Below are 115,343 nucleotides of genomic sequence, written 5' to 3' on the forward strand. Positions count from 1 at the left end.
TTGGTCGACTGCTGTCTTACCGGGAGCCTCGTCCTACGTGGACACCGGCCTCCCGTACTGCCCGTGACCTGCACCGTCACGATGAAAATGGCTCAATGACAAGCTGCCCTACCGGCCAGAATATGACAGCCGTAACCCGCTGGGTACGATTGTCGTCAAGCTGGCCAGTCGGTGCAATCTCGCGTGCACCTATTGTTACATGTATGAACATTCTGATCAGACCTGGCGGATGCAGCCACGCTTCATGGCCGATGAAACGATGAAGGATGTGTCTCGCCGGATAGCCGAATATTTGGCTGACAAGCCGAATCTGACGCTTACTGTGGTGGCTCATGGTGGCGAGCCTTTACTGCTCGGAGTTCCTGGACTGCGTCGATTCTTCGAAACGGTCCGCCGGGCTGCCGGGCCGAGGGCCGTTCGATTCGGAATTCAGACCAACGGCGTGCTGATAACGCCGGATATCGTCGACCTGTTAATAGCGGAAAACGTATTTACGAGCGTTAGCCTCGATGGGCAGCCGATCTCCAACGACCTGCGAAGAATCAATAAGAACGGCACCGGATCGGCGGCGGCGACGATGGCCGGGGTAAGTCGACTTCGCGCTAGCAGTCAGGGTGCACGGCTCTTCACGGGATTCCTGGCGGTGATCGATCTTGACGTGAATCCGGCCGAGGCTCTGGCATTCTTCAACCGCCTTTCCAGTCCGAGTGTCGACTTTCTTCTCCCGCATTACAACTACGACACCTTTCCGGCCCACCAGTCGCCCCTTGAGTACGGCGCTTGGCTGGCGAAGCTTTTCGACCTTTGGTTCGATGACGCAACGGAGATGCGAATCCGCTCTTTCGAAGTAATCATGAAACTACTGCTGGGAGGAACCTACGGAATGGACTTCCTCGGCAGTGTAAGCCGCGGGGTGGTCACTATTGAGACGGATGGTTCGTACCATTCTTTAGATGCACTGAAAACGTCGTTCTCTGGGGCCACTGCCACCGGTATGACGGTTTCGGAAACCGCGCTTGCGCGAGTAGAATCGCTGCCGGCTGTCAGCGCGACGCGGGACAAGGCTACCGCGGCATCCACTACGTGCCTGACGTGCCCGGTCTTCTCCGTGTGCGGGGGAGGTCTTCTCGCCCACCGATTCTCAGCAGCGCACGGCTACAATCGACCGAGTGTTTTCTGCAAGGCTTTGTATGGGCTGATACGCCATATCGAACGACGGCTGGGTGAGTCGTGCAAATTCGATGGAAGCGTCACTGCATTGCAGTGATTGCGGTAGGTGCTGATGTGGTGACCGATAGATAGAGTGGGCTGCGTGGGAAAAGAGGCGACAGGCGGTCGAAGATCGGGAACGTCGGTTCTCGCGGCGCTCAGCGTAGTACTGTCGGCACTCATCGGCGCCGGCACCAACATCGTCACTCAGAACCGTACGGTTACCCTGATTGTCACGGTTTGCCTGCTCGTTGCAGTCGCTGCAGGGGTCGCCTGGGCGGACAGCCGGGCCAGAACGCGAGAGGCGACAGCGCCTGAGCCTCTTGCGATGCTTTCCGTCGAGCATGCCCCGGTCGATTGGCGATGGGCTCAATGGACACGGTCCGAACTCGTTTCGGCGGGTGTAAATGCCCAACTCCGGGAGCTTCCCGATGCTCGGCCTGGAACGATCGTTGTATCGGCGCAGCCGCCGGCCTCCAGACGCTGGTCCGCGAAGTCCTACAGCAACCGGCTGGTCGTCCGTGTCGGTGCAGGCTGGGGATCGGGTACGCCGGAGAATGAAACCCTCAACCTGGTGGGCCTCCCTGAGGAACGGTCCCGTGACGCTCTGTTCACTGCGATCGGCCGCCTGCACGGTGTGGCGGTTCGAGAGCCGGCGACAGGGCCCGGGATCAGTCGGCGATTCCCAGGTGCATGGCCGCGAGTGTGGAAGATGCCACCGCGAAACCCGGTGTTCGTCGGCCGGGCTGCGGTCATCGGTGAGCTGCACGAGCGGCTCGCGGCCGGCGTCACGGCTGTCGTGCCTGAGGCACTGTACGGGTTGGGCGGCGTCGGAAAGACACAGATAGCGGTGGAGTACGCCTATCGCTTCGCGGCGGAATTCGATTTGGTGTGGTGGGTTCCGGCGGAGCACCCGAGCCTCGTGCGTGAGTCACTCACGTCACTTGCGGAGCATCTCGGGATAGCCGCGGCCGCGGATGCTCAAAGGACGGAACTGGTCCTTGACGCGCTACGCCAAGGACAGCCCTACGGGCGCTGGCTGCTTATTTATGACAACGCCGAGGAGCCCGCAGCGATACGTGATCTGATGCCACAGCACGGCGCTGGCCAGCTTCTGATCACGTCACGTAATCATGGGTGGGGCCAGTACATAGATGCACTGGAGCTCAGGGTCTTCGACCGTGACGAGAGTGTCGCCTTGCTGCGACGGCGCATGCCGGACCTCGAAGACGATGCCGGCAAGATCGCGGACCTACTGGGTGATCTCCCGCTGGCCATCGATCAAGCCAGTTCCTGGCTGGCCTCCACGGCCATGCCGGTGCAGCAGTACCTGGAACTCCTTGATACCGCACCGGTCCGCCTGCTGGAGGAATCACCGCCCGTTGACTATGGCCGGGCAATCTCGGCTACGTGGCTGCTCGCCCTCCAGCGAATGCGCGCGGAACGACCCGTGGCCGCATCCCTGCTCGAACTGTGCGCCTGTATGGCACCTGAACCGATTCCGATTCGTATGCTGCTGGAATCCGAACACTGCCTTGCCGCGCTTGCCGACTTGGAGCCCGGCATCCGCGGGCCGATCTCGCAGGGCCGTGCGATTCAGGAGATCGCAGGCTCAGCACTCGCCAGGCTCCATCCCAAGCATCAGACATTGCAGATTCATCGGTTGGTTCAGGCCGTTATTCTCGACCACCTAGGTCCTGACCGCGTAACGCGATACCGGCGGCTGGCCTGCCTCGCGTTTGCCGACGCCGATCCGGGCAACCCCGACGACGCCGCCGAGTGGCCGACCTACGCGATCGCTCTCAGCCATGTGCTCACATGCCAAGCTCTGGAGGACTCCGAACCACGAGTGCGTTTGCTCATCGCGGGTCTGGTTCGCTACCTACGCCTTCGCGGTGACGACCGCACCGGGGTCGAAATTGCGAGAGCCGCGATCGAGCGGTGGCAACCGTTCGGCGACGACGACCCGACGACGTTGAAGGTTCGGGTTGAACTCGCCCACCTGCTGCGCATGACAGCTCGCTATGCCGAGGCACAGGCCATCAACGCCGACGTGCTGGCTCGACTGTCGCGAACCGGCGACCCCAACGACATTCTGACGCTCACCGTCGCCTACGGCGTTGGCGCCGATCTACGGGTCGCCGGCGACTACTCGGCCGCCCGCCGTCTTGACACGGACACGCTTGAGCGGTGCCGACGGGCACACGGCCATGATCATCCCGTGACCCTCCTGACCGCCAACAACCTTGCCGTGAGCATGCGATTGCTCGGCGAGCACCGCGCCGCGGAGGAGTTGTGCGCCGACACCACGGCCCGGCAGCGAAAGCGGCTCGGCGAGACTCATCCGACCACGCTGTTCGTGACCAGTAACCGCGGCACTGATCTGCGTTGGCTCGGGCAGCTAGCCGAATCGCGCAGACTGCTCACCTGGTCCTACCAGCAACACCTCGACAGCGTCGGGCCAGACCATCCCGGAACCCTGTTGGCACGAGCAAATCTGGCCGCGACGCTTCGCTGGCTCGCGGAGCACGAACTTGCGAGGGAGTTCAGCACCACAAATCTGGCGCAATGCAGGCGCCTGTTGGCGGAAGGCCACCTGTACACCGTCCTATGCCTGTCCGATGTGGCTGCGGACGCCTCGTTCGCGGGCGCACACGACCAGGCCCGCGCAGCCGCAGAGGAAGCCCTCGCCGTCTCACCACTAGCCACCGGTCATCCTGTTTCGCTCACCCTGCGAAGCAACCTCGCGTCGGTTCTCCGACACCTCGGCAACCACACCGCAGCCCGCGAGATGTCAGAATCGGCGGCCGCTGACCTTCAGCACCGGCTCGGCGCGTCGCACCCATTCGCGATAGCAGCCGCGGTCAATCACGCCGACGACCTGGCAGTTGCGGGTGCGTACGGGGCAGCCTCTCAGGTGGGTGAGCAGGCGTACGAAGCAGCTCGCGCCGTTCTCGGCGAAGAACACCATCACACGCTGATCGCCGGCGGAAACCTGGCGACGATTCGTCAGCCCAACAGTGCCGCGCTGCGCAACGCCGTGCTCCGGACGGCACGGGCCAGTCTTGGAGCGCAGCACACGGTCACCGCAGCGATAAGGACCCGCCAGCGGATGCGGATCTTCCTTGAGCCGCATCTGCTGTGAACGGGGACACCGACCGGACCGAAGACCAGCAGGACGGTGTCGACGCGGGCGGTGAGTTCGGCGCGGCCGATGATTGGGGCGATGTAGGTGTATAGAGCAGGTTGTGGGCGAGCACCCAGCACAGCACGATCGCGTACAGCGCCCGGGTGCCCGGGATGGTCAGGACCTGGCTCACACGGGTGCGCTTCTGTGGACCGAGACCGACCTGGCGCAGGTGCGGGCCGACGGCGCCGACCCGGACCTCGTCGAGCAGGGCTATCGGGACCTGCGCGACAACCACGTCACCTTCGACCAGATCATGGACTGGCTGCAGACCTTCCGCCGCAGTGACCGCCGATCATCGTGGCGGCGTCCACCGGCACCGGCGATTACGCTTCTCGGCGTGCCGATGATCACGGATCTCAGTTACGCGCCCGCGGACCCGCCCGGCGGCCGGGGTCACCTGCTCGATCTCCACCTGCCGTCCACGACGTCCGATGGCCCGCTACCCGTGTTGATCTGGACCGGCGGCTCCGGCTGGATGGCCGACAACGGCAAGGACAGCGCCGGCCTGATAGCCGAGATCTTCAACCCGATGGGGTACGCCGTAGCCGGCGTCAGCATCCGCGCCAGCTCCCAGGCCACGTTCCCGGCACAGCTGCACGACATCCAGGCCGCGATCCGCTGGCTGCGCGACCACGCCGCCGAGCACCACCTCGACCCGGACCGGTTCGCGATCATGGGTGACTCGTCGGGTGGCTGGACCGCTGCGATGGCCGCCCTCACCGGCGCCGCCGACCCGCCGAGCGCGGTGCGGGCCGCCGTCGCCTTCTATCCACCGACGAACTTCCTGCAGATGGACGAGCAGATGCCGCCCGGTGCCCGCGAGTTCTTCAACGACACGTTCGGCCTGACGGCCTGCCACGACGACCCCGCCTCACCGGAGTCGGCGCTGCTCGGCTTTCCGATCCAGACGCGGCCGGATGAGGTACGGGCGACCGACCCGGCCACCTACGCGAGCCCGGCCGCCCCGCCGATCATGATTCTGCACGGCCAGGACGACCGGTTCGTCCCGCACGGGCAGAGCGTGCTGCTCTACAACGCGCTGCGGGCGGCCGGCGCGACCGCGACGTTCTTCTCGGTGCCCGGCGCCGGCCACGATCGACGCGAGGTCCTCGACCCGGCGAACCACATCGGCCACACCGTCCACCTCACCGCCGGCGGCACGGAACACATCACGGTCGGTGCGCCGGCCCCCAGCTGGGAGGCCATCGGCGACTTCCTCCGAACGGCCCTGCGCTAACCGAGCCGACGTGCTCATCGCGCGAACAGGTCGTCCGGTTCGCTCACCCAGGCGGAGAAGACCGGTACCCCGTGCCAGGGTCCGGGTTCGGTGGCACTGCCGGTTCCGGATGTCTGTGAGGCGACGGCCACCACGGCGTACGGGTGAGCGAAGCGCAGCTCGGCCTCCCGCGCGAGCATCGGGCCGCGTCCGGCGGACCGGTAAGACACCGTGCTGGTCAACGCGGCGGCCTCGAAACCGTACTGCCGGTACCGGGCCACCGCCGTCTGCTGCGCCTGATGCGGGAGGCCGTCGACGCCGAGCAGGCCCGCGAGGATCTCCGCGGCGGCGGGGAATCCCGGACCCGTCACGGACAGGTCGTGCGTGGAGTTCGCCGACCAGCAGGGCAGCACCGCGGAGTAACGCTCGGTGGCGCCGTCTACCTCGGTCTCCCGGATGGTCCACAACGGGGTCTCACCGAGCGGCAGTTTGTACAGCGAGACCTGGTTCTTCAGCCGACGGCCCGAGACACAGGCAGGAGCTATCTCGTACGCCGCGGCCAGCACCCGGGCCGGATCGACACCGGGTGCCGCGGCCACCGACACCACCTGAAGCCCGTCCCCACCGGCCGCCTGGTCGTCGTAGTCGGGCTCCCCGGCGGGCGCGCCGGACGCCACATGCACGATGACCTCAGCGGCGTGCTCCGACCGGGCGATGAACATCCGGTGGCCCTTCTGCGGTGTGCGCAGCACCTGGCCCAGCTGCGACGCCCACGGCGTGTCCCGGCCGAGATCCGCCGCCGGGACGGCCTCGAACGGCTCGCGCCACGAAACCTTGGTGGCCAGCACGCTCGCCAGGGTCAGCAGTGCCCGGGGCGAGATGTCCGGCATGGCACCGATGAGACCGAGGCTGTGTTCCTGCACCCATCGGTCCAGCTCCGGCCGGCCCGGCAGCGGCCCGAAACTCGTCGCCGGGGGCAGCCCCGCCCACCAGCCGGCCAGCCCGGAGACGTCGGCATCCGGGCTGTACCACACCGCGGAGGCGGCAGCGACCATGCTGTGCGGCTGCTCGAGCAGGTCGCCGGCGACGGCGGCCGCCTCGTCCGGGACCATCCCGAGCGCCTCGGCCAGGTCCTGACCGGGCGGTGCCGCCTTCGCGACCAGCGCCAGCAGCAGCCAGGCGCCCAGCGGGGAGACCACGTGGTGCCCCATCCCGGTGGCCCGGTGAAGCTGCCCGGCGTACCGCCCCAGCGCCGAGGTCCACTCCATCGCCACGTCCCTCCGTCGAATGTGGCTCCACCTTCGCAGGCGCGTTCAAGAACCACCGTTCTGGAGCCGGCCACACAGGCGACACGACCCTCGGCTGGCGCCGTCGGACATAGGCACTGACCATCAACGGCCGGGCCGTTCTCATGAAGGGCGATGGTGGTCGCAGGTTCAGGCGCCGAAGCAGGTGAAGGGCGCCCACACCGATGCCGGCGTCCCCGAGTCCACGGCTTGTCCGATCGCTGTTCCGAGTGCCCGGGTCGGCGTGGTGCTCTGCAGTTCTTGATGGAAGCGTCTCATCAGCCGGGTCGTGCGCGGGCTCTCGGCGACCGGCCATAGGGCGGCGACAACGGTCCGGGCGCCTCCGGCCAGCAGGACCGCGGGGAATCCCAGCTGCTCGCCGGGTTGTTCGGTCCCGATCCCAGCCAGGTCGCAGGCGGAGAGGACGACGGTGCAGCCGGGTTTCAAGTCCTGAGCGAGTACCGTCTCGAGGGTCAGGTTGCCGCCGAGTGACAGCGCGGATCTCAGCGGAGCGTCCGGAGCGAGAATGCCGTGGCAGGCCAGATGCACGACGGCGCTGCTGCGGAAACCGCTCAACAGTTCCTGCTCAGCAGACTCGTCCGATGGGTGCCCGAACGACGGGTGCCGCCTGCCATCCTGCTGCACGGATGCTGCAGGCTGGTGGAGGATGACGGGTTTCGTGTCGTAGACCGCCGCGACGGCCTCAGCCTCGTTGACAACGTAGGGCAACTCGTCGTCGCCCGACGAGGGGTCTGCGGCGACGAAGGCCCGCCCGGTGGCGACTGGGTATTCGCTTGCCATCACCAGCGACCGGGCGGACGGGGCGATGGTGATGTCGAGAACCGAGCAGGCCGGGCGGCCGGCCACCGTCGCTGTGTAAAGGGGAAGCTGGGCGAACTCGCCGAGCGGTATCACGGTGACCGGCCGTTGTGACAGCTCGGGCCAGTTTTCCAGTATCGGCTGCCACACCTGATCACCCAGCCAGGTCAGCAGTTGCTCGACATGTTCGGAGAGCGGCCTACCGCCGACCCGAGACCTCCGGTCCGTGGCGGCCCGGTGCAAGCCGGCGACTTCCCGTTCGACTGACTTGATGTCGACACCCGGCAAGCTGATGCTGCCGGCTATCGGCCGGGAGGGATCGCTCAGGGCGGCCGCGTCGAGCAGGACGGCCACGCCCTCATCCGGCCCGCCACCCACATAGAGCAGTGACCTACCGCTGAGCCGGATCGCCTCCAGAGGCGCGGCGAACCCGAGGGACATCGCCACCCGGGCGCCCCGCCGGTCCTCGTCACTGGCCGCGAACTCCTGCCGGACCGACTCCTCCAGCCAGGCGTTCAACTCAGCCCCTTCCCCGCTGGGTTGTTCCGCCCGCAGCCCGGCCCTCACCTGCGCGAGCAGCACCCGGCTGTCCATACTGCTCGCCAAATCCACCAGGTCTGCCGTCGACCGGGAACCGAGGGCCATGATGGACCGCCACATCGCCCGTTCCCCGAGGCGCAGGGACGTGAGCATCTCGGCGAGCAGAGCGGCGGCCATCGGCACGTTCGCGCGGTGGGCGGCGTACGCGGATGTTTCCGCTCGCCGGTAGAGGTCCTTGGCGAGCAGCTCCTTGAGCTGGGGTTTGGACTCCGGATCGGGGGAGGTTTCCAAGTACGCGACCGCGGCGCACTGGATCCAGCCGAGCGCCATCACCCGGTGCCAGTGTTTCCATGCCAGCTCCGGGAAGATGGCGATCTTCGTCGTCGCGTTGGCGATGGCATACGGCAATGGGTCGGAGTCGAACTGCCTTGCCGCGTCCGTGAGGAGCTGCCACGCCGCCTCGCGAATCTGCGGCCACCGGTCAGCCTGCTCGCTTGCCAAGGCATGTGCTGCCTGGTCCCTCAACTCGAGGTATCGGGCTTCGAGTGACCTTTTCCGGCCGAAAAGTCTCACGGGTTTCCCGTCTCCGCCTCGCAGGTGATGGTCGATGCCAGACGTGGTCAGGCACCGAAACAGGTGAACGGTGCCCAGCCGGATCCCGGTGCCCCCGCGTCGAAGGCGTGCCCGATCGCCGCACCCAGTGCCCGGGTGGGTGTGGTCATGCGGAGTTCCTCGTGGAACCGGGTCATCAGCCGAACCGTGCGGGGGGTGTCCGGGACGGGCCACAACGCGGCGACCACGGTCCGGGCCGCCCCGGCCAGCAGGACCCCGGGAAAGCCCAGCTGCTCGCCGGGCAGGTCGGTGCCGATGCCGGCCAGATCACAGGCGGACAGCACGACCGTACAACCGGGCAGTAGATCTTCGGCCAGGACCGTCTCCAGGGTCAGGTCGCCACCCAGGAGCAGGGCGGATTCCAATGGCCGGTCCGGAGCGATGATGCCGTGGCAGGCGAGGTGCACCAGGGCGCTGCCGCGCAGGCGGCCCAGCAGCTCCGGCCCGGCCGACTCGCCCGAGGGGTGACCGGCGGTACGCAACCGGCCGTCGTCCTGGGCGGGCGCGGCGAGTTCGTGGTAGATGACCGGTTCGGTGCCGTGGACCGCAGCGACGGCCCTGGCCTCGTCGACCACGTACGGCAGCGTGTCGTCGCCTGAGGAAGGGTCCGCGGCGACGAGGACCCGTCCCGTGGCGGCCGGGTGCTCACCTGCCAGCACCAGCGACCGGGCGGACGGGGCGATCGTGAGGTCGAGTTCCGCGCAGGCCGGGCGGCCGGCGACCGTCGCGGTGTAAAGAGGAAGCTGGGCGAACTCGCCCAGCGGGATCACGGTCAGCGGCTGCTGCGACACCTCGGGCCAGCGCTCCAGGACCGGCCGCCACACCGATTCGCCCAGCCAGGCCAGCAGTTTCTCGACCTGTTCGGTGAGCACTCGTCCGCTGACTCGCCGGGACCGCCGGTCGGCGGCGGCCTGGTGCAGCCCGGCGACCGCACGCTGTACCGAGTCGAAATCGACGCCGGGCAGACTGATGCTGCCGGCGATCAGACGGTCGGGATCGTTCAGTGCGGCCGCGTCGAGCAGGACTGCCACACCCTCCTCCGGCCCGCCACCGACGTACAGCAGCGACCGCCCGCTGAGCCGCATCGCCTCCATGGCAGCACCCACGCCGGTGGACATCGCCACCCGGCCACCCCGCCGGTCCTGGTCGCCGGCCGCGAACTCCTGCCGGATCGACCGCTCGAACCAGGCGTTCAACTGCTCAGGTTCGCCGCGGAACTCGAACCCGCCCGATCCGGCAGACTCCCGGGCGAGCTGCATCCGGGTGCTCAGGACGCCCGCGACGTGCTCCAGGTCAGCCGTTGACCGGGAGGCCATCGCCAGGATGGACCGCCACAGTGTCCTCTCCCCGAGGCGCAGGGAGGTGAACTGCTCGGCCAGCACGGCGCCGGCCATCGGTACGCCGGCCCGATGGGCGGCGTAGGCGGTCACCTCCGCTCGCCGGTAGAGATCTTCGGCAAGCGCCGCCATCAGCCCGGTATCGGACTCGGGGCCACTCGCGACGTCCAGCGTCGCCACCGCGGCCGAGGCCGCCCAGCCGATCCACAGCACGCGGAGCCAGCTGCCGGAGGCCAGCTCCGGAACAATGGCGATCTTGGCCGTCGCGTGGGCGACGATGGGCGCTCTCGGGTCGGAGTCGAACCGCATGACGGCCTCCCTGAGCAGCTCCCACGCCGTATCGCGGACCGACGGCCACAGATCGGCCCGGTGCCCGGTCAGCGCATGGTCGGCTTGTTCCTTCAGCTGCAGGTATCGGGTGTCGAGCGACTTCTTCCGACCGAAAAAGCTCATCGAGTGCCATCTCCGCGCGCGGGGTGGAGGAAGTGCTGAGTGTACGGTCCTTGCGTGACCGACACACCCCTGCACAGCGACGACGTGGATGACCTGTCCGGCCTGGCTGCTCGCATCTTGCGGGCGCGCCTGAGCGCCGCCGAATGGCGTGAGGTGGCGGAGGCACTGGCCGTGCTCAGGTCCACCCTGGCCGCCGGGCCGAGCCGGGACGTCCTGCGCGCGGCGGGCACGTTCGACGACCTGTTGCCCGTCCGGGTGCGAGCCGAGCCCGGCACACCGCTGGTGGAGGACCCGCCTGACGACGTCGTCGCCCTCGTCCACGATGTCGACACGGCCGTGAGGGAGTGGCTCACCGATGCTCCGGTCAGCGATCGGTAAGCCCGCGCTGCTGCTCTACGCCTTCGCCTCGCTCGATGGGACGCCGGAGGCGGCGCTGCGCGGCTGGCACCGGCTGGACGAGCTGTGGTCAGCGGCACGGGCAGCCGGCGCGATGACCGAGCCGAGCCTGGGCGAGTCCGCCCCGGCGCATCTTCCTGACCTCGTCGCGGCCGAGGGCGAGTTCCGGGTCGTGGCCTCGGCCCGGCGCGGCGCACCGGGCCGGGTCCGGTCGATGTTCGCGTTCGTCGAAAACGGAGTGGCCGGGGTGATCGCCGCCATCTCCGCCGATCGCGACGGCCTCGAGGGCTGGACCGATCTCGCCGACAGCTGGGCCGATCTTGCCCGCTTCGACCCCGACCTACTCGGCGTCACCGCGGTCCTGGTGGGGTTGAGCCCGGACCCCGACGGCGTCGACCGGGTCGGCGCGGCGGGCAGGCGGATCTCTCGCGCATTCGGCGGCCACGACAACGCCACCCAGGCGGGGCTCGGCCCCGGAGGCTCCGTTGTCTGGCGGTGCACCCCCACCCTGGAGCCCAGGCAGGTGTTCACCCTTGCCGCACCCGAGTCGGCCGAGGACCTGGTCGACGCCTGGGCCTGGGCCGCGGACGGCAGGCAGGGCCTCATGCCGTTCACGCGATACTGTCTCAATCTCCTCCGGGCGGGACATCAGCGCCGCGTTCACCGCGGACTCCGGCCGTTGGCGCGCCTGATCGCCGACTCCGACGACGCCTGCGGGCTCCTGCTGCGCGAGCTGGGCCGCGACGCCAGGCGCGGACTGGACACCACCGCACTGGTCGCGGCCGACGAGCGGTTGAGACAGGATCAGTTGGCCACGTCGGGCCTGGTCTGGCGCGTGACCCGCATCTTGGAGATGGCCGAGACGGTACGCACGCTTCGTGGCAACGCCCGTCGTCATCACCCTGACGAACCCCATGGCATGTTCGCCGCCGACGACGCCGAGCTTTCCCGGTTCATCGACGAACTCGACCGCGAGGTCGTCCTGCTCGACGCCGTCAACCGCCGCATCGAGGCCGTGCACACCGCCGCGTCGTCCGCCATCACCCTCGCGATCGGGCGCCGCCGCGAACGGCTCACCCTGCTGCAGACCTCGTTCCTGGGCGCACTGCTCATGGCCCTGGCCGCCATCCAGTCCTTCCAGTACACGACGCCGATCGGCGCCGGCATCAAGGGCCCGCTGATCGGCGCCCTCAGTGCGGCGGCCTTCGCACTGCCCTTCCTGATGGTCCGCTGGAGTGGCATCGTCACGCACCGTGATCCCTACCGGTGGACGGACATCGTCGCCGCCGGCTTCCTCGGCGGCACCCTGGGCTGGCTGGCCGCCACGATCGCCTGGACCGTTACCGCCGAAAGGGTCGCCCCGCACCGGATCACCGCACCAGCCGTCACCCTCGGCGCGGCGTTCCTCGCCTGGCTGACCTGGTACCTGCTCCGCCGCCAGCGCCGGATCGGCCGCTCAACAGGTTCCGGATGAATCGATTACCCATACCCTGCGTCCGGCCCTGGCCTACCGGAACCTCCTCGACGGCGACAGCCCGCGTTGATGGGCGCACCACGTGCCCGGTCAGCGGAAGAACGCGCTCAGGCGACCGGCGACCGGGTTCGGGGGCGCTGACACAAACGACGCGCAACGCAGGGAAGAAGACGCGGCGCGGCACCCGCTGCCCCGGAGACGATCGGTCTGCGTGACCCTTTGCCGGGGCGATCGTCTGCGCCACCTGCGGGCACACGCCGCCGGATAGGTTGATCGCATGCCTGATCTTGGCCACTCCACGCCCGCTGAGGCGTACGCCATGCTGCTGGACGGCAACTCACGTTTCGTGCGCGGCGAGCGACTACATCCCCACCAGGACGCCGATCGCCGAGCGCAGTCGGCGCCGGGGCAGCGCCCGTTCGCGGTACTGTTCGGCTGTTCGGACTCGCGTCTCGCCGCGGAGATCATCTTCGACCGTGGGCTGGGCGACCTGTTCGTGGTGCGCACCGCCGGGCATGTCGCCGGCGCAGAGGTGCTGGGCAGCATCGAGTACGGCGTCACCGTGCTGGGCGCACCCCTGGTCGTCGTGCTGGGACACGACTCCTGCGGCGCCGTCATCGAGGCCAGCGCAGCCGAACGCGGGGGCGCCGCGCCGGCAGGCTACCTCGGAGACGTCGTCGAACGCGTCATACCCAGCGTGCTCGCCGCGCGGGCCAAAGGACTCACTGACATCGACCAGTACGTCGACGAACACATCCGGCGTACCGTCGCAGGGCTGGTGGAACGCTCCCTGCCACTAGCCACGCGAGTATCGGCCGGCCGGTGCGCCGTCGTCGGCCTGTCCTACCGGCTGGCCGAAGGAACGGTCCATCCCGTAGCGCAACAAGGCCTCCAAACGTGAACGGCGCACCCCGGCCAGAAGGCACCCTGGGCCGGGGATCGTCAGTCGCGGACCGGGCCGACCGGCAACGAGACCTCGACACGCAGACCGTCCTGACCTGCGGAGAAAGCCGTGATCAGCCCGTCGTGAGCCTGAGTGATCGACCTGGCGATCGCCAGCCCGAGACCCGCGCCGCCGCTGTGATCGACCCGGGTGCCCGACCCACGCCGAAAAGGTTCGAACAGGCTCGACACGATCTCGGACGGCACGTCGTCCCCGGTGTTGACGACGACCAGGGCCGGGTCGTCTCCGACCCGCACGTCGATCGTTCCGTCGCGCCGGTTGTACTTCACGGCGTTCTGCACGAGGTTCGTGACCAGCCGCTCCAGCAGCACCTGTTCGCCGAACACCGTCCGGGGCTGGAGGTCGCTGGTGATCGTCACCCCAGCTTTGGCCGCACTCTTGCGGTGGGCGTCGAGCACGGCGGCGGTGACCAGGTCGAGGCGTATCGGCATCCGGCCGGCCAGGCCACGGTCGCTCTCAGCGAGGACGAGCAGCCCTTCGACGAGGCGCTCGTTACGCTCGTTGGTGCTCAGCAACTGGTCGGTGAGCAGGTCCAGCTGGTCGGCGGTGAGCTCGTCGGCCATGCTGACCTCGATCAGGGTCCGCTGAACCGCGAGCGGGGTCCGCAACTCGTGTGACGCGTTCGCAGCGAACTGCCGCTGGGCCTCATAACCGACGGCGATCCGGTCCATCATGGTGTCGATCGCACGGCCGAGCACGGCGAGCTCGCCCGAGCCGGAGCCGAGACGCAGCCGGTGGCCGAGATTCTGCGGCCCGGCGTCGCTGATCGCCGCCACCACGTCACGCAGCGGCCGCAAGCACCAGCGCATCGCCGGATAACACGCGGCCAGCATGACGGCGAGCACCATCGCGGAGACGAGAAGCACCGGGACGCTCGGCCACCGGTAGACGAGCGTGCACACCGTCGAGGTCTGCTCGGTGGGCACGAACGTGACATCCATCGTGCACCAGGACGGGCCGAGCTCCCTCCACATGTTGAAAGCCAGGTCAACGGCCCATGGCCGAAGCTGGGCCACGACGAGAACGATCGCGCAGAGCGCGAGGATCCGCCGCCCCGGAGAACGGCCGCTCACGAGCCGAGCCGGTAGCCGACCCGGCGCACGGTGTGGATCGCGGACGGTTCGCCGAGCTTACGGCGCAGCGTCATGACCGTCATCCGTACCGTGTTGGTGAGCGGGTCCGCGTGTTCGTCCCAGGCCTGCTCCAGCAGCTCGTCGGTACTGACCACCCGTCCGCCGGCGCGCATCAGAACATGCAGGACGGCGAACTCCTTGGCCGACAGGGCGAGCGCCGCATCGCCCCGCGTCACGGTGTGCCGGGTACTGTCCAGCACGATTCCCGCCTGCTCCAGCACCGGCGGCAACGGCGGTCCGGAACGCCGGGCCAGCGCCTGTACGCGGGCGGCGAGCTCGGCGAAGGCGAACGGTTTGGTCAGGTAGTCGTCCGCGCCCAGGCCGAGCCCGTCGATCCGGTCGCGGATTCCGGCCGCTGCGGTGAGCATCAGGATCCTGGTGCCGTCGGCGGACCCGGCAAGCTCCCGGCACACCTCGTCGCCGGTGCGGCCCGGCATGTCCCGGTCGAGGACGGCGACGTCGTAGCGGTTCACGCTGAGGCGCTCGGAGGCGCTGTCACCGTCGTAGACCACGTCGACGGCCATGAACAATTTGCGAAGACCGTTGGCGACCGTGTCGGCCAGCAACTGCTCATCGTCCGCCACCAGCACCCGCATGGCGAGTCCCTCCGTCTCCGCGCCCACCCCGCTCAGGTTCGCACAGCAATTGTCAGCAGCCGATAAAGACGTCACTGATGGTCCCTTGACGCGGCCACCGCAATCCTGAACGGCACCTCGACCGACGTACGGGATGGATCTCGTGTTCAGGTTTATCAGGATTCTCGTTGCCGTGCTGGTGCTGTCCGTGACCGCTGTGCCGCTGTCGCCACGCGCGGCGAGTGCCATCGCCAACGGCACCGACGCCGCGGTGGGCGAGTACCGGTTCTCGGTGCTGCTCACCATGACCGGCCTGCCCGTGGCCACGGGTGGCACCCGCGACAGCTGGTGTTCCGGTGCTCTGATCGCGCCGACCTGGGTCATCACCGCCGGCCATTGCTTCCGCGACACCGACGGGCAGCGGGTGAGCCGGACCGTGGCGAAGGTGACCACCGCCGTCGTGGGGCGCGCCGACCTGAGCAGCCGGGACGGCCAGCAGGCCGAGGTGATCAGCGCAGTTCAGGCGGACGGCGCCGATGTCGCGCTGGCCGAGCTGAGCAGACCGATCACCGGCGTCACGCCGATCCAGCTGTCGACGCAGCCGCCCGCACCGGGCGATGTGCTGCGGTTGACCGGGTACGGGCTGACCAGCGACGTCGACAGCTCCGAACCGGCGACCCGGTTGCAGACCGGGCAGTTCACCGTCGACCGGGTCGGTGACTCGCTCATCGAGACCTCGGGACACGCCCCACGCGCCGACACCAGCCCGTGCCCGCACGACTCCGGAGGCCCGTACTTCACGCAGAAACCAGACGGAACCCCGGTCCTGGCGGCAGTGGTGAGCTCGGGGCCGCCGTGCCCGCACACCGGCCCGGACCTCAGCGCCCGCGTCGACAATCTCGCCGGCTGGATCGCCGACACCATGGCCTCGCCGCCCGGCCGGTTCGGGGGGACCCGGGTACAGCTGATCGCGGCCGGCCTGGCTGCGGCGGTGCTCGTGGCAACGGGGCTGGCGATGCGACGCCGCCATCGAGGCGTCCACGAACGGGCGAGGCACTGATGGTGCGGGACAGGTATGCACCCGCTGGTCGCGGCCGGCCCGCTCCGGAGGTGAGGACACAGCCGACCGAGCCCCTTACCTACTCACCAGCAGGCCGCCTGGGCGTACAGGGGCCGGCCGGTGGAGCGGCAGCCGTACCAGGTCTGGGTGAAGCCGTCGTGGTTCACGGTAAGGATGTCGGCGTTCTGGTCCCGGCTGATGACCGTCACCTGGCTGGCGCCACCGGACACCGTCCAGCGCAGATGATCCGTACTGCCGATCGACTGGTAGGTGAACATGTCCTGGTTCTGTACCGGGAACGCCGTCAGGGACGGGATGTAGTTGCGTCGCCAGCCTGTTCGGGTGGTGCCGTCGAACAGCCAGATCTGTGACGGGGTGAACTGGTCGCCGCCCGGGTGGAACCACACGATGCTCCCGGTGGGAAGGGCCTGCGCCGGGCTCGGCACGGCGACCGTGAGCAGGGCGACGAGCACAACGGCCAGCCTGCGTTTCATGAAAAACTCCTCTGCATTACCTTGAACGAATTTCGGTGATCACAGGCTAAGACCGTTCAGCCTCGGTGGCCGGGAGAAAAGCGGTCCTCTTCCCGGTGAATTCACCCCACTTCGGCATCGGCTTTCCCGCGCATTTCCTACGATCGGTTTCATGCTGCTCAGCCGAAACAACAGGTCCGTCGGTCGCTTCATCCTTGCATCGGTGCTGGTAGCGACGCTGACCTCCGCCGGACTGGTGCCGGCCGCTCCGGCGCGGGCCGACTGCCGGGAATCGTCATGGATTCCGCAGACCTCACATTTCCAGTTCCGCAGCGCCGATGGCCGAAACACCATGCACGTGCAGTTGGGTATCGAGAATCGCCGTGACTTCTTGAGGGTCTGGATGGATTCCCGTCTCACCGGCGCCTATTTCCTGCCGGTCACCGTGATCCCGGGTCAGATCACGGCCCTGCACCGCACCAAGACGGTCTACGAGACGTGGATGGGAAAGGTGCAGCTGGTCACCAAGAATGTGCCCGTCGTGCAGGTGTGCGGGAGCGGCTGGGTGCCCGTGGTCTTCTCCTGACCGAGTGTCGCCGGATCTGGGCCGGCCGGCCAGTCCGGTGGGCAGCGGGATGCGTGGTGTCTCTACCCTGGGCCGGTGCTTCGCTCAGTGCCCGAGGTCGATGTCGTCAAGGACTGGCTCGACTACACGAACCTGGTCGTCGGTCTGGGAGGGCTCACCGCGGCACTCGTGGCGATCCTGCTGGCCCGTCGTGCGCAGCGTAGCGCCGATGTGGGCATCACCGAGGAGCGGCGCCGACTGTTCGAGCTGGAGATCCTGCGCGAGTTGATGCGGGATCTGGACGAGACGAGTCTTGTCGCCGAGGCGTATTGGAATCCACGGGTCCTGGAGATGTACGACTTGCGGTTGGGGCTGCTCACCTGCCGACTGAGCATGTGGGATGCCGTGATGGGGTCGGACGGCACGGCGGAGCTGCTCGGGTTGGCTGGTCTGGACTCACGTCATCGCGAATTGAAAGCTACCGGCGAAGCGCTGTCGAAGGCCGATGCGAAGATCCTGGCCCGGGACGGCGAATGGACTCACGACGAGGCATGGCAGGCCCGGACGAAGGTGAAGAGCGACATGCAGCTGAACCGCTCAGCGCTCGGTGATCTTCACGCCGAGGGGCATGCCTGGCTTCGTGACCGGCTGGCCTGGGATGTTCGTGAGGCGATTCAGGCGCGGGTCCGAGCCGGCGAACAGCCTCGTCTGTCCCGGTCCAAGCGCTGGTGGTACAGCGTTTAGCGGCCCCCTTCGGCTGAGAGACGCCGGTGCGGGGCGGCTTCCGCCGCGCGTCGACAGTGATGGTGAACCGGACGGCTGATGCCTCCCTTCCGGGTATCGACGTGAGCCGTTCGGATGTCACCGAGCGTGGCCGGGACCGCGCCGAGCGACGGCGGCCGAGCAGGCATGCTCCGCGGCTCGGCCGGACGCCGATCATCCGGATCGCTGCCGGGCGGCCGTCTACGAGTGGTCCGCGTCCTTCATGGCGGCGGTGCCAGGCTCGCGGCGAGGGCGTGCACGCGGTCGCGGATCTCGGCGCACATCTGCTGGTCGAAGGTCTGTTGCTTCAGTGTCCACCGCACGTCGGCGGGGAACCGGTCGTCGCCGTCGATGAGGACCAGCAGGTCCGCCTCCGGTACCGCCGACACCGGCCGGGGTGCCGCCTCATCCAGCAGGGGGCGCACCGGTGTGCCGGCGAGCAGCCGCGCGGCGTGCACGCTCACCTCGGTCTGCGGCTGGAGGCCGGCCGACGACGCGGTCCAGCCAGGAAGCCGTAGGCCGTCGAACCAGGCTGCCGCGATCCGGCTCTTGCCCGCACCGTGCGCACATACGAACAGGACCGTCCGTTCCCCCATCGTCACCACCCACCTTCGAAGACGCCTTCCAATGCCAGCGTAACCGTGGTTACAGTGTGCAGGTGGAACGGGTGGAGAAGACCGGACAATGGGTGCTGCTGTCGTACCGGATCCCGAGGGAGCCGTCGCAGCCGCGCATCGCGGTGTGGCGCAAGCTGGAGCGCCTCGGCGTGGCCCGCCTCGGCGACGGGCTGATCGCCCTGCCCGCCGACGACCGCACCAGGGAACAACTCGACTGGGTCGCCGAAGAGATCGTCGACAACGGCGGCACCGCGATGATCTGGATCGCAACACCCGGCGACCGCACCCAGGAAGACGCCGTCGTCGACGGCATGCGCGCGGCCCGCGCCGCCGAGTACCGTGCGGTGATCGACCAAGCCGCGACGGCGCCCGCCGACGACGCCGAACGCTCCCGCCTGATCCGCAGGCTGCGCGGCGAGCTGCGCCGCATCACCGACCGTGACTACTTCCCGCCCGCCGAACGCGAGGCCGCGCGCATCGCGGTGCAGGCGCTGGCAGACCGCGACGCCACCGTGGGGGAGAGGGCATGAAATGGGCGACCCGTGCCGGCGTGCACATCGACCGGGCCGCGTGCGCGTGGCTGATCCGCACGCACATCGACCCGGCTGCGGAGTTCCTGTTCGTCGACGACCGCTCCGCGGTCCCCGCCGACGCGACACCGTTCGACATGCGCGGTGCCGAACTCGGCCACCACAAAGGTGACTGTTCGTTCGAAACGATCCTGCGACGGTACGAGCTACACGACCCGGTCCTGTGGAAGATCGCCGAGATCGTGCACGAGGCCGACCTGGCCGACGAGCGCTACGACGCGCCCGAGGGCACCGGCTTCGACGTGATGCTGCGCGGGCTGTCGATGACCTGCGACGACGACAACGTCCTCGCGGTCAGCGGCCTGATCTTCGACGGGCTCTACGAGTACCAGCGCCGCGCCGTGCTGTTGAACAGGACCCCCGGATGAGCCAGTCGGTCGGCGAGACCCGTGACGTCGTCCCGTTCCGGCAGGCGGTGCGGGCCTGGTTCGGCATCTCGCTGCAGACCTTCGGTGGCCCGGCCGGGCAGATCGCGGTCATGCAGCGGCACCTGGTCGACGAGCGCCGCTGGATCGGTCAGCGCCGGTTCCTGCACGCGCTGAACTACTGCATGCTGCTGCCCGGCCCGGAGGCCCAGCAGTTGGCGATCTACGTCGGCTGGCTGGTCAACGGCATGCGCGGCGGCCTGGTCGCGGGCACCCTGTTCGTGCTCCCGGGCGTGGTCGCGCTGCTCGTGTTGTCCGCGATCTACGTCGGGTTCGGTGACACCACGGTCGTGACGGCACTGTTCGCCGGACTCGCCCCGGCGGTGGTGGCGGTCGTCGTGCAGGCGGTGTGGCGGGTCGCGGGCCGCGCGTTGTCCAGCCGCACGCTGATCGCCTTCGCCGTTCTCGCGTTTCTGTCGCTGGCGGTGTTCGCGGTGCCGTTTCCGGTGGTCGTGGTGTTGGCCGCGCTGGCCGGCTGGGCGCTGCACCGGTGGCGGCCGGCGTTGGTCGAAAGTTCGGGTGGCCACGGTACGGCCAAGACCGGCCCCGAGCCGCTGATCTCCGACGACGCGCTGCATCACGACCAGCCGTCCGGCCGCCGGACCGCGACGATCCTGGCGATCGGGCTGGTTGTCTGGTTCCTCCCGGTGGCGCTGTTCGTCGTGTTCACCGGCTCCTACAGCGTCTACACCCAGCAGGGTCTGTTCTTCTCCGGCACCGCGGTGGTCACGTTCGGCGGCGCCTACGCGGTCCTCGCGTTCGTCGCGCAGCGCGCCGTCGAGCAGTACGCGTTGCTGTCGGCCGGTGACATGGTCCGCGGACTGGCCCTGGCCGAGTCGACGCCGGGGCCGCTGATCATGGTGGTGCAGTTCGTCGCCTTCCTCGGCGCCTACGGCAACCCCGGCAGCCTGGACCCGTGGGTGGCCGGTGTCGCCGCGTCGCTGCTGACCACCTGGGTGACGTTCGTGCCCTGCTTCCTGTTCATCCTGCTCGGCGCCCCCTACGTGGAACGGCTGCGCGGTAACCCGTCACTGTCGGCGGCGCTGACCGGCATCACCGCTGCGGTCGTCGGAGTCATCGCCAACCTCGGCCTCTACTTCGCGGTGCACACCCTGTTCAGTCAGGTGCACGAGGTCGATGCAGGGCCGGTGCACATGACCCTGCCCGACCTCGGCGCCGTGCGGCCCGTACCCCTGCTGATCGCCGTTGTCGCCTCGGTTTTGATCTTCTGGCGCAAATGGTCGGTGCTGCGGGTGCTCGGCGTCTGCGCCGGACTGGGCCTGATCGCCGGGCTGGCCGGCCTTCCCGGAATGTGACGCACCTCGGCGAACTCCGGGACGTTCCAGGCCGCAGACTTTGGTGCGCGGCGCGTGGGGAGCCGTCAAGCTGGACCGATGGAGTCGGTCTGGGACTATCCGCGCCCGCCGCGGGTCGAACGCACCACGGTCCGGGTGACCATCGTGAACTCGGGTCTGGTGGTCGCCGACAGTGTCCGCTGCCTGCGGGTGCTGGAGACCTCACATCCGCCGGTCTTCTACGTGCCGCGCGACGACATCGCTGACGGCGTCCTCGAGGCCGCGGCCGGCCACTCGTACTGCGAGTTCAAGGGCGTCGCCACCTACTGGGACCTCGTCGTCGGCGAGATCCGGGTGCCGCGGGCCGGCTGGTCCTACGAACGTCCCGCACCCGGGTACGATGAGTTGACCTCGGCCGTGGCCTTCTATCCGAGCCGCGTGGGCGAGTGCCGGGTCGGCGGCGAACTCGTCCGCCCGCAGGAGGGCGACTTCTACGGCGGTTGGATAACCGCCGACATCACCGGCCCGTTCAAGGGTGGCCCCGGAACGACAGGGTGGTGACAGGAGCGGCTGTCAACCATCGTGTGCCGCAACGGCACTGCGCCGAGGCGGCCGCCGGTTCAGGAGTCGTACAACTCGACCGCGGACGAGTGTTCCGGTATCTCCTGGTCGGCTCACCTGGCACGCCTGGCCGGGTTCGGGCAGCTGGGTGCAGATGCCGAACAACCGGATCCGGGCCGGCGAGGATGCCCAGGCAGGCGACGCCGGCGGAGACGGCGTAGATGTGGCCGGACGACCAGTCGGCAATGGCATCGCACACCGAGGGGCCGCTGCCTTGGTCGTGATGCCAGGACAGCGGCCCCCGGTGGATGGTGGTGGTGTCAGCTACCGGTCGGGTACGGCTTGGCGGCCGCTGTCCCCAGGGTCATGAAGGCGGGCAGGTTGCGACTCCAGAAAGACGCCATGCAGCTGTACGCGGGGAAGAACCCACTGCACGAGGAGCTGCTGGGACCGACCTCGATCGTGTACCCGGGCACCCCCAGCGTCCCGTAGATCCAATCGTCGGTGGCACCCGGCGCGAAGTAGTTCAGACCACCGTCGCCGTGCACGACCGTGTACCTGTTGGACTTGGCCATGTTCGTGGCGATCGTCTTGAGATCGGTGTTGTTCGGCGCGAGCGAGTTCGTCCAGCCGTACGGGTAGATATTCAGTTCGGCGTAACTGTGCAGCGTGAGGAAGGTGCCGGTGGTGGCGGTCGTCGCCGCCGAGAAGTCAGCGGCCGGCTTGGTGTCGCGGTAGATGCTCGCCAGGAAGCTCTGAATGGCCCGCGTCTCCGGCTCACTCCCGGCACTCGCACCGGGATAGGTCTCGGTGCACTTGGTGCCCTGGTTGACGTCCCAGTGGTAACTCGAGTTCCGGTTGAGGTCGACCCCGAGCCCGGTGCCCGAGCACCCGTTGTCATGGGCGTTCTTGCGCTGGGAGACGGGCCGCGTCGAGTTGGAGGAGACGATGTCGACGCCGTCCGGGTTGGCGATCGGGATGACCCACAGCTCGGTCGTGTCCATCAGCGTCGTCACAGCAGCGACCTTGCCGTAGTTGGCCACCAGGTAGTCGATCCACATGTACGCGAGCTCACCGGTGGCCAGTTCGCGCGCGTGCATCTGGGCCATCAGCGTGAACTTCGGTTTCGAGCCGGTGGTGCTCAGCGCGCAGTCACCGGTGGTGATCTTCGTGATGCACAGGGCCTGGATGTCGTGACCGCCCCGGTTCTGGGTCTTCAGCCATGACTGGCCGATGGTCTTCAGGGCCGCCAGGTCGGGGTGGGCCGTCACGACCTGCTGGTTGTGGGTCTCGTGCGCGGCCGCGGTGTGATAGCCGCCGTAGTAGGTGTCGGCAGCGGCCTGCACTGACACCGGCACCGGCTGGTAGAGCGGTCCGGTGTACCGCACGCTCAAGCCGTCTCCTCGCAGCCGCCGGGCTTGAGCCACGGTCGCCAGGATCGGCACCCCGTCTCGCGACAGGCCCTCCATGACGTCGTAGCCGCGCTTGCTGAGGTCGTCGGCCAGCTCACCCACGGCAGTCGCGGGCGAGGCCACCATCCAGTAGCCCGGTTCGCCGGTGTCCGGGCCGGCCGCGGTCGCGCTGCCGGGCATCATGAGCCCCGCAGAGATCAGCAGGAGCATCGTGGTCGTCACTGCGGCCAGCAGCCGGCGCGCCCGTGATCGCCGGAAATGCGGGAACCTGGTCATCGGCACCTCAGTCAGGGGATGGCCGGTGTCACCGTGCACCGACCGCTACCGATTCACGTTCATCGATGCATCTGAAGGCGTCAACATGCCGAGATGGTCATATTTGTGCAGCAACGTGCCAGCGCCATCATTCGACGCCTGGTTGCGCGCGTCCGCTCACCGACGGTGAATGTTTGCGCGATCATGTGGCAATCAAGATCAAACCGGTTAGCATGCGCCCCGTGACCACACCGGAAGACATCCTCGCCACCACCGCCTGGGGGGATCTGGAAGACGCCTACGGTTCCGCGGAGGACCTGCCCGGCCTGTTGCAGCCGCTCCTCAACGGGGAGACGGCCGACTTCGCCGCGGCCATGCACACCCTGACCTGGAACCTGACCCACCAGGGCAACCTCTACTCGGCCACCCTGCCGGCCGCGCGCTACGTCGCCGCCGTCCTGACCGATCCGCGCACCAAGATGGGCAAGGCGGCCATGCTGAGCTGGCTGAACGTGCTCGCCGGCAGCGCCATCGAGTTCGAGGAATTCGACAACGAGCCCGACGCCGACGCCGTCCGCGAGGCGATCCCGTCCTTCTATCCGGCGGTCGCCGCCAACTTCGAACACACCAACCCGCTGGTACGGGTAGCCGCCCGCCGCGCCGCGCTCACCATGCTCGACCGCCCCGGCCTGGAGCACGAGCGCGCCGCAGCGGCCCCGCACCTGCTCGCCGAGCCCGAACTGCTGACCGACTCCGAACAGGGCGTGGTCCGCGCCGCCGTCGCCGGGTGGGAGGCCTGAGCCAGGGCCGCGCGGTGGGCGTCCGGTAGGCGGTCGTGACCGCCTACCGGAGGAGCGGTCCAGCTCTTGACGCGGCGTTCGGTCGCCGAAACTCAGAAGATCCGGATGGCGGCCTCGGCGGGTGCCGCGAGCAGGTCCTCGATCTCGTCATCGAGGCGTACGAGGGTGATCGAGGCCCCGGCCATGTCCAGGGAGGTGCAGTATTCGTTGACGTAGCTGCGCCCGATCGTGATCCCTCGCTCGGCCAGCCGCTGATGTGCTCGCCGGAACAGGATGTAGAGCTCACTGATCGGTGTCCCGCCCAACCCGTTGATCATCACCGCGACCCGGTCCCCCGATTCGTACGGCAGGTCGGTCACCACCGCGTCGAGCAGGTCGTCGGCGAGCTGATCGGCCGGGGCAAGCTTGCGCCGCTCCCGGCCGGGTTCGCCGTGGATCCCGACACCGAACTCGATCTCGTCGCCGCCCAGTTCGAACAGCGGCGTGCCCTTGGCCGGCGGGGTGCACGCGGTCAGCCCGACACCCATCGTCCTGGTCACGTCGTTGACCTTGCGGCCGATGCGCAGCAGTTCGTCCAGGTCGGCTCCCCGCTCGGCGGCCGCGCCGACGCTCTTGATGACGAAGAAGTTGCCGGCGACCCCGCGGCGTCCGACGGTGTAGAGGGAGTCCTGGACGGCGACGTCGTCGTTGACGGTCAGGATCTCGCAGCGGATGCCGTCCGCCTCGGCCATCTCCTTGCCCATGTCGAACGCCATCCGGTCGCCGGTGTAGTTGTTGACCAGCAACAGGACACCGTGCGGGGAGGCGAGCAGTTTCGCGGTCTCGTACACGTAGTCCATCGGTGGTGCCGCGAACACGTCACCGGGGCAGGCCGCGTCGAGCATTCCCCGGCCGACGGCCATCACGTGGGCGGGTTCATGACCTGACCCGGACCCTTGGACGATCGACACCTTGTTCTCGTACGGCGCGCCGGCTCGCATGATCAGGTTGTAGGCGGGGATGTAACGCAGGGTGTCCGGGTTGGCCAGGGCGATGCCTTCCAGCATCTCCGGGACGAAGTTCTTCGGATCGTTGACGAATTTCTTCACGACGTCTCTCCGTTCTGCCAGGTCTCGCTGATCCGTTCGGCGATGACGGCCACGGCTATCGCGCCGGCGTCGGCCGAACCCCTGCTGCGCTCGCCGGTGTACGCCGCGCGCCCTCGCTTGGCGACCATGCCGCTGGTGGCGTCGGCTGCCTCCCGGGCGGTGCCCGCGGCGGCCCGGATCGCCTCCCGCGGGCTCGCGCCGTTGCCGATCTCGGTCTCCAGGCGGTCGGTCATCGGCACCAGCGCGTCGAGCAGTGTCTTGTCGCCGACGTCCGACTGGCCGCGGGCCTTGATGCCGTCGGCGGCGGCCCGCAACATCGCGACGACCTGCGGCCCGGTCGGGTCCTTCACGCCTGCGGCGGTGGCTCCGGCGCGCAGGAAGGCGGTGCCCCAGATCGGCCCGGAGGTTCCGCCGATCCGGGAGGCGATCACCATTCCGGTACGTTTGAGGAATGTCCCGGTGTCGGTCCGGTCCAGGTCGTCCCAGCCTTCGAGGAGTTTCTCGAAGCCGCGGGCCAGGGAGTATCCGAAGTCGCCGTCGCCGACCACCGCGTCCAGGTCGCCGAAGTACCTCTCGTTGGCGATGGCGGTCTCGGCGATCGTGCGGACCACCTGTTCGGTCGCCTCGATGCTCATCGTGGTCCCTCCAGGCAGGCGCGCAGGTCGTCGAGGGTGAGATGGTCGCCGGGCCGGGCCGGTCCGCGGTTGGCGAGGATCTCGATCGGCGGGCGGCCGGGGTCGCCGAGTTCCGAGACGACCAGGACGGCTTCGGAGAAGTCCTGGTCGCGGGTGTATCCGTTGACGGTCACCAGGCAGCGCAGCCCGGCGCCGGTCGCGGCCAGCAGCCCGTTGCGGGAGTCCTCGACGACCAGCGTGTCGTTCTCGTCCAGGCCGAGACGGTCGACGGCCAGCCGGTAGATGGCCGGGTCGGGCTTCTTCGCCGGCACCACGTCGCCGGCGAAAACCGGCGCCCGTTGCGCGGTGGCGGCGCCGACCGCGCTCTCCAGCACCGCGCGCACCGAGGCCTCCGCGGAGGTGGACGCGACCGCGACGATCCAGCCCGCGTCAAGCGCCGCGGGGATCAGCCGGGCGATGCCCGGCCGGGCGGGGATGCGACCTTCGGCGACGAGTCTGCGGAACGTCCGGGTCTTCGCCTCATGCCATTTCAAGAGTGCTTCGGTACGGTCGCGGCCGCGCAGCACGGAAGCGAAGGCGGGTTCGTCGAACAGGCTGGCCATCCGCTCCTTGCCGCCGCTGATCGTGAGCTTGTCGCCGTACTCCCGCTCGGTCCATCGCACCGGGAGGCCGAACTGCTCGAAGGTGGCGTTGAAGGCCGGCAGATGGCCGTGTCGTTCGGTGTCGGCCAGCACTCCGTCGCAGTCGAAGATGATCGCGGTCATCGCCGTCACCAGGCCTTGCCGGAGCCGCCGAACAGGCGGATGTGCCGGCCGGCCATCTGCATGACGGCGGCCCGTTGGTGGCGGAACAGTGCCGGCGGGTCCCACTTGTCGCGGTCGGCGGCCGCGCGCAGGTGTTCGAGGCCGGCTTTGAGGTAGCTCTCCTTGAGCGCCGTCGAGATGTTGACCTTGGCGCATCCGCGGGCGATGAGGTCGGTGAACTGCTCGTCGGACAGTCCGGTTCCGCCGTGCAGCGCCATCGGCACCCCGGTCGCCGCGACCAGGTCGCTGACCCGCTGCCCGTCCAGCCGGGGCGCCTGCCGGTACTGGCCGTGGGCGTTGCCGATGGCCGGGGCGAAACAGTCGACGCCGGTCTGCTTGATGAAGTCGACGGCGACCTCAAGGGACTGGATCGTGGCAGCCGCGTCGGAGCCGATGCCGTCCTCGACACCCTGGATGCCCTCGATCTCACCTTCGACGTGGGCGCCCGTGCGGCGGGCTTCGGCGACGACCTCGATGGTCTGGCGCAGGTTCTCGGCGACGTTCAGTTCGTGGGCGTCGAAGAGCACCGAGTTCCAGCCGCCGGCCAGGCAGTCGGAGATCACCGCACGGTCGGGGCAGTGGTCCAGGTGCAGGGTGACCGGCACGTCGACGTCACGCAGCAGCGCCCGGACGATGTCGTGGAGCTGGCTGCGGCCGTACATCTGGACGGTCTTGACCGAGGTTTGCAGGATGACCGGTGCCCGTTCCTCGACGGCTGCCGCGAGAACCGCTTCGATGGTGAGGTCGTTGACGATGTTGAAAGCGGCGACACCGTAACGCTCGGCCAGGGCGCGGTCGAGGATGTCCTTCATGGGCACGACGGGCATGCACCCAGTCAAGCCAAGGTTCACCCGGCCGCGGTATGGGGTGTTTCCCCCAGGCCGGTCGTCAGCCAGCCGCAGTCGAGTGCGGTCACCACCGCCGCGGTGCGGTTGGAGGTGCCGGTCTTGCGCATGATCGCGCCGACGTGTTTCTCCACCGTCTTCGGCGACAGCCTGAGCCGGGTCGCGATGGCCCGGTAGGTGAGGCCCTGCCGGAGCAGTTCGAGCACCTCCAGTTCCCGGGCGGTGAACGGGTCCGAGCGCAGCAGACGCAGCACTGTGGCCAGCGGCGCGCCGGGCTGTCCGGTGCGGACGATCGCCGCGGCGGCGGTCTGGGTCAGCGTCTCCAGGTCGTCGACGTCGCGGCTGGAGAACGAGCCGTCCCGGGGTGCGAAGGTGACACTGACCGCGATCATCTCACCGCGCCACCAGATCGGCACCGCGGCGGCCGGCCCACGACGGGCCGGATCGGTGCCGGCCAGGTGGCCGGTGCGCAGCTGGCCGTACTCGGGGATGACCACGGGCCGCCGGCTGCCGAACGCCCGCCCGGTGGCGCCCTCGTCGAGGGGGAACGTGTCGCCGAGCCGGCACCGGGATCCGTATTCGGCGGCTTTGGTGTAGCGGCCGGCGGCGGTGTCGATCATCGAGACGCTGCCCGCGGTGGAGCCGGTGAGACGCGTCGTGTGGTGTAGCAGCCGCAGCAGGACGGCGTCGAGTCGCAGGTCGCCGTAGACGTCGGCGACCGCCTCGGCCAGCCGGAACTCGTCGCGGGTGGACACCATTCGAACATAGGTCCCAGCTGCCCGGCCCCGGAAGACATGCCGTCACAGATGTTTCCAATACATTTCACAAACAGATCCGCCGGCGGCCCGATGCGGTCGCCGGATCAGCGTGGAACCAAGACCCCGGTGCGCGGCGTCACACCCTCATGCGACGCCATCTGATCCTGTGTGCGGCCCTCGCCCTCACCGTCCCGCTCGCCGGCTGCACGGACGCCCCCGAACCGCGGCCCACGGCGTCCCCCTCCACCGCAACGGCCATGCGCCTGGTGGCGTTCGACTCGTGCGATCAGCTGTTCGCTGATCTGCGCCGGGCGGCGAAGGCCAGCGTCGGACCGTACGGATTCAGCGGCGGCGGCAGGCCCGAGCTTCTCGACGGGGCTGTCCGGGCCGCGCAGGGCGAAGCGAGCAGGATGTCCAGCGACGCAGCGCCGGCGTTCTCCGGCACCAACGTGCACGAGACGGCCGCGGACGAGCCGGACCTGGTCAAGACCGACGGCCGGCGGATCGTCACCGTCAGCCAGGGTGTGCTGCGGGTGGTGGACGTGGCCACCCGCAAGGAGACCGGCCGGGTCGACCTGGGCGTCCAGAACGCGGGCCAGCTCCAACTGTTGCTCACCGGCGATTCCGCCCTCGTACTCGTGCCGGCCGGTTATCAGCGCGGCTTCGTCGGCAACCCGGCCGAGATCGCCGACGGTCCCCAACTGCTGCTCGTCGACCTGTCCGGCCCGCCGACGATCGCCAGCCGATACCAGGGCGAAGGCCAACTGGTCGACGCCCGGATGACCGGCGCCACCGCACGGATCGTGCTGCGCACGACGCCCCGGATCCAGTTCCCCGACCTGCCCACCGTCTCGGACGAGAAGCAGCGCATCGCCAAGAACCGCGACGCGATCGACAGCGCCTCCGCGGACGCGTGGCTGCCTCGCTGGCAGGTGACCGACGGCGCGGTGACCACCACCGGCAAGGCCGACTGCGGCCGGGTCAGCCGGCCCACCGAGTATTCCGGCGGTTCGCTCGTCAGCATCCTGACCTTCGACCTGGCCCGGTCTACCCTCGGCGGCGGTGACCCGGTCACCGTCGCCGCCGACGGCGACACCGTGTACGCGACGGCGACCAGCCTCTACCTCGCCAGTGACCAGCGCTGGCGGTTCGAATCCTTCGCCGGCCGGGTTGCGCGGCCCGCACGCGAGGAGACGGAGCTCTACAAGTTCACGTTCGAGGGTAACCAGCCGCCGGTCTACCGGGCGGCCGGGACCGTACCCGGCTACCTGATCAACCAGTACGCGCTGTCGGAATGGGAGACCCGTCTTCGGGTCGCCACCACCGACCCGAAAACCGATCGATCCGCGGTACGGGTGCTGACCGAACAGAACGGCGAACTCACGCAGACGGGCATCGTCGACGGGCTCGGCAAGGGTGAACGGATCTACTCGGTGCGGTTCGTCGGCGCACGTGGCTACGTCGTCACGTTCCGGCAGACCGACCCGCTCTACAGCCTGGATCTCAGCGATCCGGCGAAACCGGCGGTGACCGGCGAACTCAAGATCACCGGCTACTCCGCGCACCTGCAGCCCGTCGGTGTGGACCGGCTGATCGGCATCGGGCAGGAAGCGGACGGCGACGGCCGCACCCAGGGCACCCAGGTGTCGCTCTTCGACGTCTCGGACCCGGCGAACCCCCGGCGGCTGGCGCGATACCAGATCCCCGGCGGCCACTCGGACGCCGAGTACGACCCGCACGCACTGCTCTGGTGGCCCGCCTCGAACCTGCTGGTCACACCGGTGTCGACCTGGAACGGACGGGACTCGAAGAGCGTGGCCCTCGGGCTGCGGGTGACCGACGACATCCAGCCGGCTGGCGAGGTCTCCCATCCCACGGCCACGGGCTACCCGTCGATGATCCAGCGTTCGCTGGTCGCCGGGAACGTCCTGTGGACCCTGTCCGACGCCGGTCTGCAGGCCTCCGACCTGTCCACGATGACCCGGCTGGCCTGGCTGGCCAACTAGCGCCCTGACAAAAGACGCCGGGGGGAGTCAGTTCAGGTCGGTGGCGGGCCCGTCGAGTTGCGAACGATGATGCGGTGTTGGTGTGTTTGCGGCGCGGCTGGTACGTGGTCGGGATCGGCGAGGAAAGCGGTCAGGTAGTGCAGGCCGTTTTCGGCGAGTTCGGCGTTGTCGGTGCTCACGGTGGTCAGGGGCGGTGTCACGTGCGCTGCCAGCGGGATGTCGTCGAACCCGGCGACGCTCACGTCGCCGGGCACCTGGCGGCCTGCCTCGTGCAGCGCGTGGATCGCACCGATCGCCATGTCGTCATTGGCTGCGAAGATCGCGGTGACGTCGGGATCGCGGGCGAGTTCACGGCCGAGTTCATAGCCGCTGCGTGGTGTCCAGTCGCCGGTGAGCGCCTGCGGGACGGCCGCGTTCGTGGCGGTGAGAGCTTCGTGCCAGCTCCGCTGCCGTTCCCGTGCCGCCCACCAGCGCTGAGGCCCGGCGATGTGGTGCACGGTGCGATGTCCGAGTGCGAGTAGGTGCCGTGTCACCTCGGTGGCAGCGGCGCCACCCTCCGCGGCGGGCATGGACAACACGGTGGGGGCTTGCACGCTCGGTGCGCCGCCGAGTGTGAGCACCGGTACGTCGACGGTGATCGGAGCCTCGCCGTCGTCGATCGGCTCGGACAGGATGATGGCGTCGACGCCTTGGACGAGCAGGTTGTCGACGGCGGCCTTGATTCCGCTGGCGTCGTCGTCGAACGAGTTGGCGACGATCAGCGAATAGTTTGCCCGTCGTGCGGCCCGTTCCAGCGCCACCAGCAACGACGAAGGCCCGTAGTGGGCTGTGCTGAGCGACACCACGCCGATCCGGTCGTGCCGGCCGGTGAGCAGTGCGCGCGCCGCGCCGTTTGGGCGGTAGCCGAGCTGCTGAGCTGCGGCGAGTACGCGCGTGCGGGTTTCCTCGGTGACGCTGGGCTCGTTGTTGAAGACTCGCGAGACCGTCTTCTGTGAGACGCCGGCCAGTAGGGCGACGGCGGTGCCGGAAGGCGGGCGTTTGCCGGCATCGACCATTTCGCGCTCCCCGCACCCACCGATGACTACCTAGTCTTGACGCTCAATGTCAGCGTACGTGTGGTCGTGGCGTCAAGTGCGGGTGGCGGTGAACGCCGGTGACCCGCCCGACAAGTGCCCGCAACGCCACCGTCACAAAGTCGCCCGCAAACCCTTGACGTAGGACCCGCGACTACGTAGACATAGCGACTACGTAGTCATCGTGGGGGTGGGACAATGACGGACCCGGGCAAGCGGCGCCCTGGCGGCATGGACGTTGCACGGCTCGTGGGTGTGTCGCAGAAGACGGTCTCGCGGGTCTTCAACAACGAGCCGACCGTCAGCGAGGAGACGCGTGAGCGGGTGCTCGCCGCGGCTCAGCAGCTCGGCTACCGTCCCAACACGGCCGCCCGCGCGCTGCTGACCGGGCGCCATCACCGCATCGGTGTGGTGTCACTGGGCACCGCGCACTTCGGGCCGTCGGCGCTGCTCGTGGCGTTGGAGAGGGCGGCCCGGCGGATCAGCTACTCGCTCACTGTCGCCACCTCGTTCGAGGACGACCCCGGCGGGCTGAAAGCCGCGGTCGACAACCTGCTGGTCCAGGGTGTCGACGCGATCATTCTGTCGGAGCCGGTCGACGAATCGGACGACCCTCTGGTGATCGACGTCCCCGTGCTCGCACTGGGCGCGACCCCGGAGGTGCAGGCCCCCACCGTACTGTCGGTACGGGCCGCTGAAGGCGGCGACGCGGCCGCCGAGGTGACCCGCTACCTGCTGGAACTCGGACACCGCACCGTGCACCACATCGCCGGGCCTCAGCAATGGTGGGCCGCGCGGGAGCGCCGGCAGAACTGGTCCGCATCGCTGGTGGCCGCGAACGCGGCCGTCCCGGACGCGCTCACCGGCGACTGGACCTCGCGCAGCGGCTATGAGCTCGGCCGTGAACTCGCCCGCGATCCCGAGGTCACCGCGATCTTCGCGGCGAACGACGAGATGGCCATCGGCGCCCTACGGTCGCTGCACGAGGCGGGCCGGCAGGTGCCCGGTGACGTGAGCGTGGCCGGCTTCGACGACATTCCGATCGCGGCGTACGTGTGGCCGTCGCTGACCACGGTCAGCTCCGACAACGCGGAACTCGCCGAGATTGGCCTGCGCTATCTGACCGACTTTCTCAACGACCCGGATCACGCTCCGCCGCCACCGCCCCAGCACGTGCATCGGATGGTGATCCGCAACTCGACGGCCCGGCCGTCCACATAAGGAGAAGTGTCGGCCGCCATGCACCGACCCCACGGCTGCGAACCCCGGGTCAGCGACGGCGGCCGACCAACACGAAGGAGAACCCCCATGTCAATATCTCGAGCACATGTTAGCCGCCGGCGTGCGCTGGCCGGGGCGCTGGCCTCAGTGACCTTTCTCGCCGTGCTCACCGGCTGCTCGGACTCGTCGCCGAGTGACACGGACACCGCACCAGCAGCGCCGGTCAGCCAGGCCGACATCGACAAGGCCATGACCACACCCACGACCCTCACCTTCTGGACCTGGGTCCCGGACATCCAGCAGCAGGTGACGCTGTTCCAGCAGAAGTACCCGGCGATCAAGGTCGACGTCGTCAATGCCGGTCAGGGCGCGGACGCCTACACCAAACTGCGCACCGCGTTGAAGGCCGGCACCGGCGCCCCGGACGTCGCGCAGATCGAGTACCAGTACATCCCGACGTTCTCCATCACGAACAGCCTGGTGGACCTGCGTCCGTACGGCGCCGAGGCGAACAAGGCGAAGTTCGTCGACTGGACCTGGGGCCAGGTGACCGGCCCGAAGGGGGAGATCCTGGCCTACCCGCAGGACACCGGCCCGATGGGCATGCTGTACCGGGCCGACATCTTCGACAAGTACGGCATCGAGGTGCCCGAGACCTGGGACGAATTCGCCGCCGCAGCCCGCAAGCTGCACGCCGCCGACCCGAAGGTCTACCTGACCAACATCTCCGCGAACGAGCCCGCCGGGTGGCACGGCCTGATGTGGCAGGCCGGGTCGAAGGCGTACACGGTCAACGGCGCCGAGGTCGGCCTGGCGGTCAACGACGAGATGTCGAAGAAGGTGGCCGGATACTGGGGCGGCCTGGCCGGCGAGGGTGTCGTGTCCACCGACCCCGACTTCACCGACAACTGGTACCAGAGTTTCAACAGCGGCAAGTACGCCACCTGGCTGACCGCCGCGTGGGGCCCGGTCTTCCTCAGCGGCAGCGCGAAGTCGACCGCCGGCAAATGGCGGGCCGCGCCGCTCCCGCAGTGGGACGCGACCAAGCCGGTCTCCGGCAACTGGGGCGGTTCCACCAGCGCCGTCATCACCGGGACGAAGAACACCATCGCGGCCGCGAAGTTCGCCGAGTTCCTGAACACCGACCCCGCGACCACGAAGATGTTCAGCACCGTCCAGAAGTTCTTCCCGGCCGCCAAGGCGGTGCTGGCCGACCCCGAGTTCACCGGCCAGAAGTCCGAGTTCTTCGGCGGCCAGGAGGTCAACAAACTGTTCGCCGAGATCAGCGGCACCGTCGACGTGGGCTGGCAGTGGCCGCCGTTCCTGGACCAGGCGTCCAAGGACTGGACGGAGACCACCGGCAAGGCCCTCGCCGACAAGGCCGACGCCGCCGCCGCGACCGATCAGTGGCAGTCCCGGCTCGAGACCTACGCCAAGGACCAGGGCTTCACCGTCACCGCAGGCTGACCGCCGTGCCGCCTCCCGCCGCTTCGAGCGGCGGGAGGTGCCCCACTCTCGCCCGATAGGAACACCGATGGCCAGGTCACAAACCGCCACTCGCGCGTACGTCTTCGTCAGTCCGTTCTTGATCTGTTTTGCCCTGCTCTTCCTGCTGCCGCTCGGCTACGCCGCCTACCTGAGCGTGTTCCGCGAGCAACTCGTCGGCGGCACCGCCTTCGTCGGCCTCGACAACTACCTGCGGGCCGTGCAGGACACGCGTCTGCTCGGCGGGGTGCTGCGGGTGGCGCTGTTCTTCCTGATCCAGGTCCCGGTCATGTTGCTGGTGGCCCTGGCTGTGGCACTCGCCGTCGACAGCGGTCTGCTGCGCTGGGCGAACACGTTCCGGCTGGGCGCCTTCATTCCGTACGCCGTGCCGAGCGTCGTCGCCGCGCTGATGTGGGGTTACCTCTACGGCCCCGACTTCGGCCCGCTGTCCCAACTGGGCGACCGGCTCGGGTACACCGCCCCGGCCCTGCTCTCCGACGGCTGGATGCCGGCCTCGCTCGGCAACATCGTGACCTGGGAATTCGCCGGATACAACATGATCATTCTGTACGCGGCGCTGCGCACCGTCCCCGCCGAACGCTACGAGGCCGCAGCCGTCGACGGCGCCGGCCCCTGGCGGACCGCCTGGCACATCAAACTGCCGGCGCTGCGCCCCGCCCTGCTGCTCTGCCTGATCTTCTCAGTGATCGGCAGCTTCCAGCTGTTCGCCGAGCCCAACCTGCTCCAGCGGCTCGCCCCCAACGTCATCGACTCCGCCTACACCCCCAACCTGTACGCCTACAGCCTCGCCTTCACCTCCCAGCAGGTGAACTACGCCGCCGCGGTCTCGTTCCTGCTCGGATTCGTGATCCTCGTCGTGTCGTACGCGGTCCTGTTCCTGACGAATCGGAGGCCCCACCGGTGACCGCGCCCACCATCGGCCGACCCGTGTCCCACAGCCCCACCGGTCGCCGGCCGACCCCAGTACGCCGCCGGCCGTTGCGCGAACGCCGGAGCAACCTGCTCACCCTGGGCATGGCGGCGCTGCTCGTCTACTTCCTGTTCCCGCTGTTCTGGCTGGTCATCGCCGCCACCAAGAACACCGGAGACCTGTTCTCCACCTTCGGCCTGTGGCTCGGCGAGGACTTCTCACTGTTCAGCAACATCCGCGCCACGCTCACCCACAACGGCGGCGAGTACGCCCGCTGGATGATCAACACCCTGGTGTACGCGGTGGTCAGCTCAGTCGGCGCGGCCTCGCTCGCGACCTTCGCCGGTTACGGGTTCGCCCGCTACACCTTCCGCGGCCGCGGCCCGCTGCTCGGCCTGATCCTGGGCACGATCATGGTCCCGACCACCGCCCTGGCCATCCCCACCTACCTGCTGTTCAGCAAAGTGGACCTGGTCAACACCCCATGGGCGATCATCCTGCCGTCGCTGGTCAGCCCGTTCGGCCTGTTCCTGATGTGGGTCTACGCCCGCGACGCGGTCTCCGAGAGCGTCCTGGAAGCAGCCCGCATCGACGGAGCCGGCGAACTGGCCATCTTCTTCCGGGTGACCGCCCGCAGCCTGATGCCCGGCTTCATCACGGTGCTGCTGTTCACCCTGGTGGCGACCTGGAACAACTACTTCCTGCCGCTGATCATGCTGAACGATCCGGCCTGGTACCCGATCACCGTCGGGCTCAGCTCGTGGTCCGCACAGGCGGTCGGCGGCAACGGTGCCAACGCCGAACTGCTCGCCTCCGTCGTCACCGGATCCCTGCTGTCGATCATCCCGCTCATCGCCGCGTTCCTCATGCTGCAGCGCTACTGGCAGTCCGGCCTGTCCGCCGGCGCCGTCAAGGAATAGGAGACCCTGTGCCCCAGCTACCCCCCGGTGTCCTGTTCGGCGCGGCCTACTACCACGAATACCGGGTCACCGGCGATCTCGACGGCGATCTCGACCTGATGGCCGAGGCCGGCTTCACGGTCATTCGCGTCGGTGAGTCGGTCTGGTCCACGTGGGAACCCGAGAACGGGCGCTTCGACCTGGACTGGCTGCGGCCGGTGCTGGACGGCGCGCACGAGCGCGGCATCGCCGTCGTCCTGGGCACCCCGACCTACGCCGTCCCGATGTGGCTGGCCCGCCAATACCCGGAGATCGCCGGGGAACGCGCCAGCGGGCAACCGATCCCGTGGGGCGCCCGGCAGGAGGTCGACTACACCCACCCCGCCTTCCGGCACCACGCCGAACGGGTGATCCGCAAAGTGATCGGCCACTACGCCGGCCATCCGGCCGTCATCGGCTTCCAGGTCGACAACGAACCCGGCTTCGAACTGTTCCACAACCACGGGGTGTTCCAGCGGTTCGTCGACGACCTGCGCCACACGTACGGCACGGTCGAGCGGCTCAACCACGAATGGGGGCTGGTCTACTGGTCGCACCGGCTGTCCACCTGGGCCGACCTGTGGCGGCCCGACGGCAACGCCCAACCGCAGTACGAGCTGGCCTGGCGCCGATTCCAGTCCCGCCAGACTGACGAGTTCATCGCCTGGCAGGCCGCCATCGTCCGCGAATACGCCACACCGCGGCAGTTCATCACGACCTGCCTCGCCTACGACAGGCCGGCCCTCGACGACACCACACTGTCCGCGAACCTGGACATCACCTCAGGCAACGCCTACTACGTGATGCAGGACGGCCTGGCACTGCCCGACACCCGTACACCGACCCAGACCTGGACCACCGACGGCGTCTGGGCGCTGTACCTCACCGGCGACCGGATGTACTCGTCGCGGCAGGACCGATTCCTGGTCGCCGAGACCAACGCCTCCTCGATCGGCTTCTCGTGGGACAGCCGGCCCGCCTACGACGGGCAGTGGCGCCAAGCCGCCTGGGCACTCGTCGCCCGCGGCGCCCGGATGATCGAGTACTGGCACTTCAACACCCTGCCGTGGGGCACCGAAACCTACTGGGGCGGGATTCTGCCGCACAGCGGGCAGCCCGGCCGCACCTACCGTGAGATCGCGCAACTCGGCGCCGACTTCAAACGGGCCGGTGACCTGCTCGACACCATGGTCCCGGACGCCGACGTCGCGATCCTGTGGTCCGTGCCCAGCCGCTGGATCATGCAGAAGTACCCGGCCCTGTCCCACCCGGACGCCACCCCCGACGACCGCGCCTACCAGGGACTCGTCGAACCGTTCTACCGCGGGGCCTTCGATGCCGGCCTCCAGGCGCGCATGCTGCACACCAACCAGCGGCCGGCCGCCGCAGACGCCGCCCGGCAATACCCCATTCTCGTCGCCGCCGGGCTCTATCTGGCCGACGACGACACCCTCGACTGGCTGCGCGAGTACGCCGAAGCCGGCGGACACCTCATCCTCGGCCCGCGCACCGGCTACGCCGATGAACAGGCCCGAGCCCGCCCCGACCGGATGCCGGCCCGCCTCGCGGCGGCCGCCGGAGTCTGGTACGACGAATTCAGTAACCTGCTCGCGCCGGTAGAGGTCACCGCCGGCGCCGAACTGACCGGTGCGGACGGCGCCGCGACGCGATGGATCGACGGCCTGAACGTGGACGGAGCCACCGTCCTGGCCACCTACCAGCACCCCCACTTCAAACGCTGGCCCGCCATCACCACCAACACCGCCGGGCGCGGCCGCATCACCTACGTCGGCACCGTCCCCGGCCTCACCCTTGCTGAAGCCGTCATGCGCTGGGCGAGCGCCGGGCGGGTGAATGCCTGGTCCGGCCTGCCCGCCGGCGTCACATGCACCAGCGCGACGACCGCAGATGGCCGGCGCCTGCGATTTCTGCACAACTGGTCGTTCGACCCGGCCGACTACCCGGTCCCGGCCGACTGCCACGACGTGCTCAACGACAAGCCCGTGCCCGCAGGCAGCGAACTCGGGCTGACTGCGTGGGACGTGCGGGTCCTGGTGGAGGATCCGACGTCGGAAGTGTGACTACGTAGCCATCGATCTTCCGCTCGCCGCGGCCGGCACGCGGGCGCACGGCTCCAGCCACCAAGAACTCCCCGAAGATCCCCCCGGAAGGAAACCAGCACATGGCCCCTGCGAAGAGAAGAGTCCTGACCACGATCGTGGCAGGTCTCGTGTCGGGAATAGCCGCACTGTCGGCGCTCCCCGCCGACGCGAGCCCGTCACCCCAGACGTTCTACCAGCTGCCGAGTAATTCCCAGTGCACCAAGGGAATCGGCAACTGCGTCGTCTACCCGAAGGCAGCCTCGCTGCCGAGCGGCCGCCTGGTCGCGGCGTTCGAGAAGGCGACGATCGGCCCGACCGGCTCCGCCTACGACCAGTCGATTCCGATCTACAAGAGCGACGACAACAACACGACATGGCAGCAGCTGGCGACCGTACGGGCACCGGCGTTCATGGGCGGCCCGGCGCGCTACACCAGCAACTGGACGAATCCGTACCTCTACGTGATGCCCCAGACGGTCGGCAGCCTCACCACCGGCACGCTGCTGCTGGCCTCGGTCGTCTCCGGCGAGGACGAATACTTCCGGGAGCACAAGGCTGCCGACCCCAGCTGGCAGCCGTCCAACGACGGTGACCGCCGCGACATGGCCATCGCTCTCTACAAGAGCACCGACAACGGAGCGTCCTGGAGCTTCGTGAACATCATCGCGACCGGCGGCTGGCAGGGCGGAAGCGCCGGCGCCATCGGCACCAACATCGCCAACGCCAACAGCTCCCGACAGGTCGACCCGGTGTGGGAGCCGTACCTGATGGTGCACAACAACGAGCTCATCGCCTACTACTCGGATGAGAACGACTACACCGGCTACAACGGGAACGGCTCGCTCAACCTGCGGGGCGACAACAACACCGCCACGGACTCACACGGCCAGGTGGTGGCCCACCGCGAGTGGGACGGCAACACGGCAACGCCATGGAGCGTGCCGTACGTCGATGTGACCGGCAGCACGCAAAGCGTTGCCGGCGTCAACCAGATCGGCGGGGGCCGACCCGGCATGCCCAACGTCGTGCCGACGACGAACGGCCAATGGCTGCTGACGTACGAGTACTTCGGCGGCGGCCAGAACGTGAAGCAGAAGATCTTCGCCGACCCGCTCAACTTCCGAGCGACAGGTGGTGCCGGCGGCACCGACATCGGCGCGCTTGCCGTAACCGGTGGCTCGCCGAGCCTGGCCACCGGCGGCAGCCCCGTCGTCATACGGCTGCCCGACGGCCGGCTCGTCTACAACGCCGCCGGCAGCGGCGACGTGTGGGTCAACTCCAGCGGCAGCAGCACCGGCGCATGGACTCGGCAGGCGACCCCGGTCGGCGCGGGATACAGCCGGAACCTGACATGGCACCAGCCGTCGGGTCGAGTCGTCATCCTGTCGGCAGGCTGGCCCAACGGCGGGATCATCACCCAGGTCGACATCTCACCAGGCGGCACAGCGGGTGCCTACTACGAGCGGATCACCAACCGCACCAGTGGCCGGGTCGTCGACGTGTTCGGGCAATCGACCGCCGACGGGGGAGACGTCCAGCAATGGGCGTGGAACGGCGGCTACAACCAGCAATGGGAGTTCCAGGACGCCGGCAGCGGGTACTTCCGGATCGTCAACCGCAACAGCGGCAAGTGCCTGGACGTCTACACGGCCTCAGCAGCGGATGGCGCCGATGTCGTTCAGTGGACCTGCAGCAACGGCACGAATCAGCAGTGGCAGGTGATCACGGCCGGAGGTTTCGCCGAGCTCCGGGCACGCCACAGCGGCAAATGCCTGGACGTGAACGCCCATTCGACCGTCGACGGCGCAAACATCCAGCAGTGGACCTGCACCGGAGCCAGCAACCAGCAGTGGACATTCGCAGCCGCGTAACTCTGCTCTGAAACAGTGGCCCCGACGGTACGTCCACCGTCGGGGCCACTGGATCCGGACCCGGAAACGGCGCCGACGGTGCAGCGGATGTTCGCCCAGCCGCTCACCGGACCCGCGGAGTCCCCGCCGATGGCGACGGTCCGCCCGTCCGTGATCCCGACGATGCACGTCACCGAATGCCTTTCGAGGAAACCCCCGGCTTCAGGGCCGGGACTGCCGGGGTGTGCCTGCCCAGGAGGGGAACTCACCGGCCTCCCTGTTCTCCACCAGGAACGAGCCGTCGCCGACCGCGTACGCGATCGGGATCGTGTGCCAGGCCGCAGGCCCGATCAGGGCGATGTCGGTGCGCCGGTCGCCGTTGAAGTCGCCCGTCATCGTCCTGGCGTCCGGAGCCGACGCCCAGCCGGCAAACTGCTCGATCCCACCGGCGGCGACGTTGCTCACCCGGAAACCGCCGTCGCCGTCACCCATCGCCACCGGCACGGTCACCCAGCCGGGCACGCCGGTCGCGGCCAGATCCGTGTGGCCGTCGCGATTGAAATCGGCGGACAGCACCGTGGCGCCCGGCGCCGACGCCCAGGCGGCGAACTGCTCGACCCCGCCGATCGCGGTGTTCGTGACCCGGAAAGCGCCCGTGCCGTCGGAGAACGCCACCGGCACCGTCACGAAGCCCGGCACGCCGGTCACCGCCAGATCCGTACGGCCGTCACCGTTGTAGTCGCCGGACACCACCTGGGCGCCCGGGAGCGCTGCCCAGCCCGCAAAATCCCGGACCGTCTGCCAGCCCTCGCCCATCGGGACGTTGGTGACCCGGAAACTGCCGTCGCCGTTGGAGAAGGCCACCGGCACCGTCTCGAAACCGGCGGGGCCGGTGACCGCCAGATCCATCCGGCCGTCACGGTTGAAGTCGCCCGGGAACACCCGAGCATCCGGCAAAGACGCCCACACGGTGAACTGCTCAACGCCGGTGGAGACGCTGGTGACCCGGAAACTGCCGTCACCATTGGAGAAGGCCACCGGCACGGTCACGGCACCGGGAGCACCAGCGACCGCGAGATCCGTACGCTCATCGCCGTTGAAGTCGCCCGCGAACACCGTGCCGCCGGCGGTAGCCGGCCAGCCCGCGCTGATCGGCAGGTTCGTGACCCGGAACGTGCCGTCCGGCACGGTGAACGCCATCGGCACCGTGGTGGAACCGGGCGGGCCGACGACCACGAAATCGGTGCGGCGATTGTGGTCGAAGTCGCCGGACAGCACCCGTGCGCCGGGCACGGCGGCCTGCGCGGCGAACTCGCCGACGGCCGGCGCGGGGACGTCCCGGACGTCGTGGCCGCCGTTCTCACGGGTGAGCGCCTGCGGCACGGTGCTGAAGCCGAGCTGGCCGACCAAGGTGATGTCGGACCGGCCGTCGAAGTTGACGTCACCGGTGACGGCGGTCGCGCGGCCGGCGATGCCGGGGCCGCCGCCCGAGAACACGCCGTCCGAGCTGCTCGTGTCGCACCGGCCGTCACCGTCGACGTCCCCCACCGTCACGTCGCCGATCGGGATGTCGGAGGTGTGCAGGAAGACCCACCGGCTACGGTCGCTCGACCGGTACCACCACGCCACACCGGTCGCCGCGAAGTCGTCCATGATGCCGTCGCCGTCGAAGTCACACTGCTTGAGCTGGGCGAACGGGTTGACGCCGAGCTGGTTGCGGTCCTCGAAGAAGCCGGACGGCCCGTCCACCATCGCGCCGTCACTGAAGGTGCCACCCCACTTCTGCGTGTGGCTGAAGACGTTGTCGTACGCCAGCATGCTGCCGTGCGGGCTGCCACGGACCTTCAGGCCATTGCCCTTGGTGTAGGTGATGGTGTTGAAGCGGACGTCGAAGCGGTGCCCGGCCACGCCACAGTTGTAGTGACCCGGCCAGCAGCTGTCCAACCCGTGCACGTCGATCTGATGCGTCGAGTCGCAGGGCGAGTTCTGCCCACCCTCCTTGAGCACGAGGTTGCGGTTGAACTGATAACCGGTGTTGGCCTGGCCGTCACTGGCCACGGCATGCCGGTTCCAATCGAAGACGCTGCGTTCGATCAGCACATACGCCCCTTTGGAGACCACCACGCCATACCCGGCGCCGTGCCCCCTCCCGAGACAGCCCCCGGAGTTCAGGTGCAGGTTGTGATGGATCCAGTTGTCGTGCAGCCAGACGGACGACCAGTCCTCGTACTCCATGCGCTGCATCGGGTCGATCACCGAGATGGCCGAACCGTTCCAGCCGTACAACTCGCTGTCGCCGATCTCCACGTTGACGGTCGAATCCACCTGGATGCCGGCGCTCGTCGGGTCGTCGCCTTCGGTCAGCCAGTGGGTCATGCCCCCGTCCAGCCGGATCCCGCTGATCCGCACGTTGTCCGACCGCGCCTCCTCGCCCCACGAGCCGATCACGAACAGGACCGAGGGACGTGTCAGGGTGAACAGCCGCGGCGCCCGCTGATGCCGCGCCTGGCCGCCGAGGATCTTGACGCCCGGGGCGATGTGCAGGTGTTCCAGGCCGCTCAGGTTCAGGTCCAGTCCGGGCCGGACCACCACCGTCGCGTTCGGAGTGCTGACCCCGCGCGCGAACATGTAGCGCTCGAACACCGTGTCGTGGTTGACGTCCACTCGCACCGGGTTCTGCCCGTCACCCGGCAGCGGATCCAGCACCGGCATGTCCACCTCGACCCGCACGGTCGTCAGCACCAGCGGATCCTCGACACCTCTCAACCGCACGGACAGCGTCCAGTCCGCGGAGCGATAGATCCCGACCTCCATGAGGATGTGAGAGGCATGGTCCACCGAGATCCGGCCGTCCGACTGGCCGTTGTCGAGGATGATGTCCTGCTGGTTACAGCTGTGGTGGAGGTCGTGCCGCACGTCCAGGAGCACCACGTCACCCCAGTCGTAGCGCTGCCCGTTCGGCTGAGAGAACCGCAGGCTCGCCGACGACTCGCGCTCGCATGCATCCGCCCGCGCCTGAGCTGAACCCGGGGCCACGACCAGCACCCCGGCCAGGACCATCAGCGCGACGGCGCTCAACGACACGAGGCGGCGCCACATCCGCTCCCATTGATACCCGATGCCGACCACCATCACATCTCCCCAGCGTAGGTAAGGACACCACCCTGGAGGGCGTTCCATCGCCGTTCCACTGTGTGGCGTCGCTGTCCCGCAGACCTGAGGCCGATGGAACACCACTGGAACGCCCTTCCGTCAGGAACGTCAACACCACCTGAGACGTACGGAAGGGAAGCGCATGAGGAAAACAGTCGCCGCCCTGGCGATGGCCGGGGCGATCGCGTTCGGCAGCGTGGCCGCCGCCCCGGCCCACGCGGGAGTGGCCATCCAGGCCACGTGCGCCCAGATCCAGCAGCAGATCGTGAACCTGGAGGAACGCGAACGCGCGCTGCAGGACCGCCTGAACCACGCCGCCGCGTGGGAGAAACCGGCGATCGTCCGGATGATCGTCGCAGTCCAGGTACGGATCGCCGACCTACTGGCCGAGCTGGAGACCTGCTCCGGCTGACCGCCGGACTCCGGGACCGTCCCACGGCGTGCGGGGCGGTCCCTCCCCGGACTTCGCGTCGGTTGACACCGGGCGTCGGCTCACCCCGAGCGGAGAACCGCAGCCCGTCCTGAGCCGGCTCGAAGAAGGATCCGGGCGTGGACACCGGGGTAAACGGCGGATCCGAGTATTCAGCGGGCCGGTAGCGGGGTTCTGCCGACCATGACCTGGTGACCATGACGAATCAGCAAGCCGCGGCGCGGGTGTCGGTGCGCCGGCGGGGCTTTCGGTGTGAGGTGCGGCTGGGAGATCTGCGGGTGCTCGTCCCGGACCGCCGGGGCATGCAGTACCTGGCGGTGCTGACCGCGAACGCGGAACAGGACATTGCCGCGGTGACGCTGGTGTCGGGCACCCTCACCGGTGACTGGAGCGGGGGAGTGCCGTCAAAGGCACAGCCGGTCCTCGACGACGTCGCGCGCCACCGCTACCGGCAGCGGCTCTCCGAACTGGACGAGGCGATCACCGCCAGCGAAACCGCCGGCGACACGGCACGGCACGACGCGCTGACCGGCGAACGGCAATGGCTGCTACGGGAGCTGGCCGCGGCGGCCGGGTTCGGCGGGCGTGCCCGCGGGTTCGCCACCGACGAGGAGCGGGCCCGGGTGGCCGTGGGCAAGGCGATCCGCCGGGCGATCGACCACATCGGCCGGGACGCGCCGGCCATCGGCGAGCACCTGCGGCGGCGCGTGCACACCGGCAGGTACTGCGTCTATCTGCCGGCCCGGTGACCGTCTCTCACCGATCGCGCAGACGGCCGAGGAACGCCGACTCCCGGTCGGCGGCCTTGCTGTCCGACCACAGACCGACCGGCACCAGCCGGATGTTGCGGCCACGCGGGTCCAGGATGTGCCCGCCGAGTTTCAACGGCCAGAGCGTGACCGCCCGGTCGGCGATGACCAGGTCGGGAATGCGGTCGGCGAGATGCGACTCCAACACCGGAAGATCATCGAGGGTACGCAACCAGACCGTGAACACGAGATTGTGCCGTCCCGTCAGCGACATGCACATGCGTACCTCGCGCAGGCCGATGAGCTGTGCCGCGATCCGGGCGGAGCCGCTGGGCGGAACCGAGCCCCACAGGGTCGCCCCGGCCGGCCAGCCGGAGAAGCCCCGGGCCACGTCGCAGCGGTAGACCAGGGTGCGGTTGGCCTCCATCCGGGTCAGCCGGCGTTGCACGGTGGTGGGACTCATGCCCGTACGGTGGGCGAGTTCCACGACGGACCGGCGCGGGTTCGTGCTCATCGCCGCCACCAGCGCCATGTCGGCCTCGTCCGGGTCGGCCCGCTCGTCACCGGTGGCCGGCCGCCGGTCCTCGTGCAGGACGGCCAACTGCCGCTCGGTGAGCCGGTCGACCCGCCACAGGGTGCCGTCGCGGTGCAGCGCGGTCACGATCTGCGACCGGATGGCCGTCACGCCCTCCAACTCGCTGAGACAGAAGCCGACGTACCGTGCCTGCGACGCACGGTCGGCGAACGCCGCGGTCACCATCAGGTCGCACGGCCCGGTGACGTGGGCGACGTTGACCGTGTGCGGGTCGTCGAGCAGTTGTTCGGCGACCGAGTAGAGGCGGGCCGGTGCGCAGTCGATCTCGATGACCACCACGGTCGGCGACACTCCGGGCATCCGCATCGGATGGCAGCTCATCCACGCCAGCCCGGCCTCGGTCATGCGGGCCCACCGGCGGGCGGCGGTCGACGACGACACTTCGGCCGCCTGTCCGATCCGCTGCCAGTCGGCACGTGGCGCGGCCTGCAGCGCCGCCACGATCCGTAGATCGGCGTCATCAATTTCGGTGGTTTCCCGCACAGCAGCCCCCTGGCACGGCGTATGCGAGCATCCTGCCGGTCCGGGCGTTGTGCGGCCGCACAATGTCGGGCATGCGTCAAGCTCCCACGTGGTCCGGACCCGTACGGCTGCTCGTCCTCCTCGAGATCACCAGCGGTTGCCTGCAGTTCGGGCTGGTGCCGTTGCTCCCGGCGATCGGCGATCGGCTGGACGTGTCCGACGCCGAACTGTCCTGGGTGATCGCGGTCCAGTTGCTGTCGGCCGCGGTGTGCGTGCCGGTGCTGGGCCGCCTGGGTGACCGGCACGGCTACCGGCGGGTGCTGCGGGTCAGCGTGCTTCTGCTCGCCGCAGGCACCCTGCTGGTCGCTCTCGCCCCGTCGTTTCCGGCACTGCTGGCCGGCCGGGTGGCGCAGGGCCCCCTGGCGGCGCTGCTGCCACTGGAGATCGCTCTGGTGCGCGCGGCGCTGCCGGTGGAGACGGCACGCCGCGCCATCGCCCGGCTGGTCGGCGGCCTCACCCTCGGCGCCCTGCTCGGTTCGGTCGCGACCGGCGCCGTCGCGTCGATCACCGGCGACGTACGGCTGGCGCTGCTGCTGCCGGCGGCCATGACGATCGCCTGCGTGCCGCTGTGCTTCGCGAACCTCCCGCAGTCACCACGCCGCCCCGAGGTACGGATGGACTGGCCCGGCGCTGTCCTGCTGGCCGCCGGCACGGTCAGCCTGCTCGTCGGCCTGTCCGAGTCCGGCCACCCCGGCTTCGCCGCCGCCGGTGTCGTGCTGCTGGTGGTTTTCGGCGCGGTCCAGTGGCGGGCCGCCGATCCGCTCATCGACGTGCGGGCGATGTCCCGGCGGCAGGTGCTGCCCTACTACGGCGCCAGCGCGCTCTTCGGCGTCGCATACTTCGGCAGCAAGGCACCGAACAGCGCGTTCCTGGCCGCCCGTCCGGAGGAGGCAGGCTACGGCTTCGGGCTCGGCGCGTTCGCCATCTCGCTGGTGCTGCTGCCCGGCATCGTGTTCAGCATCGTCACCTCGCTGTCGACCGCGCGTCTCGCCCGGCGCCTGGGCTACCGCGCCTGCGTCGTGATCGCCTTCGCCGTCCTGGCAGCCGGGTTCGTCGCGCTCGCTTCGGCCAGAGGCAGTCTGCCCGCCGTCTGCCTGGCCACGGCGATCATCGGCGCCGGCATCGGGCTGGCAATGGGCGCCCTGCCCACGGTCATCGTCGAGGGCGCGCCCGAAGACCGTTCCGGTATCGCCGCGGCCCTGTACAACAACAGCAAGGTGGTCGGCGGCGCCCTGGCCGGCGGTGGTCTCGCGGCGCTCACCGCCCAGCTGACCCCGGCGGGGACGGGCGTGCCGGCCGAGGAGAGTTTCATCGCAGTGTGGCTGATCGCGGCGACCTGCGCGGCGGTGGCAGCGGCCACCGTTGCCCGCGGCGGATCAGGCCGGGCTCCGGCGGGTCACCTGGCCGAGTCTACGTCTGCGGCCCGAGGCGCCATCCGATAACCGGAGCTATCAGGTTCGTCCTCGTTGTAGATGTCAAGGACAAACGGTCCTCGTCGTCTGCGTGTCGCAGGACTCAGGCGGCCGGCGCTCCGGCCGCGAGGATAACCATTACAGTCGCATTCGTGAGCGCAGATCAGGGTCTTGTCCGGGTGTCCGATTCGTTCGGCGTACGCCGTACTCGAGCCGGATCGATCCTCGCGGATGACGGGACAAACTATCAGGTCAAGTGGGACGACACCGATGAGGAAGAGCTTGTCCCACGGGGCGCCGGCGTTCACGTCGCGACGAGGGGTTCGCTGCGTTTCCTGGCTCTGTCCGACTCCCGGCTGTTCCACGCCGTCTTCGCCCAAGAGCCCCTCGCGGTGGTTCTCCACCTGTTGGCCGAGTCGTCGGTCCCGCTGAAGGTGCGAGAGATCCGGGAGCGAATGGCCGAGCTCGGTCTCCGGAACGAGACTTGGGCCCGGCACGGGCCCCGCGCGCTGGCGGTTCTGCCCAAGTGGCCGAATGTCGTCCGACGGCAGAAGGGCGACACTCTGGCCTACGCCTGGGTGGGGGACGACCTTCCCGAACTCCCGTCAGAGGTCGAGCCTGACCCGGCGCCGGCGCCGGCGTTGGCACCTACGCCCGCGCCCGTGTCGAAGCCCGCTCCTTCCCCCGCCAAGCCGATCGCGGCTGCGACACCGGCCGAACCGGCGGCGCCGTCCGCCGAGCGCCTCCGGCGCCAGATGAGCGCCGCGCGGAGCCTCGGCGAGGTCGCTCGACTGCTCACGCTCCCGAGAGAGTTCGTGGCTGAGCTGTCACCGGAGATGGTCGCCAGCGCGTTCCGCCGGGTCGCCGCTGAGGATCGGCTGGTCGCGGGCTGGCTCGACGCCCTGACCGCCTCCGGGCCGATCGGTGCGCTGACCGAGGAACTGGCGACGGCCCGGGCGGCGAACGCCGCACTCCAGAGCCGGGTCGATGAGCTGGAGGAGTGGTGGACGGCCCTTGAACAGAGCACCGATCCGGGCGCCGCAATCCATCAGCCGGGCAGCTGAGGAGCTGAGAACGCTCGCCGATCAGGTCCACGCGGCTCTCACTCGGGGATGGGCACGAGGCGACAAGACTTGAACGCGTTGGACGCGGCGCTGGTCGCGAGCATGAACTGCCGTTGCAGGATCAGCCCGCGGATCGGCGACCCTCCTCACGGGCGAGCTCCAGCATCCGGGTTATCCGGCGGCGGCGCAGGCGGACCGCCGTGCGCAGAGCCAGCGCCAGCGCGACGACTGCAATCGTCAGGACGAGCTGTGCCCATGGCAGCGCCCAGGTGGTCACCGTGACGGTTGTTGGGGCGGCGACGGTGCTGGTTCCTGTGGTGCCGAGGATCGACGGGGTCAGCGTGAGCGTGGTCCGCAACCGGCCCGCCGCCCACACCCCGCCGATGCTGACGTCTGTCGTGTGGTTGCCGCCGGGCAGTAGTTCGCCCCCGCTGATGTCCCGGCCGCGGACGTGCGCGCCGAACAGTTCGGCGACCTCGGCCCGGCCGCGGGCTTCGACCCGGACGTTGCCGGTGTTGGCTGCCGCGTACGTCAGATGGATCGTGCCGGAGCGCAGCGGGTTCCAGGATCGTTCGTAGCGGACCTTGACGTTCTCAGCCGACAGGGCCGGGCGGAGCGTGCCGCCGGAGCGCATCAGCACCCGGAACCCGACGCGGCTCTCCAGTTGCACCGTGCCCGTGCCGCTGACGACCGACGCGGCGATGCCCGCCGGGTGGTCGCCCGGGGTGGCGTTTCGCGGGACGGTGATGGTGAACGGCACCACCTTGGTCTCGTTCGCCGCGACGGTCACCGTTTTCTGCACGGCGATCCAGGTTCCGCCGTCTGTGGACGGCCGGTCCGAGGCGAGCATGTTGAAGCGGCCCTTGTCCGTGAGGTACCCGTCGGCGGCGCTGAGGGCGAAGTTCGCGGAGGCGTCGCTGAGGTTGCGTACCGCCAGGTGTTCGGTGAGCACCGTTCCCGGCTCCAGGTCGCGCTCGATCCAGCGGCGGCCGTCCGGGCCGCCGGCGGTGGCCGGCTGGACCGTCCAGGTGAGCGTGGCGCGGCCTGGTTCGGCGGTCGCCACGTCCGGGGTGAGGGGAACGGCGAGGGCGGTGACGAGGAGCGCGGTGAGTGCCCGGCGCGGGAGGTGGAAGGTCAAGGTGGAGTCCTTCGACAGCGGGGGGCCGGCGGGGGCCGTGGTGGCCCCCCGCCGGATCGGATCACTCGAACAGGGAGATCGTCAGGGTCCCTTGGTACGACCCGGCGGCTACGTCCGCCGGGGTTCGCAGGTACAGGTCGGCGTTCACCGTGTACGAGTCGCCGACGACCGCCGCCGAGTCATACGTGGAGACCAGGAGTTCCTGGTCGGTCAGGCCGACGTTGTTACCGGGCTGGGTCGGGTCGTCGATGACCGTCACCACCTCTTCGCCCTCGGTCACCTGACCGCTGGTGCCGCCGTCGATCAGGCGCGGCTTCCAGCCGAGGTGACCGGCGGAGATCGAGGGCTGCCCGGCGGTACCGGTGAAGGCGCTCGAACTGCCCAGTACGGCCCAGTTCGCGCCGGCCGGCACCTCGTCCGCGGTGCGCGTGTCGGTGACGGTCACCGTCGGCAGGGTCCCGGTGAACTGCCGGACGAGGAGGTCCGAGCCGTTCTCCTGCAGGGTGACCGCGTTGCCGGCGATGCTGAGCGCGAGCACGCCCGGCTCCTTGATCTCGGTGATGTCGACGGTCACCCGGACGTCGGTCGAGTCGCCGGGCTCGGCCCAGACAGCCGACGGGAAGGCAGCCGCGACGGCGACGACCGCCCCAACGGTTATGGGGCGCAAGCGGTTGCGCGCGTTCATGTGTACTCCAGAAAAGGCATGTGTACTCCGGACGGAAACAGAGGGGACGGGAACAGCCGGTCAGGTGCCGCAGGTTTTGGCGGCGTATTCGGCGTTGACGGTGGTGGTGACGTCCCCGCCGCCGACGGTGCCGGTGGCCCGAACGGTCACCGAACCGGCCGGGACCGCTGCCGCCCGTACCGCGAACTGCTGGAAGGCGGCGGCGCCGGGGGCGACGTCGGCGAAGGTCCGGTTGCCGTACGGGGTCTCCACGACGACGTCGACCGGCGAGTCGTGGTCGTTGAGCACCCGTACCGCGACGTACGCCTTGCCGGCGATGCACCGGGGCTCGGCGGTCACGGTGACGGGTACCTCGGCGGAGGTCTCGTTGTAGATCGCCGCCACGTCCGCCGCGCTCAGGGTGGACGTGTACACCCGTACGTCGTCCATCAGACCGTCGAATGCCACGTCCGGGAAGCCGTTGCGACCCAGCCAGTTGTTCGTCGTCGGGCCGACCTCGGTCATCCCGACGGTCAGGTCGTTCCGGGTCGCGATCGCCTCGCCGTTGAGGTACAGCGTGCCGGTCGAACCCTGCCGGGTGAAGGCCACGTGGTTCCACTCGCCGGCGGCCACGTCCCGGACCGGAGTGGCGTAGATCCGCTGCTCAGGGCCGGTCTTACCCTTGAAGGTGACCGCGAGTCCGGTGTTGCCTGCGGCCTGGGTCTGCATCTGGATCTGGAAATAGCTCCCGGCGGCGGCGAGCCCGTCACCGATGTGGAACAGGCCGGTCCAGTTGCTCTTCGTGTCGGGGCGCACCCAGAACGCGGTGGTGAAGTTCGCCGCGCCCATCAGCAGGTTGTCCGGCAGGTCGACCGCGTTGGCGTTGCTGCCGCCGGGCAGGTTGATCGCCTTGCCGTGCACACCGTCGTCGGACCAGCCCGTGTCCCCGGTCAGGACGGCAGGTCCGGCCCCGCCTCCCTCGCCGGTGTTGGCGGCGGTGGTACCCCTGCCCTCCTCGAACTCGTACCGGACCGGCATGCCGGTGGCCGTTGACGGTGGGGCGTTGTCGCCGACCACCACCAGGTCGTCGATCATGAGCCCGGCGCCGCTGCCTGGACCCCTGATGGTCAGGGTCTGCTTCGCCGTCGCGGCCGTGAACGTGCCGGAGTAGGTGGCGTAGCTGGCGTTGGACGGCTGACCGGTGGTCGCGGTGATCGTGGCGTTCAGGTTGCCGACTGTCAGGATGCCGTTCGCCGCCTCTGACCCGGAGGACCGGTTGTCCCGGGCATACCTCAGTGACACCCGGTAGGTGGTGCCCGGTGTCAGGTCGGTGAGGGTGCGCTGGATGTTGCCGGCGCCGCCCAGGCCGAGCTGGTAACCGGTGAGGCCGAGGCCACCCTGACCGGTGGCGGTGCCCCGGACCAGCTGGACCTGGCTGTCGACCGTCCACGGCCACATCCGGTTGTTGCCGGCGGCAACGTCGACGGTCGCGGGCGGGTTGCCGGTACGCCACTCGCCGGGCACCCGCGGGTACTCGAACTGGTCCACGACCCGCGGGTTGAGCTGGGTCAGCTTGACCGACGGGTCGATCTTGACGATCTTCGCGGCCGACGGGGTGCCGTTGCTGTCCCAGACGAACAGCATGTACGAGCCGGGAGGCGCGTAGTTGCCGTTCACCGGCGCGGTGATGTTGACCGTGGAGCCGGACTGGCTGAACGCCAGGTCCAGGAAGTTCTGGTCGTTGTTGAAGCCGTGCGTCACCGAGCCGTTACGGACCAGCGTGACCCGGGAGACCGTACCGGTCGCAGTGACCTGGAAGTTGCCGTTGTAACCGATCTTCTCCGGCGCGGTGTTGATCACCGGGCGCGGAGCGGCGTCGTTGCCGTCGAACAGGTACCCGGGCGAGTAGTACTCGACGTCGGTGTAGTTGCGCGGGCCGGGGGCGCCACCGCCACCGATCATCACGCGGCCGTCGGGCAGCAGCAGCGCCGTGGAGTGGTAGAGCCGGGCATGCTCGTGCGGGAGGGCGACCTCGGTCCAGTTGCCGGTGGCCGGGTCCCAGATCTCGGGGTTGGTGACGTATCCGTCGTTGCCGTTGTTCGACCGGCTGCCACCAGTGACCAGCACCTTGCCGTCGGGCAGGAGGGTCGCGGTGGCCCAGTGACGCTGGTGCTTCATCGGACTCGTCGCCGTGACGACCGGGTTGGCGGTGCCGCCGGTGATGTCGACGGTGAAGGCGGCGCGGGCGCCGTCGGGGCCGCCGCCGTTGGCCCACCAGCCGCCACCGACCTGGAGGATCTTGCCGGGGCGATACATGACGGCGGTGGACGTGGCGCCGACCGGGTTGCCGTTGCCGCCCTGGTTGGCGATGTCGCCCGGCAGGGTGCCACGTAGGACGATCTGGCCGGTGCCGTTGTTGCCGGCGGGGTTGAGCTCGTACATCTGGGTGCCGGTGATGTTGAACAGCGTCCCGGTCGTCGGGGCGACGAACGCCCGCGGGTACCACCAGCGGTTCTCGTCCTGGCCGGGGTGGTCGGACCCGCCGTCACCGTACGCGGCGGTGCTCCTGGCGCCGGTGAGCAGCTTCCAGCCGGACTCCGACTCCGGGGTGTAGATCTCCGGGGTGAGCACCCCGGGGCCACCGGGACCGCCACGGAGGCTTCCGCCCTGCACGACGACGTCACCGTTGGGCATGGTGGTGCCGGTCGGGTACCAGCGGGGGATGTTCATGGGCGCTTCGTTCTGCAGCCCGTTGTTCGTGCTGTAGCTGGTGACGCCGATGGCCGCGTCGTTCGGGGCGTTGCCGCCCAGGCTGTCGTCACCGCCGACCGTCATCGTGGAGTGGTCGTGCGGGCTCTGCACCTGCATGGAGCAGAACAGGTCGGTGTACGTGGTGTTCGGGATGATGCCCGCGCGCAGGTTCGCCAAGGTTCGTGGCTGCGCGGGGTTCCAGATGTCGACCTCCATGTGGCCGCCCTGGGTGACCGAGTCGTTGCCGGTCCAGTCGTACGGCGTGGTGTCGTTGCCCCAGCCGCCGACGCTGCCGAACGACTGCACCCGGCCGTCGGAGGTCAGCGCCATGTTGATCGGGACCAGCGGCCACGGCGTGACACCGCTCCAGGCGCCGGCGGTGTCCTTGACCGGCGGCGAGCAGTCCGCGGCGAGTAGCTTGGCGGCGTAGGCGAGGCCGTTCTTCATCTGCGCACGCATGTACGGTTCGCCGTACGCAGTGCCTTCGTGGCCCATGGAGGTGTACCAGGACCGGCCGGAGTCGATCTTCTGGCACCAGGTGACCGGGTGTGAGGAACCCTGCCGGCCCATGCCGTAGGAGGTCTCGTCGGCCTCGATCAGGGTACGTACCCAGGGTGCCGGGTTGACCACCCAGTCGTACCATTCGTCGCTGCGGGTGATCGAGGCGGTCACGCCCTGGGTGAGCGGGTGGCTGGTGTCCTTGACCACCACGCGGCCGGGGCGGACGCCGGGGTTCTCCGGGTGGCCCTCGGAGACGGCGCCGACCAGGCGGGCGTAGAACGGGTTGACGTCGTGCTCGCTCTCGCCGACCGACCAGCCGGTGTAGTGCAGGCCCAGGTAACCGCCGCCGGCACGGATGTACGCCTCCAGCGCGGACCGCTGGGCGGCGTTGAACAGCACGCCACCGGTCTGGGCGAAGACGACGGTGTCCTTGTCGGCCAGGTTGCTGGTGTTGAAGACCGAGGGGTCGTCGGTCTCCTGGATCTCCACCGGCTGCCCGTACTGCGTGCCGAGTTCATTGACCAGGTCGCGTACGGCCTGCCGCGCCTGCACGTGGGAGGCATGGAAGTTGGGCTTGTAGAACAGCAACACGTTGAGCCGGCCGTCGGTGTCAGGGGCGGCGAGTGCTGTGGCGGGGAAGGTGACTGAGGCCGTCGTCCCGGCGACTAGCGCCAGCACGACCGAAGCCACCGCGGCCCGGCCAGACAAACCCCTGGAAAGCCGGGCTAAATATCTAAATATGCGGAAACGGGCAGACCTGTAGGGCGCTTTCATAGGAGATCCCTCGAGGTTCGGCGGACGTGACGGTGAGACGGAACCGCCACGGAGGGCCTGAACGTAGGACACGCCCCAATGCACAGTCAAGAACTGCGTCCACATATGTGGATCGAATCTTCTGGCGTCTGTGTATGGGAATCGAGTACGAATCCCCGACATGCATGCATCTCGATGGGTACTTTCTCCGACCGGGCCGGCCACGGCGGCTCACCGAGCATGATCGGTCGCGGATCGTGGCGCTGGTCAAGACGACGTCACCGGACGGTTGCACTACACCCCGGCCGGCGAAGAGTCGGTCCAGGACGACGAGACGTCCACTGCCGCGGGGTGGTCCCTGGACTCGCTGACCGACGCCGCGAACGCCAAGGGCATCGTTGTCGGCCGGTCGCAGATGCGGCGGATCCTCCCGGGCCGGCGATGCCCGTCGGCAGTGCTCGGACTCGATGAGGTACCGGCCGTCTGTTGATTTTGTTGGCGGCCGGCTTTCTGGTCAGGTGGCGAGGCCCGTGGCGTGGGGGAGGACCACGACGCCGCCGTCGAGGAGGAGCACGCGGCCGTCGCTGGGTTCGCTGAGTACCGCTTTGAGCAGCGCGTTGTCCTCGAAGCAGGAGACCGTGGCGGCCGGGCCGTGGAAGACAGGGATGCTGCCGTACTGGCGGAGCTGGGTGTCGCAGGAGCCCAGGGTCTCGCCGTGCTTGTCGTACAGGTCGGCGGTGCTATTCACCGTCGGTCCTTTCGGTGGGAGGGAGGCTGCCGGCGGCGTATGCCGCTGCGGCGAGGCCAGCGGCGGTGAGTGCGAGGACGCCGGTGGCGCCGGCGCCGACGGCGAGGACACCGGCGGTGCTGGGGATGACGACCTGGCCGAGGCGGTTGCCGGTCAGGCGCAGGGACATGGCTCGTCCACGCAGGCCGGGTGGTGCAGCTTCGGCCAGGAAGGACATGGTCAAGGGCTGGCCGGCGCCGAGGCCGAGGCCGGTGATCACGATGAGGACGGCCATCAGCCACAGCGGCATCGGGATGAGCATGAGGAGCAGGCCGGCAGCGGAGATGGCGACGGTGCCGACGAGCAGATGGTGGCGGCCGACAGCGGCGGACAGCCGGCCGAGGAACAGCCGGGAGGTCATCGAGGCGAGGGCGCGCAGGGTGAGTAGGACGCCGACGGTGCCGGCTGCGATGCCGCGTTCGGTGCCGAGGGCGGGCAGGTAGACCAGGGTGATGTCGACGGCGGCGAGCACGATGCAGCTGACCAGCAGCGCGCGGGGCAGGCCGGGGCGGGCCAATAGCTCTCGGAAGCCGCCTGGTCCGGAATCGGGCCGCGCGGAGACCGCCGCGGAGGGGCGCAGGAGGACGGCGATGACCAGCAGGGGAGCGGTGATCGCGAGTGTGCCCAGAAAGATCGCGTGGGTGTCGGGGACGGTGCGGCCGCCGCCGAAGATGATGATGAGTCCGGGGCCGAGGGCCTGCCCGAGCGAGGCGGCGAAGGTGTAGTAGCCGAACGCGGTGTCGTAGCGGCCGGCGGGTGTGCGGTTGGCGACCAGCGCCTGCTGGGCGACGACGGCGCAGAGGTGGCCGATGCCGAGCAGCATGGTGGCGGCGATCAGCCCGGGCACCGTGTCGCCCCACGCGATGAACGACAGAACCGAGAGGGCCAGCAGTATCGGTCCGGTGATCAGCATGCGGCGCTCGCCGAACCGGTCGACGATCTGCCCGGCCGGGGTGGCCAGGACGAGCGGGACGACGGCGAAGCTGGCGCCGAGCATGCCGAGGTAGGCGGTGGGTACGGCGAGGTCGAGGGCCTGGTACGTGGCGGTGGGGCGCAGCACGAACGTGACGGCTTGCACCAGCACCGTGTGGGTGAGCAGTAGAGCCGTCTGGTTCAGGAGCCGGCCTCGATCCGGCCGGCGTTGAGCCGGTTGGCGGCCTTGGCGCCCAGGCTGGTGTCGATGTGCCGGCGCATCACGTCGGCGGCGCCGGCGGCGTCCCGGTTGATCACGCATTCGAGGAGCTCACGGTGCTCGGCTGCTTTGATGTCGCGTTCTTCCTGGCTGCGTTCGACCTCGAGGCCGAGTCGCCGGTAGCGGTCGGCCTTGTCCCACAACGCGTCGAGGGTGCTGATCAGGATCTCGTTGTGTGACGCGGTGTAGATGGCGGTGTGGAACCGGCGGTGGGCCACCAGGTCGACGAAGGTCGGGTTGTGCAGCAGCGGGTGCAGGCCCTCGATGGCCTCGCGCATCTCGCGGATGTCGGCGGTGCTGCGCCGCTCGGCGGCCAGTGAGGCAGCGAGCGGGTCGAGCGAGATCCGGATCTCGAGCAGGTCGCGCGCCTCTTCGCCGGTGAGCGGGGTGACGCGGGCGTCGCGGTGGGCGTCGAGCTCGACGAGGCCCTCGGATTTCAGTCGGCGTAGGGCCTCACGCAGCGGCGTGGTGCTGATCCCGATGGTGCGGGCGAGCAGGGCTTGATTGAGCACCGTGCCGGGTTCGAACTCGCCGGTCAGGATCATCTCGCGCAGCCGGCTGTAGGCGAAGTCGCTTTTTGTGGAGTACATCCACCCCTCCCAAGGTCGCTTATAACCTACACGAGGTGGTCCCACCGTGCGCAGCTGGAAAAATTCTTCGGCCGCGATGGTTGACGGCTATAGGTTATAACCTCCATGGTGGGTGGCGTTCCCCACAGCGATGTTTCCTCCGCATCAAGGAGCTGTGAACTTTGAATCGTCGACTCTTCGCCTCCGTTCTCGTCCTCACGACCGCCGCCGCCCTCACCGGATGCGGCGGCTCCGACGAGCCCACCGCACCGCCCAACCAGATCACCGAAGGCAAGGCGCCCGACTACTACCCGGCCGAATACGCCCAGCTCATCGAAGCCTCCAAGAGCGAGGGCGGCGAGCTGACCATCTACTCCAACACCGACCAGGAGAACTGGGCGCCGATCTTCCGCGACTTCCAGAAGAAGTACCCGTGGGTCACCAAGATCTCGGCGAACAACCTGGACAGCGACGAGGTCTTCCAGCGCGTGCTCAGCGAGCAGGCCACCGGCAACTCACCCGCCGACATCCTGGTCTCCAACGCCGCCCAGGCCTGGGCCGAGTACAACCAGCAGGGCAAAGGCCGGCTCATGGAGTACACCTCACCCGAGTTGAGCAAGCTGCCCGACTTCGCCACGCTCATGCCGAACGTCTACGCGATGTCGATGGACCCGATGACCATCGCCTACAACACCAGCCTGGTCCCCGAGGCCCCGACCGGACTGGCCAGCCTGGCCGCCCTGGTGGCCAAGGACCCGAAGAAGTTCCAGGACAAGATCACCACCCGCGACGTCAAGGGCGCGTTCGGGTTCACCGTGTCCCGCGCCTACACCGAGGCCGACCCGAACTCCTGGGCCAGCCTGGAGAAACTGCTCCCACTGGCCCGCCCGGAGACCTCCTCGGGCACCCAGACCGAGAAGATCCTCGCCGGCGAGTACCTGGTCGGGTTCTTCATCTCGGCCGCACCCGCCTACCCGGTGGTCAAGAACAGCGGCGGCCTGTTCCAGGTCACGTTCCTCGACGACGGCACCACGGTCCTGCCGCGCGGCATCGGCATCGCCCCGAAGGCCCCGCACGCCGCGACCGCCAAGTTGTTCACCGACTTCGTGCTCTCCACCGAGGGCCAGCGGGCAGTGGCCGAGGGCGGGCTCACCTCCTACCGCGACGACGTGCCGCGCGCCGAGGGCCTGCACACCTATCAGGAAGTAGTGGAGAAGGTGACCGAAGCCAAGATCATCCGAGCGAAGTACGAGCTCGTCCCCGACGCCGACGTCCAGCAGTTCACGACCCGCTGGAACGGCTTGCTGGCACAGTGACCACAACCCTCACACCACCGCGTTACCGGCGCCTGCTCGGCGCCGGGCGCGAGCTGTGGGTCCAGTACGCCGTACTGGCCCTGCTCGCCCTCCTCGTTCTCGCCCCTGTCGTCCCCACCCTCTACCAGTCGATCCTGGACCGCCCGCTCTACGAGGCGGGCGGGGTCCTGACCGCCAGCAACTACGTGCGGCTGTTCACCGACGCGGGTTTCGGTACGGTCATCGTCAACACCGCCCTGTTCGCGGTCGGCACCACCGTGCTCACCCTGCTGATCGCGGTGCCGATGGCGATCGCCGTGGTACGTACCCGGCTGCCCGGCGCCCGCCTGTTCGCCGCGGCCATGCAGTGGCCGTTCTTCATCTCGTCGCTGATCCTCGGCTTCGGCTGGATCACCCTCTACGGGCCGGCCGGTTTCGTCAGCACCCAGGTCCGCTCCTGGATCGGCACCGTGCCGTGGAACCTCTACTCGATCCCCGGGATGGCCGTCACCGAGGCGGTGGCGCTGGCCCCGATCGCATACGTCTTCTGCGTCAACGCCCTGCGCCAATCGGACGCCTCCCTGGAGTCCGCCGCCCAGGTCTGCGGCGCGAAACCGCTGCGGATCCTGTTCTCGGTCATCGTCCCGATGCTGCGCCCGCCGATGGTCTACAGCTCCATCCTGGTCTTCAGCATGTCGATCGAGACGCTCAGCGTCCCGCTGCTCTACGGCCAGCCGGTCGGCATCTCGGTCTTCTCCACCTTCCTCTACTCCAACGGCCTCCAGTCGATCAACCCGGACTACGGCGTGCTCGGCGCCGCCTCCGCGCTGATCCTGCTGGTCACCGTCGCCCTGGTCGCCTTACAGGCGAAACTGCTCAAAGACGCACAACGATTCGTTTCGGTACGGGGTAAGGCCACCCGCCCACGACGGCTCGACCTGGGCTGGCTCAACTGGGTCAGCATCGGGGCCATCGCCGTCTACGTGATCTTCGGGGCGCTGCTGCCGATCGGCGGCCTGATCTTCCGCTCGTTCACGCTGATCTTCACGCCGCTGCAGTCACCACTGAAGACGCTCACCACGGCCAACTACGAGCGGATCTTCACCTTCGAGGCGTACACCAACTCGATCATCAACAGCCTGATCATCGCCGCTGTCGGCGCCGTGCTGGTCAGCGCCCTGTCCGTGCTCGCCGTGCTCGTCGCCCGCCGCTCCACCTTCCGGTTCCGCCGCGCCGTGGAATACCTGGCCCTGGCCCCGCAGGCGATGCCCGGCCTGATCATCGGCATCGGCCTGTTCTGGGCCTTCGCCTACGCCCCGTTCGGCGCCGGCGCCCTCATCCAGGGCACCCTGTTCGCCCTGATCATCGGCTTCGGCCTGCGGGCCCTGCCGAGCGGCTTCGGCTCGATCGCCCCGTCGGTGATGCAACTCGGCGCCGAACTCGACAACGCCGCCCGGGTCTCCGGCGCCGACTGGCTGCGCACCTTCACCCGGATCCTCGGCAAACTGCTGGTGCCCGCGTTCGCCGGCGCCATGATCCTGACCTTCGTCACGATGCTCAAGGAGTACTCGCCGGCGATCTTCCTCGGCTCCGCCGACTCCAACATCCTCGGCACCACGATGCTCGAACTCTGGGTCCAGGGCAACACCGGCTCGGTCGCCGCACTGGCCACCATCCAGATCGCCATCACCGCCGTCTTCGTCGGCATAGCGGGGCTGCTCATGAAGGGACACCGAGATGCCTGACGTCTCCGTAAAGAAACTCTACAAGACGTTCGGCGACGTCACCGTGCTCCACGAAGTCGACTTCACCATCCGCGACGGCGAATTCTTCACCCTGCTCGGCCCCAGCGGCTGCGGCAAATCCACCACCCTCAACTGCATCGCCGGCCTGGAGAAACCCACCGGCGGCCGGATCGCCGTCGGCGACACCACCTTCGTCGACACCGACAAGAAGCTCTTCCGTACGCCGGAGGAGCGCAACCTCGGCATGGTCTTCCAGTCGTACGCCCTCTGGCCGCACATGACCGTCGCCGCCAACCTCGCCATGCCCCTGACCATCCGCAAAGCGTCGAAGAAGGACAAGGCCGAGCGGATCGCCGACGCCCTCGACAAGGTCGGCCTGGCCCACCTCGCCGACCGCTACCCGCACCAGCTCTCCGGCGGCCAGCAACAGCGCGTCGCCCTGGCCCGCGCCCTGGTCTACTCCCCGTCGGTGCTGCTGCTCGACGAACCGCTGTCCAACCTCGACGCCAAGCTGCGCGAACAGGCCCGCGCCTGGCTCAAGCGCCTGCAGGCAGAGCTCGGCATCACCACCGTCTACGTCACCCACGACCAGGACGAGGCGCTCGCCCTCTCCGACCGGATCGCGGTCATGTCCGAAGGCCGGATGCTGCAGATCGGCACCCCGAAACAGATCTACGAAACCCCGGCGGCGCCCGAGGTCGCCGCGTTCGTCGGCCGCTGCAACTTCCTGACCGGCCAGGTCGACAAGACCGACGCCGGCCGCGCCCACGTGCGCCTGGACGCCAGCGGCGACGTCGTCGAGGTCACCGGCGACGCCCAGGCCGGGCAGCGCGTGACCGTCGCCGTGCGGCCGGAGAAGCTCGAGATCGGCCCCTCCGGCACCGGTCTCAACTGCGAGGTCCTGACCAGCTCGTACGTCGGATCCCGCTACGAATACGACCTCAAACTCGGCAACCACATCGTCCAGGTCCAGTCCGCACGCGGCGACCTCACCGGCACCGTCTGCCTGCGCTTCGGCCCCGGCGACGCCCTGCTCTACCCGCAGGCCGTGGTGCCCGACGCCGAGGCCGCCGAGCTGCTCACCATCCCCTCCGCCTGAAAGCGAGAACCGCGACCATGACCAGCTACACCCTCGGCGTCCTGCACGGTGACGGCATCGGCCCGGAGATCGTCCCCGCGTCGGTCACCATCCTGGATGCGGCCGTCGACGCCGCCGGTCTGGCCCCGATCGCCTGGGTCGAGTTGCCGCTCGGCGCCTCCGCGATCGCCGCGCACGGCACGGCCGTACCGGAAGAGACTCTCTCTGCTCTTGCCGGGCTGGACGGATGGCTGCTCGGCCCGCACGACAGCGCCGCCTACCCCGAGGCGCACAAGTCGAAGCTCAACCCCAGCGGCACCATCCGCAAGCACTTCGACCTGTACGCCAACATCCGCCCCGCGAAGAGCTTCGAGCGCGGCAACGCCATCGTGGCCGGCACCGACCTGGTCATCGTGCGGGAGAACACCCAGGGCTTCTACGCCGACCGGTCCACCTACGCCGGCACCGGCGAGTTCATGCCCTCACCGGACGTCGCCATAGCCATGGGCATCATCACCCGCCCCGCGGTCGAGCGGATCGCCCGGTCGGCGTTCGAGCTGGCGATGCGCCGCGACAAGCGGGTCACCATCGTCCACAAGGCCAACGTCCTGAAGATGACCACCGGCATGTTCCGCGACGTGTGCCGCGAGGTCGCCACCGACTTCCCGGAAGTCGCCGTCAACGACTTCCACATCGACGCGATGACCGTGCACCTGGTCCGCCGCGCCAACGAGTTCGACGTCATCGTCACCGAGAACATGTTCGGCGACATCCTCTCCGACCTCGCCGGGGAGATCGCCGGATCGCTCGGCATCGCCCCATCGATCAACTCCTCCGACACCCACGCCATGGCCCAGGCCGCCCACGGCTCCGCCCCCGACATCGCCGGCCGCGACCTCGCCAACCCGATCGCCATGATCCTGTCCAGCGCCATGCTGCTGGACTGGCTGGCCGCCAAACACGACGACACGAAGCTCAGCGACGCCGCCCGCCGCGTCGAAGCCGGTGTCGAGGCCGCCGTGAGCAGCGGCATCAGCACCCGCGACCTCGGCGGCACCGCGTCGACCAGCGAGTTCACCGCAGCCGTCGTCGCGGCGATCCGCGGCGCGTGATCTCCCGGGCCGGTGGCGTCCCACCGATGCCACCGGCCCACCTCCGAAAGGACACCTGTGGCCGACAGCCATCCCCTCATCGCCCTGATCCACGCCACTCCGGCCTCGGCCGGGCCCGCACACCAGGCATTCGCGGCCGAGTTCAGCGAGGCGCGCCTCTGGAACCTGCTCGACGACCGCCTGATCAGCGAGGCCGAGGCCGCCGGTGGACTCACCGCAGCGCTTCGCTTGCGGATGCAAACCCTCATCGGGTACGCCCTGAGCGGTCACGCCGATGCCATCCTGCTCACCTGCTCGATGTACGGACCGGTCGCGTACGAACTGGCGGCCACCGCGCCGGTCCCACTGCTCGCCTCCGACCAGGCACTGTTCGACGAGGTCGGCCGTCGTGGCGTGGCCCGGGTCGCGGTCCTCGGCCCGGTCCGTACCGGCGTCGACGACACCGTCCAGCGGCTGCGATCCCATCTGGGCGCCGCCGCACCGGCCATCTCGGGATCGGTCGTCGAGGGCGCCCGCGCCGCCACCACCGCCGATGACCCGGCCGCCCTCGACAAAGCCGTCACCGAAGCGGCGCTCGGCGCGCAGGACGACGCCGACCTGATCGTTCTCGGCCAGTTCTCGATCTCACCGGCCCAGCCCGCCGCCCAGCGAGCGACCGGGATCCCGGTGCTGAGCCCGCCACACCTGGCCGCACAGACCCTGCGAGAGCATTTCGGGGCAGCGCGATGATCGGCTGCATCGCCGACGACTACACCGGCGGCACCGACGTGGCCGCCGCCCTGCGCCGCGCCGGCCTGCACACCGTCCTGCTCTTCGGCGCCCCGACCGGCGACATCGACCCGCCGCCGGGCTGCGAGGCAGTCGTCGTCGCCCTCAAGACCAGGACGATCCCCGCCGCCGACGCGGTAAGGCAGAGCCTGGACGTCCAGCAGTGGCTTCAGCAGCGAGGTGTCCGGCAGGTCTACTTCAAGTACTGCTCAACGTTCGACTCCACCGACGACGGCAACATCGGCCCGGTCACCGACGCCCTGCTCGACCGCGCCGCAGAATCGATGACCCTGATCTCCCCGGCGTCGCCGGAACACGGGCGAACCGTGTACCAGGGACATCTGTTCGTCAACGGGGTGCTGCTGTCGCAGTCGCCGATGCGCCATCACCCGCTGACGCCGATGACCGATCCCGATCTGGTCCGGGTGCTCGGCCGACAGACGAAGCACCCGGTCGGGCTACTGCCGCTGACGGTCGTGCGCGAGGGATCGTCCGCGATCGTGGCCCACCTGCGGCGGCTGCGGGCCGACGCAATCCGGCACGTCGTGGTCGACGCGACCGAGGACGCCGACCTGCTCGCCGTAGCAGCGGCAGCGGGGGAGTACCCGCTACTCACCGGAGGTGCCGGGCTCGCCGGGGCACTCGGACAGCACCTAGCCGCCGACCGCCACGACCCGGCCGTCACCCCGCGAACCCCGGTCGCGGGGCCGGGCATCGTGCTCGCGGGCAGCTGCTCGGCGGCGACACTGGAACAACTCGAGCACGCGCGGAAGGTGTTCCCCTCCTACCGGCTCGACCCCGCCTCGACACCCGACCCCACCCGGCTGCTGGAGCAGGCCACCGGCTGGCTGCGGGCGAACCTCGGCGACACCCCGGTCCTGATCTACTCGTCGGCGGCATCCGAGCAGCGCGAAGCCGCCGTCGCCGCGATGGGCCCGGACACCGCCGACATCCTGGAACGGACCCTCGGCACGCTGGCCCGCACCGCCGTCGAACTCGGCGCACGCCGGGTCGTCGTCGCAGGTGGTGAGACCTCCGGGGCGGTGGTCAACGCCCTCGGCATTCAGACCGTCGTGGTCACCGACGAGGCAGACCGGGGCGTGCCGTGGTGCCGCACGACCGGCACACCCGCACTGGACCTGCTGCTGAAATCCGGCAACTTCGGCAAGCCTGACCTGCTCGTACGATCAATGGAAGAAGTCTGATGAGTGACATCCGGCAGCAGGTCGCCGACCTCGGCGCCTCGTTCTTCACCCGCCGCCTGACGTTCGGCCGGACCGGCAACATCAGCGTCCGCGACGGCGACCGCATCCTGCTCACCCCCACCGGCGCCAGCCTCGGCGCCCTGGACCCGGCCGCCCTGTCGGTGATCGACATCAACGGCGACCACGTCGACGGGCCGAAACCGTCGAAGGAGGGGTTCCTGCACGCCGCCGTCTACCGCTCCCGGCCAGGTGCCGGCGCGGTGATCCACCTGCACAGCACCTACTCGGTCGCGGTCTCCTGCCTCGACGGCCTCGACCCGGCCGACGTGCTGCCGCCGCTGACCGCCTACTACGTGATGCGGGTCGGCCGGCTGCCGCTGCTGCCCTACCACGCGCCCGGCGACGCGACGCTGAAGGAGACCGCCGAGAAGGTCGCCGTGGACCACCACGCGTTCCTGCTGGCCAACCACGGTCCGGTCGTCGCCGGAACCGACCTGGCAGCGGCCGCGGACGCGATCGAGGAACTCGAGGAGACGGCCCGGCTGTTCCTGCTGCTCGACGGCCGCGCGACCAGGCCACTGACACCGGCGCAGGCCGGCGCACTGGGAGGAACACGATGACCGACCTGATCACGCTGGGCACCCGGATCCTGCAATCGGTCGGCGTGCCCGAGGACGACGCCCGGCTGGTCAGCGACAGCCTCGTCACCGCCGACATCTGGGGCCACCCGTCGCACGGCATGCTGCGGCTGCCCTGGTACGTCGACCGCATCCGCTCCGGGGTGATGAACCCGGTGACCGAGCCGCTGACCGTGACCGACGGCGGCGCCACCGCCGTGATCGACGGCCGCGACGGCATCGGCCAGGTCATCACCCGGCACGCCTGCCTCGACGCTGTCGCTCGCGCCCACCAGCACGGGGTGGCCGCGGTCGCGGTCCGTAACAGCAACCACTTCGGCACCGCCGCCTACTGGACCCGGATCATGGCCGACAACGGGTGCATCGGCATCCTGACCACCAACGGCAGCCCGGCGATGGCCCCGACCGGCGGCCGCCAGAAGAGCATCGGCGCGAACCCGTGGTCGATCGCCGCACCCCGCACCAGCGGGCACGTCGTGCTGGACATCGCCAACACCAGCGTGGCCCGCGGCAAGATCTACGCGGCCCGGGAGCGCGGCGAGCCGATCCCCGAGGGCTGGGCCGTCGACGCCGAGGGGGTCCCGACGACCGACCCGCAGGCAGCGATCGACGGCGTCCTCGCCCCGATGTCCGGGCACAAGGGCTACGCGATCTCGTTCATGATGGACGTGCTGTCCGGAGTGCTGACCGGCAGCTCGTACGCCACCGGCGTGGTCGGACCGTACGTTCCCGATCAGCGCAGCGGCTGCGGGCATCTGGTCATCGCGTTGCGGGTCGGGGCGTTCCTGGAGCCGACGGAGTTCGGCCGGCGCCTCGACGACCTGATCGACGTCACCAAACGGGCGCCGCTCGCCCGCGACGCGGCCGAGATCTTCTACCCCGGTGAGATCGAGAACCGCCGCGACGGGCTCACCCTGGCCCCGAAGACCCTGGACGATCTGCGGGCGCTCGCCGACGAGTGCGGCGTGGACCTCGGCTGATGTTCACCGTGATCGTCACCATCGACGTGCGGCCGGACCGGATCGGGGAGTTCCTCGACGGGATAGCCGCCAACGCGCGAGCCTCACTGCGCGACGAGCCCGGCTGCCTGCGCTTCGACGTGCACCGCCTCAACGAGGACCCGAACCGGTTCCTGCTGCACGAGATCTACACCGACGAGCAGGCCTTCTACGAAGCCCACCGGGCGGCGCCGCACTACGCCGACTGGCTCGGCGTCGTCGACCGGTGCGTGCTCAGCAAGTCCAACCTGTACGCGACCCCGATCCAGGAGCGCCAGTGACCTCCGACCTGCGCGTGGGCGACGCGTCGTACCGCATCCACCCCATCGGCGACCTGGCCCCCGACACACTGCCCTACAGCCTGCGGATCCTGCTGGAGAACCTGCTCCGGCACAGCCACCACGACCAGGTCCCGGCGCTGCTGGCCTGGGACGGCACCCCGCCCGCGACGGCGGTGGACCTGCACCCGAGCCGGGCGTTCCTGCACGACACCAACGGGGTGCCCACCCTCGTCGACCTGGCCGCGATGCGCGACGCGATCCAGGCCCTCGGCGGCGACCCGGGCCGGGTCAACCCGATGATCCCGGCCGAGCTCGTCATCGACCACTCGGTGATCGCCGACGTGTTCGGCACCGCAGGGGCACGCGACCGCAACGTCGAGATCGAGTACGGCCGCAACGCCGAGCGCTACCGGTTCCTGCGCTGGGGACAACAGAACCTGCGCGACTTCGCGGTCGTGCCACCCGGCACCGGGATCATGCACCAGGTCAACATCGAGTACCTGGCCCGGGTCGTCACCGCCGAGAACGGGTGGGCGTTCCCGGACGTCTGCCTCGGCACCGACTCGCACACCACGATGGTCAACGGGCTCGGTGTGCTGGGCTGGGGGATCGGCGGGATCGAGGCCGAGGCGGTGATGCTCGGCCAGTCGCTGTCGATCCCGGTGCCCGAGGTGGTCGGGGTCCGGCTGCACGGGCGGCTGCCCTCCGGCGCGACCGCCACCGACCTGGTGCTGACCATCACCGAGCTGCTGCGCGGGCACGGGGTGGTCGGCAAGTTCGTCGAGTTCTCCGGGGCGGGCGTCACCGGGATCACCCTCGCCGACCGGGCCACGATCGCGAACATGAGCCCCGAGTTCGGGTCGACGTGCGCATACTTCCCGGTCGACGAGGAGACCCTGCGATATCTGCGGTTCACCGGGCGGCACCCGTCGCACGTCGCCCTGGTCGAGGCGTACGCCAAGGCGCAGGGGCTGTGGCACGATCCGGCGCGCGAGGTCTCGTACAGTCACGTCGTCGATCTTGATCTTGGGGTGGTCGAACCGTCACTCGCCGGGCCACGCCGCCCACAGGACCGCGTCCCGCTCGGCCGTGCCAAGCAGTCCTTCCGCGAGGCGACCCGCGACCTGAAGCCGGTGAACTCACTGATCGAACACGGTCACGTCGCGATCGCGGCGATCACCTCCTGCACCAACACGTCGAATCCGGCGGTGATGGTCGCGGCCGGGCTGCTCGCCCGCAACGCGGTGGCCCGGGGGTTGCGCACCAAACCGTGGGTCAAGACCACGCTGTCGCCCGGCTCACGGGTGGTGACCGGCTACTACGACAAGGCGGGACTCACCGCGCCGCTTGAGGCGCTCGGCTTCCACCTGGCCGGCTACGGCTGTATGACCTGCATCGGCGCCTCCGGACCGCTCGTTCCCGCCGTCACCGAAGCGGTCCGCGAGCACGACGTCAGCGTGGTCTCGGTGCTGTCCGGCAACCGCAACTTCGACGGGCGCATCAACCCCGACGTGCGCATGAACTACCTCGCCTCGCCACCGCTGGTCGTCGCCTACGCCATCGCCGGCACCATGGACATCGACCTCAACACCGAGCCACTCGGCACCGGAGCCGACGGCGAGCCGGTCCACCTGCGCGACATCTGGCCCACCCCCCAGCAGGTCCAGGACGTCGTCGACGCCTGCGTCACCCCGAAAATGTTCACCGACGTCTACGCCGACGTGTTCACCGGCGACCACCGATGGCAGAGCCTGGACACCCCCGAGGGAGCCACGTTCACCTGGGACGAGACGTCGACCTACCTGCGCCGGCCACCCTACTTCGACGACATCACGGCCGGACCGGACGGTCCGCGTGACATCCGCGCCGCCCGGGTGCTGGTCCGGCTCGGCGACTCGATCACCACCGACCACATCTGCCCGGCCGGTGCGATCCCGCTGCACACCCCGGCCGGCCGCTATCTCACCGACCTCGGTGTCGCCCCGTTCGAAATCAACACCTACGCCTCCCGGCGCGGCAACCACGAAGTCATGATGCGCGGCACCTTCGCCAACGTGCGGCTGCGCAACCACCTGGTGCCGGGTGTCGAGGGCGGGTTCACCCGGCTCGCCGGCAGTGACAAGGTCATTCCGGTCTACGACGCGGCGATGGCGTACCGGCAGACCGCGACCCCGCTCATCGTGCTCGCCGGCCGCGACTACGGCAGCGGATCCTCCCGGGACTGGGCGGCGAAAGGGCCCGCGCTGCTCGGCGTGCGGGCGGTCATCGCCGAGTCCTACGAACGCATCCACCGCTCGAACCTGGTTGGCATGGGCATCCTGCCGCTGCAATTCCTGCCGGGCGAGTCGGCCGGGACCCTGGGCCTGACCGGCGAGGAGCGATACGACATCGCCGGCCTGGGCTCTGGCCCGACCGTCACGGTCACCGCGGGCACGATCACCTTCACCACGACAGTCCGACTGGACACCGACCGGGAGGTCGACTACTACCGCCACGGCGGGATCCTGCCGTACGTACTCCGGTTACTACTCGCAAACCAGTAGAACCGACCGGGCGAGGGGTGGGATGCCAAGCGGCTTCCGGTTCGCCCATCTCCCGGTCAACACGGCGATCGGCATGCTGATGGCGACGGCGCCGCGTCGATCGCAGGTACCAGCGGCTGGCGAGTTCCTCCAATGTCTCTGACGAGACGCACCTGATGGCCACCGGCGACAAGGCCGTCGCCTTCGCCTCGAACATCCGACGGGCCGAGCAGGCCGGAGACGCGCCCGCCTACTTCGCCGCCAAGACTGCCCTGGTCGGTCTGCTGGACTACTTCCGCCGCTATCAGCCGGCCGGCCTCGGCCTGCTGCCAGTGTCGCTGACCGACGAATACGGCCGCCTGAACACTCGTCGAGGCGGGCGCGAATGGTGGCCGTTATGTCATCTATTGGGTCACTGATGCGGCTGGGACCGTTCCCCGGATCAGGAGAGTCGCCGACCCGATGCGGATGATCAAGGAAGGCAAAGCCCTGTGCCGCGGACACACACGGCTCACCCTCCAGCACCTTAACAACCTCGTCAGACGCGTCGTAGCCCGCAACGGCGTCTTCGTCCACGTCACCGCGCCCGCGGCCGAGATCAGGAGACGCCTCTCCGCCCGCGGCGAACAGCAACTTCCCGACCTCGAGGAGATAGCGCTGATCTGTGACCGCTACGACGAACTGTTCCGAGCCATACGGGCGCCATGGCAGAAGTCCTCCTGATCACCACGGATCACCCAGACGAGGACGCATGACACGCCGACAGCGGGTTACCCTCGACGCCCAGGCTCGATAAGCTGCCCCGGTTTGCAAACCGTTGACACCCGGAGGCACACCTTGGAGATCAGGTCCGCCCAAAAGCTGACCTGGGAAAACAAGCTGGCCAAAGGATTCAACACCAGCGAAGTACCCCTGGAGTTCTGTCTCCTGCAAGGCGAGGTGGCCGAAGCCTTCGACGCTTGGCGCCGCACCCGCGACAACCTCGGCGAAGAACTCGCCGACATCGCCATCTACGTCATGTCACTGGCTGAAATGACTGGCGTTGACCTGCAGTCGGCGGTTGAGCAAAAGCTCATCAAGAACGCCAAGCGCACGTACATCAAGGACGAGACCTCCGGAACCCTCGTCAAGGTCGATCCCGCGTAGCCGCTGAACACAGCCCATTCCGTAGGCGGGTAGGCCGACCGGAACCGACCTACCAGAACCCCTACCGGTCCGCGAGGCTCAGGAGGCCATCGGCCGGGCTTTGCCCGGAGCCGGGCCTACGCGGTCGGACTACTTCAGCCCGGCGCACTTCGCCGGCACCGCGGCCAGGTGCTACCGCGACCTGCCGTTACACCGTGAGGCTCTGACCCATGGCCCAGCCGCCCTGTGCGTGCCGGCCGACAGCACCCGCACCCACGCCTTGTTACCCGCGGACGGGTTCTCGATACGAGTGGGCGCACGATAAGCGCCGGAATTCGGCGGCTGACGGATGCGACGCTGGCCGCGGTGCGGATGTGGCCGCAGGTGTATCTCGCGCACGGGGACGGCACGCTCTCGTTGACCGATCTGATGTCCGGCGCCGACATCGTTTCGGCGACGGCTCTTCCGAGCCCGCCGATCAGCCTGGACACCACTGCGAATGGAGATCTCCTGGTTGGTTATGGCAGCGATGTCGCCCAGCTCAGTCCGCCGGTGTTGAGGTGTACTCGCAGCGGAGCCGCCTGCATCGAGTGCGGCGTGTTCGAGTGCCGGGATGGCGGTGTTCCGAGCGACCTGGGTGAAACTGGTGGGGTGCAGCTGGTGATCGTGCGAAACCCGGATCCGGACTCCCGGCTGCCCTACCTGCTGAAAGTGCCGTTGGGTGCCGGGCTGGTGTTCCGGACGGCGGGGACGTGGCCGCGGACCACCGCGTTGTACTGCCACCCGGTGTCCGACGGCGAGTGGCCGGCCGAGCCGGAGATCGTGGAACAGGTGCCGGTGCGTTCGTGTGTGCGCCGGGGCGCGGCCATCGACCTGGTGCTGGACCGGGCCCGGGAGAACCGGTCGCAGCTGGTGTTCACCACCGCCCGGGGCAGGGAGGCGGTGTTCTGGCAATCGGCGCGTACCCGTAAGCAGGCGAGACCGAATGTACGGACACCGACCGCGCGGGCGGCCGGCATCGCCGAGCTGGAGATCGCGGTCGACTCCCACGAGCAGTACCCGTACCGGTTCGCCGGTCAGCAGGTCCGCACGGTGCGCCGGGCTCTGCCGTGCGGTGACTATGGCCTGATCAGCGACGGACGGCTGGTCGCGGCGGTCGAACGCAAATCGATGGCGGACCTGGTGTCCAGTCTGACCAGCGGCAAGCTGCGCTACGCACTGGCCGATCTGGCCGCCCTACCGCGGGCCGCCCTGGTGGTCGAGGACCGGTACTCCCAGGTCTTCACGCTGCAGCGGGTCCGTCCTGCCACGGTCGCGGACGGGCTGGCGGAGCTGCAGGTACGTTGGCCGACGGTGCCGATCGTGTATGCCGAGACCCGCCCGCTCGCCGAGGAATGGACCTACCGCTACCTGGCCGCCGCACACACCTGGGCCGCCGACGAGGACGCCGCGATCACCCGGATCGGCCCGCAGATCACCGACCTCGACCGCGCCCCGGCCGCACCCGGCCCGTCCACGGCCGAGATCCGCGCCTGGGCCCGCGCCCACGGCCACGTCGTCCCCGACCGGGGACGGCTACGCCCCGAGATCATCGACGCCTGGCATGCCGCCCACCCGTCAGCCCCAGCACGGATGCCACCACCAACGTAGTGATCGTCTCACCTACGCCTCACCGGTCCGGACGGAACCGATCAGGCCATCGGCCGCGCCGGAGCCCCAGGGCAGGGACAGCCCGGCAGTGGCGGCGCCGACCTGCTCGACCTTGTCGGGGCAGGACAGTGGTGCCCCGGCCACGACGCCCCGCTGGCGGGTCAGCGGACCATGGCGTACGCCTGGCGTCCTCGGGATCCGGCGGCGGCGAGCCGGAATCCGGTCGTGGGGTCGACGCCGACGGCGCAGACCTTTCCCAGGGTGGACTCCGGCACCACATCCAGGACGTGTCCTCGCCGCCGCAGGGCGGCCAGGACCTCGGGGCCGAACGAGCGTTCCACCACCACGGTGTTGGGCCGTGCGGTTCGTGGCGCGAACGACACCGGGAAATGGTCGATGTGGAAGGTCGGGGTCTCGGTCGCCGCCTGAAGGTCGAGGCCGAACTGCGTGGCCGCGAGGAACGTCTGCAGCGTCCACTGGTCCTGCTGGTCGCCGCCGGGAGTGCCGAAGGCCAGCAACGGCCGGCCGTCACGCAGCACGATCGTCGGGCTCAGCGTCGTGCGGGGACGCTTGCCCGGCGCGAGGGAGTTCGGGTGCCCTGCGGTCAGCAAAGCCGTCTGGCCGCGGGTGCCGAGCGCGAATCCCAGGCCGGGGATGATCGGTGAACTCTTCAGCCAGCCGCCGCTGGGAACGGCGACCGCCATGTTGCCTTCGCTGTCCACCACCGCGACGGTGCAGGTGTTGCCGGCGCCGGCCCGGTTGACGATCGGGCTGACCGTGGGCAGTCCGCTGCGGAGGTTCGTCATCCACGAAGGTTCGTCGGCTGTGGCCGGCTCCGGCTGCGCCCACGGGATCCACGACGATCGGCCGCCGGGCCGGCCCGGCTGGGGATCCAACGCCGCATCCGCGGTGATCAGCGCACGGCGCTGCGCCGTGTACTCCGGCGCCAGCAGAGCATCCAGGGGTGTGTCGACGTGCCTCGGGTCGCCATACCAGCCCTCGCGGTCAGCGAACGCGAGTTTCGCCGCTTCCACCCGCAGGTGCAGGTAGTCGACGCTGTCCAGGCCCATCTCCGGCAGGTCGTGTCCCTGCAGCAGCGCCAGCTGTTGCAGGAACGCCGGGCCCTGCGTCCACGGTCCCGGCTTGAACACCGAAAGACCGTGATAGTTCAGCTCGTACGGCTGCTCGACCTCCGGCTGCCAGCCCGCGAGGTCGTCGGCGGACAGCAGGCCGTGGTGCCGCCGGCCGGTGGAGTCGAAAACCTTGGTGGTACGCAGGAAGTCGTCGATCGTCTCGGCAACGAAACCCTGGTAGAACGCGGAGTGCGCGGCCTCGATCTGTTTCTCCCGATCACCCGGGACGGCCTGAGCCTCCCGTACGATCCGTTCGAGGGTGGCGGCCAGCTCGTGGTTGTGCATCCTGGATCCGGCTGCGGGCACCTGACCGCCGGGCAGGTAGACGTGCGCCGAATCGGGCCACTCCTGCCGGAACAGCGGCGCCATCGCAGCGATCGTCTGGGCTGCGCTGGGCAACAGCGGATAGCCGCGCGACGCGTACCCGATCGCCGGTTCCAGCACCGAGGCCAAGGGCATGGTGCCGAACTCGGCGAGCAGCCGCAGCCAGGCCCCGAACGCGCCGGGCACGGACGCCGGCAGTACGCCGGCGGCCGGGATGTGCTCGAGCCCGAGGCCGGCGAACGCGGCGATGCTCGCGGCCCGCGGCATCGGGCCCTGGCCGCAGATGATCCGGACCGTGCCGGTGGACCGGGAATAGACGGCGATCGTGACGTCACCACCCGGCCCGTTCGAGTGCGGCTCCACCACCTGCAGGGCGAAACCGGCCGCGGCCGCCGCGTCGAACGCGTTGCCGCCACGGTCGAGGATCGCTGTGCCGACGCCGGCGGCGAGCCAGTGTGTCGACGCGACGCCCGCCGAGGGGCCACTCAACGCGGGCCGCAGTTCGGTCACGACGGGTCGCCCGGCAGGTAGGTGAACTCGAACTCGAGCCCGTTGACCTCGTACGCATAAAAGCTCTGAATGCCGTCGTCGTCGACCACGATGTCGGTCGGAAGCTCGTCGACCGCAAACGTGAACCGGCCGGACTTGTACAGGTCGATCCAGCGTTGCCGGGTCGCGATCAGCTCGTCGGGGTCCTGCACGCGGAAGCAGAAGTGCTGGAACTGCACGGCGCTCAGCGTCGGATCAGCCGCCTGACCGGGCCGTTCGAACAGGTGGATGCGGATGTCACCGACCACCATCTCGGTCAGCGTGCGGATACCCGGCAGCCGGCTGCGGGTCAGTTCGGAGAACCTGTCGAGAACCCACGCCTGCTCGCAGCCGAGGAACTCGGAGTACCAGCGGACGCTGTTGTCGAGGTCGTTTGTCTGCACTCCCACGTGATGGAAGTGCGGGGCGAGGGCCGATCGTGACGCTGACATGATTGATCACTCCGGACGCTGATGCGGCGACGGGTTCTCGGTTCATCGTCACCCGGGCACGCCGTCCGGAGGCTTCCCCGCTTTAGGGGACAGCGCCGATCGCGTCGAGGTCCCGTACGGCGTAGCGGTGGTGTTCCCACTCCTCCTCGAGGATCGTGTGCAGACAGGCGAGGGTGGTCTGCTCGTTCGCCGGACTCCACGGGTCGGTGTGGGACTCGCCCAGCGTGTCGGGGGTGACGGTGGCGAGGAAGTCCCGCACCATCGCGACCCGGCCGGCCCGGGCCTGCAGCACCTCGGCGTACGCCGGGGTGGTCGTGACGAAGACCGACGTGTCCAGGCCGTCCTCGCCGGCACCGCGATGCGGCAGCCCGAGCGGGTGGAACGGCTGATCGAGGTCCAGCACGGTCCGGCTCAGCCAGACGTCGGTGGCGAGGACCAGGTGGCGCAGCGTCTGCGCGAACGTCCACTCGCCGTCCACCGACACGTCGACCGTGCCGGCCGGCATGGCGTCGACCCGGGCCAGGGTGCCGGCCCAGGTGTGCTCCAGCGACGCCCAGGCCGTACGCAAACCGTCCGGATCGGTGGCGCGCCGGTCGGCGCGGCCGGGGAAACGGCGGTTGAGTTCGGCCTCCACCAGCGGGACCACGTCGACGCCGTTGACGCTCAGCGAGCCACCCTCGAACAGCCACGGCGACTCGATCTCCATCCCGGAGACGTCGACACCGCGCAGCACGGCGCGGGACAGGTCGGCGCCGATGAACCGGGCCCCGGCCAGGTCGGTGCCGGCGAACCGGGCGCCGGCCACGCCGGTGTCGTCGGACTCGGTGGCTGCCATACGGGTGCTCCTCGGCGAGCAGACGGGACAGCCGGATTATGCCAGGGCGGGCCGGGCCAGCTCCGACGCGATGTCGTCGAGGACCTCCTCGCGGCCCGGGAACGGCTCGTCCGGCCGGGGCCATTGCACGACGAGGTCGGTGATGCCCACCTCGGCGAAGCGTCCGGCGGCGTCGAAGAACGCGTCCTTGGAGTCGAGGACCCCGCTCACGGTCGGGCCGGCGACCAGCAGCCGGGACACGTCAGCCGGGTCCCGGCCGACCTCGGTGCACGCCTGCTCGAACAACTCCACCTGGTGACGCAGCACCGGCAGAGCCTGCTCGTAGGGTGCGGCCGCGAACCGGTTGGGTTCACCGGTGGTGACCCAGGAGGAGCCGTACCGGGCGGCGAGCCGCATGCCCCGCGGCCCGGACGCGGCGATGGCGAACGGGACACGCGGTTGCCGTCGGCACAGCGGGTGGGAGTGGACCTCGTCGGCCATGTAGTACTCGCCGTCGAACGAGGTGACCGGCTGGGTCAGCAGCTGGTCGGTGAGCTGGACGTATTCCTCGAACCGGGCGGTGCGTTCGCGGGTGGTCCACTGCCGGCGTCGGGTCATCTGCGAGTCGAAGCCGACGGCGCCGGCGCCGAGCCCGAGGATGAGCCGTCCGTCGGCGATGTCGTCGATGGCGGTGACGTCCTTGGCCAGATGCACCGGGTGCCGCAGGTTCGGGGAGGCGACCAGGACACCGATCTCGATCCGGTCGGTCTCCATCGCGGCGGCGGTCAGCGTCGGTACGGCGGTGAACCACTCCTTGGCGCGGAAGGCCCGCCAGTTCAGATGGTCGTAGGTCCAGGCGTGGTCGAAGCCCATCTGTTCGGCCCGGCGCCACTTGTGGCGGGCGGTCTGCCAGCGGTCCTCCGGGACGATCATGATGCCGAATCTCACGCGTCCTCCTTGCCGGCGTCGACGTCGAATCTACCGGGGTCGATGTTGAAGTTGTAGCGGAACAGGTTGCCCGGATCAACGCGCCGTTTCAGGGCCACCAGCCGCTGCCACCGATCCCCGTAGGCGGCCCGGATCCCGTCGGATCCCTCGTCGTTGAGGAAGTTCACGTACCGCCCGACCGCATGCGGGGCCATGGCGGTGCTGAAGTCGCGGACCCACGTCACGTGCCGTTCCCGGTCGTCGCCCTCGGGTTCCCAGGCGCCGAACATGTTGATGTTGTGTCCGGCGTGCCGCGAACCGAACGCGCTGCCACCCTCGGGAATCCGGCTGACGGCTCCACCGAGGTGGTAGATCGGCACGGCGGCCAGCGGCGAGGTGATGCGCGACGCGTGTTCGACGATGACGTCGATGACCGGGTCGATGAGGCTGCCGAAGTCCACCGACCGCCAGTAGTAGTGCTTTCCGGGCGGCGAGGTCTGGTCGACGGTCTGCTGGAACTCGACGTACGGCCGCCGGGCGACGGTGTCGAGCACGGGCCGGCCCAGGGAGCGCAGGCCTCGGACGTACGTCTCGCCGGCGTCGAGGTCGCCGGACCAGCACACGTTGATCGCCACCACCGGGGTCCCGTGCAGCTTCGCGGGGATGGCCGGGACCGCGGGGGCGAGCCGTAGGTTGAGGATCGTGCCGAGGTCCTCGGGGGCGTCGGCGATCAGCTCCCGGTACCGCCGCAGCACGGCGGGGGCGTCGGCCAGCGGATGAACGATCATTCCGGCCAGGACGGTCGGGCCGACCTCGTGCAGCCGCAGGCCGAACCGCACCACGGCCCCGAAGTTGCCGCCGCCACCGCGCAACCCCCACAGGAACTCGGGATCCGTTGTGGCGTCGACCGACACGATGCTGCCGTCCGCGGTCACCACGTCGGCCTCGACCAGGTTGTCCGCGGTGAGCCCGCACCGGCGCATCAGGTGCCCGATCCCGCCACCGAGGGTCAGCCCGCCGACGCCGGTCTCGCTGACGATCCCGCCGGTCACCGCGAGGCCGTGGGCCTGGGTGGCCGGGTCGACGTCCTGCCACAGGGCACCGCCCTGGACGTGCGCCAGGCGGCGCTGCGGATCCACCCGGACCGTGCGCATCCGGGACAGGTCGAGCACGATGCCGTCGTCGCAGAGTCCGTGCCCGGCCACGCTGTGCCCGCCGCCGCGTACCGCGATGGGCAATGCGCGTTCCGCGGCGAACGCGACCGCGGCCGCGACGTCGTCCGGGCCGGCGCACCGGGCGATCAGCGCGGGGTACCTGTCGATGTCGCCGTTCCACACCGTTCTGGCCTGGTCGTAGCCCGGGTCCGCCGAGGTGATCAGGTCACCGCGCAACGAGTCAGCCAGCTTGTCGGTACCGCTGATCGTCAAGTCGTTCAAAACCGGCCTCCGGTGCCGTCGTGGTCGGGTGGAGCGATGCCGCTACCTCGCGCAGCGTCGCGGTCAGGACCGTGGTCGGGTCGGGTACGGCGTGCAGGATCGCCCGGCACTCGTCGAGCAGCCGGAACACCAGCAACGAGTGTCCGCCGAGTTCGCCGAAGGTGTCCAGCACGCTGACCGGTGCCGTGTTCAGTAGCCGGCGGTAGATGTCGACCAGGGCTTGTTCGCTGGCGTCGGCGGCCGGCACGACCCGTCGTTCGCGTTCGGTCAGCTCCTGCCAGACAGCGATCAGCCGCCCCTGGTCGATCTTGCCGTTCACCGTCGCCGGAAGGCTCCCGACCGGGACCAGCCGTTCGGGACGCATGTGGGTGGGCAGCACCAGGGCCGCGTACTCGCTGATCGCCGCGAGGTCCATCTCGGAGGTGCGGGCAGCTCCGGCGGGCACGACGAAGGCGAGCAGATGAACGGGATCGCCGTGCACGACGACCGCGCAGTCACCGACCTCGGGATGGGCGGCGAACACCGCCTCGATCTCACCGGGTTCGATCCGCATCCCGCGGATCTTGACCTGCCGGTCGATCCGGCCGAGGTGTTCCAGAGCGCCGTCCGGACGGTACCGGCACAGGTCACCGGTGCGGTACATGCGTGATCCCGGCGGGCCGTACGGGTCGGCGACGAACCGCTCGGCGGTACGCGCCGGTGCCCGCCAATAGCCCTGGGCGAGCCCGACCTGACCGCTGATGTACGCCTCCCCGGGCGCGCCGATCGGCACGACCGTGAGGTTCGTGTCGAGCACGGTCACCCGGAAGTTGTCAGCGGGCCGGCCGACCGGCACGACCGGGCTGTCCGCGGCCCGCGCGACGGTGTTGTCGGTGACCGGGCCGGCCTCGGTGGGGCCGAAGGCGTTGATCAGGGTGCTCGACGGCAGCCGGGTGTAGAACGTCTCGCGGATTCGCGGGTTCATCGGTTCGCCACCGCACAGCATCCACCGCAGGGCGCCGGCGCGCTGCGGTGTCACCTCGTCGAGAAACGGGGTGAGCATGGTCGGAACGAGAAAGATCTGCGACGCGCCGTACGTCTCGGTCAGCCGGGCCAGGTGCCGGGGATCGCGTTCCGCGCCCGGCCGGCAGATCACCAGGCGGGCGCCCTGATAGAGCGGCCAGAAGATCTCCCAGATCGAGATGTCGAATCCCGGCGACGCCTTGAACAGCGCGGTGCAGTCCGCGTCGAACGGGTACTGGCCCTGCATCCAGGCGATGTTCGCCAGCGCGGAGGCGGTGGTGGTGGCGACGCCCTTGGGACGGCCGGTCGTCCCCGAGGTGTAGAGGATGTGGACGATCGCTTCCGGCCCGACCTCGACCACCAGGTTCGTTGCCGGGCACCCCGACCACGGCGGGTCGCCGGCGCCGACCTCGTGGACCTGCCAGGCGCCGTCCGCAACCCGGTCGCGGTAGGCGCGATCGGTCAGCACATGGCCCGGCGCCGCGTCGGTGAGCATCCACGCGACACGTTCGGCGGGCAGGTCGGCGTCGATCGGCACGTAGGTGGCGCCGGTCTTGGTGGCGGCGTACAGCGCGACGACCTGGTCGATGCCACGCTCCAGGCAGACGGCGACGCGGACACCCGGCGCGGCGCCGCGGTCACGGAGGTGGTGTGCCAGGCGGTTGGCGTGCTCGTTCAGTTGCCGGTAGGTGACCGCCGTGCCGTGCTCGTCGAGCAACGCCACCGCGTCCGGGCTGCGTTCCGCCTGCTGCTCGAACGGCTCCGCCAAAGTGCGATAAGGGCTCTTCGGCACCTGGTACGCGTTGAGACGCCGCAGGATCAGGTCGCGTTCGTCGTCGTCGACCAGGCTGTGGGCGAGCATCGGGGCGTCCGGGGCGGCGACCAGGCCGGCCAGCAACGCCGGGAACGCGTGCGCCCACGCCCGGGCCGTCGGGACGTCGGCTGCGTCAGTCGAGCTCTCGACGTACAGATACCGGTCGTCGCCGGAGACCCGGATCGTGACCGGCGGATCGCCGCCGGCACCCACGTCCGGGCCGGGCCGGTGCAGTGCCGTGCGGAAACTGTCGTGCAACGCGCCGTCGGCCGTCACGATCGTCTCGTGGCGGCCGTGCACCAGCCGGATCCTCACGTCAGTGCCCGGGCGTGGCAGCCGGGCGGCCAGCACCCCGGCGCCGATCGACAACGCGGTGAAGTCGTCGGCGCCGGCCGCCGTGGCAAGCGAACGCAGATCGCTGACCAGGCCGGGCGATAGCTGGCCGGTGGACCCGCTCATGCCGAGCCCTCGAGCAGGGAACAGGCGTGGAAGCCCTGGGCCGGTGCCTGGGCCAGGTAGGTCTGTCCGGCCACGATGCCGGTCTTCTGGTGGTAGTCGGCCAGATTGATCATCCAGTCGGTGTTGCCGCAGTGCCCGTAGGCGGCGAGCGTCTCGACATAGTGCACCCGATCCGGGGCGATGCCCGCGGCCGCGGAGTTGAACAGCATCAGCGGCTGGTACAGGTTGGCCGTGAACACCTTGGTGATCTGGTCCAGCCGCCGCCCGCTCGTCTCCAGGACAGCGGCCAGCGCCTTGTCGGCCACCTTCTTGCGGCTCAGGATCGAGTCGCGGCCACGCAGCCCGCCCTCGTCCACGTGGATCGACGACGCGACGAGCCGCACCAGCCCCGGTGTGCCCCGGGTCAGCAGGCAGCTCGCCGCGCCGTCACTGAACAGCGCGTAGTTGCGTACCCGATCACGGTCGTCCGGGGTGAAATCCAGGGCGACCACGAGCACGTTGCGGACCCGCGGATCGGTGAACAGCTGCCGGCCGTGCCGCAGCGCGGTCTGCGAACTGCAGCACCGCTGGAACGACAACAGGTGCGGTACGCACCCGGTCAGCCCGACCGCGTCGATGACCCGGATGGCGAAGTCGTGCGGCAGCCGGGCCAGAGTCGGATCGCTGGTGGCGAACACGATGTGGCTGACCTCGGCGGGCGACACCCCGGCGTCGGCCAGGGTGTGACGGACGGTGTCGGCGACGTACGGCAACGCCGGGCCCGGCATCCTCCGGTAGGTCTCACAGCCCATGGCCGCGAAGTCGGTGTTGGGTGACACCGACTGCCAGAGGGCGTCGAAGCCCGCGATGTCCGCCGGTTTGCACTCCTGCTCGCCTACGGCATACGCGAACGAGCCGATGCCGATGTCGTCCTGGTCCATTGCCATGGTCACCTTCGATCGTCCGGGACGGGTGTCACTGCGGCTGCGCGACCTTGCTCGCGTCGATCTCGCGGAGCACGGCGACGATGCCGTCGACATCGACCATCCGGGGCACCCACTCCGGGCGCAGGGCGACCGAGCCGTCGGTGTGGTCCTTGAGGTAGTTCAACATCACCACGATCATGTTGAGCGAGGTGATCCCCAGTTCGTCACGGGTCCGCGCCGTGAGCACCTGCTCGGTGGTGACCCCCTTGGCGACCGGCTGGGTCGCGAGGAACGCGGCGAGTTTGAGCCGGTAGTCGTCGTCGGCGCCCATCAGGACTCGACCTTGGGGAACGGGAAGCCGTTGAGGTTGTTCTGGTGGATCCGGTTGTGACCCCACCGGTCCTCACCGGAGACCAGCACACTGCCGTGGTAGTCGAGGCTGATCGCGTCACCGAACCCGCTGAGGCTGTCGATGTGCTCATAGACCTTGACCGAGGGGGAGACATAGCGGGTGGCCAGCCCGAGACGCTTGGTGTCGCTGACGTTGGGCAGCGACCCGTGGATGCACTTGGCCAGGAAGATGACGAACTGGCCCGGCTTCATCGGCATGTTGACGATGGTGCCGGCGTCCGGATCCCAGTCCTGGTCGAGCTTGAGCTCCGAGTAGTCGTAGCCGAAGAAGTCGTGGTTCTTGCTCTCCACGTTGCGCGACATCGGCTTGGTCTCGTCGTAATACCACTTCTTGTGGCTGCCCGGGATGAAACGCAGGCAGCCGTGCTCCTCGTCGGCCTCGGAGAAGGCCGTCCACACAGTCAGCTCCTGCGTGGCGGCGGTGCTCTCCTCGGTGTACCGCAGCGACGGATAGGCGACCGTCTCGGACTCGAAGACGGTGAACGCCTCCACCTGGTGCCAGCCGGTACCCGACTCACCCGGCTGCTTCTCGAAGATGTTGGTCTTCCAGCAGATGATGTCGTCGCCCATCAGACTGCGCAGCTTGTGCACGACAGTCGGATGCGCGATGTGCTCCGACAGCGTGTTGCAGTCCAGATGGCGGTCGTAGTTGATGATGTTGGAGTCATGCGGCTTGTTCGCCGACGTCACCATCTCGATCATGGCCTGTCCCCAGAGGACCGGAGCCTGCTCCTCGGGGTAGAGGTCAAACGGTCCGATGAACCCGTTCTCCTGGAAGGACTTCACCTGCTCGGCGGTCAGCCCCTTGGTCTCGGTGCCGGTCACGCTCTCAGTCACCTTGACTACCTCTCTCCGAAGTCGGTTTGAGCCCAACGTAGGCGGCACCGATCGGGGCGTCTTGTCACCGGAACCAGGGTCCGCCGATGCGCCACCGCCGGTGGCAGGCTCCGGGCATGCCTAGGTTCATCGTGTTCTCGGTCGGATTGCTGACCTCCGTGCTCGGGTCGGCGTTCACCGGCCTGGCGATGGGTGTCTGGGTGTTCCAGCACACCGGATCGGCCACGCAGTACAGCATCACGCTCCTCGTCAGCCTGTTGCCCGGCGTGATCTTCGGGCCACTCGCCGGCGCCCTCGTGGACCGCTGGAACAGACGGGTCCTGCTGATCGTCAGTGAGGCGGTGTCGGCCGTACCGGTTCTCGTGCTGGCCCTGCTCTACTCCGCCGGCGACCTGCAACCGTGGCACATCTTCGTCTTCGTGGGCATCCAATCGGTGATCCGCGCGATCCAGCTGCCCGCGATGAGCGCCAGCATCGTCCTGCTCGCACCACCGGAACAGGTCGCACGAGCCAACGGCGTGGTAATGCTCGCGCAGGCGCTCGGCAACACCGTCGGGTTCGCCGCCGGCGGCGTGCTCTACCTGCTCATCGACCTCAACGGCGTGTTGCTCGTCGACTTCGCGACGTTCGTGTTCAACATGGCGATCCTCGCGATCATCCGGATCCCGCAGCCGCCGCGCAGCGACGCCGGCCAGACCGGGTCCGGCGGGCTGATCGACGAGATCCGGGCCGGCTGGCGCATCGTGGCCACCCGCCGCACCCTGGTCACCATCCTGCTGTTCAGCGCGGCACTCAACGTCAGCCTCGGGTACGCCGACGCGATGCTCACCCCGCTGGTGCTCTCCTTCGCCTCCGCAGCCGCACTGGGCATCGTGATCGCCTGCATGGGGGTGGGCGCGATCGCCGGCAGCCTGGCGCTGGCGACCTGGGGCGGTCCCCGCCGGCGGGTCATCGGACTGGCCGGCTTCGCGATCCCCCTCGGATTGTTCCTGTGCCTCGGCGCGCTGCGGCCGAGCATCCCGCTGATCGTGGTGGCCGCTCTGGGCTTCACGTTCTGCTTCACCATCGTCGACGGCACCAGCCGCAACATCCTGCAGGTCGAAGTCGAGCCGGACGTCCAGGGCCGGGTCTTCGCCACCTACAACATGGTCGGCGGCGCCGTGCTCGCCTCGTCGTACCTGCTGGCCGGCCCGGTCGCCGACCGGCTCTTCGAACCGCTGCTGCTGGCCGACGGCGCGCTCGCCGGGTCCGTCGGAGCGGTCATCGGGGTCGGCCCGGGGCGGGGAATGGCCCTGCTGATGCTGCTGATCGGGGTGGTCATGCTGATCACCGCGGTGGTGGCGTCCCAGCAGGACAGTCTGCGCCGGCTCCCCGACCGCCCGGTCCGAAAGACGGCCGAACCCGTGTCCGAGAGCGAGCCCGCGACGGCTCCGAGCAATAGGGTCGTGTCATGACCGTTCACGAACTGTCCCGCGCCGACGCGCGGAGGATCGCGGTGCGTGCTCAACTCCTCGACCGGCGGCAGCCGACCGATCTTCTCGATGTGGTCCGCCAGCTGACCCTGCTGCAGCTCGACCCCACCGCGGCCGTGGCACCCAGCGCCGACCTGGTGGTGTGGAGCCGGCTGGGCGACGCGTACGCCCCGGCCCAGCTCGACGCCGCCCTGCGCGACCGCACGCTGGTCGAGTTGCGGGCGATGGTGCGGCCCGCGGAGGACATGTGCCTGTACCGCGCGGACATGGCGGAACGGTCCGGGCGCGGGGAGAACAGCCCCTGGCGGGAAGCCCGGTGGCAGTGGGTCACCGCCAACGACTCCTTCCGGCGTGACATCCTCGCCCGGCTCGACGAGTCGGGGCCGCTGCTGTCCCGAGATCTGCCCGACACCGCCGTACAACCGTGGGGTTCCTCCGGGTGGACCAACAACCGCAACGTGTCGCAGATGCTGGAGTTCCTCGTTCAGCTCGGTGAGGTCGCCGTCGCCGGCCGGCAGGGCCGGCAGCGGCTGTGGGACCTGGCACGGCGGGTGTACCGCGACGACCCGGTGGTGCCGGCCGAGAAGGCACGGCGAATCCAGGACGAGCGGCGACTGACATCGCTGGGCATCGCGCGGGCTCGCGGGCAGGAATGCGCGGTCGAGCCGTGGGATGTGGGGGAGGCGGGCGAGCCGGCCGTCGTGGAGGGCACCCGCGGTCAGTGGCGGGTCGATCCGGCCGCGCTGGGTCAGCCGTTCACCGGCCGGGCGGCGCTGTTGTCGCCGTTCGACCGGCTGGTGCACGACCGCAAGCGGATGGTCGAGATCTTCGAATACGAGTACCAGCTGGAGATCTACAAGCCGGCCGAGCGTCGTCGCTGGGGCTACTACGCGCTGCCCATCCTCTACGGTGACCGGCTGGTCGGCAAACTGGACGCGACCGCCGACCGCAAGGCAGGGGTGTTCACGGTGTCCGCGATCCACCGGGACGTGGAGTTCACCAAGGCGATGACCACCGCGGTGAACGAGGAGATCGAGAACCTGAGCCGCTGGCTCGGCCTGAAACCCGGCTGAGGCAGCCACTAATGATCAGCGCCCCAGCGGGTTTCCGCTGGGGCGCTTCTCAATGGTCGTCTCTCAATGGTCGTCGCCGAACGCGAGCAGCTCCGCGTTGACGGCGCCCAGCCGGTCGTTGGAGATCATCAGCCGGGCGGAGTAGAGGTCACGCAGATGCCGGCTGACCGAGAACGGCCCCACCTCGGAATATCCGGCCATCCCACACACCTCGAGCGCCATCTGAGCCGCCTGGACGGTGTCCAGCGACGCACGCACCTTCAACGCGTTCGCCCGCAGACCCAGCCCGGGCCCGCGCGGATCCCGGGCGTAGTCGGTCGCGAACATCCTGATCGCGTCCCACGTCGTCCGGGTGAGGGTGTGCATCCAGGCCAGCCGCGGGTCGGCAGCGGCGGTGCTGCGGCGCAGCTTCGCCGCAGTCAGGCCGATCGCCCGGCGCAGCGCGTCCTCGGCGATCCCCACCCACACCGCCGACCACAGCACGTGCGAGAGCGGCACCATCCGGTACGTCGCGATCTCGCTGAACGGCTGGTCCAGGACCTGCCACGGCGCAACGGTCGCCGCGAACGCCTGCGATGCACTGCAGGTGCCACGCATGCCCAGGCTGTCCCAGACCCCGGTCTGGCGCAGCGTCGTCTGGTGCGCCTCGGCCAGCACGAGCACCTGGTCGCCGGCCGGCGCCTCAGGCCCGCGCCGGGCGGTCACCAGAAACGCGTCGGCGGCCTCCGCGTAGGAGATGGTGGGCGCCTTCTTCACGATCTCGACACCGCCCGGCACCTGCCGCACCGCGGCCTTGCTGCTGCGCACGTCGCCGCCGACGCCCACCTCGGACGTGACGGAGGCGATCAGCAGCTGCTCCCGCGCCGCCCGCCGCAGATAACCGGCCACCCGCGGCTCCAGCCGTGCGCTGTCCTCCAAGCAGCCGAGCTGGATCTGGTGCATCGCCCAGATCATCGCGGTCGAGCCGCACAGCCCGCCCAGCGCCCGGCCGACCTCGGCCAGACCCACCGCGTCGAACCCGTGACCGCCGAACGGCACCGGGATCGCCAGCGACATCAGCCCCGCCTCCCGGAGAGCGGCGATGCTCGCGGCCGGGAACACCGCGGCCCGGTCGGTGTGCGCGGCTTCCTGGGTGATCACGGCCCGCGCCCCGGCCACGGCCGTGAGGGCGTCCGCCAGACCCAGCCGGCCGGCGACCGTACCCGTCACCGCCTAGCCTCCGAGGCGAGGGCGCTCTCCAGGATCTTGGCGACCATCTCGGGCTGCTGCTGGTGGAAGTAGTGCCCGCCGCCCGGCACCGTGGTCAGCTCCACGTCGCTGCTGAACCGCTCCCACATGCGCCATCGCTGGTCGTAGCGGGGGGTGAGCGGATCCTCGGTGCCGGCGATGAAGATGATCGGCGCGGCCAGCGGCGGCGTGTCCGCCTTGCGGGTCCAATGCGCCGAGAAATAGCTGCTGGCCTGGGCGACGTCGTGGCGGAAGGCGCGCATCACGAACGCCAGCACCTCGTCGTCGACGACACCCTCGAACCCGCCGATCGAACGCAGGTAGCGCATTTCGGCGACGTCGTTGCCCGGGCGGTCGTTGCCGGTGAGCCCGACCGTGTTCGCGGTGACCTTCAGCAGACCCCGGCCGACCATCGCGGTGAGGGTCCGCTGCACGACCCGGCCGACCGGACCCGGATCGAAGAACGGGAACGACCCGCCGAGCAGCAACCGGTCGACCGGCCGGCCCGCCGCCTCCAGCCGGCGAACCACCTCGACGGCCAGCGCGACGCCGGCACAGTGCCCGTACACCGAGGTCGGCCCGGAGGTGGTGCGCAGGACGGCCTCGACGGTCTCCTGGGCCACCTCCTGCAGCGGACGCAGCTGCGGGTCGCCGCCGATGTCGTGCCCGGGCAGCGTCACCGCGTGCAGCGCCACCTCCGCGGGCAGGACCTGCGCGAGCGGCCGGTAGCTGATCGCGCTGCCACCGCCGAACGGGACACAGACCAGCGTGTGCCGGGCCGGCCCCGGAGCGGTCAGGCGCAGCAGGATGCCGTCCGGTTCGTCCGCCGACCGCAGGGCCGCAGCCAGCGCCCGCGCGCTGGGATGGGCGACCAGCAGCCGGACTGTCGCCCCCTCGATGCGGCGGATCGCGCGGACCGCGTCGTAGGAGTTCCCGCCGAGGTCGAAGAAGTCGGCGTCGACGTCGACGTCGGTCATCTCGAGGATCTCGCGGTAGACGGCGAGCACCGCCTCCTCCCCGGCGGTGATCGGCGGGGACCCGGGCGGCGGCGTCTGGGCGGCGGGTCTGGCAACGCCGGCCGACGGGTCCGGCAGTGCGGCCCGGTCCAGTTTGCCGTTGTGGGTCAGCGGCATCGCGTCCAGCACGGTGAAGGTGGCCGGCAGCATGTAGCGGGGCAGTTCGGTCAGCAGGTACTCGCGCAGCGCCCGCTGCTCGGGCGCGACCTCGCCGGCCACCGTCAGATATGCGGCGAGCTGCTGGGAATCGTCGCGGCCACGGGCCACCACCACCGCCTCCCGGACACCCGGGTGACCGGCCAGCACCTGTTCGATCTCACCCAGTTCGATCCGGTATCCGCGTACCTTCACCTGATGGTCGAGACGGCCGAGGAACTCCAGGGAACCGTCGGGCAGCCGGCGCACCCCGTCACCGGTGCGATAGAGACGGCCGCCCGGCCCGGCGAGCGGATGGGCGACGAACGTCGCCGCGGTCAGCCCGGACCGGTGCAGATATCCTCGCGCCAGCTGCACACCGCCGAGATACAGCTCACCCGGTACGCCGGCCGGCACCTGCTGCAATCGCCGGTCCAGCACATACGCGGTGGTGTTCGCCACCGGGAACCCGATCGGCACCACCCCCGCCGGTCCGGGACGGCTGCAGTCCCACCAGGTCACGTCGATGGCCGCCTCGGTCGGGCCGTACAGGTTGTGCAGTCCCACGGCGGGCAGCAGATCCTGGAACCGCCGGGCCAGCGGATAGGGCAGCGCCTCGCCGCTGCAGATCACCCGGCGCAGCTGCGGCAGGTCGGCCGCGGTCGGCTCGTCGACGAACAGCTGCAGCATCGACGGCACGAAATGCGCGGTGGTGACCCGATGACGGGTGATGACGTCGGCCAGGTACTCGGCGTCCTGATGCCCGCCCGGCGCGGCCACCACCATCGTCGCGCCGGTGATCAGCGGCCAGAACAGCTCCCACACCGACACGTCGAAGCCGAACGGTGTCTTCTGCAGCACCCGGTCGTCGGCGGTGAGCTGGAACGTCTGCTGGGTCCACAACAGCCGGTTGACCACCGCCTGATGGGTGATGACGACACCCTTGGGCCGGCCGGTCGATCCCGAGGTGTAGATGACGTACGCCGCATCCGTGCCGCGCACCGCCGGCCGGACCCAGCCGTGCGGGGTGGCCGGGAACTCGCCGGGGGTCAGCACGGTCTGCGCGCCGGCGGCGCAGGCACGTCCGGCCGTGCCGTCGGTCGCGATGACCACGCGGGCACCGGCGTCGTCGATCATGAACGCCAGCCGGGCCGCAGGCAGGGACGGGTCGAGCGGCAGGTACGCCGCCCCGGCGAAGATCGCGCCGAGAATCCCGGTCACCATGTCCAGCGACCGCTCGGCACAGATCCCGACGACGTCACCCGCGGTGACCCCGAGCGCGCCGAGCGCGGCCGCGGCCTGCCGGGCCCGGTCCAGCAACTCCCCGTACCGGACGGGCTCGTCGGTCACGACGGCGACCGCATCCGGGGTCGCGGCCGCCTGCCGTTCGATCAGCTCGGGCAACGTCGCGCCCGCGTCCGGATAGTCGACGACCCGGCCCTGCTCGGCGCAGACCGCCGGCAGTGCCGCGGCGGCCCCGGCGATCCGGTCGTGGTCGGCGAGTCCGGCGAGCGCAGCCTGAAAGCAGCCGAGGATCTCGTCGGCCGCACCCGGGACGAACCGTTCGCGCAGGAAGTGGATCCGCAGGGCCAGATGCGGTTCCGGGGTGACGGTCAGCACCAGCGGGTTGCTCGTCTTCTCGATCGTGTCGACCGGGCGCACCGACAGCAGCCCGCCCAGACCGTCGCCGCTCACGTCCAGTGAGTAGTTGTCGAAGATGAACAGACTGTTGAACAGCGGCTGGGTGCCGGTCGCGCCGATCCACTGCTTGATCTGGGCGAGCGGGCTGTACTCGTAGCGGCGCACCGCGGTGTAGCCCGCCTGGATCTCGCGCAGCCACGGCCCGACGTCGCCGTCGTCGGGCACCGTCACCCGAACCGGCAGAGTGTTGGTGAGCAACCCCATCATCCGGTCGACGCGCGGTACCTCGGGCGGGCGACCCGCGCTGGTGACACCGAACATGACGTCGCTCGCACCGCTGTAGCGCTGCAGCACCAGCGCCCAGGCGGCGTGCAGCAGGGTGTTGAGGGTGACCTGATGCCTCGCGGCCTTGGCCCGCAGCCGGGACTCGACGTCGGCGGACAGCCGCACCGTCCGCTCGTCGAGGGTGCCCTCGGTGCCGTGGGGGTCCGGGGGCAGCAGCGGCGCCAGCGCGGCGGACCCGGCCCGGCCGGACAGACTACGGGTCCAGAAGTCCTTTGCCGCATCCAGATCCTGCCGTTGCAGCCAGGCGATGTAGTCACGGTACGGCGGCGCCGGTTCCGGAGGCGGGGTGCCGGCGGCGAGGTGCGCGTAGCGGCGCAGGACGTCGTTCAGGAAGATCGGCACCGACCAGCCGTCGAGCAGCAGCAGATGGTTGGTCCAGATCACACCGTGCCGGCGGTCGTCGAACTTGACCAGGTGCAACCGCTGCAGCGGGACGACCGCCGGGTCGAATCCGGTGGTCAGATCCTCGGCCCGCAGCTCGTCGAAACGCTGCTGCTGGTCGGCCTGACCGGACCAGTCGTGCCGGGTGATGTTCGACGGTACGTCGCGGTGCACCACCTGGACGGGTTTGTCGAGGTCCTCCCAGTGGAACGAGGTCCGCAGGATCGTGTGCGCGCGAGTGGTCTGCTCCCACGCCAGCAGCAGCGTGTCGACGTCCAATGGCCCGTCGACGTAGAAGCTGCGCTGATTGACGTAGATGTCGGCGTCGCCGGCGTACAGCGTGTGGAACAGGATGCCCTGTTGCAGCGGCGACAACTCGTAGATGTCCTCGATGTCCTGGGTGCTCATCCTGACTCCCTCGCCGCCGTCCACGAGGCGACGCTACGACGGGTCCGGTCACTGCGGATGAGCCGTGTTCACGTGACGTCGTGGCCATAGAGCCGTTCGGTAGCGTCGCCCGCAGGGATCACACGGGAAGGACGGTGCGCCATGGACATCGCTGTCGCACGGCTCGAAGCCTGGATGCGCAGCTACTACCACGAGGTAGACCACGACATCGGCAGCAGCGGCGTACGTGACCTGTCCATGACCGAACTGCTCGCCATCGGTGGCGCCGACCTGGCCGACCTGGGCAGCATGATCATCCGAGACAGTGAGAGCTACGGCGGCGGTGGCCTGCGCGCAGCCCTCGCCAACCGCTGGACCGGCGGGGACGTCGACCCGGTGATGGTCACGCACGGCTCCAGCGAGGCGATCTACCTGATGATGCACCTCGCCGTCGAACCCGGCGACGAGATCATCGTCGTCGACCCGGCCTACCAGCAGTTGCACGACATCGCCGGCTGGCGGGGCTGCCGGATCACCCGGTGGCCGCTGCGGGCGGGCGAAGGGTTCCGGCCCGACATCGCGCTGCTGCGGGAGCTGGCACGCAGCCGGCCGAAGATGATCGTGGTGAACTTCCCGCACAACCCGACCGGCGTCAGCGTCACCGCCGCCGAACAGGACGAGATCATCGCCATCGCCCGCGAGGCGGGTGCGTGGCTGGTGTGGGACAACGCGTTCGGTGAGATGACCTACACCGGTGCGCCGTTGCGGCTGCCGTACGACAGATATGACAAGACGATCTGCTTCGGCACCCTCTCCAAGAGTTACGGGCTCGCCGGGTTGCGGGTCGGCTGGTGCATCGCACCGCCCGACCTGCTGGCCCGGGCCGCGATCCTGCGCGACTACATCGCCCTTTACGTGTCGCCGGTGCTGGAGTTCTTCGCCGAACTGGCGGTGCGCCACGCCGACCAGATCGTCAAGTTGCAGCACGCGCACGCCTCGGCCAACCGCCGCCGGCTGCTGGAGTGGGCCGGCACCCTGCCGGACCTGGTCCGGGTGAACCCGCCGGACGGTGGTGTCTCGACGTTCGTGGAGTTCCTCGGCCGGCCCGACGTGACCGGGCTGTGCCACGAACTCGCCCAGCGCCACCGGGTGCTGCTGGTCCCCGGCTCCTGCTTCGGTGACGCCTTCGCGAGCTACGCGCGGCTGGGCTTCGGCGGGACGACCGAGGAACTGACCGCGGGACTGGCCGCGGTGGAGCAGCTGATCCGCCGGTGACCCGAACGAACCGCGCGCCCCGGACATCGCGGGGCGCGCGGTTCGTCTGTGTCACGCCAGTTCTGCCAGGTCGTGGTGGCCGGCGCCGGTCAGCGGGAACCGGGCGACCGGGACCACCCGGTCCGGCACCAGATACTCCGGCAGATTCTTGACCAGGTACTGGCGGATGCGCCCGAGGTCGAGGGCGGTGCCCGTCACGTACGCCACCGTGCCCTGCCCGTCCCGGACGGCGACCGCAGCGTCGGTGACGCCCGGCAGGTCCAGCAGGGCGGCGACCGTCTCGAGCGGGTCGTCGAGCGGCGCAGCGTACTCGAACTCGCCGTCGAACCGGCGCCGCACCGGCTCGCCGGTCGCCAGCGCACCCGTCTCACCCGGAGCCAGCAGCGGTGCGGGATCGCCGACGACACCGATCGGCACCCGCATCGGCGCGGTCCGTGCCGACCACGTCTCGGGGACGATGTGCACCCCGGCCGGCCCACTCGCGTTGCGGGAGTGGAACAGGGCGACCACGGTGGCCGCCGGGGCGAGCCGCCGGGCCAGCGCCACGTCATGGGCGAGCATGTCGCCGTGATGGTGGACGAAGACCTGCCGGACGGCCGGCGGGAACGGCCCGGCCGACGCCCGCAGCCGCGCCGGGGTCAGATGTACGGCGGCCGGCGCGATGCCGGCCGGCGCCAGGTCGAAGGCCCGCACCGGCCGGCCCGGATCGGCGGCCCCGGCACGCAGCACCGCCTGCACCTGACCGAGCAGCGCGCGCATCGTCGCCGCGTCGTACCGGCCGGCGTGATACGACAGGTCGAAGGTGAGCTCACCGTCGTCGTGCAGCACGTCGAGGCTGATGTCGACCTTCCCGGGCTGTGGCGGGTGCTCGGGGGTCCGCGCGGTGAGCCCGGGCAGCCGCCACAGCCGGTCGGCGGCCTCGATCATGTTGAGCATCACCTGGAACACCGGCGTGCGCGACGGGTCGCGGACCACCCCCAACTCGCGGACCAGCACGTGGAACGGGGTCTCGCCGTGGCCGACGTAGCTGTCCAGGGCGGCCCGGCGGACCCGGGTGAGCAACTCCGTCCACGGCGGGTCACCACCGGCGTCGATCCGGACCGGCACCGTGTTGACGAACAACCCGACCAGCGGTTCGGTGCCGGCCGCACCACTGCGGGTGTTCACCGGCACACCGATCACCAGGTCGTCCTGACCGGACCAGCGGTGCAGCACCACACTCCAGGCGGCCAGGACCGCCATGAACGCGGTGACGTCGTGCTCGCGGCACAGCCGCCGCAGCGCCGCCGCGTCGCCGGGCTGTGACGTGGCGCGGACCCGGCCGCCGGTACCGGCCGGTGCCGGCGACCGCCGCCGCGCCTGGGGCAGCAGCATCGCCTCCGGGGCGCCGGCGAGCCGGTCGCGCCACTGCTGGACCTGCCGGGCCAGCCGGTCGCCGGCGAGCGTGTCGCGTTGCCAGACGGCGTAGTCGCGGTACTGGACGGCCAGCGGCGGCAGGCCGGCGGCGTCCGGGTCGCCGCCGCACGCGTACAGGGCGGACAGTTCGCCCAGGATCAGAGCGACCGACCAGCCGTCCGAGACGATGTGGTGGATCGTCAAGGACAGCAGATGGCTGTCGTCGCCGGTGCGTACCAGCAGGCAGGCGAAGAGCGGGCCGGCCGCGAGGTCGAACGACACCCGCGCCTGGACATCGGCGAGCGCCTCGGCGTCGGCCGCACTGGCGGCCTCCAGGATCGGCAGCCGCCAGCCCGGATCGGGGTCGCCGACCTGCTGGGTGGGGCGACCGTCGACGACCGGGAAACGGGTTCGCAGGCTCTCGTGGCGGGCGACGATCGCCCCGATCGACAGTTGCAGGGCGGCCACGTCCAGCGGGCCGTCCAGCCACTGCCGGCCGTGGATGTTGTATGCGACGTTGCGGCCGCTGATGCTCTCCAGCCACATCCGTTCCTGGTCGAAGGAGAGCACCGGGGCAGCCCCGGCAGAACGCGGGGTGACCGCGGACGGCTGCTCCGGTGCCGGGTCACCCGGCGGCGGAAGGGCGGCGGCGAGGTCGGCCAGCCGGGAGTGCTCGAAGATCAGCCGGAGCGAGAGCCCACCGCCGGCCCGCTCCCGTAGCCGGCTGAGTACCTGACCGGCCAGCAGTGAGTCGCCGCCCAGGTCGAAGAAGTCGTCGTCGCGGCCCACCGCCTCGACGTCGAGGACGTCGCGCCAGACACCGGCGACCAGTTCCTCGTCCGGTCCCCGCAGGGTGCCGCCGCCGGTCGTGGCCGGTGCCTGGGGTACCGGCAGCGCCAGCCGGTCCACCTTGCCGTTCGGGGTTTGCGGCAGCGCGTCCAGCGCGATCAACAGGCTCGGCACCATCACCACCGGCAGAGTGTTGCGCAGGTGGGCGCGGACGTCGTCGAGATCCACGTCCGGTGGGGACAGGTAGCCGATCAACCGGTTGTCGTGCAGTGTGACCACCGCCTCCCGTACGCCCGGGTGGCGTTGCAGCGTGGTCTCGATCTCACCCAGTTCGATGCGCTGTCCGCGGATCTTGATCTGGAAGTCGCGCCGGCCCAGGTAGAGCAGGGCCCCGTCGGCCCGGAACCGGGCCAGGTCACCGGTGCGGTACATGCGCTCACCCGGCATCGACGTGAACGGGTCGGGCAGATACCGGGCGGCCGTCAGCGCACTGTTGCCGGCGTACCCGCGGCTGAGCCCGGCACCGGCCAGGTACAACTCGCCGACCGCGCCGGGCGGGACCGGCCGTAGCGCACGGTCCAGCACATATCCGCGCCCGCCGGGCAGCAGCCGGCCGATCGGTGGCGGCTGCTCCCGCGCCAGCAGCGTCGCCGACGTCGAGTAGGTGGTGTCCTCGGTCGGCCCGTACAGGTTGATCACTGATTCGATGGTCCCGATCGCATAGAGGTCGTCGACGATCGTGCCGGTGACCGCCTCACCACCGAGCCCGACCACCCGGACCGACGGCGGGATCGCCCGGGCCTCGGCCAGGGCCCGCACCGCGGTGGGCACGGCACTGAGAAACGTCACGGCGGGCTGCTCGGTGAGCAGGCTCAGCGCGTTGTCGACCACGACGACCGTGCCGCCCGCGCAGAGGGTCGCGAAGAACTCGAAGACCGACACGTCGAAACAGATCGACGTCGAGGCGAGCACCCGGGACAGCTCGTGGGCGGTGAACCGGCGCCGCGCCCACCGCGTCATCGCGGTGGCGTTGTGATGGGTCAGCAGTACGCCCTTGGGGCGCCCGGTCGACCCGGAGGTGTAGAGCACGTACGCCAGGCTGTCCGGGGTGTTGACCTCCGCAACCGGGTCGGCCGGCCAGACGTCCAGTGCGGCCGTCTCGTCTGCGGTGACGACGATGCCGGCGCCGCTGTCGTCCAGCATGTACGCCGTCCGGTCGGCCGGATACGCGGGATCCAGCGGCAGGTAGGCGGCGCCCACCTTGTGGATGCCGAGCATCGCGACCGCCAGGTCGACGGTACGGGCCAGCCGGATCCCGACGATCGATCCCGGCCCGGCACCCCGCCCCCGCAGCAGCCGCGCCAGCTGATTGGAGCGTTCGTCGAGGCGCCGGTACGTCAGTTCGCGCCACCGGTCGGCGACGGCGACCGCGTCCGGGTTCTCGGCCACCCGGGCGGCGAACAGCGCGGTCAGCGTCGTCGCGGGGCCGTCCAGCGCCGGGCCGTTGCCCCACTGCGCCAGCAGCGCCCGGTCCTCGTCGGCGAGCAGGTCGAGCTGGTCGACGGGCCGGTCCGGTTCGGCGAGCGCACGGGTCAGCAGCCGCACGAACTGGGCCGCCATCCGGGCCGCGGTCGCCGGCTCGTACCGCTGCGTGCTGTAGTCCCACACGCCCCGCAGGCTCCCGTGCTCACGCCACAGGTGCACCTCGACGGCGTGCCGCAGCCCCGGCCGGCTGATCGGGGCAGGCTCCAGGACGGCACCGGCCAGCGTCGCGCCGGCCCGCTCTCCGTGCAGCACGAAACCGGCCTGGATCAGGGTGGTGTCGAGCCGGCGTCCCGGCCCGAGCGCGGCCACCACGTCCTCGTGCGGCACCCCGCGGTGCGTGAAGGCCGCCAGGCAGGTGGCCCGGGCCCGGCCGACGAGATCACGGAACGTCGGCCGGCCGCTGAGGTCGGCGCGGATCGCGAGCATGTCGGCCAGCAACCCGACGAGACGGTGCTGACCGGGCCCGGACCGCCCCGCCTCGGGCACGCCGACCACGAAATCGGTCTGCCCGCTCTGCTCACCCAGCGACAACTGGTATGCGGCGAGCAACACCATGAACAGGGTGGCGCCCTCGTCCCGGCCCAGCCGCCCGGCGGCACCGACCACCTCGTCAGGCAGCGCGAACGGCACCGAACCGGCGGTGAAACTCAGCCGCGCCGGAAGCTGCCGGTCGGCGGGCAGGTCCAGTTCGGCGACCCCGGCCAGGTGCGCGCGCCAGAAGTCGAGCGCGGACGGGTCCGCCGGTGCCGGTACCGCATCCGGCATCGTGCCGGCCAGCTCACCCCGGTAGGCGGCGTCCATCTCGTCCAGGAGCACCTGCATGGAGATCCCGTCGCAGACCAGATGATGAGCGAGGAACAGCAGCAGCCGGCGGTCGTCGGCGAGCCGGTAGCCGTGCACCCGTACCAGCATGCCGTCGAGGTCGAACGGTTCGGCCGCGGCACGGTCGGCGTGCGCGCGGGCGGCGGCGTCGCGGTCGGCTTCCGGCAGGTGCCGCAGGTCCACCCAGACAGCCCGCAGCGGCGCGGGCGGCGCCGTCGTCCGGATCGGCACGTCGGCACCGGTGATCCGGGCCCGCAGCGCCGGATGCCGGGCCGCCAGCGTGCCGAGAGCGGTGTCGAAACGTGCCTCGTCCAGAGGCCCGGCGTGCCGGGCCGCGAAGGCGAGGTTGAACACCGCGGTGCCCGGCTGCAGCCGCTCGAACACCACCACCCCACGCTGGATGGTGGACAGCCCGGCCGGCTCGCCCGATTCGGGCGGTGCGGGCGGTTCGGTCGTGCCGGTACGCCAGCGGTGCACCAGCCGCTGCGCCAGGGCGCTGTCCATCAGTGGACCGCCGACCCGTCGGCGACCGACTTCAGCCGGGCCCGCACCTCGTCGGCGGTATGCCCGTCGGCCGCCCACCGGGCGAGCAGCATGTCGGCGGCGGCACCGGCGGTCGATGCACCGAGAATGGTCTCCAGCGGCACCGCAAGGCCCAGCGCGTCGGCGACCACCGAGGCGGTCTCGGCGGCGCCCAGCGAGTCCAGGCCGAGGTGCGGCAGGCTGGTGTCCGGCCGGCACTCGGTGTCGCCGACCGCGGCGACGATTGCGCAGATGACATCGGTCAGCTCAGCACTGACGCTCTGGTCCACCATGGGCAGCAACATAACCAGCGGCCGGGGCTCGTCCGCGTCCCATAAAGCGGTGATCGGCGACCGCCCGGCACCGTCCTACGCTGAGCCGATGGGACCCGTCTACGACCCGTTCTCCTATGCGATTCACGAGGACCCCTATCCGACGTACGCGTACATGCGGGAGAACGCGCCGCTGTACCGCAACGAGGAGCGTGACTTCTGGGCGCTTTCCCGGTACGAGGACGTGCTCGCCGCATTGCGCAACCCGGGGCTTTACTCCAACCGCAACGGCATCTCGCTGGAACCCGACCTGTGGGGGCCGGAAGCGGTCAAGACCAGCTTCTTCCTGGCGATGGACCCGCCGGACCACGGTGCGATGCGGCGACTGCTCGGCGAGACGTTCAAACCCAGGTGGGTACGCGCCGCCGAGCCCCGGGTCCGGGAGCTGACCCGGGCACGACTGCTGCCGCTGGTGGAACGTGGATCGTTCGACTTCGCCGGCGAGTTCGCCGCCGCCGTACCCAACGACATCATGTGCGACCTGGTCGGCATCCCACCTGCCGACTGGGACCGGATCCGGGCCGACAACGACCTGCTCAACCACTGCGAGGACGGCGTCGAGGTGCGCTCCGCCGAGACCATCGCGGCCGGATTCCGGCTGGCCATGCAGTACGTGACCCTGATCAACGAGCGGCGGCGGCGCCCGGCCGGCGACCTGACGTCCGCGATGATCGCGGCCCGGGTCGACGGCGAACCACTCACCGATTCGCAGCTCGTGGCGTTCCTGTTCCTGATGGTCAGCGCCACCAACGAGTCGACCGGCAAGCAGATCGGCCTGGCCTGGCACCACGGCCGCAGACTGCCGGACGTCGCTCGCGCGGGACTGAACGGGCGCGCCGTGGACTGGGGCAACGAGACCCTGCGGTACGACTCGCCGAGCCAGATGATGGCCCGTACCCTCACCCGGGAGACCGAGATCCACGGCACCCGGGTGCCGGCCGGCGCCCGCGTCGCGTTGCTGCCCGCCGCGGCGAACCGCGACTCCGCGGTGTTCCCCGACCCGGACCGGTTCGACCTCGACCGGGACACCAGTGCACTGATCAGCTTCGGACACGGACCGCACTTCTGTCTGGGCGCCGCACTGGCCCGGCTGGAACTCACCGTGGCACTGGAGGAGGCCGGCCGGCTGATCAGCGACTACGACGTCGACCTGGACAACGCCCGGGCGATCCACTCGCCGCACCAGCGCGGCTGGGCGGTCCTGCCCACCGAGGTCACCCGCCGCTGAGGCCACCCCACCCGGGATGGCCTCAGCAGGGGTGCGGTCACTGCGGAGCGACCGCGATGATGCGCAGTTCGGCGGTGTAGCCGCGGCCGCCGGCGTCGCGCAGCCAGAGCCGGTCGGCGTCGGGCAGCATCTCGGTGACCGTGACCTCGCCGGCACCCGACTCGGCGGTCCGCCGGATCGACTTGGCCAGCAGGTTCACCAGCGGCAGGCTGCGGAAGTCGCACGCCATCGGCTTCTTCTCCACATCCACCCGCACGAAGACCCGTTCCGGCAGGCCGTTCGCGGTACGCCAGCGCCGGGCGCCGGCGTACCGCATCTTCTCGTCCTTGACGAACGCCCATGGCGCACCGGACGCAGGAAGCGTCCACGACTCCCGGCCGACGACCAGCCGGTCGATCGTGATGCGCGGCCGGTGGCGGCCACCACCGAACGGATGGAACGCGTTGGACGCCATCACCGACAGCGGCTCGCCGATGACCTCCAGGAACCGGTACCGCTGCGCACCACCGGCCCGGTGCCGCACCACGAGCTGCGCGCCGTCGCGTTCGGCGACCAGGTCGAGCACCGACACGACGGTGGCACCGGCCGGCGGCACGAACGTCTCGGCGCCGATGCACATGTAGGTGTAACCGGGCAACATCAGCTCGGCGGCGCGTGACATCCGGGTCGTGGTCTGCGGCGAGTCGAGCCGCGGGACGGTGAAGAACCGGCTGGTCATCCCGGTCGCTGACGCCGCCGCGACGAGCCGGTCCGGTTCCGGATGCCGCTGGAGGAAGAACGTCGTCTCCAGCGTGTTCGTGGCCGCGTGCAGCTCGCCGAGCACGAAGTCGACGTCACCGGCGGCGAGCGCCTCCGGGCCGGACGCGACGATCATCAGGTCGGGCGCGTGCGTGCGGGCGTTACTCCACAGCGGCGCCGTGGTGGCGAACTCCCGTGCCGCACGTTCGGCGATCTCCGCGCCGGTCACGTGGTGGGCGCGGGTGCTGCCGAACGCCTCGTACGGCAGGCCGATCACCCGGCGCCAGCGTTCCTGCAGCTCCGCCTCGACCTCGTCGACGATCTCCGAACCGGCGCCACCGGCCGCGAGCCGGGCGAGTTCCGGCATGACCGCGGTCAGCAGCTGCATCAGCGGCATCGTCGGCCGGCCGGTGCGGGCCACCTCACGGTCGAACACCGCCAGGGCCTTGGCCTCGTACCGCCGCCCGACGGTGTTGGCCAGCCACACCGCACTGTCGAGCATCGGGCCGAGCGACGACGCCAGCGTGTCGGTGACCCTGCGGCCCACGCGGACCTCACCGGCGCGGGTGGTGTCCTCGTAGACCAGGGTCCGCCCGGCGTAGGTGGCGCCCGAACGGCGGGTCGCGGCCCGGCCGGTGAGAGCCGAGAACAGGTCCGTCAGCTGCTCCATGGCATGCAACAGCCGATCCGGGTCACCGCCGGCGGCGGACAACGCGTCACGGGCGCGGATCATCGCGTCCACCGGCTCGCGGGCCGCCGCGCGGACCACCGGGTCGCCGATCGTGTCGAGCCGGTCCTGCAGTTCGTGTTCCGGCCACGGCACCAGGTGCACACCCAGATCGATGCGCACCACACCCAGGTCCCGCAGCCGCAGCAGCGCGCCCACCACGGCCGGGTCCAGTGGATCGCCGGCCAGGTCCCGGACGCTGCGCCGCCCGTCACAGCGCCCCAGCACGCGTACCTCGGCAGGGCTCAGACTGACGGGTCGGCGAAACGGCAGCCGCACGGTCGCGCCGACCATCACGGTCGACGGCGACACCCGCGGCCGGAGCCAGGGCCACACCTCGGGGCGTGCGGCTATCGCGTCGGCGACCGCGTCGATCGCCCAGCTCTCGAAATACACCGTCCGGCCGGCCAGCAGCTCCGGCCCCGGCTGCGCGGTGACCCCGGAGTCCTCCGGCCCGATCCGGGCCCAGCCGACCGGCCCGAAGAAGCCGACGGTGTCGTTCTTGAGCGTGTACCGCTGCAGGTAGGTAGCGATCGTCTGCTCGTGCCCGCGGCCGCGGACGTTGCGTGGCTCACCGGCTACCGCCTTGTCCAGGCAGTCGCGGATCAGCGCCGGGTTCTGCCAGGTCACCGCCTCCCGGAAGGAGCTCTCCCCGGCGGTACGGCGGATCGCCGCGGTGAGCCGGTCGGCCGCGGCGGCGAACACCTTGAGGTACTGATCACGGGTGCCGGGCGTGGCGTCGTCCAGCAGATCCGCCGCCGTGGCCAGCTCCTCGTCGCAGATCTCGGCGAGACGATCGGCCGGGAAACCGGCCCCACGCAGGCAGGACTCGCGCCACAGCCGCCAGCGGGTGTCGCCGAGCGCGATGAGCGGGTCGGTGTCCACGGCTGTCACCCGCGCCCTGGCTCGGCGGAGACGATCTCGTCGAGCAGCGCCTCCAGGCCGTCGGCGCCGGTCAGCGTGAACTGGGTCCGCACGATCAGCTGGGCCAGCTCGTCCACGGTCGGTGACTCGAACACGTCACGCAGCGACGGCTCCACCCCGAACTGCTCCCGGATGCGGGTGGTGAGCTGGGTCGCCAGCAGCGAGAAGCCGCCGAGCTCGAAGAAGCTGTCGTGGATGCCGATGCGCTCGAGCCCGAGCAGCTCCTGGAGGATCTCGATGAGCTGCCGTTCCATCGGTGTGCGCGGCGCGACGTAGTCGCCATGCCCGGTGGTCGCGTCCTGATCGCCGAGAGCGTCGAGGTCGTAGGCGCCGTCGGCGGTGAGCGGCAACCGGCCGAGAACCACGAGCCGCGCCGGGATCAGAAAGCCGGGCAGCCGCAGCAGCAGCTGCTGGCGCAAGCCGACGGTCGGACCGCCGGGCTCGGGCCCGGTCAGGTAACCGGCGAGAACCGTCTCCCCGTCCGGCCCGAGCTCCTCGACGACCACGGCATCGTGGACGCCGGGCAGGTCTCGCAAGGCGCCGACGGTCTCGGCCAGGTCGATCAGCGGGCTCGCATCCACCCGGCGGACGAACGCAAGCGTCCCGTCCGGTGACCGGCGGGCCAGATCGCCGGTGTCGTGCGTGCCGAAATGCAGCCCAGCCACCTCGTTGACCGCCGCCGGCTGCCCGCCCGCATGCCGCAGCGACGCCGGGACACCCGGTAGTTCGACGCCGAGCGGCACCCGCAGCGGCGCCTCGTCGGGCCGCCAGCCGGCCGGCACCTCGTAGCGGGCCAGCGGGACACCGTCGGCACCGATCCGGTAGAGCGACACGAACCGGCCCTGCGGCGCCAGCCGGACCGCAGCCGTGACGTCGTGGGCGAGCAACTCGCCAGTGTTCTCCACGAACACGTCACGCAAGCCGGGAACGCCGGGCTCGGCCGCCGACGCGGCAGCGCGCAGCACCGGCGGGCTCAGGTAGGCGGCGGTGATCCCGTGCTCGCGTAGCCAGCCGGCCACATCACCGTTCAGCGGGACCTCCGACAGCACCAGCGCGGCACCCGCGGTGAGTGCCTCGACCAGTGCCGCAGTCCGGTGACCCGGAGCGCCGGACAGTACCGCGTACCGGTCGCCGTCCCCGCCCACCGCGGTGGGGCTGCCCGCGGGCAGGACCTCGCTCAGGTCCACCGCGTCCGCGGCACCGGACCCGACGTCGAGCAACAGCTTCGCACCGAGGTACGCCGCCGGCACCACACTCTCCGGCTCGACCACCGCGAACGTCGCGCCCACCCGCCGGCAGCCCAGCAGCACGGCGGCGAACGCGGCAACCGGGCGCCGAACGACGGCGAGATGGTCGCCGGAACCCACACCCCGCGCACCGAGTTCGGCGGCGACCCGCCCGGCCGCCTCGTCGAGCCACCGGTAACTCCAGCCGCCGGCGTCGTCGATCACCGCGATCCGGCCGCCGTGGCGGGCGAGGTCCAGGCTCACCGCCGGGGGTGTGACCGCCGGCTGCGGCTGCCGGACGGGTTCGAGCGGGTAGTCCAGCAGCCCGCGGGCCGGATCGTCGAGCACGCCGCGCAGGAAGACGGCGAGCTGTCCGGCGAGCAGGCGCATCACCGACGCCGGGAACCGGCCACCGTTGAAGTACAACTGCAGCTGCAGCGCGCCGTGCACCTCCTTGGCGATCAGTGCCAGGTCGAACTTGCTGGGCACCGCCGGGGTGTCGTCCATCGCCTGGATCTCGATGCCGGTGACCTGCTCGACCTCGGGCGCGCCCATCACGTTGAGCACCGCCTGGAACAGGGGAGTGCGGCGGGGATCCCGGGTCGCCTGCGCCTCCCGGACCAGCGTGTCCAGGGGCGCGTCGGCGTGGGCGTACCCGTCCAGCGCGGTCTGGCGCACCTGGGTCAGCAGATCGGCGAACGTCGCGGCGTCAGCCAGCCGGACCCGCATCGGCAGCGTGTTGACCAGGAACCCGATCATCGCGTCGGTACCGGGGTTGCCCCGGCTCGCCAGCGGCACACCGATCACCACGTCGGACTGCCCGGACCACCGGCTCAACACGGTGGACAGACCGGCCAGCAGCGTCATGAACGGCGTCACACCATGCTTGCGGCACAGGCCGCGCAGCGCGGTGGTCTCGTCGACGGTGAGCTCGAACGGGATCGTGTCGGCGGCACCGCCCTGCGTGGTCAGCAACCGCCGGCCGGTCGGCAGCGCGAGGGTCGGCGGTGCCCCGGCCAGATGGGTGCGCCAGTGGTCGAGCTGCTTCTCGAGCCGGTCACCGGACAACCATCGGCGCTGCCACACCGCGTAGTCGCGGAACTGGATCGGCAACGGCGCCAGCCCGGCCCGCTCCGCGTCGCCGCCGGCCTGGTACAGCGCGGACAGCTCCCGCACGAACAGCCCGATCGACCAGGCGTCCGACACGATGTGATGCATCGTGACGCTGAGCACGTGCACCGTGCCGGTGAGACGGATCAACTGACAGCGGAACAGCGGACCCTCGGCCAGGTCGAACGGGGTGGTGGCCTGCTCGTCCGCGAGTGACAGTGCGGCCGCCTCCCGGTCACCGTCGTGATCACGCAGGTCCCGCACGTCCAGCCGCCACTGCGGGTCGGCGTCGTCGACGATCTGCTGCGGCTGGCCGTCGACGGTCGGGAAGCGGGTACGCAGCGACTCGTGGCGCGCCAGGATCGCCCGGACGCTCGCCTGCAGCGCGCCGACGTCCACGGCCCCGACCAGCCTGCGCCGGCCGTGCACGTTGTACGCGGCACCGGGCAACAACTGGTTCTCCAGCCACAGCCGCTGCTGGTCGAACGAGAGCACCGGGGCCGCATCCGGCGCCCGCCGGCCGATCACCTGCGGCTGCGCCGACGAGCGGGCGTTCACCACGACCGCCAGTTGCGCCACCGTCGGGCCGTCGAAGAAATCCATCACCGGGATCTGCACGCCCAGCGTCTTACGGATCCGGGCGACCACCCGGGGCGCCAGCAGCGAATGTCCGCCGAGCTCGAAGAAGTCGTCGAAGACGCCGATGTCCGTGTGGCCGAGCACGTCGGCCCAGATCGCGGCGATGGTCTCCTCGACCGGGGTCCGGGGCGGGGAAGAGTGCGTCATCAAGAACTCCTGTCTCAGCCGGACTTGCCGCGGCGCTTCACGGTGGTGGGCAGATGCTGAAAGCCACGCTGATGCGCCGAATGGACCCGCGCTGTGGCCGCGATGTCGATCTCGTACGACTCGACCTCCTTGGCGACCTCCTCCAGCACGATCTCCATCTCGACCTTGGCCAGCGCGCCGCCGAGACAGTGGTGTGGTCCGGCTCCGAAACTGAGCATCTTGCGGGTGTCCCGGTCGATGTCGAACGTGTCCGGGTTCTCGAACACCCGGTGATCCCGGTTCGCCGACGCGTGCAGCACCACCACCCGGCTCCCGGCCGGGATCAGCGTGTCGTGCAGGACGACGTCCTCAGTGGCCGTGCGCGAGGTCATCTGACTGGAGTTGTCGTAGCGCAGCGTCTCGTTGAGCCAGTCGCCGTACCTGCCGCCGAGCCCGGTCCGCTGCACCTGCGGCATGGCCCACCCGTGATACCAGGAGCTGCCGATCAGCTTCCCGGTGGACTCGTTGCCGCCACTGACGATCAGGAAGATGAAGGCGATGATCTCCGAGTCGGACAGCTTGACACCCTTGACGTTCGCCTGGCAGAGGATCGACACCAGGTTGTCGCTCGGATGCTTGCGGATGTCGGCGACCAGGTGCACGTAGTAGGTCGCCAGCCGGAACGCCGCCGCCAGGGTCTCCGGCGACCGCTCGTCGGAGTCGCTCTCCCGTTTGGTGAGCAGGTCGGTGTCGAACCGGATCGTGTCCCAGTCCGCCTCGGGGATCCCGAGCATCTCGCAGACCACGTCGTTGGGCACCGCAGCGGCGAAATCGGCGGCGAAGTCGAAGGTGTCCCCGGCCTCCAGCAGCGGGTCCAGCCGCCGCCGGGTCAGTTCGCGGATACGTTCGGTGCGTTTGCCGACATGCCGGGGCGTGAAATCCTTGGCGGTCAGGCTCCGCAGCGCGGCATGGTCCGGCGGGTCGAGAGCGAGAAAGAACACGTTCTTGTACGCCTGCGGGCCCCACAGCGACGGCTCCAGCGAGATGCCGTTGCGGTTGGTGAACCGCTTCGGATCGCGCAGCACGGTGGACACGTCCTCATAGCGCGACACCGCGTAGAAGCCGCGCTCCGCGTTGTGATAAACCGGCGCGTTCTCCCGCATCCAGGCATAGAACGGGTATGGATCCTCCTGCACCTCGTACGAGAAGGGGTCGTAGGGCCCGTGCGGGCTTTCGGTACGCATCTTTGTCACTCCAGATGAGAGGGAACGCGCCCCACAAGGGCAGTGAAGTCCTCGGCGAACCCGGCGATCGTCGTCGCGTCGAACAGTTGAGTGGCATATTCGAGGCGGCCGTCCAGCCCGCCGTCCGCCCGCTGGACGAGCCGGCAACACAGGTCGAACCGCACCCCCGGCGAATCGGGCAGCGCAACACCGGCCGGGCTGGCGACGCCGTTCACGGTGAACATCGTGTCGAACAGCGGATGCCGGGCCGGGTCCGGAGTCGCCTCCGCACCTTCCAGACCCGCCATGACGATGTCCTCGTACGGCACGGCGGCGCGGCCGACCGCCGCGAGCACCGCCGCACCGACCCGGCCGAGCAGCGTCGCGAAATCCGGCCGGTCACCGATCCGGGCCCGCACCACCACCGTGTCGGTCAGCGGGCCGACCAGCTCGGCCAACTCCGGCCGGCTGCGCCCGTCGACCGGGACACCGGTGGTCAGATCGGTGCCGTCCGCGTGCCGGGACAGCACCACGAGGAAAGCAGTGAGCAGGCTGGCCGAGACGGTGACACCATGGGCGGTCACCGCGTCGCGCAGCCTGCCCATCACGTCCGCGGTGATCGCGAACCGCACGGTGCCGGCCCGCCAGTCCCGGTCGGCGGTCCGCGGCCGGTCGGTACGCAGCCGGGCCGGATCGAGACCGTCCAGGGTCCGCCGCCAGAACTCCAGGTGCCGGGCGCCGGCCGGGCCGGCCATCAGATCGCGTTGCCACTGCGCGTGGTCGGCGGCACGCAGCAGCGGAGCGGCGACCGCCCGGCCCGCGCAGGCGGCCGACAGTTGCGCAGCGATCAGGGCCCGAGAGTGTTCGTCGGCGGCGATCTCGTGCACGACCAGCATCAGCACGTGGCCGCTGGGACCGCCGGCGAGCCGGATCCGCACCGGCGCTGCCGCGCCCAGGTCGAACGGGCGCGCCAGCTCCGCCGCCAGGATCGCCGCCGGGTCACCGTCCTCGACCGGCGGCAACGTCACCGCGGCAGGTGCCACCACCGGTGCCGGCCGGCCGGACGCATCAGGCACGTACCGGGTACGCAGCGTCTCGTGCCGGGCGAACAACCCGGTCAGCGCCGCCTCCAGCGCCGGACCGTCGAACGGTTCCGGTAGCCGTACCGCGATCGGCGCGTTGTAGGCGGTGCTGTGCGGCGCCACCTGCTGATGCCGCCACAGCCGCCACTGCGTCGACGACAGCCGCCCCGTGCCCGCCGCGGCCGCCACGACAGGCGGCTCCGGCTCGTCGCCGTCACGCAGCAGCCCGGCGAGCCCGTACGCGGTCCGCTCCTCGAACAGCGCGTTGATCGGCAGCGCCGCGCCCAGATCCGCATTGACCCGGTGGACCGCCTGGACAGCGAGCATGGAGTCACCGCCGGCACCGAAGAAGTCCTGGTGAGCCTCGATCTGGTCATGCCCGAGAACCCCGGCGAGCACCGCGGCCACCCGTGCCGTGAGGTCGGCGGCGCCGTCGACCTCGGCCCCCGCCGGCTGCGGGGCGGGCAGCGCCGCCCGGTCGAGCTTGCCGTTCGCCGTCCGCGGGAAGTCCGGCAGCACCACGAACTGCACCGGGATCATGTACGCCGGCAGGGTCCGGCCGAGCAGCGCCCGCAACTCGGCGGGTTGCGGCGGCGCGTCCGGGCCGGCGGCTCGCAGATAGCCGACCAGGCGCGGGGCCTCGGCATCGTGGAACGCCCGGACCGCCGCCTCGGCGACCGCCGGATGCCCGGCCAGGGCCGCCTCGATCTCGGCCGGCTCGACCCGGAAGCCCCGGATCTTGATCTGATCGTCGGTCCGTCCGAGGATCTCGATCCGGCCGTCCGGATGCCGCTGCGCGAGGTCACCGGTGCGATACCACCGGCCACCGCCCGGCGCGGCGACGAACCGCTGCGCGGTCAGCGCTGCCCGGCGCAGATAGCCGACCGCCAGCCCGGCGCCCTCCAGGTACAACTCGCCCTCGGCCACCGGGGCCAGGTAGTCGTCGAGCACATGCTGGGCGGTCCGCGGCACCAGGCTGAACCGGGACGGCGACCCGGTGCGGTAACGCGTCGTCGAAGCCCAGATCGTCGCCTCGGTCGGCCCGTACAGGTCATGCAGGACCACGTCGTCCCGCAGCAGCCGGGCGGCCAGATCCGCAGGCAGCCGTTCGCCACCACAGAGAACCGTGAAACCCGGCGGCGGCACCCAACCGGCCTGCAGCAACAACCGCCAGGTCGTCGGCGTCGCCTGCATCACCTGCGCGCCACCGCGTTCCAGCAGCGACCGCAGACGGGCCGGGTCGGCTGCCTCGGCATCGCCGGCGACCAGCAGCCGCGCGCCGGTCGTCAGCGGGACGAACAGCTCCACCAGGGCGATGTCGAAGGAGACCGTGGTCGCCGTGGGCACGATCGTGGCCCGGCCGAGCGCCGTCTCGGCCCGCATCCAGGCGGCGACGTCGGCGAACGCGCCGTGCGTCACCAGCACACCCTTCGGCCGTCCGGTCGAGCCGGAGGTGTAGATGGCATACGCCGGATCCGACCGGCCCGGCATGGCCCACTGCGCGCCGTCGAACCCGGCCGGCACCTCGTCGAGGTGGACGCGTTGCTCCGCACGCAGTTCGGCGCAGCCGGTGGCGTCCGCGGTCACCAGCACCCGGGCACCGGCATCACCGAGAATGTGGTCCAGGCGCTGCACCGGATGCCGCGGGTCGAGCGGGATGAACGCCGCACCCGCCAGATGCACGCCGAGCAGCGCCGGCAACAGATCAAGGCCACGGGGTACGGCCACCGCAACCAGTTCGCCCGGGCGGACACCGGCCTGGCGCAGACACCGTGCCAGGCCAGCGGCCCGCACGAGCAGTTCGGAGTAGGTGAGCCGGTCGCCCCCGGATTCGGCGGCGACCGCCTCCGGGGTGGACGCCGCCTGAGAACACACCAGCCCGGGTACCACCGGCGCCGGATCCGGCTTGTCGCCCACGAGCGGCACACGGTCACTGGTCGGCGTGAATGTCATGCCGTTCCCTTCTCAGTCCGGGTGCCGCCCCAGTTAACGGCACCCGCAGCCAGGGCCCCCGTCGCTGGTTCCGGTGACTGCACCCGTGAACGTGTGCACACCTAGCGTTTCCGGCAACGGGCGATGCCGCCCTGGTGCTCGCACATGGGGTGGAGAGGAAATACCCGGTGAAGGTGGACGAGGTGGCGTTCCTGCTGCTGGATCTGGCCATGATCGTCGTGGTGGCCCGGCTGCTCGGGACCCTGGCCCAGAAACTCGGCCAGCCCCGGGTGATCGGCGAGATCCTCAGTGGCGTCCTGCTCGGCCCCACCCTGTTCGGCGGCGACCTGACCCGGACACTGTTTCCCGCCGAGGTACGACCGGCACTCACCCTGATCGCCGGCGTCGGCGTCACCGCCTTCATGTTCCTGATCGGCATGCACCTCGACGACGCCCTGCTCCGAGGCCACAGCCGGATAGCCGCCACGGTGTCGGCGAGTTCGGTGATCCTGCCGTTCGGCCTCGGCGCGCTGCTGGCCTGGCATCTGCTGTCGCGGCACCCCACCGACGACCGGCTCGCCTTCGTGCTGTTCCTCGGCTCGGCCATGGCGGTCACCGCGTTCCCGGTGCTGGCCCGGATCCTCACCGACAAGGGCCTGATCGACACACCCATCGGTGGGGTCGCCCTGGCGTGCGCGGCTGTCGACGACGTCATCGCCTGGTCGATGCTGGCGGTGGTCGCCGCGGTGGCCGGCGACGGCGGCGACCTGTGGCGGGTACTGCTCGTGGTGCCGTTCGTGATCCTGCTGCTGCGGTTCCTGCGACCCTGGCTCGCCCGCCTCGCCGCGAGACACCCCGGCGACAGCATCCCGGCAGTGATCGGCGTCGGTCTCGCGGTGGCCGCCGGGCTCTTCCTCTCGGCGCAGGCCACCGAGTGGATGGGCCTGCACCAGATCTTCGGCGCGTTCCTGTTCGGCGTCGCCATGCCACGTCAGGGCGCCGCGGCGCTGCGCCGGATCGCGGTGCCCTGGATCGACCGGGCCTCGGCGTGGCTGCTGCTGCCGGTCTTCTTCGCGGTCGCCGGCATGAAGGTCGACCTGTCGCGTACCGACGCCACCGCACTCGGCGAACTCGCGCTGATCCTGCTCGTGGCGATCGGCGGCAAGTTCGGCGGGGCGTTCCTCGGCGCCCGGGCCACCGGCGTCCAGCCGCGCCACGCCACTGTGCTGGCGATCCTGCTCAACACCCGAGGGCTCACCGAACTGATCGCCCTGACCGTCGGGCTGCAGCTCGGCGTGCTCGACCAGTCCCTGTATTCGCTGATGGTCGTCATGGCACTGGTCACGACCGCCATGACCGGCCCGCTGCTACGTCACGTCTACCCACCCGAACGGATCCGCCGGGACACCGGGGTGCACAACCTGAAGAAGGAGTCTGCGTCATGAACCCTTTCGACGACCCGGACGGACGGTTCCTCGTCCTCGCCAACGATGAGGAGCAGCATTCACTGTGGCCCAGCCACCTCGCGGTCCCGGCCGGCTGGCGGATCGTGCACTCCGAGGACGACCGGCAGACCTGCCTGGACTACGTCGAGCAACACTGGACCGACCTGCGCCCGCTCAGCACCCGCTGATGTCCGGGACACGCTGGCTCAAGTCACCGGGCCGGCGGGCGCCCGCGGACATCCGGCTGTTCTGCTTCCATCACGCCGGCGGCACCGCCGCGGCCTACCGGGACTGGCCGCGGTCGATGCCGGCCGGCGTCGAACCGGTCGCGGTGCAACTGCCGGGCCGCGCCGACCGCTTCCGGGAGCAGCCCGTCGACCGGATGCCGGTGCTTCTCGACCAGCTCGTCGAGGTGCTCCGGCCGCTGCTCGGAGAGCCGTACGCGTTCTACGGCCTCAGCATGGGCGCGCGGGTGGCCTGGGCGCTCACCCACCGGCTGCGCGATGAAGGGCTGCCGCCGCCGGTCCGGCTGTTCCTGGCCAACGTCGCCGCGCCGGGGCACCCGGAGGGCCGGGCCGTGTGGTCCGACGACGACGTGCTCGCCTATCTGCGTCACATGGGCGGCACGCCGCCCGAGATCTTCGCGGAACCGGCGCTGCTCGCGGCCCTGCTGCCCGCGGTCCGCGCCGACCTGACCCTGGTCGACTCCTACCACGAGCGGCTGGCGCCGCCGCTGCCGACACCGATTCACGCGTTCGCCGGCATCGACGACGCCGAGGGCTCGCCGGACCGGATGCGCAAGTGGCAGGCCGAGACCACCGGCGGTTTCACGCTGGACGTGATCAGCGGCGGGCACTTCTTCGACCCGCCCGGCACCCAGCAGGTAATCCGGGCAGTCGCCGACGAACTGCGACGCGCGACTGCCCGGGCCGACTACCCCAGAGAAACGAGCGGGAGCCGACAATGACCAACGTGCAGAGCCGGATCGCGGCTCTCTCACCGCAACAGCGGGCGCTGCTGGAATCGCGGGTGGCGGCGCTGGCGGCCGCGGCCGGGCCGGGCGCGGCCGACACCATCCAGCCCCGGGACCGCGACAAACCGACCCCGCTGTCGTACGCGCAGCAACGTGAATGGGCACTGGAACGGTTCCGCCCCTCCAACAACATCAGTGGCGCGCTGCGGATCGAGGGCGACACCGCGCAGGACGCCGACCTGGACCTGCTCGGCCGGATCCTCACCGAGATCATGGCGCGGCACGAGGCGCTGCGCACCACGGTCGAGGTGATCGACCGGACGCCGTACGCGGTGGTGCATCCGGTGACCCCGATCAAGATCCCGGTCGTCGACATCACCCACCTGGACCCGGAGGCGCAGCGCCTGGAGGTGCGCCGGCTGTACGACGTCGAGGTGGCCAGCCCGTTCGCGCCGGACGATCCGCAGCGGATGCGGTGCACCGCGGTGAAACTCGCCGAGAACGTCTACGTGGCGCTGATCAGCACCCATCACAGCTCCTCCGACGGATGGTCGATGGCGATCGTGTTCAAGGAGGTGGCGCTGCTGTACCCGGCGCTGCGGGCCGGCCTCGAACCGAACCTGCCGGCGCCGGTGGCACAGTACGGCGACTTCGCGGTCTGGCAGCGCGAACACCTCGACGAAGAGACGATGGCCGGCGAGCTCGAGTACTGGAAGAAGGCGCTCGAGGGTATTCCGCCGCGCCTGGCGCTGCCCAACGACCGGCCGTACCCGGCCCGCCGGACGTTCGCCGGACATCACCACACCGCCGCTCTCGATCCGGACACCACCACGGCCCTGGAACGGCTGGCCGAGACCGAGGGCGCGTCGATCTCGATGGTGCTGCTGGCCGCCTGCTCGATCGTGCTGCACCGGTACACCCAGCAGGACGACCTGGTCTTCGGTGCGGCCATCACCGGCCGGGTCCGGTCCGAGACCGAGGAGATCATCGGCTGTTTCGCCAACGCGTTGCCGCTGCGGATCGGGGTGACCCGCGACGACACCCTGCTCGATGTGCTGCGCCGGTCCCGGCAGGTCGTCGCGTCCGCGTTCGACCACCAGAACCTGCCGTTCGACAGGCTGATCGAGGAACTGGCGCCGAAGGAGGCCGCACAGACCCCGATCATCCAGATGATGATCAACGTGCTGAGTGCGCCCGGCTCGGTGCTGCGGGTGATCGGCGACGTCTGGGAGGCGCCCGGTGTACGGGTCAGCCCGGAGGTGATGGACCCGGGACCGATCCCGATCGACCTGATCCTGGCGGTACAGGCCACCGGCGGGAAGATCTACCTCCAGTGGCACTACTCCACCGAACTGTTCGACCACGAGACGATCGTCGGGCTGGCCGGCCAGGTGGAACGGGTCCTCGCCCAGCTGGTCACCCGGCCGGACCTGCGCGTCGGTGACGCCGACCTGCTCCAGGTCGAGGAGCCGGCGCAGGCCCCGCCGGTGACAGCGGACCACGGGCCGGGCTTTCTGGAGCTGTTCGACACCCAGGTCGCCCTGGCCCCGGACGCGACCGCCGTCGTCTGTGACCGTGAGCAGGTCACCTACGCCGAACTCGACCAGCAGGCCGAGCGCCTGGCGCGGCACCTGCGCGGGCTCGGCGTCGGCCCGGAGACGGTGGTGGGCGTCCTGCTCGACCGCACGCCCCGGCTGACGGCGGCGGTGCTGGGCGTGCTCAAGGCGGGCGGCGCGTTCCTCACCATCGACGTGCAACTGCCGGCCGACCGGATCGCCTACATGCTCACCGACGCCGGCGCCCCGGTAGTGGTGACCACCGCCGAGCACGCGGCACTGGCGGCCGGATCGGCGGCGCAGGCCGTACTGATCGAGGAACTGCCCGACAGCGCTCTCGCCGTCGGGACCGCCGGACCGGTGCCCGCGCCCGGGTCGGCCGCGTACGTGGTCTACACCTCCGGGTCGACCGGGCGGCCCAAGGGTGCGGTCATCGAGCACCGGTCGCTCGTGGCGTTCGCCCGCGACACCGTCGCCCGGCTCCAGCTCGGCGCCGGTGACCGGTTCCTGCAGTTCGCGTCGCCCGGGTTCGACGTCCTCATCGAGGAACTCTTCCCGATCTGGCTGGCCGGTGGGGCGGTCGTCATCCCGCCCGCCGACCAGACCGGGCCGGGTATCGACCTGGCGAGCGTGGTGGAGCGCGGCCGGGTCAGCGTGATGGAGCTGCCCGCGGCGTTCTGGCACGAGTGGGTTCGCGAGCTCAACGGCACCGGCGCCGAACTGCCCGGCTCACTGCGGCTGGTGATCGTCGGCTCCGAGCGGGTGCTGCCCGAGCGGCTGGCGATGTGGCAGCGGCTCGGGGTGCCGCTGATGCACGTGTACGGCATCACCGAGACCACGGTGAGTTCGACGTTCTTCCGCCTGCCGGCCAAGGCGTCCGAGGCGGACCTGCAGTACCTGCCGATCGGCACCGCGCTGCCCTTCGCCGACCTGCGGATCCTGGACGCCGACCTGCGGCCGGTGCCGGTCGGTGCGGTCGGTGAGCTGTACATCGGCGGTACGAGCGTGGGCCGGGGCTACCTGGGCCGGCCGGGGCTGACCTCGGCACGGTTCATCGCCGACCCGGACCCGGCGCACCCGGGCGGCCGCCTGTATCGCAGTGGTGACCTGGTCCGGCAGCGCGCGGACGGCAACCTCGAGTTCCGGTCCCGGGTGGACACCCAGATCAAGATCCGTGGACTGCGAGTCGAGCCGACCGAGATCGAATCGGCGATGTGCCGGCATCCGCAGGTCGCCCAGGCGGTGGTGACCGTCCACGAGCGTGCGGCGGACGACCGGCGGCTGGTCGGCTACGTGGTCGCGCAGGGCCGGATCCGGCTGAGCATCGCGGATCTGCGCCGCTTCCTGGGCCGCGAACTGCCGCCGTACCTGGTGCCGTCGATGTTCGTCCAGCTCGAGAAGATCCCGGTGACCACCAACGGGAAGGTCGACCACGACCGGCTGCCGCCGCCCGGCGACGAGCGCCCGGAGATGGTCGAGGAGCTGGTGCTGCCGGAGACACCCCTGGAACAGCTGCTGGCCGACATCGTCGCGGGTGTCCTCGGGGTGACCGTGGTCGGGCGTAACGACAACTTCTTCGAGCTGGGTGGCGACTCGATCCTCGCGATCCAGGTCGTCGCCCGCGCCCAGGACGCCGGGGTCGCGTTGTCGCCGCTGGACCTGTTCGAGCAGCCGACCGTGGCGCAACTCGCCGAGATCGCGTCGGTCGCGGCGGCCGCCGCGGAGCCGGCCACCCAGGCCGGGCCGCAACCGGCGGCAGCCGAACCGGCTGCGGCGCCGGTGCCGTCCGGGCAGGACTTCCCACTCGCCGGCGGCGTGGACCGGTCGCAGCTCGACGCGCTGATCAACCGGATCAGCGGCAGCAAGCCCGACGAAGGCTGAGCGGCGGGGGACAGCACGGTGAAGCCCTGAGGCGAATCGCCTCAGGGCTTCACACTGCGCGGTGCGGCCGGTCAGCCGGTGAGATCCTCGGTGATGGTACGGATCACCTGGCGCACACCCACCGAGTCGAACAGATGCCCACCGGACACCAGGTCCAGGGTGAACCCGGCTGAGGTCTCGTCCCGCCAGCCCCGCATACGCTCGACGGTGGACACCGTGTCGGCGGGCGACGCGAACGCCCGGATCGGCACGTCGAGCCGGACCGCCGGCCGGGCGTCGTACTCGTCGAGCAGCGTCAGATCCGCGCGCAGCGTGGGCAGCATGAGCCCGAGCAGCTCCGGATCCTCGAAGGCCTCGGACGGCGTACTGCCCAGCTCGTGCAGGAACCGCACGAGCTGGGCATCGGTCTTGCCAGGATGCCAGCTGCCACGCCCCGAGCGCGGGGCGGGATTGCTGGCCACGTAGAGGATCCGGGGCATCGACAGCGCCTGCGCCCGCAGGGCGTGACAGAGCGCCCACGCGACCCGGGCGCCCATGCTGGTGCCGTACAGCGCGAACGGCTGCGCCAGCATCGGCCGGAGAACCTCGACCAGATCGCCGACCAGTGGCTCCATGCGCTCGTACGCGGACTCACCGAACCGGTCCGCGCGGCCGGGCAGCTGGACCGCCACCGGCGCGACGGTGTCCGGCAGCAGCCGCGGCCAGGACCGGTACAGCGCCGCGGCTCCGCCGGCGTGGTGCAGGCAGAACAGCTGGATCCGGGACGGCGCGGTGCGGCCGAACCGTTTCAGCCACCGAGCCGAGCCGGCGTGCATGTCAGAGCGCGGGGAGCGCGGACAGTTCCCGGTACGACTGCGCCAGCGTGTGAGCGGCCTTGTCGACCGAGGCCGCCGGGCGGGCCAGCGACACCCGGATGAAGCGCAGCCCAGCGGCGTGGTCGGCCCAATGGAACGGGCCGCACGGCAGCACGTGGACGCCGCGCGTGACCAGGTCCTTGTAGAGCAGAGCCGAGTCGGGGCCGCTCGCGGGCAGCGCGATGCGGGCCACGCTGATCTGCGAGTCGGGATCGGCCAGGGTGAGTCCCACCTCGCCGAGCACGTCGCGGACCACCGCGCGGTTGCGCGACACCAGATCCCGGGCCCGCTCGTATCCGCCGTTGACCCAGTCCGCGGCCAGCGCGGTCACCATCAGCAGCACCACCGGCGACGCGGACAGCAGCGACTCGGAGAACGCCCGCTCGATGGGCAGCTCGTTGCGTTCACTGTAAGCGAGCATGCCGATCTTCAGCTCGTGCGTCGGCCACAGCTTGCCGGTGTCCTCCAGGACGATCCAGTCGGCGCCGGCGGCGTCCAGGACCGCGTAGGTGTCGTACTGGGCGTCGCGTACCTGGCCGCGGAAGCTCGCGTCCACGATCACGATCTGACCGTTGCGGGCGGCGTGTTCGGCGAGCGAGCGCAGGTGCCCCTCGGGGGTGACCAGCCCGGTCGGATTGTTCGGGTGGGTCAGCATGATCGCGCGGACCGGCGGGCCGGGCCACTGCTGATCGAGTAGTTCGGCCTCGGACAGCGGCTGCAGCGTGAGGCCACGGGTGGTGAACAGGTCGGCGATGTTGTCGAACGTGGGGTGCAGCACCGCGATCCGGGCGCCGGCCGGCAGGGCACGGGCCACGATGTCGGTGGCCAGCGTCGACGAGTAGCAGCTCAGGATGCGCCCGGTGCCGACCGGCGCGCTGAGCTGCCCGATCGAGTGCAGGAACGCGGTGTGCGCCTCCCGTTCGATCTCGGGGTACGGGCGCCGGGACGCCTCGGCGAACATGTCGGGAATCCGGTCGACGACCGCCCTCTGCTGCGGCGAGAGCAGCAACCGGGCGTGGCCGTCGGTGAGGTTCAGGCCGCCGCCGACGTCGGTGAGCGCATCGACTTCCATCGCGGTCAGGTTTGCCATGTCGGGCATTCGTCAAGTCCTCTGCATGTCGTTCGGACGTCGCCGCACGCGGGAACGACGGCGTGGATCGGCACCAGCAGTTGGGTCCTAATGAAAAGTAGGCACTCCGGCGCCGGTGCGACCGTCCCCTCTAATGGGGACCAGTGCGCACCGGCCGGCCGTTCCTAAACTGCCGAGTCAACGGGTGCTGAGAGCAGGAGGGAGACGCGCGTGCACACTCTCGCGCTGACGCCGCAGGAGAACGCCGAGTTCGCACCGATGTTGACCGAGCTCGCCGCGGCGTACGACACCATTGAGAATCCCGAGTTGATCAGGCGGGCGCCGGTGCTGGCCCGGCAACTCCCGGCCCGGCTGCTGACGTTCCTCGAGGAGTACCGGCTCGGTGAGCCGTCGGCCGTCTGCCTCCTGTCCGGTCTCGACGTCGACGAGAAGACCATCGGGCCGACCCCGGAGCACTGGCGGGACAGCCAGTACGGCTCCCGGGCCTTTCCGCTGGAGATCTTCTTCCTGCTCTGCGGGTCCCGCCTCGGTGACGTGTTCGGCTGGGCGACCCAGCAGGACGGGCGGATCATGCACGACGTGCTCCCGATCAAGGGACACGAGAACTACGAGATCGGCTCGAACAGCCTGCAGCACCTGTCCTGGCACACCGAGGACGCCTTCCATCCCTGCCGGGGCGACTACGTGGCGCTGATGTGCCTGAAGAACCCGGACGACGTGGAGACGGTGATCTGTGACGCCGGTGACCTGGACTGGTCAGCGCTGGACACCGAGGCGCTCTACGAGGCGGAGTTCACCCAGATGCCGGACAACTCGCACCGCCCGGAGAACACCTCGGTGTCCACAGGTGATCCGGTCATCGACCGTCTCCGGCAGCGCAGCTTCGCGCTCATCCAGTCGTGGAACGACGATCCGGAGAAGCGTCCGGTGCTCTTCGGCGACCGGCAGGACCCGTACATGGCGCTCGATCCGTACCACATGAAGACCGAAGGCTGGCCGGACCGCTCGGCGAAGGCGTTCGACGGGCTGTGCGAGCAGATCGAGACGCACATGCGGGGAGTGGCCCTGCGCCCCGGCGATCTCGTCTTCGTCGACAACTTCCGGGCGGTGCACGGGCGCAAGTCGTTCCGCGCCCGTTACGACGGCACCGACCGGTGGCTCAAGCGGCTGAACATCACCCGCAACCTGCGCGGCTCACGCGCGTGGCGGCCGGCTCCGGACAACCGCGTCATCTACTGAGTGAAGCCGGCCGAGTCGCCCCGAACTCGGCGAGCCGCCCGGCGAAGTCCACGATCGCCGGGCGGTCGGCGTTGCTGACGCTGACGCGCAGCGTGCCCCGGTCGTCGGGCAGGAACGCGGTGCCCGGGATGACCAGGGTGTCGTACTCCACGACGAGGTCGCGTACCACCTCGGCGGTGGGCACCCCGGCGAACGGGTGGCGTACCCAGCCGAAGAACCCGCCGGCCGAGAGCAGTTCGAACCCGCCCGGCCGGTCCGCCATGGCCGCGGCGAACCACTGCTGCTTCAGGTGCACCTCGGCGGCCCGTTCCTGGCGCCACGAGCCGGCCTCGGCGAGACCGGCCAGCACCGCCTCCTGCCCGATCCGGGGTGCGCAGATCGCCACGCAGTCGAGCAGTTTGGTCATCTGCACGCCGAGCGCCGGTGACGCGACCACGGCACCGACGCGGTAACCGGGGATGGCGAGATCCTTGGAGAAACTGTGCAGGCTCACCAGGGTC

The 115,343-nt window shown here is 69.9% G+C and carries 91 protein-coding genes (1 of these 91 running past the window's edge); 48 read left to right on the forward strand and 43 right to left on the reverse strand.

Annotation, left to right across the window (positions count from 1 at the left end):
* Window positions 1–148 precede the first annotated feature (148 nt).
* From AB0E94_RS26070 to AB0E94_RS26080, 3 genes are all read left to right on the forward strand, one after another.
* Window positions 149–1,267 (forward strand): radical SAM protein, encoded by a 1,119-nt coding sequence (locus tag AB0E94_RS26070; protein ID WP_360330953.1) that lies wholly within the window; start codon window positions 149–151, stop codon window positions 1,265–1,267.
* A 45-nt stretch (window positions 1,268–1,312) separates the two neighbouring features.
* A complete protein-coding gene (fxsT, locus tag AB0E94_RS26075) occupies window positions 1,313–4,354 on the forward strand; it encodes an FxSxx-COOH system tetratricopeptide repeat protein (protein WP_360330657.1) in 3,042 nt (1,013 codons plus the stop codon).
* A 103-nt stretch (window positions 4,355–4,457) separates the two neighbouring features.
* A complete protein-coding gene (locus AB0E94_RS26080) occupies window positions 4,458–5,636 on the forward strand; it encodes an alpha/beta hydrolase (RefSeq protein ID WP_360330660.1) in 1,179 nt (392 codons plus the stop codon).
* Between the two features lie 14 nt (window positions 5,637–5,650).
* Here AB0E94_RS26080 and AB0E94_RS26085 read toward each other — a convergent pair whose 3' ends face one another.
* The 3 genes from AB0E94_RS26085 to AB0E94_RS26095 form a co-directional block, all read right to left on the reverse strand.
* Entirely contained in the window at window positions 5,651–6,883 is a 1,233-nt protein-coding gene (locus AB0E94_RS26085) for a hypothetical protein (RefSeq protein WP_360330663.1), read from the reverse strand.
* A gap of 168 nt (window positions 6,884–7,051) precedes the next feature.
* Complete coding sequence (locus tag AB0E94_RS26090; RefSeq protein WP_360330666.1) at window positions 7,052–8,761, reverse strand: CHAT domain-containing protein; 1,710 nt, start codon at window positions 8,759–8,761, stop codon at window positions 7,052–7,054.
* A 119-nt stretch (window positions 8,762–8,880) separates the two neighbouring features.
* Complete coding sequence (locus AB0E94_RS26095; protein ID WP_360330669.1) at window positions 8,881–10,662, reverse strand: CHAT domain-containing protein; 1,782 nt, start codon at window positions 10,660–10,662, stop codon at window positions 8,881–8,883.
* A gap of 54 nt (window positions 10,663–10,716) precedes the next feature.
* Here AB0E94_RS26095 and AB0E94_RS26100 point away from each other — a divergent pair, with 54 nt between their 5' ends.
* The 3 genes from AB0E94_RS26100 to AB0E94_RS26110 all read left to right on the forward strand — a co-directional run bounded on the left by AB0E94_RS26100 (window position 10,717) and on the right by AB0E94_RS26110 (window position 13,433).
* Window positions 10,717–11,040 (forward strand): hypothetical protein, encoded by a 324-nt coding sequence (locus tag AB0E94_RS26100; RefSeq protein ID WP_360330672.1) that lies wholly within the window; start codon window positions 10,717–10,719, stop codon window positions 11,038–11,040.
* Window positions 11,018–12,532, forward strand: coding sequence for a CATRA conflict system CASPASE/TPR repeat-associated protein (locus AB0E94_RS26105; RefSeq protein WP_360330675.1), 1,515 nt, complete (start codon window positions 11,018–11,020; stop codon window positions 12,530–12,532). Before AB0E94_RS26100 ends, AB0E94_RS26105 begins: the two co-directional genes overlap by 23 nt.
* Before the next feature lie 277 nt (window positions 12,533–12,809).
* The gene (locus AB0E94_RS26110; protein WP_360330678.1) at window positions 12,810–13,433 is read left to right on the forward strand and encodes a carbonic anhydrase; all 624 of its coding nucleotides are present in this window, start codon (window positions 12,810–12,812) and stop codon (window positions 13,431–13,433) included.
* Window positions 13,434–13,474: 41 nt separating this feature from the next.
* Here AB0E94_RS26110 and AB0E94_RS26115 read toward each other — a convergent pair whose 3' ends face one another.
* Both AB0E94_RS26115 and AB0E94_RS26120 read right to left on the reverse strand, forming a co-directional pair.
* On the reverse strand, window positions 13,475–14,569 hold the full coding sequence (locus tag AB0E94_RS26115; protein ID WP_360330681.1) for a HAMP domain-containing sensor histidine kinase: 1,095 nt from the start codon (window positions 14,567–14,569) through the stop codon (window positions 13,475–13,477).
* Window positions 14,566–15,225 carry a response regulator transcription factor gene (locus AB0E94_RS26120; protein WP_360330956.1) on the reverse strand — a complete coding sequence of 220 codons (660 nt, stop codon included), beginning with the start codon at window positions 15,223–15,225 and terminating at the stop codon, window positions 14,566–14,568. The genes AB0E94_RS26115 and AB0E94_RS26120 overlap by 4 nt, the downstream gene beginning before the upstream one ends.
* A gap of 172 nt (window positions 15,226–15,397) precedes the next feature.
* On the opposite strand from AB0E94_RS26120, the gene AB0E94_RS26125 reads away from it, so the two are divergent.
* Window positions 15,398–16,264, forward strand: coding sequence for a trypsin-like serine protease (locus tag AB0E94_RS26125; RefSeq protein WP_360330684.1), 867 nt, complete (start codon window positions 15,398–15,400; stop codon window positions 16,262–16,264).
* Window positions 16,265–16,347: 83 nt separating this feature from the next.
* Here the strand turns inward: AB0E94_RS26125 and AB0E94_RS26130 are convergent, their stop codons facing one another.
* Window positions 16,348–16,758, reverse strand: a complete 411-nt coding sequence (locus AB0E94_RS26130) for a hypothetical protein (protein ID WP_360330687.1) — start codon at window positions 16,756–16,758, stop codon at window positions 16,348–16,350.
* A 151-nt stretch (window positions 16,759–16,909) separates the two neighbouring features.
* Between AB0E94_RS26130 and AB0E94_RS26135 the strand changes: the two genes are divergently transcribed.
* Both AB0E94_RS26135 and AB0E94_RS26140 read left to right on the forward strand, forming a co-directional pair.
* Window positions 16,910–17,323, forward strand: coding sequence for a hypothetical protein (locus AB0E94_RS26135; RefSeq protein WP_360330690.1), 414 nt, complete (start codon window positions 16,910–16,912; stop codon window positions 17,321–17,323).
* Window positions 17,324–17,410: 87 nt separating this feature from the next.
* The gene (locus tag AB0E94_RS26140; RefSeq protein ID WP_360330693.1) at window positions 17,411–18,046 is read left to right on the forward strand and encodes a hypothetical protein; all 636 of its coding nucleotides are present in this window, start codon (window positions 17,411–17,413) and stop codon (window positions 18,044–18,046) included.
* Window positions 18,047–18,285: 239 nt separating this feature from the next.
* On the opposite strand, the gene AB0E94_RS26145 is transcribed toward AB0E94_RS26140, so the two are convergent.
* Window positions 18,286–18,660, reverse strand: coding sequence for a hypothetical protein (locus AB0E94_RS26145; RefSeq protein ID WP_360330696.1), 375 nt, complete (start codon window positions 18,658–18,660; stop codon window positions 18,286–18,288).
* Between the two features lie 62 nt (window positions 18,661–18,722).
* Between AB0E94_RS26145 and AB0E94_RS26150 the strand changes: the two genes are divergently transcribed.
* The 4 genes from AB0E94_RS26150 to AB0E94_RS26165 all read left to right on the forward strand — a co-directional run bounded on the left by AB0E94_RS26150 (window position 18,723) and on the right by AB0E94_RS26165 (window position 21,552).
* Window positions 18,723–19,211 carry a Chromate resistance protein ChrB gene (locus AB0E94_RS26150; protein ID WP_360330699.1) on the forward strand — a complete coding sequence of 163 codons (489 nt, stop codon included), beginning with the start codon at window positions 18,723–18,725 and terminating at the stop codon, window positions 19,209–19,211.
* Window positions 19,208–19,639 (forward strand): chromate resistance protein ChrB domain-containing protein, encoded by a 432-nt coding sequence (locus AB0E94_RS26155; RefSeq protein ID WP_360330702.1) that lies wholly within the window; start codon window positions 19,208–19,210, stop codon window positions 19,637–19,639. Before AB0E94_RS26150 ends, AB0E94_RS26155 begins: the two co-directional genes overlap by 4 nt.
* Window positions 19,636–21,012 (forward strand): chromate efflux transporter, encoded by a 1,377-nt coding sequence (chrA, locus tag AB0E94_RS26160; protein WP_360330705.1) that lies wholly within the window; start codon window positions 19,636–19,638, stop codon window positions 21,010–21,012. The genes AB0E94_RS26155 and chrA overlap by 4 nt, the downstream gene beginning before the upstream one ends.
* A gap of 78 nt (window positions 21,013–21,090) precedes the next feature.
* Entirely contained in the window at window positions 21,091–21,552 is a 462-nt protein-coding gene (locus tag AB0E94_RS26165) for a DUF427 domain-containing protein (RefSeq protein WP_360330708.1), read from the forward strand.
* 320 nt (window positions 21,553–21,872) lie between these two features.
* Here AB0E94_RS26165 and AB0E94_RS26170 read toward each other — a convergent pair whose 3' ends face one another.
* On the reverse strand, window positions 21,873–23,240 hold the full coding sequence (locus AB0E94_RS26170) for a M14 family zinc carboxypeptidase (protein WP_360330711.1): 1,368 nt from the start codon (window positions 23,238–23,240) through the stop codon (window positions 21,873–21,875).
* Between the two features lie 221 nt (window positions 23,241–23,461).
* Between AB0E94_RS26170 and AB0E94_RS26175 the strand changes: the two genes are divergently transcribed.
* A complete protein-coding gene (locus AB0E94_RS26175) occupies window positions 23,462–24,019 on the forward strand; it encodes a hypothetical protein (protein WP_360330714.1) in 558 nt (185 codons plus the stop codon).
* A 92-nt stretch (window positions 24,020–24,111) separates the two neighbouring features.
* Here the strand turns inward: AB0E94_RS26175 and dhaK are convergent, their stop codons facing one another.
* The 5 genes from dhaK to AB0E94_RS26200 are packed head-to-tail and all read right to left on the reverse strand — an operon-like array spanning window position 24,112 to window position 28,145.
* A complete protein-coding gene (dhaK, locus tag AB0E94_RS26180; protein WP_360330717.1) occupies window positions 24,112–25,107 on the reverse strand; it encodes a dihydroxyacetone kinase subunit DhaK in 996 nt (331 codons plus the stop codon).
* Window positions 25,104–25,742, reverse strand: a complete 639-nt coding sequence (gene dhaL / locus AB0E94_RS26185; protein WP_360330720.1) for a dihydroxyacetone kinase subunit DhaL — start codon at window positions 25,740–25,742, stop codon at window positions 25,104–25,106. The genes dhaK and dhaL overlap by 4 nt, the downstream gene beginning before the upstream one ends.
* Window positions 25,739–26,506 (reverse strand): HAD-IA family hydrolase, encoded by a 768-nt coding sequence (locus AB0E94_RS26190; protein WP_360330723.1) that lies wholly within the window; start codon window positions 26,504–26,506, stop codon window positions 25,739–25,741. Before AB0E94_RS26190 ends, dhaL begins: the two co-directional genes overlap by 4 nt.
* Before the next feature lie 5 nt (window positions 26,507–26,511).
* Window positions 26,512–27,372, reverse strand: a complete 861-nt coding sequence (locus tag AB0E94_RS26195) for a class II fructose-bisphosphate aldolase (protein ID WP_360330726.1) — start codon at window positions 27,370–27,372, stop codon at window positions 26,512–26,514.
* Window positions 27,373–27,392: 20 nt separating this feature from the next.
* A complete protein-coding gene (locus AB0E94_RS26200; RefSeq protein WP_360330729.1) occupies window positions 27,393–28,145 on the reverse strand; it encodes a LuxR C-terminal-related transcriptional regulator in 753 nt (250 codons plus the stop codon).
* A gap of 149 nt (window positions 28,146–28,294) precedes the next feature.
* Between AB0E94_RS26200 and AB0E94_RS26205 the strand changes: the two genes are divergently transcribed.
* Window positions 28,295–30,154, forward strand: coding sequence for a beta-propeller domain-containing protein (locus AB0E94_RS26205; protein WP_360330732.1), 1,860 nt, complete (start codon window positions 28,295–28,297; stop codon window positions 30,152–30,154).
* 32 nt (window positions 30,155–30,186) lie between these two features.
* On the opposite strand, the gene AB0E94_RS26210 is transcribed toward AB0E94_RS26205, so the two are convergent.
* On the reverse strand, window positions 30,187–31,209 hold the full coding sequence (locus AB0E94_RS26210; RefSeq protein ID WP_360330735.1) for a LacI family DNA-binding transcriptional regulator: 1,023 nt from the start codon (window positions 31,207–31,209) through the stop codon (window positions 30,187–30,189).
* A gap of 249 nt (window positions 31,210–31,458) precedes the next feature.
* Between AB0E94_RS26210 and AB0E94_RS26215 the strand changes: the two genes are divergently transcribed.
* From AB0E94_RS26215 to AB0E94_RS26240, 6 genes are all read left to right on the forward strand, one after another.
* Window positions 31,459–32,448, forward strand: a complete 990-nt coding sequence (locus AB0E94_RS26215) for a LacI family DNA-binding transcriptional regulator (RefSeq protein ID WP_360330738.1) — start codon at window positions 31,459–31,461, stop codon at window positions 32,446–32,448.
* Between the two features lie 147 nt (window positions 32,449–32,595).
* Complete coding sequence (locus tag AB0E94_RS26220; RefSeq protein ID WP_360330741.1) at window positions 32,596–33,915, forward strand: extracellular solute-binding protein; 1,320 nt, start codon at window positions 32,596–32,598, stop codon at window positions 33,913–33,915.
* Between the two features lie 67 nt (window positions 33,916–33,982).
* A complete protein-coding gene (locus AB0E94_RS26225) occupies window positions 33,983–34,858 on the forward strand; it encodes a sugar ABC transporter permease (RefSeq protein WP_360330744.1) in 876 nt (291 codons plus the stop codon).
* 74 nt (window positions 34,859–34,932) lie between these two features.
* Complete coding sequence (locus AB0E94_RS26230; RefSeq protein ID WP_360330747.1) at window positions 34,933–35,784, forward strand: carbohydrate ABC transporter permease; 852 nt, start codon at window positions 34,933–34,935, stop codon at window positions 35,782–35,784.
* An 8-nt stretch (window positions 35,785–35,792) separates the two neighbouring features.
* On the forward strand, window positions 35,793–37,883 hold the full coding sequence (locus tag AB0E94_RS26235) for a beta-galactosidase (protein WP_360330750.1): 2,091 nt from the start codon (window positions 35,793–35,795) through the stop codon (window positions 37,881–37,883).
* A 101-nt stretch (window positions 37,884–37,984) separates the two neighbouring features.
* On the forward strand, window positions 37,985–39,775 hold the full coding sequence (locus AB0E94_RS26240; protein WP_360330753.1) for an RICIN domain-containing protein: 1,791 nt from the start codon (window positions 37,985–37,987) through the stop codon (window positions 39,773–39,775).
* A 201-nt stretch (window positions 39,776–39,976) separates the two neighbouring features.
* On the opposite strand, the gene AB0E94_RS26245 is transcribed toward AB0E94_RS26240, so the two are convergent.
* Window positions 39,977–42,886 (reverse strand): VCBS repeat-containing protein, encoded by a 2,910-nt coding sequence (locus AB0E94_RS26245; protein ID WP_360330756.1) that lies wholly within the window; start codon window positions 42,884–42,886, stop codon window positions 39,977–39,979.
* A 163-nt stretch (window positions 42,887–43,049) separates the two neighbouring features.
* Here AB0E94_RS26245 and AB0E94_RS26250 point away from each other — a divergent pair, with 163 nt between their 5' ends.
* Together AB0E94_RS26250 and AB0E94_RS26255 are read left to right on the forward strand one after the other, a co-directional pair.
* Window positions 43,050–43,319: a hypothetical protein gene (locus tag AB0E94_RS26250; protein WP_360330758.1), complete on the forward strand. Its 270-nt coding sequence runs from the start codon at window positions 43,050–43,052 to the stop codon at window positions 43,317–43,319.
* 209 nt (window positions 43,320–43,528) lie between these two features.
* Window positions 43,529–44,086, forward strand: a complete 558-nt coding sequence (locus AB0E94_RS26255; protein WP_360330760.1) for a hypothetical protein — start codon at window positions 43,529–43,531, stop codon at window positions 44,084–44,086.
* Between the two features lie 7 nt (window positions 44,087–44,093).
* On the opposite strand, the gene AB0E94_RS26260 is transcribed toward AB0E94_RS26255, so the two are convergent.
* Window positions 44,094–45,164, reverse strand: coding sequence for an Lrp/AsnC family transcriptional regulator (locus AB0E94_RS26260; protein WP_360330763.1), 1,071 nt, complete (start codon window positions 45,162–45,164; stop codon window positions 44,094–44,096).
* 71 nt (window positions 45,165–45,235) lie between these two features.
* Here AB0E94_RS26260 and AB0E94_RS26265 point away from each other — a divergent pair, with 71 nt between their 5' ends.
* Window positions 45,236–46,645 (forward strand): MFS transporter, encoded by a 1,410-nt coding sequence (locus AB0E94_RS26265; RefSeq protein ID WP_360330766.1) that lies wholly within the window; start codon window positions 45,236–45,238, stop codon window positions 46,643–46,645.
* Between the two features lie 122 nt (window positions 46,646–46,767).
* The gene (locus AB0E94_RS26270) at window positions 46,768–47,679 is read left to right on the forward strand and encodes a hypothetical protein (RefSeq protein WP_360330769.1); all 912 of its coding nucleotides are present in this window, start codon (window positions 46,768–46,770) and stop codon (window positions 47,677–47,679) included.
* 121 nt (window positions 47,680–47,800) lie between these two features.
* Here the strand turns inward: AB0E94_RS26270 and AB0E94_RS26275 are convergent, their stop codons facing one another.
* The 6 genes from AB0E94_RS26275 to AB0E94_RS26300 all read right to left on the reverse strand — a co-directional run bounded on the left by AB0E94_RS26275 (window position 47,801) and on the right by AB0E94_RS26300 (window position 56,055).
* Complete coding sequence (locus AB0E94_RS26275; protein ID WP_360330771.1) at window positions 47,801–48,817, reverse strand: DUF916 domain-containing protein; 1,017 nt, start codon at window positions 48,815–48,817, stop codon at window positions 47,801–47,803.
* Window positions 48,818–48,878: 61 nt separating this feature from the next.
* A complete protein-coding gene (locus tag AB0E94_RS26280; RefSeq protein WP_360330774.1) occupies window positions 48,879–49,502 on the reverse strand; it encodes a hypothetical protein in 624 nt (207 codons plus the stop codon).
* Between the two features lie 60 nt (window positions 49,503–49,562).
* On the reverse strand, window positions 49,563–53,411 hold the full coding sequence (locus AB0E94_RS26285) for a ThuA domain-containing protein (RefSeq protein ID WP_360330777.1): 3,849 nt from the start codon (window positions 53,409–53,411) through the stop codon (window positions 49,563–49,565).
* 589 nt (window positions 53,412–54,000) lie between these two features.
* Window positions 54,001–54,234 carry a hypothetical protein gene (locus AB0E94_RS26290; RefSeq protein WP_360330780.1) on the reverse strand — a complete coding sequence of 78 codons (234 nt, stop codon included), beginning with the start codon at window positions 54,232–54,234 and terminating at the stop codon, window positions 54,001–54,003.
* Window positions 54,227–55,351, reverse strand: coding sequence for an MFS transporter (locus AB0E94_RS26295; protein WP_360330783.1), 1,125 nt, complete (start codon window positions 55,349–55,351; stop codon window positions 54,227–54,229). Before AB0E94_RS26295 ends, AB0E94_RS26290 begins: the two co-directional genes overlap by 8 nt.
* 35 nt (window positions 55,352–55,386) lie before the next feature.
* A complete protein-coding gene (locus AB0E94_RS26300) occupies window positions 55,387–56,055 on the reverse strand; it encodes a GntR family transcriptional regulator (protein WP_360330786.1) in 669 nt (222 codons plus the stop codon).
* Between the two features lie 161 nt (window positions 56,056–56,216).
* Between AB0E94_RS26300 and AB0E94_RS26305 the strand changes: the two genes are divergently transcribed.
* The 14 genes from AB0E94_RS26305 (at window position 56,217) to AB0E94_RS26370 (ending at window position 70,451) form a co-directional block, all read left to right on the forward strand.
* A complete protein-coding gene (locus AB0E94_RS26305) occupies window positions 56,217–57,350 on the forward strand; it encodes an extracellular solute-binding protein (protein ID WP_360330789.1) in 1,134 nt (377 codons plus the stop codon).
* A complete protein-coding gene (locus AB0E94_RS26310) occupies window positions 57,347–59,074 on the forward strand; it encodes an iron ABC transporter permease (protein ID WP_360330792.1) in 1,728 nt (575 codons plus the stop codon). The genes AB0E94_RS26305 and AB0E94_RS26310 overlap by 4 nt, the downstream gene beginning before the upstream one ends.
* Window positions 59,067–60,173, forward strand: coding sequence for an ABC transporter ATP-binding protein (locus AB0E94_RS26315; protein ID WP_360330795.1), 1,107 nt, complete (start codon window positions 59,067–59,069; stop codon window positions 60,171–60,173). The genes AB0E94_RS26310 and AB0E94_RS26315 overlap by 8 nt, the downstream gene beginning before the upstream one ends.
* A 17-nt stretch (window positions 60,174–60,190) precedes the next feature.
* Window positions 60,191–61,264, forward strand: a complete 1,074-nt coding sequence (locus AB0E94_RS26320) for an isocitrate/isopropylmalate dehydrogenase family protein (protein WP_360330797.1) — start codon at window positions 60,191–60,193, stop codon at window positions 61,262–61,264.
* A gap of 57 nt (window positions 61,265–61,321) precedes the next feature.
* The gene (locus tag AB0E94_RS26325) at window positions 61,322–61,993 is read left to right on the forward strand and encodes an aspartate/glutamate racemase family protein (protein WP_360330800.1); all 672 of its coding nucleotides are present in this window, start codon (window positions 61,322–61,324) and stop codon (window positions 61,991–61,993) included.
* A complete protein-coding gene (gene otnK / locus AB0E94_RS26330; RefSeq protein WP_360330803.1) occupies window positions 61,990–63,237 on the forward strand; it encodes a 3-oxo-tetronate kinase in 1,248 nt (415 codons plus the stop codon). Before AB0E94_RS26325 ends, otnK begins: the two co-directional genes overlap by 4 nt.
* Window positions 63,237–63,857 carry a 3-oxo-tetronate 4-phosphate decarboxylase gene (gene otnC / locus AB0E94_RS26335; RefSeq protein WP_360330805.1) on the forward strand — a complete coding sequence of 207 codons (621 nt, stop codon included), beginning with the start codon at window positions 63,237–63,239 and terminating at the stop codon, window positions 63,855–63,857. The genes otnK and otnC overlap by 1 nt, the downstream gene beginning before the upstream one ends.
* Complete coding sequence (locus tag AB0E94_RS26340) at window positions 63,854–64,855, forward strand: Ldh family oxidoreductase (RefSeq protein ID WP_360330808.1); 1,002 nt, start codon at window positions 63,854–63,856, stop codon at window positions 64,853–64,855. Before otnC ends, AB0E94_RS26340 begins: the two co-directional genes overlap by 4 nt.
* Window positions 64,855–65,154: a putative quinol monooxygenase gene (locus AB0E94_RS26345; RefSeq protein ID WP_360330811.1), complete on the forward strand. Its 300-nt coding sequence runs from the start codon at window positions 64,855–64,857 to the stop codon at window positions 65,152–65,154. The genes AB0E94_RS26340 and AB0E94_RS26345 overlap by 1 nt, the downstream gene beginning before the upstream one ends.
* A complete protein-coding gene (gene acnA, locus AB0E94_RS26350; protein WP_360330813.1) occupies window positions 65,151–67,697 on the forward strand; it encodes an aconitate hydratase AcnA in 2,547 nt (848 codons plus the stop codon). Before AB0E94_RS26345 ends, acnA begins: the two co-directional genes overlap by 4 nt.
* A 155-nt stretch (window positions 67,698–67,852) precedes the next feature.
* On the forward strand, window positions 67,853–68,095 hold the full coding sequence (locus tag AB0E94_RS26355) for a hypothetical protein (RefSeq protein WP_360330815.1): 243 nt from the start codon (window positions 67,853–67,855) through the stop codon (window positions 68,093–68,095).
* Between the two features lie 43 nt (window positions 68,096–68,138).
* On the forward strand, window positions 68,139–68,399 hold the full coding sequence (locus AB0E94_RS26360; protein WP_360330818.1) for a hypothetical protein: 261 nt from the start codon (window positions 68,139–68,141) through the stop codon (window positions 68,397–68,399).
* Window positions 68,400–68,513: 114 nt separating this feature from the next.
* Window positions 68,514–68,822: a MazG-like family protein gene (locus tag AB0E94_RS26365; protein ID WP_360330820.1), complete on the forward strand. Its 309-nt coding sequence runs from the start codon at window positions 68,514–68,516 to the stop codon at window positions 68,820–68,822.
* 639 nt (window positions 68,823–69,461) lie between these two features.
* The gene (locus AB0E94_RS26370; RefSeq protein WP_360330822.1) at window positions 69,462–70,451 is read left to right on the forward strand and encodes a histone-like nucleoid-structuring protein Lsr2; all 990 of its coding nucleotides are present in this window, start codon (window positions 69,462–69,464) and stop codon (window positions 70,449–70,451) included.
* Between the two features lie 12 nt (window positions 70,452–70,463).
* Here the strand turns inward: AB0E94_RS26370 and AB0E94_RS26375 are convergent, their stop codons facing one another.
* From AB0E94_RS26375 to AB0E94_RS26420, 10 genes are all read right to left on the reverse strand, one after another.
* Complete coding sequence (locus tag AB0E94_RS26375) at window positions 70,464–70,595, reverse strand: hypothetical protein (RefSeq protein WP_360330824.1); 132 nt, start codon at window positions 70,593–70,595, stop codon at window positions 70,464–70,466.
* Between the two features lie 17 nt (window positions 70,596–70,612).
* Window positions 70,613–72,418 (reverse strand): gamma-glutamyltransferase, encoded by a 1,806-nt coding sequence (locus AB0E94_RS26380; RefSeq protein ID WP_360330827.1) that lies wholly within the window; start codon window positions 72,416–72,418, stop codon window positions 70,613–70,615.
* Entirely contained in the window at window positions 72,415–72,888 is a 474-nt protein-coding gene (locus tag AB0E94_RS26385) for a VOC family protein (protein ID WP_360330829.1), read from the reverse strand. The genes AB0E94_RS26380 and AB0E94_RS26385 overlap by 4 nt, the downstream gene beginning before the upstream one ends.
* A gap of 82 nt (window positions 72,889–72,970) precedes the next feature.
* A complete protein-coding gene (locus AB0E94_RS26390; protein ID WP_360330832.1) occupies window positions 72,971–73,723 on the reverse strand; it encodes a DinB family protein in 753 nt (250 codons plus the stop codon).
* 36 nt (window positions 73,724–73,759) lie between these two features.
* Window positions 73,760–74,650, reverse strand: a complete 891-nt coding sequence (locus tag AB0E94_RS26395; protein WP_360330834.1) for an LLM class flavin-dependent oxidoreductase — start codon at window positions 74,648–74,650, stop codon at window positions 73,760–73,762.
* Window positions 74,647–76,065 (reverse strand): FAD-binding oxidoreductase, encoded by a 1,419-nt coding sequence (locus tag AB0E94_RS26400; protein WP_360330837.1) that lies wholly within the window; start codon window positions 76,063–76,065, stop codon window positions 74,647–74,649. The genes AB0E94_RS26395 and AB0E94_RS26400 overlap by 4 nt, the downstream gene beginning before the upstream one ends.
* Complete coding sequence (locus tag AB0E94_RS26405) at window positions 76,025–78,340, reverse strand: amino acid adenylation domain-containing protein (RefSeq protein ID WP_360330840.1); 2,316 nt, start codon at window positions 78,338–78,340, stop codon at window positions 76,025–76,027. The genes AB0E94_RS26400 and AB0E94_RS26405 overlap by 41 nt, the downstream gene beginning before the upstream one ends.
* Window positions 78,337–79,260, reverse strand: a complete 924-nt coding sequence (locus AB0E94_RS26410) for a hypothetical protein (protein WP_360330842.1) — start codon at window positions 79,258–79,260, stop codon at window positions 78,337–78,339. Before AB0E94_RS26410 ends, AB0E94_RS26405 begins: the two co-directional genes overlap by 4 nt.
* Before the next feature lie 34 nt (window positions 79,261–79,294).
* On the reverse strand, window positions 79,295–79,576 hold the full coding sequence (locus AB0E94_RS26415) for a hypothetical protein (RefSeq protein WP_360330845.1): 282 nt from the start codon (window positions 79,574–79,576) through the stop codon (window positions 79,295–79,297).
* Window positions 79,576–80,493, reverse strand: a complete 918-nt coding sequence (locus AB0E94_RS26420; RefSeq protein ID WP_360330848.1) for a chlorinating enzyme — start codon at window positions 80,491–80,493, stop codon at window positions 79,576–79,578. The genes AB0E94_RS26415 and AB0E94_RS26420 overlap by 1 nt, the downstream gene beginning before the upstream one ends.
* 116 nt (window positions 80,494–80,609) lie before the next feature.
* Between AB0E94_RS26420 and AB0E94_RS26425 the strand changes: the two genes are divergently transcribed.
* Complete coding sequence (locus AB0E94_RS26425; RefSeq protein ID WP_360330851.1) at window positions 80,610–81,947, forward strand: MFS transporter; 1,338 nt, start codon at window positions 80,610–80,612, stop codon at window positions 81,945–81,947.
* A complete protein-coding gene (locus AB0E94_RS26430) occupies window positions 81,944–83,038 on the forward strand; it encodes a crosslink repair DNA glycosylase YcaQ family protein (RefSeq protein WP_360330854.1) in 1,095 nt (364 codons plus the stop codon). Before AB0E94_RS26425 ends, AB0E94_RS26430 begins: the two co-directional genes overlap by 4 nt.
* Window positions 83,039–83,101: 63 nt before the next feature.
* On the opposite strand, the gene AB0E94_RS26435 is transcribed toward AB0E94_RS26430, so the two are convergent.
* Together AB0E94_RS26435 and AB0E94_RS26440 are read right to left on the reverse strand one after the other, a co-directional pair.
* A complete protein-coding gene (locus AB0E94_RS26435) occupies window positions 83,102–84,247 on the reverse strand; it encodes an acyl-CoA dehydrogenase family protein (RefSeq protein ID WP_360330857.1) in 1,146 nt (381 codons plus the stop codon).
* On the reverse strand, window positions 84,244–88,191 hold the full coding sequence (locus AB0E94_RS26440) for an amino acid adenylation domain-containing protein (protein WP_360330860.1): 3,948 nt from the start codon (window positions 88,189–88,191) through the stop codon (window positions 84,244–84,246). Before AB0E94_RS26440 ends, AB0E94_RS26435 begins: the two co-directional genes overlap by 4 nt.
* Before the next feature lie 141 nt (window positions 88,192–88,332).
* Between AB0E94_RS26440 and vioD the strand changes: the two genes are divergently transcribed.
* Entirely contained in the window at window positions 88,333–89,445 is a 1,113-nt protein-coding gene (gene vioD, locus AB0E94_RS26445; RefSeq protein ID WP_360330863.1) for a capreomycidine synthase, read from the forward strand.
* Window positions 89,446–89,496: 51 nt separating this feature from the next.
* Here the strand turns inward: vioD and AB0E94_RS26450 are convergent, their stop codons facing one another.
* Window positions 89,497–94,500, reverse strand: coding sequence for an amino acid adenylation domain-containing protein (locus AB0E94_RS26450; RefSeq protein WP_360330866.1), 5,004 nt, complete (start codon window positions 94,498–94,500; stop codon window positions 89,497–89,499).
* Window positions 94,500–94,811: an acyl carrier protein gene (locus AB0E94_RS26455; protein ID WP_360330868.1), complete on the reverse strand. Its 312-nt coding sequence runs from the start codon at window positions 94,809–94,811 to the stop codon at window positions 94,500–94,502. The genes AB0E94_RS26450 and AB0E94_RS26455 overlap by 1 nt, the downstream gene beginning before the upstream one ends.
* 88 nt (window positions 94,812–94,899) lie before the next feature.
* Between AB0E94_RS26455 and AB0E94_RS26460 the strand changes: the two genes are divergently transcribed.
* Window positions 94,900–96,078, forward strand: coding sequence for a cytochrome P450 (locus AB0E94_RS26460; protein ID WP_360330871.1), 1,179 nt, complete (start codon window positions 94,900–94,902; stop codon window positions 96,076–96,078).
* 37 nt (window positions 96,079–96,115) lie between these two features.
* Here the strand turns inward: AB0E94_RS26460 and AB0E94_RS26465 are convergent, their stop codons facing one another.
* Genes AB0E94_RS26465 through AB0E94_RS26480 form a run of 4 tightly spaced genes read right to left on the reverse strand, consistent with a single transcriptional unit; the run spans window position 96,116 to window position 105,826 of the window.
* Window positions 96,116–98,428, reverse strand: a complete 2,313-nt coding sequence (locus AB0E94_RS26465) for a lantibiotic dehydratase (protein ID WP_360330873.1) — start codon at window positions 98,426–98,428, stop codon at window positions 96,116–96,118.
* Window positions 98,429–98,433: 5 nt separating this feature from the next.
* Window positions 98,434–101,589, reverse strand: a complete 3,156-nt coding sequence (locus tag AB0E94_RS26470; protein WP_360330875.1) for a condensation domain-containing protein — start codon at window positions 101,587–101,589, stop codon at window positions 98,434–98,436.
* 14 nt (window positions 101,590–101,603) lie between these two features.
* A complete protein-coding gene (locus tag AB0E94_RS26475) occupies window positions 101,604–102,812 on the reverse strand; it encodes a cytochrome P450 (RefSeq protein ID WP_360330878.1) in 1,209 nt (402 codons plus the stop codon).
* 5 nt (window positions 102,813–102,817) lie between these two features.
* Window positions 102,818–105,826 (reverse strand): amino acid adenylation domain-containing protein, encoded by a 3,009-nt coding sequence (locus AB0E94_RS26480; protein ID WP_360330880.1) that lies wholly within the window; start codon window positions 105,824–105,826, stop codon window positions 102,818–102,820.
* A 167-nt stretch (window positions 105,827–105,993) separates the two neighbouring features.
* Between AB0E94_RS26480 and AB0E94_RS26485 the strand changes: the two genes are divergently transcribed.
* From AB0E94_RS26485 to AB0E94_RS26500, 4 genes are read left to right on the forward strand one after another with little or no spacing between them, the layout of a single operon-like run.
* Window positions 105,994–107,250, forward strand: a complete 1,257-nt coding sequence (locus AB0E94_RS26485; RefSeq protein ID WP_360330883.1) for a cation:proton antiporter — start codon at window positions 105,994–105,996, stop codon at window positions 107,248–107,250.
* Entirely contained in the window at window positions 107,247–107,438 is a 192-nt protein-coding gene (locus AB0E94_RS26490) for an MbtH family protein (RefSeq protein ID WP_360330885.1), read from the forward strand. The genes AB0E94_RS26485 and AB0E94_RS26490 overlap by 4 nt, the downstream gene beginning before the upstream one ends.
* Complete coding sequence (locus AB0E94_RS26495; protein ID WP_360330888.1) at window positions 107,438–108,217, forward strand: thioesterase domain-containing protein; 780 nt, start codon at window positions 107,438–107,440, stop codon at window positions 108,215–108,217. The genes AB0E94_RS26490 and AB0E94_RS26495 overlap by 1 nt, the downstream gene beginning before the upstream one ends.
* Window positions 108,214–111,660, forward strand: a complete 3,447-nt coding sequence (locus tag AB0E94_RS26500; protein WP_360330890.1) for an amino acid adenylation domain-containing protein — start codon at window positions 108,214–108,216, stop codon at window positions 111,658–111,660. Before AB0E94_RS26495 ends, AB0E94_RS26500 begins: the two co-directional genes overlap by 4 nt.
* A 71-nt stretch (window positions 111,661–111,731) precedes the next feature.
* Here AB0E94_RS26500 and AB0E94_RS26505 read toward each other — a convergent pair whose 3' ends face one another.
* Window positions 111,732–112,475 carry a thioesterase domain-containing protein gene (locus tag AB0E94_RS26505; RefSeq protein ID WP_360330893.1) on the reverse strand — a complete coding sequence of 248 codons (744 nt, stop codon included), beginning with the start codon at window positions 112,473–112,475 and terminating at the stop codon, window positions 111,732–111,734.
* 1 nt (window position 112,476) lies between these two features.
* Window positions 112,477–113,613 (reverse strand): aminotransferase class I/II-fold pyridoxal phosphate-dependent enzyme, encoded by a 1,137-nt coding sequence (locus AB0E94_RS26510; RefSeq protein ID WP_360330896.1) that lies wholly within the window; start codon window positions 113,611–113,613, stop codon window positions 112,477–112,479.
* Window positions 113,614–113,814: 201 nt separating this feature from the next.
* On the opposite strand from AB0E94_RS26510, the gene vioC reads away from it, so the two are divergent.
* A complete protein-coding gene (gene vioC / locus AB0E94_RS26515; protein ID WP_360330898.1) occupies window positions 113,815–114,843 on the forward strand; it encodes an arginine beta-hydroxylase, Fe(II)/alpha-ketoglutarate-dependent in 1,029 nt (342 codons plus the stop codon).
* Here the strand turns inward: vioC and AB0E94_RS26520 are convergent.
* Window positions 114,833–115,343: the 3' portion of an aminotransferase gene (locus AB0E94_RS26520; RefSeq protein WP_360330900.1), read on the reverse strand. 671 nt of this gene lie beyond the right edge of the window; the window shows 511 of its 1,182 coding nt (coding positions 672–1,182); its start codon lies beyond the right edge, outside the window; the stop codon is at window positions 114,833–114,835. The genes vioC and AB0E94_RS26520 overlap by 11 nt on opposite strands.

Source organism: Actinoplanes sp. NPDC026670 (assembly GCF_040638175.1).
Classification (GTDB): domain Bacteria; phylum Actinomycetota; class Actinomycetes; order Mycobacteriales; family Micromonosporaceae; genus Actinoplanes.

Excerpts from the sequence above, each read along its gene's own strand:
- AB0E94_RS26425 (WP_360330851.1), top strand. The coding sequence starts at position 80,610 with ATGCCTAGGTTCATCGTGTTCTCGGTCGGATTGCTGACCTCCGTGCTC.
- chrA (WP_360330705.1), top strand. The coding sequence starts at position 19,636 with ATGAGCCAGTCGGTCGGCGAGACCCGTGACGTCGTCCCGTTCCGGCAG.
- AB0E94_RS26215 (WP_360330738.1), top strand. The coding sequence starts at position 31,459 with ATGGACGTTGCACGGCTCGTGGGTGTGTCGCAGAAGACGGTCTCGCGG.
- AB0E94_RS26120 (WP_360330956.1), bottom strand. The coding sequence starts at position 15,225 with ATGCGGGTGCTGGTGGCGGACGATGAGCAGTTGCTGGCCGACACGGTC.
- AB0E94_RS26085 (WP_360330663.1), bottom strand. The coding sequence starts at position 6,883 with ATGGAGTGGACCTCGGCGCTGGGGCGGTACGCCGGGCAGCTTCACCGG.
- AB0E94_RS26110 (WP_360330678.1), top strand. The coding sequence starts at position 12,810 with ATGCCTGATCTTGGCCACTCCACGCCCGCTGAGGCGTACGCCATGCTG.
- AB0E94_RS26135 (WP_360330690.1), top strand. The coding sequence starts at position 16,910 with ATGCTGCTCAGCCGAAACAACAGGTCCGTCGGTCGCTTCATCCTTGCA.
- AB0E94_RS26495 (WP_360330888.1), top strand. The coding sequence starts at position 107,438 with ATGTCCGGGACACGCTGGCTCAAGTCACCGGGCCGGCGGGCGCCCGCG.
- AB0E94_RS26145 (WP_360330696.1), bottom strand. The coding sequence starts at position 18,660 with ATGGGGGAACGGACGGTCCTGTTCGTATGTGCGCACGGTGCGGGCAAG.
- AB0E94_RS26300 (WP_360330786.1), bottom strand. The coding sequence starts at position 56,055 with ATGTACTCCACAAAAAGCGACTTCGCCTACAGCCGGCTGCGCGAGATG.
- AB0E94_RS26390 (WP_360330832.1), bottom strand. The coding sequence starts at position 73,723 with ATGGCAGCCACCGAGTCCGACGACACCGGCGTGGCCGGCGCCCGGTTC.
- AB0E94_RS26455 (WP_360330868.1), bottom strand. The coding sequence starts at position 94,811 with ATGGTGGACCAGAGCGTCAGTGCTGAGCTGACCGATGTCATCTGCGCA.
- AB0E94_RS26470 (WP_360330875.1), bottom strand. The coding sequence starts at position 101,589 with ATGACGCACTCTTCCCCGCCCCGGACCCCGGTCGAGGAGACCATCGCC.
- AB0E94_RS26405 (WP_360330840.1), bottom strand. The coding sequence starts at position 78,340 with ATGAGCGGGTCCACCGGCCAGCTATCGCCCGGCCTGGTCAGCGATCTG.
- AB0E94_RS26130 (WP_360330687.1), bottom strand. The coding sequence starts at position 16,758 with ATGAAACGCAGGCTGGCCGTTGTGCTCGTCGCCCTGCTCACGGTCGCC.
- AB0E94_RS26505 (WP_360330893.1), bottom strand. The coding sequence starts at position 112,475 with ATGCACGCCGGCTCGGCTCGGTGGCTGAAACGGTTCGGCCGCACCGCG.
- AB0E94_RS26430 (WP_360330854.1), top strand. The coding sequence starts at position 81,944 with ATGACCGTTCACGAACTGTCCCGCGCCGACGCGCGGAGGATCGCGGTG.
- AB0E94_RS26360 (WP_360330818.1), top strand. The coding sequence starts at position 68,139 with ATGCGGATGATCAAGGAAGGCAAAGCCCTGTGCCGCGGACACACACGG.
- dhaL (WP_360330720.1), bottom strand. The coding sequence starts at position 25,742 with ATGAGCATCGAGGCGACCGAACAGGTGGTCCGCACGATCGCCGAGACC.
- otnK (WP_360330803.1), top strand. The coding sequence starts at position 61,990 with ATGATCGGCTGCATCGCCGACGACTACACCGGCGGCACCGACGTGGCC.
- AB0E94_RS26240 (WP_360330753.1), top strand. The coding sequence starts at position 37,985 with ATGGCCCCTGCGAAGAGAAGAGTCCTGACCACGATCGTGGCAGGTCTC.
- AB0E94_RS26440 (WP_360330860.1), bottom strand. The coding sequence starts at position 88,191 with ATGAGCACCCAGGACATCGAGGACATCTACGAGTTGTCGCCGCTGCAA.
- AB0E94_RS26500 (WP_360330890.1), top strand. The coding sequence starts at position 108,214 with ATGACCAACGTGCAGAGCCGGATCGCGGCTCTCTCACCGCAACAGCGG.
- AB0E94_RS26385 (WP_360330829.1), bottom strand. The coding sequence starts at position 72,888 with ATGTCAGCGTCACGATCGGCCCTCGCCCCGCACTTCCATCACGTGGGA.
- AB0E94_RS26280 (WP_360330774.1), bottom strand. The coding sequence starts at position 49,502 with ATGAACGCGCGCAACCGCTTGCGCCCCATAACCGTTGGGGCGGTCGTC.
- AB0E94_RS26265 (WP_360330766.1), top strand. The coding sequence starts at position 45,236 with ATGCGTCAAGCTCCCACGTGGTCCGGACCCGTACGGCTGCTCGTCCTC.
- AB0E94_RS26345 (WP_360330811.1), top strand. The coding sequence starts at position 64,855 with ATGTTCACCGTGATCGTCACCATCGACGTGCGGCCGGACCGGATCGGG.
- AB0E94_RS26210 (WP_360330735.1), bottom strand. The coding sequence starts at position 31,209 with ATGGTCGATGCCGGCAAACGCCCGCCTTCCGGCACCGCCGTCGCCCTA.
- AB0E94_RS26315 (WP_360330795.1), top strand. The coding sequence starts at position 59,067 with ATGCCTGACGTCTCCGTAAAGAAACTCTACAAGACGTTCGGCGACGTC.
- AB0E94_RS26415 (WP_360330845.1), bottom strand. The coding sequence starts at position 79,576 with ATGGGCGCCGACGACGACTACCGGCTCAAACTCGCCGCGTTCCTCGCG.
- AB0E94_RS26480 (WP_360330880.1), bottom strand. The coding sequence starts at position 105,826 with ATGACATTCACGCCGACCAGTGACCGTGTGCCGCTCGTGGGCGACAAG.
- AB0E94_RS26170 (WP_360330711.1), bottom strand. The coding sequence starts at position 23,240 with ATGACCAGGTTCCCGCATTTCCGGCGATCACGGGCGCGCCGGCTGCTG.
- AB0E94_RS26205 (WP_360330732.1), top strand. The coding sequence starts at position 28,295 with ATGCGACGCCATCTGATCCTGTGTGCGGCCCTCGCCCTCACCGTCCCG.
- AB0E94_RS26475 (WP_360330878.1), bottom strand. The coding sequence starts at position 102,812 with ATGCGTACCGAAAGCCCGCACGGGCCCTACGACCCCTTCTCGTACGAG.
- AB0E94_RS26410 (WP_360330842.1), bottom strand. The coding sequence starts at position 79,260 with ATGGACCAGGACGACATCGGCATCGGCTCGTTCGCGTATGCCGTAGGC.
- AB0E94_RS26105 (WP_360330675.1), top strand. The coding sequence starts at position 11,018 with ATGCTCCGGTCAGCGATCGGTAAGCCCGCGCTGCTGCTCTACGCCTTC.
- AB0E94_RS26490 (WP_360330885.1), top strand. The coding sequence starts at position 107,247 with ATGAACCCTTTCGACGACCCGGACGGACGGTTCCTCGTCCTCGCCAAC.
- AB0E94_RS26095 (WP_360330669.1), bottom strand. The coding sequence starts at position 10,662 with ATGAGCTTTTTCGGTCGGAAGAAGTCGCTCGACACCCGATACCTGCAG.
- AB0E94_RS26320 (WP_360330797.1), top strand. The coding sequence starts at position 60,191 with ATGACCAGCTACACCCTCGGCGTCCTGCACGGTGACGGCATCGGCCCG.
- AB0E94_RS26165 (WP_360330708.1), top strand. The coding sequence starts at position 21,091 with ATGGAGTCGGTCTGGGACTATCCGCGCCCGCCGCGGGTCGAACGCACC.
- AB0E94_RS26155 (WP_360330702.1), top strand. The coding sequence starts at position 19,208 with ATGAAATGGGCGACCCGTGCCGGCGTGCACATCGACCGGGCCGCGTGC.
- AB0E94_RS26460 (WP_360330871.1), top strand. The coding sequence starts at position 94,900 with ATGGGACCCGTCTACGACCCGTTCTCCTATGCGATTCACGAGGACCCC.
- otnC (WP_360330805.1), top strand. The coding sequence starts at position 63,237 with ATGAGTGACATCCGGCAGCAGGTCGCCGACCTCGGCGCCTCGTTCTTC.
- AB0E94_RS26340 (WP_360330808.1), top strand. The coding sequence starts at position 63,854 with ATGACCGACCTGATCACGCTGGGCACCCGGATCCTGCAATCGGTCGGC.
- AB0E94_RS26195 (WP_360330726.1), bottom strand. The coding sequence starts at position 27,372 with ATGCCCGTCGTGCCCATGAAGGACATCCTCGACCGCGCCCTGGCCGAG.
- vioD (WP_360330863.1), top strand. The coding sequence starts at position 88,333 with ATGGACATCGCTGTCGCACGGCTCGAAGCCTGGATGCGCAGCTACTAC.
- AB0E94_RS26190 (WP_360330723.1), bottom strand. The coding sequence starts at position 26,506 with ATGACCGCGATCATCTTCGACTGCGACGGAGTGCTGGCCGACACCGAA.
- AB0E94_RS26245 (WP_360330756.1), bottom strand. The coding sequence starts at position 42,886 with ATGGTGGTCGGCATCGGGTATCAATGGGAGCGGATGTGGCGCCGCCTC.
- AB0E94_RS26250 (WP_360330758.1), top strand. The coding sequence starts at position 43,050 with ATGAGGAAAACAGTCGCCGCCCTGGCGATGGCCGGGGCGATCGCGTTC.
- AB0E94_RS26225 (WP_360330744.1), top strand. The coding sequence starts at position 33,983 with ATGGCCAGGTCACAAACCGCCACTCGCGCGTACGTCTTCGTCAGTCCG.
- AB0E94_RS26450 (WP_360330866.1), bottom strand. The coding sequence starts at position 94,500 with ATGGACAGCGCCCTGGCGCAGCGGCTGGTGCACCGCTGGCGTACCGGC.
- AB0E94_RS26355 (WP_360330815.1), top strand. The coding sequence starts at position 67,853 with ATGGCCACCGGCGACAAGGCCGTCGCCTTCGCCTCGAACATCCGACGG.
- AB0E94_RS26510 (WP_360330896.1), bottom strand. The coding sequence starts at position 113,613 with ATGCCCGACATGGCAAACCTGACCGCGATGGAAGTCGATGCGCTCACC.